This window comes from Bradyrhizobium sp. USDA 4486, assembly GCF_054057995.1.
In genome coordinates this window covers 6,443,553-6,555,942 of the sequence record NZ_JBSRZV010000001.1, presented here as the reverse complement: position 1 = coordinate 6,555,942, position 112,390 = coordinate 6,443,553, and the positions used below count along the sequence as shown (strand labels likewise).

The window sequence follows — 112,390 nt, the reverse complement described above, 5'->3', positions numbered from 1 at the left end:
GCGGCGCGCTCGCCGCTTCAATCGCGCAGTCGTACCCGGAGCGGGCCAATTTCCTGCTCAGCCTGTTCTATGCTGGGCCCGGCGTCGGCATCCTTTCCTCGGGGCTGATCGCGCCGTTCACGCTGCAATATTTCGGGCCGGGCTCGTGGTGGATCGTATGGTGGGCGCTGACGCTGCTCTCGGCCGCGATGACCGTGCCGCTGTACCTGACCCGCATCGAAAGCGGCGCACGCTTCTCCGAAGGCAGCCACGCCGCCTTCGCAATTCTGCCCGTGCTGATCTATCTCGCCGCCTATTTCCTGTTCGGTGCCGGCTACATCGCCTACATGACCTTCATGATCGCCTATGTCCGCGACGGCGGCGGCGGTGCGGCGGCGCAAGCTGCGTTCTGGGGCCTGATCGGCCTGTCGGCGTTCGTCACGCCCTGGGCCTGGCGCGGCGTGCTCGCGCTCGATCGCGGCGGGCTTGCCACCGCCATCATCCTCGGCACCAACGCGCTCGGCGCCGGCTTGCCGATGCTCGGGCATTCCCCGACCTGGCTCGCGATTTCAGCCGTGGTGTTCGGGGTCGCCTTCTTCGCGGTGGTCGGCTCGACCACCGCCTTCGTCCGCTTCAACTATCCACCGCAGGTGTGGCCGACCGCGATCGCGGCGATGACGATCTCGTTCGGCATCGGCCAGACGTTGGGACCGATCGTGGTCGGTGCGATCACGGACGCGCTGGGGAGCTTGAGCTACGCGCTGAATGTGTCGGCGGCGCTGCTGGCGTTGGGCGCGGTCCTGGCGCTGTGCCAGCGGAAGGTGGGGCCGGCGAAATCACCGGTGCCGTAGGGTGGGTTAGCCGGGGCGACGATCAACTCCCGCTAAACGAATTGTACCCCTGGTCTTCCCAATAGCCACCCCTGTAGTCGTTGGTGACTTCCATCGAGATCACGTATTTCGGGTTCTTGAAGCCGAGCTTCGTCGGCACGCGGATTTTCATCGGGAAACCATAGGCGCGCGGCAGAATGTCGTTCGCATATTTGAAGGTCATCTGGGTCTGCGGATGCAGCGCGCTGCGCATATCGAGCGGCGAGTTGTAGCCGTCCTTGTCGGCGCACTGGAACCAGACATATTTCGCGCGGGTGTCGGCGCCGATCAGTTTGAGGAAATCGCGCAAGGGCGTGCCGGTCCAGCTGCCGATGGCGCTCCAGCCCTCGACGCAGATGTGGCGGGTGATCTGCGTCACCTGCGGCAGCTTGGTGAGCTCGTCCAGCGTCCAGGACTTCTTGTTGTCGACGAGGCCGCGCACCTCGAGCTTCCAATCTTTGCCATCGATGTCAGGCGCGTCGTCAAGATCGTAATAGGCATTGAACGGGAATGGCTTTGTGATCGCGCTCTCGGGGAAGGTCGGCGCCAGCGCGTCGGGATTGAAGATGAAGGCCTGCACGGCGTCGTTGAACTTCGACACCTTCGCCAGCATGGTCTCGGCCGAGGAGGAGTCGACCACGTCGCAGCCGGTGAGCAGCGTCAGCGCGCCTAAGCTGGCGCCGCCGGCGATGAAGCGGCGGCGGGTAAAATCCGGCATCGCCTTGATGGAGTCCTTGATCAGCAGCCGCTTGTCGACGCCGGGGATCAGGAATGAACGCTTGGCCATGGTGGTTCTCACATATCTGTTTTGAGCATGATCTTGTCGAAAACCGGTTCCCACTTTTCCGGATCATGCTCAACGGCCGATGATCATGGCGCGCAGGCTCTTGGGCACCAGCAGCGCGAGCAGGACGTGAACGACGAGGAAGGCGCAGATCGCGGCCATGCAGAAGAAATGCACGTAGCGCGCGGTCGGATAGTCACCGAACAGCATCACCAGGTAGTAGAGCTGCACCGGCTTCCACATGCCGAGGCCGGACAGCACGATCAGCACGCCGACCACGATGATGCCGGCATAGAGCAGGCGCTGCACGTAGTTGTAGACGGTGAGGTCGTCATGACCGAGCTTGAAGGTCAGTGCGGCCCTGACGTCGTGGAGCACGCCCGATGGCGTGATCGGGAGCAGTTTTTTCCGGAAGCGGCCGGTCGCGAAGCCGGTGATGAGATAGGCGAGGCCGTTGATCATCAGCAGCCACATCGCGGCAAAATGCCAGAGCAGGCCGCCGCCGAGCCAACCACCGAGCGTGTATTCGCGCGGAAAACTGAAGCCGAACAGCGGCGAGGCGTTGTAGATCTGCCAGCCCGACAGGATCATCAGGATCATGGCCAGCGCGTTGATCCAGTGCATGACGCGGACCCAGGCCGGCTGGATCACTTTGGCCGGGGTGGCGCTGACCTGCTCGCCTGAGACTATGAGGCTCGACATGATGGTTCCGTCCTGAACGTCGTCTGACACTGAATATACGCCGCTGCGCCCGTTTTCGTTACGCCCCTTTGGCCATCGAATCGATGCCCGCAGGCTATGGCGGTCACAAAAAAAGCGAGCCGGGCATCCCCGGCTCGCCGTCGCAAATCAGGCTGTTTTCCGGGGATGAAACAGCAAGCTGCGGTGTTACGTCGCCGGCATCAGCACGGTATCGACCACATGGATGACGCCGTTCGACTGGTTGACGTTGGAGATGGTCACCATGGAGGTGCCGCCCTTGGCGTCGACGATCCAGACCTTTCCGTCCATCTTCTTCACGGTGAGTTCCTCGCCTTCGGCGGTCTTCAGCTTCTTGCCGTCGGTGAGGTCGGAGGCTTCGAGCTTGCCAGGCACGACGTGGTAGGTGAGAATCTTGGTCAGCGTCGCCTTGTTCTCGGGCTTGACCAGATTGTCGACGGTGCCGGCCGGCAGCTTGCCGAAGGCGGCGTTGGTCGGCGCGAACACCGTGAACGGGCCCTTGCTTTCCAGCGTCTGCACAAGACCGGCCGCCTTCACGGCCGCAACCAGCGTGGTGTGGTCCTTCGAGTTGACCGCGTTCTGGACGATGTTCTTGGACGGGAACATCGCGGCGCCGCCGACCATGACGGTCTTCTCCTCGGCGCGAACGGGGCTGACGACGGTTGCGGTGATCGCGAGGGCACTGAAGGCAGCGGCAGCGAGATAGGCAATACGCTTCGACATGGAAAGTCTCCCGATTGAATGGTGACCGGCAATGGCCGGCGTTGAGTTGGGGCAACGAAGGCGGCTTGCGGCAGTCTCGAGGTGAAGCAGCAGCGCCGTCGTTGGCCGAACTACGGGAGGTTTCGCGATGCGGTTTCGAGGAAAAATTCTTTGTGATGGGTGAAACTATGTGCGGGGACGTTCGTGAGGGTGAGCGTGCGCCAAGCAAACGGTGCCGTAGAGGGCAAAGCGCAGCGTGCCCACCAAACGCAAATGCGGGGAGAGATGGTGGGCACGGCGCTTCGCGCCTTCGCCCACCCTACGGCAGTGTGCCTATTGCACAATACGCCCGCCTCAATCCCTGCTCTGCGGCGTCTGAATAAATCCGCGATTGTGCGTCGGGCTGATCAGCAGCTCGTTGATGCAGACGCGCGGCGGCATCGAGGCAATGAACGCGATGGTGCGGCCGAGATCCTCGGGCTGCAGCATCTTGGCCTGCTCCTCCTCGCTCGGCACCACCGGACGCAGCTTCAGGATCGGCGTTGCGACCTCGCCCGGCATCAGGCAGCAGGCGCGCAGGCCATTCACGCACTCATCCATGTTGAAGGAGTGGGTCAGCGCCAGCACCGCATGTTTGGTCGTGGTGTAGGCCGGGCCCGGCATCTTCGAGACATGACGGCCGGCCCAGGACGAGACGTTGATGATCGAGCCGTCCTGCTGCTTGCGCATCGTCGGCAGCACCGCGCGCATGCAATAGAGCACGCCGTTGAGATTGACCTGGACGAGCTTGTCCCAGCCCTCCAGTTCCATGTCCTTCCAGCTGCGCTTGGGAACATTGATGCCGGCATTGTTGACGAGCAGGTCGATTCGGCCGTGCTTCGCCGCGATTTGATCGGCCGCCTTCTGGGCCTGATCCGCGTTGGCCACGTCCAGCGCGATGGCCTCGGCGGTGCCGCCCGCCTTGGTGATTTTCGCAACCACCGTCTCCAGAGCTGACTGGCGGCGGCCCGAAACCACCACCGTCCAGCCGTCAGCCGCCAACGCCTCGGCGCCGGCCTCCCCGATCCCGCTGCCGCCGCCCGTGACCCAGGCCACGCGTTTCCCGTTTTTGGTCATGCAAACTGTCTCCGTTGCTTCAATGGGGCGGTTTTTGCTAATCCAGCCCTCGGTTTTGACCGGCCTTGTCAGTCTTACGGTCGAGGAAATCTTGCATGAACCAAGCAGCCAACGCCAATCTGTTTTCCCGCCTGTTCGAGGGCCTCGACGATCCCAAACGCCTCGCCATCGAGACGCAGGACGGCGCCCATATCAGCTATGGCGATCTGATCGCGCGGGCCGGGCAGATGGCGAATGTGCTGGTCGCGCGCGGCGTGAAGCCCGGCGACCGCGTCGCGGTGCAGGTGGAAAAGTCCGTCGCCAACATCGTGCTGTACCTCGGCACGGTCAGGGCCGGCGCGGTCTATCTGCCGCTCAACACCGCCTACACGCTGAATGAGCTCGATTACTTCATCGGCGACGCCGAGCCGTCGCTGGTGGTGTGCGATCCCTCCAAGGCCGAGGGCCTCGCCCCGATCGCCGCCAAGGTGAAGGCCAAGGTCGAGACGCTCGGAGCTGACGGCAAGGGCTCTCTGACGGACGCCGCCGACAAGGCCGCCAGCGAATTTGCGACGGTGACGCGGGCCGGCGACGATCTCGCCGCGATCCTCTACACCTCGGGCACCACCGGCCGCTCCAAGGGCGCGATGCTGACGCATGATAACCTGGCGTCGAACTCGCTCTCGCTGGTCGGCTACTGGCGCTTCACCGACAAGGACGTGCTGATCCACGCGCTGCCGATCTACCATACGCACGGCCTGTTCGTGGCGACCAACGTGACGCTGTTCGCGCGCGCCTCGATGATCTTCCTGCCGAAGCTCGATCCAGACCTCATCATCAAGCTGATGGCGCGCGCCACCGTGCTGATGGGCGTGCCGACCTTCTACACGCGGCTGCTGCAGAACCCCGCGCTGTCGAAGGAGACAACCAAGCACATGCGCCTGTTCATCTCGGGCTCGGCGCCGCTGCTGGCCGAGACTCATCGCGAATGGTCGGCGCGCACGGGGCATGCGGTGCTGGAACGCTACGGCATGACCGAGACCAACATGAACACCTCGAACCCGTATGACGGCGAGCGCGTGCCCGGCGCAGTCGGCTTCCCGCTGCCCGGCGTCTCCGTGCGCGTGACCGACCCCGAGACCGGCAAGGAATTGCCGCGCGAGGAGATCGGCATGATCGAGGTCAAGGGCCCGAACGTGTTCAAGGGCTATTGGCGCATGCCGGAGAAGACCAAGTCCGAATTCCGCCCCGACGGCTTCTTCATCACCGGCGACCTCGGCAAGATCGATAACAAGGGCTACGTTCACATCCTCGGCCGCGGCAAGGATCTCGTCATCTCCGGCGGCTTCAACGTCTACCCCAAAGAGATCGAGAGCGAGATCGACGCTATGCCCGGCGTGATCGAGTCCGCCGTGATCGGCGTGCCGCATGCCGATTTCGGCGAGGGCGTCACCGCGGTGCTGGTGCGCCAGCCCGGTGCGAACATCGATGAAGCCGCCGTGCTGAAAGGCCTGGAAGGGCGTCTTGCAAAATTCAAGATGCCCAAGCGCGTCTTCGTCGTCGACGAGCTGCCGCGCAATACGATGGGCAAGGTGCAGAAGAATATCTTGCGCGACACGTACAAGGATATTTACGCGAAGAAATAGGGTCAATGCTTCGGGGTTGGGGGAAACATGAAGCGCGATGAGAGCCGTCCGGATCAGTCATCATCTCCTGGATGCCTGCGCGGCACTGGACCGAGCCCGAATGGCTATTGCGGGACTTGGCAAAGCCGAGCGGATTAAGTTGGAGGGCTCGTTCTACGGCGTCCTTGACGCGCTGAAGGACGAGTTGCTTCAGCCGATCTACGATCAGTATCCGGATCTTGAGCCTCCAAAGTCCGACCGGGAAACATATGAATATATCTGCGAGCTCACGTGGGACGAGGTGCAGCTCCCACCGGGAGTAACCGAGCAACGGCTCGACGAGATCGTTTTCTCGGTCATGAAGCCGACTTGGCGGAAGACCGCGGCGATAGCCACCCGGGCGATGGATCATTGCAAAGAGCTTGGACTGCCGATCGACGACAAGATGATTGCGGCGCGATTGAAAGTGCTTTCGGATTCCGATCGTATCGAAGGCATTGGCGATATCCGATCGTGGCTCCACAGCGAAGTGCGATTGAAGGACTAATCCGCCTGCGATTTCTGGGCTCTGCTCTCTCCGCGTCATTGCGAGCGAAGCGAAGCAATCCAGAATCTTTGCGCGGAGACAGGCTGGATTGCTTCGCTTCGCTCGCAATGACGGTGGGCGGGGCGGCTACTGCCCACCCGCCAGACTGATCACAAACCGGCTACCCACGATGAACAGATAACACCCGAACGCCGCCTCCAGCGTTCGCTTCGACATCGCGTGCGCGGCTCGCACGCCCAGCGGCGCCGTCACGAGGCTCATCGGCATCACCAGCACGGCGCCGATCAGCGAGACGTAGCCGAGCGCGAACGGGATTTGCAGGGCGGCGACGGACGGATAGGTCGCAGCCGCGGGCCAGCCGGCGTAGATGTAGCCGAGCGCGCCGGGGATCGAGATCAGCACGGCGAGCGCCGACGAGGTCGCCACGGCCTGATGGATCGGCCGGCTGTAGAAGGTCATCAGCAAATTCGAGAACAGCCCGCCGCCGATGCCCATCAGCGTCGAGAGGATGCCGACGCAGAAGCCGTAGATGCGCATCAAAAAGCCCTCGGGCAGATCATCGCCGAACTTCCAGCCCTCGCGCGCGAAGATCAGTCGCGCCGCGGCCGAATAGGCGACACACACGAACACGATCTTGAACAGCCGCTCAGGCGCGAAGCGCGCGACGACGCTCCCCGAGACAACGCCGATCAGGATCGGCAGCCACCAGACCCGCAGGATCGACATGTCGACCGCACCGCGCTTGTAGTGCGCCTGGAACGAGCGGATCGACGTCGGAATGATCACCGCCAGCGAGGTGCCGACGCAGAGCGGCATTCGCACCTCCAGCGGCACGCCGGCAATGCGGAAGCATTCGTAGAACACCGGCACGAGGATCGCCCCGCCGCCGATACCGAACACGCCGGCCAGGAATCCCGAGAGCGCGCCGGTTGCGATCAACAGCAGCGCGAGCTCGACGATCTCCTTGATATCAAGACCTGGAATCACCCTGACCTGCCCCGGCAACTGGTCGCTGGCGTCTCCGAGGCTCGCGCTCGGATTCGGCTGCGGTCCAAGCTGTAGGTGATCTGATTTGCGTGGTCGACACGCGGCGCCCCGTCGTCTTGGGTGGGATGCAGGTTGCGCATATCCAACCGCCCGGCGAAAATTCAGTGCGTGCGACGGAAATTGACCGACGACTCATTCAGCGTTCGCGCCGCCTCAGCCGTCATGAACTGACTGGTTCGAAGTGTGACCTGAGGGTGAAGGCTTAGAGGCGTTCCAATAGCGATTTCAACGCGCCTCGCCTCATATCACAACAGATGAATTTATATTCGCTTCTTAGTGGGTACGCCATCGTCCTGGTATACCAAGCCCCTGATTGGCCTTGTTTCATCAACGGTCTAGAGCTGAACCGGTTGTTCGATTCTTGGCGATTTGGTGATTGCGCAGGCGAAACCGACTCCGTAAATAGAGCCGACCTCTCGCGATCCCCGCGCGCGCCCTGTTGGGCCGCCATACAACATCAAAGCCCATGACCGCACGGATCGAACGACCGCTTTCTCCCCACATCCAAACATACCGCTGGACCCTGACGATGGCGCTCTCCATCGTCCACCGCGCCACTGGTATTGCCCTCTACGTCGGAACCCTGCTGCTGGCCTGGTGGCTGATCGCGGCGGCCTCCGGCCCCGCCGCCTACGCCCATGTCCAGGCCTTCACCGGCAGCATCATCGGCCGACTGATCGTGTTCGGTTACACCTGGGCGCTGATGCACCATATGCTCAGCGGCATCCGGCACTTCGTGTGGGACCTCGGCTTTGGCTTCAAGGCCAATGAGCGCGAAGCGCTGACCTGGGGCGCGCTGATCGGCGGCATCGCGCTGACGGTGCTGATCTGGATCATCGCCTATGCGATCGGAGGTGGACGATGAGCGCAACCGATACGCCGAAGCACAGCATGCGCACCCCGCTCGGCCGCGTGCGCAATCTCGGCGCCGCGCATTCCGGCACCGGCGACTTCTGGCGCCAGCGCGTCACCGCGGTGGCGATGGTGTTGCTGATGATCCCGGTGGTCGTCGTCATCATGATGCTGCTCGGCCGCAACCAGGCCGGCGCCAAGCAGATCCTCGGCTCGCTGCCGATCGCCATCATCATGGTGCTCTTCATCGTCGCCAGCGCCTGGCACATGAAGATCGGCATGCAGGTCGTGATCGAGGATTACGTCCACAACGAGAAGCTGAAGCTCGCTTCGATCATGCTCAACAATTTCTTCTCGATCGCGGTCGCGCTCGCCTCGATCTACGCGATCCTCCAACTGTCATCCGGAGTGTAACCCATGGCCAACGAGACGAATGGCAAGGGCAACGGCGCTCCCGCCACCAACGGCAAGGCCTATCCGATCGAAGACCACACCTATGACGTCGTCGTGGTCGGCGCCGGCGGCGCGGGCCTGCGCGCCGTGGTCGGCTGCAGCGAAGCCGGCCTGAAGACCGCCTGCATCACCAAGGTGTTTCCGACCCGCTCGCACACGGTAGCGGCGCAGGGCGGCATCTCGGCCTCGCTCGGCAACATGCACAAGGACGACTGGCGCTGGCACATGTACGATACCGTGAAGGGATCGGACTGGCTCGGCGACCAGGACGCGATCGAATACATGGTGCGCAACGCGCCCGACGCGGTCTACGAGCTCGAGCATTGGGGCGTGCCGTTCTCGCGCACCGAGGACGGCAAGATCTACCAGCGTCCGTTCGGCGGCATGACCACCGAGTTCGGCAAGAGCCAGGCACAGCGCACCTGCGCCGCCGCCGACCGCACCGGCCACGCCATGCTGCACACGATGTATGGCCAGTCGCTGCGCCACGCGGCCGAGTTCTTCATCGAGTTCTTCGCTATCGACCTGATCATGGACGACCAGGGCACCTGCCGCGGCGTCATCGCGCTTAAGCTGGACGACGGCACGCTGCACCGCTTCCGCGCCCAGACCGTGATCCTCGCCACCGGCGGCTACGGCCGCGCCTACGCCTCCTGCACCTCGGCGCACACCTGCACCGGTGACGGCGGCGGCATGGTGCTGCGCGCGGGCCTGCCGCTGCAGGACATGGAGTTCGTGCAGTTCCACCCGACCGGCATCTACGGCTCGGGCTGCCTCGTCACCGAAGGCGCCCGCGGCGAAGGCGGCTATCTCGTCAACTCCGAGGGCGAACGCTTCATGGAGCGCTATGCGCCCTCCGCGAAGGACCTCGCCTCGCGCGACGTCGTCTCGCGCGCGATGACCATCGAGATCCGCGAGGGGCGCGGCGTCGGCAAGAAGAAGGACCACATCTTCCTGCATCTCGACCATCTCGATCCCGCAGTGCTCGCCGAGCGCCTGCCGGGCATCTCCGAGTCCGCAAAGATCTTCGCCAACGTCGATGTGACGCGCGAGCCGATCCCGATCGTGCCGACCGTGCACTACAACATGGGCGGCATCCCCACCAACTATCACGGCGAAGTGCTGACCAAGAAGGATGGCGACGACAACGCGGTCATCCCCGGCCTGATGGCGATCGGCGAAGCCGCCTGCGTCTCCGTGCACGGCGCCAACCGCCTTGGCTCCAACTCGCTGATCGACCTCGTGGTGTTCGGCCGTGCCGCAGCGCTGCGCCTCGCCGAGAAGCTCACGCCCAATGCCAAGCAGCCGGAGCTGCCGGCGAACTCGGCCGAGCTCGCCCTCGGTCGCCTCGACCACTACCGCTACGCCTCCGGCGGCACGCCAACCGCGAAGCTGCGCGAGGGCATGCAGCACGTCATGCAGAACAATTGCGCGGTGTTCCGCACCGGCGAAGTGCTGAGCGAAGGTCAGAACCTGATCCAGAAGGTCCACAGCGGCATCACCGACATTGCCGTATCCGACCGCTCGCTGGTGTGGAATTCGGACCTGGTCGAGACGCTCGAATTCGACAATCTGATCTCGCAGGCGGTGGTGACGATGAACTCGGCCGCCAATCGCACCGAGAGCCGCGGCGCCCATGCCCGCGAGGACTTCTCCGAGCGCGACGACAAGAACTGGATGAAGCACACGCTGGCCTGGCTGGACGATTCCGGCAAGGTCAGGATCGAGTACCGCCCGGTTCACGACTACACCATGACCAACGACGTGCAGTACATCCCGCCCAAGGCGCGCGTGTATTGAGAAGCAACAGGTGCTCGTCATTCCGGGGCGCTGCGTAGCATCGAACCCGGAATCTCGAGATTCCGGGTCTGGTCCTTCGGACCATCCCGGAATGACGAAAGGTTAGAGCAATGGTTGAATTCGCACTTCCGAAGAACTCCAAGATCACTGGCGGCAAGACCTGGCCGAAGCCCGCGGGCGCGACCGAGCTGCGCGAGTTCCGCGTCTATCGCTGGAATCCCGATGACGGCAAGAATCCGAGCGTCGACACCTATTACGTCGACACCAATGATTGCGGTCCGATGGTGCTGGACGGTCTGATCTGGATCAAGAACCACATCGACCCCACGCTGACCTTCCGCCGCTCCTGCCGCGAAGGCGTCTGCGGCTCCTGCGCCATGAATATCGACGGCCAGAACACGCTCGCCTGCACCCGCTCGATGCACGACGTCAAGGACGGCGCGGTCAAGATCAACCCGCTGCCGCATCAGCCCGTCGTGAAGGATCTCGTTCCTGACCTCACCAATTTCTACGCACAGTACGCTTCGGTCGAGCCATGGCTGAAGACGACCTCGCCGACGCCGCAGAAGGAATGGCGCCAGAGCCACGAGGACCGCGAGAAGCTTGACGGCCTCTACGAGTGCATCCTGTGCGCCTGCTGCTCGACCTCCTGCCCAAGCTATTGGTGGAACAGCGAGCGCTATCTTGGTCCCGCCGCGCTGCTCCAGGCCAACCGCTGGGTCTCCGATTCGCGCGACGAGGCGACCGGCGAGCGGCTCGACAATCTCGAGGACCCGTTCCGGCTCTATCGCTGCCACACCATCATGAACTGCGCCAAGGCCTGCCCGAAGGGCCTGAACCCGGCGGAAGCCATCGCCGAGCTCAAGCTCAAGATGGTCGAGCGCCAGATCTAGGCCTCAGTCACGCCAAGGCCCCGGCCGCCGCGGCGGCGGGGGCATTCTACGATCGACATCAGTTTGAGTAGATTTTGCCACGACCCGCGTCGCGGGCGAATCCTTGGAATACAACCAAAGGTTCCCGCGACAAGCCGCTTCCTTCCCGGCGCGAAATTCAAGTAAGCTCCCCGGCCAGGGACCGGGACCGACCGTGCAGGGCGCGCAACGCAACTCGCTGAGACTGTTGCAGTGGATGATGGCTGCATCCCTGGCGCTTCCGATTGCGCTGTTCGTCTTCGCCTCCACGATCGCCTACACCTCGACCAACGACATCGCCGACCGTGAGATCGAGCGCACGCTCGACGTCGCCCATGAGCACGCGCTGAAGGTGTTCGAGACCATCGACCGGAGCCTTGCCGAGATCAACGAGGTGGTGCGCGGCCTTTCGGATGATGCGATCCGCGCGCGCGAGCCGGCGCTGCACCAGCGCCTGAAGCGCCTGACCGATTCGCTGCCGCAGTTGAAATCGGCCTGGATCTTCGATGCGGACGGGCGATCGCTGGTCAACAGCCTCGTCTCACCGCCGCCGGACCAAAGCTTTGCCGACCGCGACTACTTTCTCGCTCATGTCGACCAGGCCATCGGCACCTTCATCGGCACGCCGCTGACGCCGCGGCCGCCCTACCAGGGCGCGCGTTTCTTCGGCGTCAGCCGCCGCCGCGATTCCGACGACGGCCGCTTCATCGGCGTGATCCAGGCGTCGGTCCTGCCGGAATATTTCGAGAGCTTTTATGCCAGGATCGGCTCCGACCCGGGCAGCTTCTTCGCGATCGGACGCACCGATGGGACGGTGCTGGCGCACTTTCCGCGGCTCGACCGCGACCTCCGGCTCGATCCAACCGGGCCGGTTGGCCAGAAGATCGCAGTTCACCCGGACCGCGGCCTCATGACCATCGACTGGGCCTCGGACGGGGTCGAGCGGCGCATCGGCTATCGGCGCGTAGCCGAATATCCGATCTATGTCAGCGCGGGCCTCGAGACCTCGGCGATTCGCGCGCGCTGGTACGCCACGATCGGCCAGCATCTGGTGTTCGGTGTTCCCGCCACCGCGCTGCTGTTCCTGCTGCTGGCATTCGCGTTCCGCCGCACCCAGCATCTGCAGGCCGAGGCCGCCGCGCGCCGCGATGCCGAGGAGGCGCTCAAGCACAGCCAGCGGCTTGAGGCGCTCGGGCAGCTCACCGGCGGCGTCGCGCACGACTTCAACAATCTGCTGACGGTGATCCGCGCCTCGGTCGACCTGTTGAACCGGCCGCAGCTGACCGAGGAGCGGCGGCAGCGCTACGTCACCGCGATCGCGGACGCCGTCGCGCGCGCGGCCAAGCTGACCTCGCAGCTGCTCGCCTTTGCGCGGCGGCAGACCTTGAAGCCGGAAGTGTTCGACGTCGGCGAGCGGATACGATCGCTGCACGACATGCTCGCGACCCTGCTCGGCTCGGCGATCGAGATCGCGATCCGGCTGCCGGCCGAGCCCTGCCTCGTCAATGCCGATGCCGGCCAGTTCGAGACCGCGCTGATCAACATGGCGACCAATGCGCGCGATGCCATGCAGAGCAAGGGCAGGATCACCTTGGCCGTTCAACCGGCGGCGACCGTTCCGGAGTCGCTGGCACATCTCGTCGGCAGCCACGGTTTCGTCAGCGTCGCAGTCAGCGACACCGGCATCGGCATTCCTGCCGCGCGGCTCGGCCGCATCTTCGAGCCGTTCTTCACCACCAAGCAGGTCGGCCACGGCACTGGTCTTGGCCTGTCGCAGGTGTTCGGCTTCGCCCGGCAGTCCGGCGGCGAGGTGACCGTGATCAGCGAGGTCGGTCAGGGCAGCACCTTCACGCTTTATCTGCCGCGCGTGCCGCCGGACCTGCTGCCGCAGCGTCAGGCGCCGAACACGGCGCCGGCATTGGCCGGCAGCGGCATGTCGGTGCTGGTGGTCGAGGACAATATCGAGCTCGCCAATTTCGCAGCCGACGGCCTCACCGGGCTCGGCTACAGCATCACGCTCGTCGACAACGCAACCGATGCGCTCGCCGAGCTCGTCGTGGACGCGGACCGCTTCGATGTCGTGTTCTCGGACGTGGTGATGCCGGGAATGACCGGGCTCGACCTCGCGCACGCCATCCGCGACCGCGGCATCGGCGTGCCGGTGGTGCTGACGACCGGCTATAGCGAGGCGCTTGCCCACGAGGGCAGCGTCGGTTTCGAGCTCGTGCAGAAGCCCTATTCGATCGAGGAGCTGTCGCAGGTGCTCTACAGGGCGGCGCGGCTGCGCCGGGTGCGCGACGGCGCCGCGGAATGACCGGCCTCCTGGAACCGAAGGGAACCGATTGATTTCCTTTGCGTTGTCCGCGCATGCAGAAGCCGGCCGCAAAGCGCGAACAGGGCGACAAGCCGCCCATCGTCGAGATCACCGGCGAGAATGGCGATGACGTCGCCCCGCCACCGACGGAATTGCTCGAGCCCGACCCCGAGCTGTCGCCGGAGGAAGCCGAGCAGGTGCGCAAGGATTATCTGCTGGCGCGGTTCTGGATCAGCGCGCGGGGCTTCTGGGGCCGCAACGGCGACCGGCTGGCCTGGCCGTTCTCGATCGGCCTCGGCGTGCTGATCGTCCTCACCGTTGGTTTCCAATACGGCATCAACGTCTGGAATCGTGCGATCTTCGACGCCATCGAGAAGCGCGACGCGGCGAGCGTGTTTCATCTCACCGCGATGTTCTTTCCGCTCGCGATCGGCAGCATCGTGCTCGGCGTGGCGCAGGTATTTGCGCGCATGGGGATCCAGCGGCGCTGGCGCGCCTGGCTGACTGCAAGCGTGCTGACGCGATGGCTCACGAACGGCCGCTATTACCAGCTCAATCTCGTCGGCGGCGACCACGACAATCCGGAATACCGCATCGCCGAGGATCTGCGTATCGCGACCGATTCGCCGGTCGATTTCCTCGCCGGCGTGACCTCGGCGCTGCTCTCGGCCGCAACCTTCATCGTCGTGCTCTGGACCATCGGCGGCGCGCTCACCGTGACGCTCGGCGGAGCCGCTATCACCATTCCAGGCTTCCTCGTGATCGCCGCGATCCTCTACGCTGCGATCGCATCCGGCTCGATCATGGTGATCGGCCGGCGCTTCGTGCAGGTCTCCGAGGACAAGAACCAGGCCGAAGCTGACTTTCGCTACACGCTGACGCGCGTGCGCGAGAACGGCGAGAGCATCGCGCTGCTCGGCGGAGAGGAGGAAGAGCGCGACGGCATCGACCGCAAATTTACCGGCGTGCTGCGACAATGGGCACGCTTGGCCGGCCAGCACATGCGCACCACGCTGGTGTCGCAAGGATCGAGCCTCGTTGCTCCCGTCGTGCCGCTGCTGCTCTGCGCGCCGAAATTCCTCGACGGCAGCATGACGCTCGGCCAGGTGATGCAGGCGGCCTCCGCCTTCACCATCGTGCAGAGCGCGTTCGGCTGGCTGGTCGACAATTATCCGCGGCTCGCCGACTGGAATGCCTGCGCGCGCCGCATCGCCTCGCTGATGATGTCGCTCGACGCTCTCGAACGCGCCGAGCAGGGCGACGGCTTCGGCCGCATCAAGCGCGGCGAAACCAATAACGAGGCCATGCTGGAGCTGAAGGATCTGTCCGTCACGCTCGATGACGGCACCGCCGTGGTCGGCGAGACCGAAGTCGTGATCGAGCCCGGCGAGCGCCTCCTGGTCGCCGGTGAATCCGGGACCGGCAAGAGCACGCTGGTGCGCGCCATCGCAGGTCTGTGGCCCTGGGGCGGCGGCAGCGTCAATTTCCATGCCGACCGGCGGCTGTTCATGCTGCCGCAGCGGCCCTATGTCCCGTCGGGATCGCTGCGCCGTGCCGTCGCCTATCCCGGCGCGGTCGACAGCTGGAGCGCAGCGGAGATCGGCGAGGCCCTGCACAAGGTCGGCCTCGATCATCTCAAGGAGAAGATCGAGGAAGAGGGACCCTGGGACCAGACGCTCTCGGGCGGCGAGAAACAGCGCCTCGCTTTCGCGCGGCTGTTGCTGCACAACCCCGACATCGTCGTGCTCGATGAAGCGACCTCCGCGCTCGACGAGAAAAGCCAGGACAAGATGATGAAAATGGTCACCGACGAGCTGCCGAAGGCGACCATCGTCAGCGTCGCGCATCGCGTCGAACTGGAAGCCTTCCACAGCCGCAAGATCGTGCTGGAACGTCGCAAAGGCGGCGCCAAACTCGTCAGCGACGTCGACCTGATCCCGCGCAAAGGCAAGCGCAGGCTGCTCGGGCGATTCCTGAGGCAGCGGAAGGCGCCGAAGAAGGCGGCGTGAGGCTCCGTCGCCCCGGCGAAAGCGGGACGACAGTGAAATTGTGGCCCCCATCAAAACCGGCTATGCATGCGCCGCCTGCAACAAGGACCGCCTGCTTGACACGCGACAACACTCCATCAACCGCGCCATTCGGCGCGTTTGCGCCGAATGCGGCGCAGGCCGTGATCATTCGCCTGACGCAACAGTCGGGACTGAAGCGTGGGGCGTTCCGTCCGTGGATGTCGCGGCTGGTGAATCTGCTGCGCGGCGGGCCGATCGACGTGCAGTACCAGGGCGCCTCGTTCCGGCTCTATCACCAGGGCAGCGCGACCGAGCGCGGCGCGCTGTTCAATCCCGACTACAATCTCGACGAACTCGACTTCCTGCGCCAGCACACCCCAGCGGGCGGCACGTTCGTCGATGTCGGCGCCAATGTCGGCACATTTGCTTTGGTCATGGCGAGGCAGGTCGGACCATCAGGCAAGGTTGTCGCGATCGAGCCACATCCGCTGACCTTCGGGCGACTCTCGTTCAACCACGCCGCATCGAGAGCAACGCAGGTGCGCCTGGTGCAGGCCGCGGCGGGCGACAGCGACGGCGAGTTGATGATCGAAAGCGGCGGCGGCAATCTCGGCGCCACCCATGTCGTCACCGGCGCCGCCAGTGCCGAGGCCATCAAGGTGCCGTCGCTGCGGCTGACAAGGATTATGGAAGAGGCCGGCATCACGCAGGTCGATTCGCTCAAGATCGACGTCGAGGGCTTCGAGGACCGCGTGCTGATCGGCTTCTTCCGCGACGCGCCGCAACCGCTGTGGCCGCGCGCGGTGGTGATCGAGCATCTGTCACAAAACGAATGGCAGCAGGATTGTATTGCCGACATGGTCGCGCGCGGCTTTACGATCGCGCGCAGGACGCGGAGCAATACGTTCCTGTCGCGCTGACGGGCGTCAACTACGGAGGTTACGATGATCGACCATTTGGGTTTCTCCGTCTCCGACTATGAGCGCGCGAAGGCGTTCTACGCCAAGGCGCTGGCGCCGCTCGGCTACAGCCTGATCATGGAAGTGACGGCGGAGCAGACCGGTCACGCCGCAGCAGCCGGCTTCGGCGCGAACGGCAAGCCGGAGTTCTGGTTCGGTGCCGAAGGCGCGATGAACAAGCCGGTGCACGTCGCCATCGCGGCGAAAGACCGTGCCACGGTCGACGCTTTCTACAAGGCGGCGATGGCGGCTGGCGGCCGCGACAACGGCGCGCCCGGCATTCGTCCGCATTATCACGCGAACTATTATGGCGCGTTCGTGCTCGACCCCGACGGGCACAACATCGAAGCGGTCTGTCACGCACCGGAATAGAGCAGTTTCCGGGACGGCACGACAAGGAACATCCGCGCGCGATCATCGTTGTCGTCCTCCGGACAACTGATGTCGATGATGCTGATGCCGATCGAACCGCCCGAGATTCCGCCGTCGACACCAGGGACTCCGAGCGAGCCGCCGCCGGGAATTCCGCCGGGCAACCCGCAGCCTGAAATCACGCCACCGGTGCGCGAGCCCGGCGAATCACCGCGGCCCGACGAACTGCCGGGCCGCATCCCTGAAGAGATTCCGCCACGCGGACCGAACGGACCGCGCACACCGAATCCTGCGACGGATGCAAGTTCGCCGCGAGATCACACATGAGACGAAGCATCACATGTGAGGCGATTGCAACCAGCGTCTGAATGCGCAATGAACGTCGCCGTAGTGACGTGATTTACATGCAGAAATAAATCGGCCCGCGACGGCTTCGCCCGCCACAATCCGGCCTAACGCGTAGCTGTTCATCCCAACACTTCGTCAAAGAACCTTCCGGGGAATTTCACCACATGACCAACCTTCGTTTCGTGCTGCTTGCGACCACGGCTCTGACCGCGATGCAATTGGCAAGCTCCGCATCGCATGCGCAAAGCGCTTCGCCACTCGTGGTCGCGCAGGCCCAGACCCAAGAGACGGGCCCTGACGGAAAACCGAAGCAGCCGCCGAAGGGACCGCCAGCGGCTGCACCGCCCGCGGCACCCGCGCGCCCGGCTGCACCGCCGCCTGCTGCGGCGCCGCCTCATCCGCCCGCCTCGCCGCCGCCGGCTGCCGCACCGCCTCACCCGCCGGCCGCACCACCGCCGGCTGCCGCACCGCCTCGTCCTGCAGCGCCTCCGCCGCCGCCTCCACCCGCGGCCCGTCCGGCTGCTCCGCCACCGCCCCCGCCGCCTGCCGCTCCGAAGCAGCCTGCAGCGCCGCCTCCGGCCCCGGCTCCGCAGCAGCATGCCCCGACGCCGCCGCCTCCGGCACCGCCTGCAGCTCGTCCGGCACCGACGCCGTCCGCGCCGCCGCCTGCCGCGGCTCCGCAGCAGCATGCCCCGACGGCCGCCCCGCCGCCCGCAGCTCATCCGACCCCGACGCCTCCACCTCCGCCGCCTCCAGCTGCGGCGCGTCCCGCACCTGCGCCGACGGCAACGCCGACAACACCCGCGACCCCGCCTGCAGCGGCTGCACCTGCGGCCCGCCCCGGCGCGCCAGCGACGCCCGCCCCGGCAGCGACGCCCGCTCCGACGATAACGCCCGCGCCGACCGCAACGCCCGCTCCGGGCGCCACGCCTGGCGCACCGCCAGCGGGCCGTCCCGGCGGACCGCCGCCCGGCGGCGGACGCCCGGGCACGCCGCCGGCCGCGGGATCGCCGGCGCCGGGAGCCACGGCCACGCCGGCCCCCACTGGCACTCCGACCCCGCCGCCCGGACGCTCCGGTGCAGCGGCGCCAGCGCCTGGCGCAACTCCAGCCCCGACGGCCACGCCGACGCCCGGCCAACAGGGTGGAACGCCACCTGCTGGCGCGCCTGCGGCCGGAGCTCCCGCTGCGCCGCCCCAGGCCGGCGGTCTCCCGCCCCGAGCTGCGGCGCCGGCAGGCGCTGCAGCTCCGACGGTCGTCCCCGGCTCCGCGGCTGCTACGCCACCGCCCGATCGGGCCCAATACCGTCCGCCGACGGTTGCCCCGGCCTTCCAGGCCGCGCCGGCGGTCGCAGCACCGCTGCCGCCTCCGCCGCGTCCACCACAGCGTGACCTGACCCCGCTCGCGATCGGTGCAGGCGTGGTGGCCGGCGCCGTGATCGGCGCCACCATCGCCGACATGCATAACCAGCGACAGGAGATCGTCGAGGGCGGCCGCACCGTCTACACCGAGCCGGACCGCATCATCATCCGCGATCCGGGCGGGCAGGCCTATGTCCGCGGCAACGATCTCTATCGCTTCCGCTATGGCGCCCGCGACATCCGCACCTTCAACGAAGGCGGCGAAACCCGCACTGTCGTGGTCCGCCCCGATGGCAGCGAGGTGATCACCGTGGTCGGTCCGGACGGTTCGCTGTTGCGGCGCATCCGCAGGGACCCCGGCGGGCGCGAGATCGTCATCATCGACAACAGCTACCGCGATCCGCGCGCGGTCGGCGGCTTCTATGTCGACGTGCCGCCGCCGGTCGTGAACATTCCCTATGATCGCTACATCGTCGACGCCGAGGAGGCCTCGCCGGACGTGATCTACGCGACCATGCAGGCACCGCCGGTGCAGCGGATCGAGCGGCGTTACTCGCTCGACGAGATCCGCTACAGCCCCAATGTTCGCATGCAGATGCCGAGCATCGACGTCAACACGATCAACTTCGAGACGGGATCGTGGACCATCCCGCCCGACCAGGCGGCCCGGCTGCAGGTGATTGCCGACGGCCTCAACCAGGCGATCCAGCGCAACCCGCGCGAGGTGTTCCTGATCGAGGGACACACAGACGCGGTCGGCAACGACGTCGACAATCTGTCGCTGTCGGACCGCCGCGCGCAGGCCGCGGCCGAATTGCTGACGCAGCAGTTTGGCGTGCCCGCGGAGAACCTGACGTCCCAGGGTTACGGCGAGCAGTACCTGAAGGAGCAGACGCAGGGGCCGAGCCGGATCAACCGACGCGTCACCATCCGCCGCATCACGCCGCTGCTCAATGGCGGCACGGCCTCGTTGCCGCCGCCCCCGCCCGGCACCGCGCCGCCGCGGTAATCGCACACACAAGCGCAAATGGCCGGGAGCGATCCCGGCCATTTTTGTTTTCGCGACTCTCGTGCCCCGGACGCAGTGCAGCACGCAGCCATCGTAGGGTGGGCAAAGCGAAGCGTGCCCACCATCTTCGTCACGATCGGAAAAAGATGGTGGGCACGGCGCGTTGCGCCTTTGCCCACGCTACGGATTCTGGCTCCCGGCTCAGTGCCGCAACGCTTGTCCGGGACACGGGACGCATCAATCCTTGTCGCTCTCGAGGCGGAAGATCTGCGAGCCTTCGCTGCCGGAGAGCAGGCCGGTGTCGCTGTAGAGCTTAAGCTTGGTGCGGGTGTCGGCGATGTCGAGGTTGCGCATGGTGAGCTGACCGATGCGGTCGGCCGGCGTGAAGGCGGCGTCCTCGATCTTCTCCATGCTGAGCCGTTCCGGCGCGTAGGTGAGGTTCGGGCTCTCGGTGTTGAGGATCGAATAGTCGTTGCCGCGGCGCAGCTCCAGCGTGACCTCGCCGGTGACAGCGCGCGCGACCCAGCGCTGCGCGGTCTCGCGCAGCATCAGGGCCTGCGAATCGAACCAGCGGCCCTGATAGAGCAGACGTCCGAGCCGCATGCCGCTGATGCGGTACTGCTCAATGGTGTCCTCGTTGTGGATGCCGGTGACGAGACGCTCATAGGCGATGTGCAGCAGTGCCATGCCGGGCGCCTCGTAGATGCCGCGGCTCTTGGCCTCGATGATACGGTTCTCGATCTGGTCGCTCATGCCGAGGCCATGGCGGCCGCCGATCGCGTTGGCTTCGAGGAACAGCGCGACGGGATCGGTGAAGGTCTCGCCGTTCAACGCGACCGGTTGGCCCTCCTCGAAACGCACCACGACCTTCTCGGCCTTCACGGCACAGTCGTCGCGCCAGAACGGCACGCCCATGATCGGGTTGACGATCTTGATGCCGCTGTCGAGGCTTTCGAGATCCTTCGCCTCGTGGGTCGCGCCGAGCAGATTGCTGTCGGTCGAATACGCCTTCTCCGCGCTCATCTTGTAGGCAAAGCCCTGCGCCGTCATGAACGCCGACATCTCGGCGCGGCCGCCGAGCTCGTCGATGAACTGCTGATCGAGCCAGGGCTTGTAGATGCGCAAGGCAGCATTGGTCAAAAGGCCGTAGCGGTAGAAGCGCTCGATGTCGTTGCCCTTGAAGGTCGAGCCGTCGCCCCAGATGTTGACGCCATCCTCCTTCATCGCGGCGACCAGCATCGTGCCGGTCACCGCGCGCCCGAGCGGCGTGGTGTTGAAATAGGTGATGCCGCCGGTCGAGATGTGGAAGGCACTGGACTGGATCGCGGCGATGCCTTCGTGCACCAGCTGCGTGCGGCAATCGACCAACACGGCCTTCTCGGCGCCGAACGCTTCGGCCTTGCGCGGGATCTCGTTGTAGTCGGCCTCATCGGGCTGGCCGAGATTGGCGGTGTAGGCGTAGCAGCGCGCACCCTTCTGCCTCATCCAGAGCAGCGCCGCGCTCGTGTCGAGACCGCCGGAAAAAGCGATTCCGACTTTCTCACCCTTGGGCAGGCTTTTCAGGATCGTGGTCATGGGGCTTCCAATCGGGTCTCAAAGGGCTGGTGTCAGGGAGGAACTGATCGGGCGAATAACAAATTTCGCACGCCTCGGCACCCATTTAATGGCTCAAACAGACGGTTCGGCGCTCGTCCTGCGACCGAACAGGCGCTGGCGAAGCCGGTAGGCGGGCATGTTCAGCCGGGTCAGGGCGGCATCGACCGCCGCGTCCGAGAACCGTGTGCGCGGCCAGCGGTAGATCAGCGCGTAGAAAAGCCAGATCACCACGAAGGTGACGAGGCCGGCGATCGACACATCGGTGAAGAAGTGACCGCCGAACGCCATCCGCAGGCCGCTGGTGACGAGGCCGAAGACGACGGCGCCGGCATAGGCGAGCGGCCGCCATGCCGGCGGCGCCAGCGCAGCCGGCGCCAGCGTCCAGAACGCGGTCGCGCCTTCGCCGGAGAAGAACGAGCAGTTGCGCGCGCAGTCGCCGCGCGGATCCCACCACGGCACGAATTGCTGGTCGCCGGCAAACTCCGTCACCACCACGGGGCGCGGCCGCCCCCAATAGGTCTTGAAGGTGAGATTGGTGAGGACGCCGGCCGACAGCGTCAACGTCACCAGCAGGAAGATGATCGCGCGCCCGGACACCATCAGCGGCCGGTCGGGCCTGATCATCTTGACGACGAGCGCGACCAGCGACGGCAAAGCGAACGCCCAGGCAATCCACATCGCGGCGTCACGCGCGAAGGCCGCCCATTCGTTCAGCTTGATCGGAAACGTCTTGGTCTCGGGGTCGAAGAACAGCGACGCGAGCTTGAGATCGAGCTCGGGATAGAGGCCGAAAACCACGCCGATCACGAGCCACAGCGCCAGAGCGATGAAAAGTCCAGTCCGGTTCATGGCGCGCGGTTTAGCGGAGTGGGACGGGGATGGAAACCCTATGACCGTCATTCCGGGGCGGCTCGCAGAGCCGAGCCCGGAATCTCGAGATTCCGGGTCTGGTCCTTGACCACCCCGGAATGACGGCGCAAATCACCGCACATCGGGCCGCGAATTCGACGGCAGCGGGGGAGGCGGCTTATGCTGGGGTGGCGGGATGCGCCAGGCGCCGGCATTGCGGCCGGCAATCAGCCAATAGACCACGCCGGCAACGATGCCCGCACCGGTCATGATCTCCAGATGCCGCCGCACGATGCCTTCGAACTGCAAGGTGTCGGGGTGGAAGGGAACGAGACCGAGATAGCAGGCGAGCCCGACGAGGCCGCCACCGACGGCGTAAGCGAGCGCGCTGCGGATATAGAGCGCCTCGGTGATCGCGACGATCACCGCCGCCGGTACCAGTGCAAAGCCCGAGACGAAGATGAAGCCGAAGCCGAGCAGGATGTCGATCGCACCTTGATCGATGGGCCCCGCGCCGAGATCGGCGAACTCCGGAAACAGCAGCGCAATGACGACGATCATCCCGCCGACGAAGCAGGCCGCGAGAAAGCCGATGAAGATGACGATGAGGCGACCGATCAGGGACATGACACCAGCAAGCAGCTGACCAATGGGATCGCCACACCCACAATCGTCATGCCCGGGCTCGACCCGGGCATCCACGACTTTCTCACTTGCGGCTCGACGTGGATGGCCGGGACAAGGCCGGCCATGACGAGAGTGCGTGGGGCACTCATCCTCAATCCGTCATCGCCATGGCACGCAGCGCCTGGCGCTCGCGTGCGCTGAGCTTCTCCGTCTCCGACTTGAGCTGACCGCAGGCGGCGAGGATGTCGCGGCCGCGCGGCGTGCGCACCGGGGAGGAATAGCCGGCGCTGAAGATGTACTCGGAGAACTTTTCGATCTGGTCCCAGTCCGAGCATTCGTAGGCCGTGCCGGGCCAGGGATTGAACGGGATTAGGTTGATTTTTGCCGGAATGCCCTTGAGCATCTTCACCAGCAGCTTCGCATCCTCGAGCGAATCGTTGACGCCCTTGAGCATCACATATTCGAAGGTGATGCGGCGCGCGTTCGAGGCGCCGGGGTAATCGCGGCAGGCCTGCAGCAGGTCCTTGATCGGATATTTGCGGTTGAGCGGCACCAGCTCGTTGCGCAATTCGTCACGCACCGCATGCAGCGAGATCGCGAGCATGACGCCGATCTCCTCGCCGGCGCGGACGATGTTCGGCACCACGCCCGAGGTCGACAGCGTGATGCGGCGGCGGGAGATGCCGATGCCCTCATTGTCGCCGACGATCAGCAGCGCATCGCGCACCGCGTCGAAATTGTAGAGCGGCTCGCCCATGCCCATCATCACGATGTTGGTGACGCGGCGCGTGCCGTCCTCGCGGTCGGCCCAGTCGTTGAGGCGATCGCGCGCGACCATCACCTGACCGACGATCTCACCGGCGGTGAGGTTGCGCACGAGGCGCTGCGTACCGGTGTGGCAGAAGGCGCAGTTCAAGGTGCAGCCGACCTGCGAGGAGACGCAGAGCGTGCCGCGATCGGTCTCGGGTATGTAGACGCACTCGACTTCATGCGCCTTCTCGACATTGTCGCCGCTCGGCAGGCGGAGCAGCCATTTGCGGGTGCCGTCGTTCGATATCTGCTCGGCCACGACCTCCGGCCGATCGACTGTGAAATGCTGGGAGAGCTCGGCGCGGATGCCCTTCGAGATCGAGGTCATCTCGTCGAAGCTCTGAGCGCCGCGGAAATAGAGCCAATGCCAGAGCTGCTGCACGCGCATCTTGCGCTGGGCGGGTGCGACGCCGATCTCGCCGAGGCGATCGGCGAGCTCGCTGCGCGACAGGCCGATCAGCGACGGTTTTGCCGGCGGCACATAGGTTTCGAGTGGAGTCTTCTCCAGCAATGTTGGGTTGTGCGGCTCGGTCGTCGGTTGCATCGAATAGACCTGATTGCGTGGTCGTTCCGGGGCGACGCGAAGCGTCGAACCCGGAACCTCGAGATTCCGGGTCTGGTCCTTCGGACCATCCCGGAATGACGGAAAAGTTTGGAACCGGCTCTATATAGCAACCGGAACACCCGATTGCGACCTTATCGCCTCAGCCTTAACGACTAAAGCGCGGCGAGATCAGGATGAATCGTCATCGCGCTTTAGCTTGTTGTTTGCGCATGATCTTTTCGGAAAACCGCTGCGCACTTTTTCCGGATCATGCTTTAGGCGTTACCGCCTACAATCCTGGGCGATCTTGTCGAGCGCCTGGGCAAGGCCCTTCAGCGAGAAGGTGTCGGTCGTCTCCGTCCCTTTGGCCGAAACGCCCTTGACAACGAGATCGGCGGATTTACGCATGGCCTCGACCATCCGCTCCTCCTCGGCCGCATTCTTGATCCAGAGGCCGTCGCCCTGCGTGTACATCGCAAACGAGGCGCCACCGACCTCGACGGTCGATTCCGAGCCCGGCTTCAGCGCGTAGCCGATCATGACCGAGACTTCGTTGTTCACTTTCTCCGCCGGCCGGGTCGAGACGAAGGCATAGGCGGGATCGCGCGGCCTGTTCGGCGGATTGGTCTTCGACGACGAGGGCTTTGCCAGCGCGAAGCAGACCTTCTTGCCGTTGGGCGTGGCCGAATAGGCGCCCCAGGTACCGAACTGCCCGATCAGAGTCGGCTCCGCGCCGCCGGCAACCGCGGCGGGCGCCGCCCCCGGTTTGCTCTCGGGCTTTGCAGCCGTCTTTGCCGCCGGCGCAGCCGCTTTCGGAGCAGCCGGTGTCGCCTTGGGCGCCGGTTGCGCCGTCTGCGCCCGTGCGGAACCGGCGAGTCCCCACGCCGCTACAGTCATCAACGCTAAAATCAGCACCCGCCACATGCTGGAGTGGTTCCCTCAATATTGTGACTGGAAGATGGCCCGGCCGCGCGTTGTCCCCGGCGCAGGGATAGCCGGGAAAGTCCTGTTTGGGAAGGCAGTTAGCAGGTCATCCGCTTCGTCAGCCCGTAGATCGCGCGGCGCGCTGCGCGGCCCATTGCGCATCGCTCCAGCCGAGCAGATCCTCGGCGCCGGAACTGCGCAGATGCGCGCCACCGTCGATCACCACCATCTCGCCATTGATGTAAGCGGCACGGTCCGAGACCAGGAAGCTGGCGAGGTCGGCAAGCTCGCCGTGCTCGCCGGTGCGTCCAAGCGGGTTGCGCGCGGTCCAGCCCTCCTCGCGGCCCTGGGGGCGCAGCTGCCCGGATGCGCCGGCGGTCGGGAACGGGCCCGGCGCGATCGCGACGGTGCGGATGCCCTTCGGGCCCCATTCCACCGCGAGGCTCTTGGTCATCGCCAGCACCGCCGACTTCGCCATCGCCGAGGGAACGGTGAAGGCGCGGCCGGTGATGGTCGAGGTCGATAGGATCGAGAGCACGACGCCCTTGTGCCGACCATCGATCCAGCGCTTGCCCGCGGCGAGCGTGCAATACATCGCGCCATGCAGCGTCGGCGCCAGGATCGCGTCCGCCGCGCGGAAGGAGAGATGCTCGCTCTGGGCGATGAAGGTCGCCGCGGCGTTGTTGACGAGGATGTCGAGCGGGGCCTCGCGCCAGATCGCGTCCATCATGCTGTCGACAGCGGCACCGCTGCGGATGTCGCACGCGATCGTCGTGACCCTGCCACCGGTCTCTTCACGCATCTCGCGCGCTGTTGCTTCGAGCCGGTCGAGCTTGCGGCCGCAGATCACAAGCTCGGCGCCGAGTGCGAGGAAGCGATGCCCCATCGCAGCGCCAAGGCCGGAGCCGCCACCGGTGACGAGGATGCGTTTGTCCCTGAGCAGACCTGTTTCAAACATCGTTTGAATGCTCCCTTTTCCGTCATTGCGAGCGAAGCGAAGCAATCCAGAGTCCGTCCCGCGGAAATAGTCTGGATTGCTTCGCTTCGCTCGCAATGCCGAGGATAAGCCCGTGCGCTCCTCGAACAAAGAATCCTGATTGTAGGGTCGGCCTAAATCCGGCAAAACCGGACCAACTATAATTCCACTCGAAACGCCCAGTACTTACTTCTCAAGAAGGTGCCACCATGAAAGCCATCCTCTGCTCGCAATATTGCCAGCCCGACGATCTCGTGCTCGCCGAGGTGCCGGATCCGGTGGCGGGTCCCGGCGAGGCCGTGATCGCGATCAAGGCGGCGGCGCTGAACTTCTTCGACCTCCTGATGATCCAGGGCAAGTACCAGATCAAGCCGCCGTTCCCGTTCTCGCCGGCCGCGGAAGTCGCCGGCGTGATCGAGAGCATTGGTCCCGGCGTGACCAATCTGAAGGCCGGCGATCGCGTGGTCGCCTCCTGCGGCCATAATGGCGCGCGCGAGAAGATCGCGCTGCCGGCCGCCTCGATCGTGAAGATTCCCGATCATCTCGATTACGACCGCGCGGCCGGTATCATCATCATCTACGGCACGGCGCTGCATGCGCTGGAGGATCGCGCGAGCCCCAAGCCGGGCGAAACGCTCGCAGTGCTTGGAGCTGCCGGCGGCACGGGCCTTGCGGCCTGCGAGCTCGGCAAGCTGATGGGGCTGAAGGTGATCGCCTGCGCCTCGTCGGACGAGAAGCTCGAATTCGCCAAGGCGCATGGCGCGGAGCTGACGCTGAACTACGCCAAGGAGGATCTGAAGGAAGGCTTGAAAAAGCTCACGGGTGGCAAGGGCGTCGACATCATCTTCGATCCCGTAGGTGGTGCTTATGCCGAGCAGGCGCTGCGCTCGATCGCCTGGGAAGGCCGCTTCCTGGTGATCGGCTTTGCCGCCGGCGACATTCCGAAGATGCCGCTCAACCTCGCGCTGCTGAAAGGCTGCGACATCCGCGGCGTGTTCTGGGGCGCGTGGACCCGGCTCAACCCGGAGAAGAACCGCGCCAATCTCGAAAAGCTCGTGAGGTGGACGGCGGAAGGGAAGATTTCGTCGCATGTCGATCGCACCTTCCCGCTGGCGCAGACCGCCGACGCATTGAAGGTGCTGGCGGGACGTCAGGCCATGGGCAAGGTGATCCTGCATCCGTGAGGTGATGGGGTGGCGGCGCGATACTGCGCACTCTCGCCCACACCTACGTCGTCGTCCGGCTTGACCGGACGACCCGCTATTTCAGAGACAGCAGGGACTTAGCCGAGAAGCCGCGGCGTATTGGATTCCCCGCCCCCGTGCGCAATTGCGCACTAGGCGGGGAATGACAGCGAAGTTTGCAGCGGCAACGCCATGCCTTCCGCTGTTCGCGCGACGCTGCGCATGGCCCGGCTTGGTAAAGCAACTTTCAACCAGAACGATTAAAATGGCGGTGCATTCCCCCGGTTCGCCGCAATCAAACCCAAATATCTCCTGATTCGCGCAAACCGTGGTCGTTTTTTAGGCTGATTCAAACGGCGATTTACCGGTTCCAGTTTGCGGGGTGCTTCTGGACAATAATAAGAAGACTGAACCCAGAATGCCCCTGCGTTGCGTTAGTAATGGGGAGCATCACCATGGAGACGACGGCGTACCGTCCGTCCAGGGAATCGCAGGCGTTCGACTCCGATCGATCTGCATCACATTCGTCTACCGCGTCCTATATCCGTGCGCGCGCCGCACGGGCTGATCTTCCGCAGGACGAGCCAATGCCGCTGTTCCTGTCCGACCCCCTCGGGGCGCCGGACCCGCGGGAATATGCGCCGCAGGCGCTACGCCCGAGAACCAGGTTCATCCCGGTCATTCTCGCGGCGGTCCTGGCGGCCGCCGCAGCCACGATCCTGGCTGGGGTGTTCCAATCCGACTTGCGCGATCTCGTCGTCGCCTATGCCGACGCCTCGACGGTGCAGGCTGCCGCGTCTCCGCCGCCGGTTGCGCGGCAGACCCCGGTCAAGGACCCGGCCCGCCTCTCCAATGCGGTGCTGGCGAGCGCCGACGCGCAAAGTCTTCCGGCGCCGCCGGCGCCAAGCCGCGAAGCGATCGCGAGCGCCTACCAGACTGCGCTGCAAGCCCAGACGCCGGTGCAAGCGCCCGCACCTGTCGCGGCGCAGCCAGTAGCACCACCGCCCGAGCCCGTCAGGACGCTCGACGCAGACACGCTGGCAGGATTGATGACGCGGGCGCGGAGCCTGATCGGCGTCGGCGACATCGCCGCAGCACGCCTGCTGCTCGAACGCGCAGCCAATGCGAAGGATGCAACCGCCGCGCTGCTGCTGGCGCAAACCTATGATCCTGCGGTGCTCGGCACCAGCGATGCGCGGACCATCGTTGGCGACCCGTCCGCAGCGCGCGACTGGTACCAGCGCGCCGCAAACCTTGGATCGGCGGAAGCGCGGCAGCGCCTCAGCCAGCTCTCGAACTAGAACTCTTCAGAGGACACCATGCGTAACGTCTATCGAATGGCGCTCGCCGCCATCATGACAATTTGTGCCTTCGCCGCCCGTGCCGAACAGACCGAATACGATCCGGCCAAAGTCTCGGACAGCCTGAAGGCGATTTTCCAGTTCGGCTCCAACTCGACCAAACAGGCGCTGAACGCCAACACCGTCACGCTGATCACAGGCACGATCGGCGGCACCTATGTGCAGTTCGGCGCCGACCTCGCCTCCGTGCTCGACGACGGCAACAAGATCCGCGTGCTTCCGATCGTCGGCCGCGGCTCGGTGCAGAGCGTCGCCGACATCCTGTTCCTGCAAGGCGTCGATCTCGGCGTCGTGCGCGCGGACACGCTCGATTATCTCGAGCGCAAGGGCTTTGCGAAGGACATCAAGCGGCAGTTCACCTATGTGACCAAGCTCTACAACGAGGAAATGCAGGTGATCGCGCCGAAGTCGATCGCAACATTGAAGGACCTCGAAGGCAAGACGGTCAGCGTGGACCTGCCGAACGGCGGCACCTTCGTCACCGCGCTCACCGTGTTCGAGCGGCTCGGGATCAAGGCGAAGTTCGTCTATGTCGAGCAGCGCATCGCGATGGAGAAGCTGAAGGCCGGCGAGATCGACGCCGTCATCGTGGTCGGCGGCAAGCCGTACAAGTCGGTGTCGACCTTCGCCAATGACGGCCGCTTCCATCTCGCCAACGTCGATTACGCCAAGCCGCTGCAGAGCGACTATCTGCCGGCAACGCTCACGGCCAAGGACTATCCCAACCTGATCAAGGACGGCGAGAGCGTCGACACGATCGCGGTGCCCGCGGTTCTGGCGGCCTACAATTGGGCGCCGAACACCGAGCGCTATCGCAAGCTCGCGCTGTTCGTGGATGCGTTCTTCACCAAATTCCCCGCGCTCCAGAACCCGCCGTTCCATCCCAAGTGGAAGGAGGTCTCGCTCGCCGCACCGCTCGCCGGCTGGAACCGATTGCCGGTGGCGCAGCAATGGCTCGACAAGCACGGCGTCGAACCGGTGACGCGCCAGCGCTTCGAGGCGTTCCTGAAGCAGAATCCGGCGGCCGCGAAAGTTTCCGATGCCGAGAGGGAAACGCTGTTCAGGCAATTCCAGGCGTGGGACGCGGAGAACGCGCGGGCGGAAAAGAAGTAAGCCGCGTCATTGCGAGGAGCGAAGCGACGAAACAATCCAGACTGCCGCCGCGGGGACATTTCTGGATTGCTTCGCTTCGCTTGCAATGACGGTGCTTGGGGGCAAGCACCATCCGCACACTCAATCGTCATCGTCCGCCACCGGGTCTCGCTTCGGCGAGCCCGGGCTCCGGCGGGAGATCCAGTATTCCGTGACGCTGGTGATTGGATCGAGAGGCCGCGGCATACTGGATTCCCCGCCTGCGCGGGGAATGACTGGGGGGAAGCCTGAGGCCGCGTCTGCTACGCCACTTCCACGTCCCCCTCATCCACCCCACGCTTCAACGCGGCACGCGCGGCTTCGCGATGCTCGCTGGTGATGTGGCTCGCGACCATGCGGATGGCGGTGGCAAGCACGGCGGCGTCATCGGTGAAGCCGAGGATCGGCATCACGTCGGGAACGAAGTCGAAAGGCAGGATGAAATAGGCGATCGCCCCCAGGAGAGAGGCCTGGACATGGCGCGGCGTCTGCCGGTCGAACGCGCAGTAGTAGGCGGCGAGCAGATCTTCCGCGAACGGCAGTTGGGCGGCAACGCGCTTCAGCTTGCGCCAGAAGCGGCGGCGAACGCTCTCGCGATCCTGCGCGAGCCGATCGGCCGGCTCGAAACCGACGCTGTGTTCGGCAGCCATGTCCAGCAAACTCCCCCTTCAGCCAGGGCGGCAGATCGCCGCATCCGTCGCTGATCACAAGATGGGGATGCTGCCGGCCTCGGCAAGATGTAAGCCCGGTGTCAGCCGGCGATGGCGTTCATCTTTTGGGCGAGCTCGATATCGAGCCTGGTGACCCCGCCGGCGTCGTGGGTGGAGAGCACCACCTCCACGGTCTTGTAGACGTTCCTCCATTCGGGGTGGTGGTCCATCTTCTCGGCGACCAGCGCGGCGCGGGCCATGAAGCCGAACGCCTCGTTGAAATCCTTGAAGACAAAGGTCTTCGCGATGGCGTCGCGGCCCGGGACCTCCGTCCAGCCCTGTATGGCGCCCAGCGCCTGCTTGCGTGCTTCCGCCGTCAGCCGCTCTGCCATGATCGCCTCCGTCGTTCAGGGGAACTTTACCCTAACACCCGTGCCTACGGCCCGGGTTCACCGGGGACTGGGCCCATCCGCTAACCATGACGGAGATGTAACCCCTCCGGACAAGAATTTTGCTACAATTACGGGCGTAAGTCGCCGGCCGAGATGAAACTGAGCCTCAAGCGCCTGTTCGGGAGATCGATGACCGGGGGATTGGACCTGGCCGAAGCGCCCAACTCGACGTCGCCGCGATCAGCGGCGCGACGTACCGCGCTTGTCTCTCTCGCATTGGTGCTCGCGCTCATCGGCGCGATCACCGGCGGCTATTATTTCGCGATGCGGCCGGTGACGCTGAAGATCGCGGTCGGCCCCGCCAACAGCGATGACATCAAGCTCGTGCAGACGCTGACGCAGGCTTTCTCGCAGAACAAGAGCTATGTGCGGCTGCGGCCGATCCAGACCGACGGCGCCACCGCCAGCGCCCAGGCGCTTGCAGAGAGCAAGGTCGACCTCGCCATCGTGCGCGGCGACGTCGACGTTCCCAAGAACGCGCAAGCGGTTGCGACCCTGCGCAAGAACGTCGTGGTGCTGTGGTCCGTGCCCGGCAAGGGCAAGAAGAAGGGCGCGAAGATCACCAAGATCGCGCAGCTCGCCGGTCATCGCGTCGGCGTGGTCGGCCGCACCCAGGCCAACGTCAATCTGCTCAAGGTGATCCTGCAGCAATACAGCGTCGATCCCGCCAAGGTCGAGATCATCCAGTTCCCGGCCAATGAAGCCGCCGAGGCGATCAAGGCCCAGAAGGCCGATGCCTATCTCGCCGCAGGCCCCGTCAACAGCAAGATCACGGCGGATGCGATCGCGGCCTCCGCCAAGGACGGTGGGACGCCCACCTTCCTCGCAATCGATTCCGCCGACGCGATCGCGCAGAACCATCCGGTCTATGAAGCCTCGGAGATTCCCGCCGGCACTTATGGCGGCTCGCCCGACAGGCCCGAGGACGAGGTCAAGACCATCAGCTTCTCGCACCACATCGTGGCGCGCAAAGGTATCTCCGAAACCACCATCGCGGCATTCACCCGGCAACTGTTCGCCGTGCGCCAGCAATTGGTGACGGAATTCCCGCTCGCGGCGAAGATCGAGACGCCCGACACCGACAAGGACGCCGTGATCCCCGTGCATCCCGGCGCCGCCGCCTTCGTCGACGGCGAGGAGAAGACCTTCCTCGACAGGTACAGCGATTACATCTGGTGGGGCCTGATGGCCCTGTCGGCCATGGGCTCGCTCGGCGCCTGGTTCGCGGGCTATCTGAAGAAGGACGAGCGCGACAACAACAGCCATCTGCGCGAGCGTCTGCTCGACATGATCGCGGCCGCGCGCAAATGCGAGACGACCGAAGAGCTCGACCAGATGCAGACCGAGGCCGACGACATCCTGCGCGACACGCTGCGCTGCTTCGATCACGGCGCGATCGAGGAAGCCGCGCTCACCGCCTTCAACATCGCGCTCGACCAATTCCACGCTGCGGTTGCCGACCGCAAGGCCGTGCTGTTCAGCCTGTCGCAGAACCTGCAGCGTACGGGCGCTCAGTTCAGGGCCGCCGGCAACGCATAAGAGCTTGCGCGCGTAATTGCTGCGTCACATTGTCTCAATATAGCTTCCGCTGTCATTCCGGGGCGATGCGTCAGCATCGCATCCAGAATCTCGGGATTCCGAGTCCGGTGCTCGCGCACCATCCCGGAATGACGGCGCGAGATACGCACGAGACAGCCAGCCCGCGAGCCAGCCATGAAGATCAAATTCTCCCGCCGCCGTTTCCTCAGCACCAGCGCCGGCGCGCTTGGCGCGATCGCGATGCCCCGTCTGTCGCGCGCGGCCGACCGGCCGGCAGTGACCCATGGCGTACAATCGGGCGATGTCACCGTCGACGGCGGCGTGGTGTGGGCGCGCACGGACCGGCCGGCGCAGATGCTGGTCGAGGTGGCGACGACCGAATCGTTCAAGGACGCCCGCGCGCTGCCGCCAATCGCAGCCCTTCCCGAGAGCGATTTCACCGCCAAGATGCTGCTGGAGAATCTGCCGGGCGGCCAGGATATTTTCTACCGCGTCCGTTTCCGCGATCTCTCGCACACCGCGATCGAGGGCGAGCCGGTGGTCGGCCGCTTCCGCACCGCGCCAGCCGACCGCCGCGATGTCAGCTTCGTCTGGGGCGGCGACGTCGCGGGCCAGGGCTGGGGCATCAATCCCGATGACGGCGGCATGTTCACCTTCTCGGCGATGCGCAAACATCGTCCGGACTTCTTCCTGCATTCCGGCGACACCATCTATGCCGACGGCCCGATTCAATCCGAGGTGAAGCTAGCGGACGGCAAGATCTGGAAGAACATCACCATCCCCGAGAAGGCCAAGGTCGCGGAGACGCTGGACGAATACCGCGCCGCGCACAAATACAATCTCACCGACGACAATGTCCGCGCCTTCAATGCCGAAGTGCCTATCTTCGTGCAGTGGGACGACCATGAGGTGACCAACAACTGGTCGCTGTCGAAGGAGCTGCCGGCGACTTACAAGGTGCGCGATATCTCGCTGCTCGCAGCGCGCGCCGGCCGCGCCTTTCACGAGATGTATCCGATGCGCGAGAGCATCGTCGAGCCGGGCCGGGTCTATCGCAAAATCTCCTACGGGCCGCATCTCGACGTGTTCGTGCTCGACGAGCGTAGCTATCGCGGCCCGAACGGCGCGAACCAGGAGACGGCGTACGGGCCGGCGGCGTATTTCCTCGGGCCGGAGCAGATGGCATGGCTCAAGCGCGGACTGCTCAATTCGCGCGCGACCTGGAAAGTCATTGCCTCCGACATGCCACTCAGCCTGATCGTCTATGACGACGCGGCCAACAAGAAGGGCTCGGAGGCTTTCGCGCAAGGCGACGGCCCGGTGCGCGGTCGCGAATTCGAGATCGCCGACATCCTGCGCTTCATCAAGATGGCGCCGATCAACAACACAGTGTGGCTCACCGCAGACGTGCACTACGCCGCGGCGCATTATTACGATCCGAACAAGGCGCAATTCCAGGAGTTCGAGCCGTTCTGGGAGTTCGTCTCGGGCCCGCTGCACGCCGGCACGTTCGGCCCGAACGAGCTCGACAATACGTTTGGACCCGAGGTGCGCTTCGTTAGGGCGCCCGGCCCCGACAAGCAGAACCTGCCGCCCTCGGCCGGCATGCAGTTCTTCGGTCACGTCAAGATCGACGGCGCCTCCGGCCAGATGACGGTGACCTTGCGCGACCGTGCCGACGTCGCGCTGTGGTCGACCACGCTCGATCCGAAGCTTGCCTGAAGGGACGGGGACGGGGGCGCGCGATCAGGCGCCGCGCGAGCGCAGCGCGGACTCCAGCGCCTCGCTCGAGCAGGGCTTTTGCAGCCGGGGCCTTGCCTTGAACTCGGCCGGGATCTGGGTTTCGGCGCCGTAGCCGGTCACGAAGACGAAGGGGATTTGCGCGGCCGCCAGCCGCTCGGCGACGGCAAAGCTTTTCTCGCGGCTCAGCTCGACATCGAGCAGCGCGAAATCCGGCGCACGCCTGGCGATCGCATCCAGCGCCTGCGCGACCGATCCGACGCTGCGCACGCTCTTTGCGCCAAATCCAAGCAGGCGGTCCTCGAAATCGATGGCGATGATGGGATCGTCCTCAACGATCAGGATATCACTGGGAATATCGGCCGAGCCGTTCGGGGAGGCAGGTATCATGGTGCCGGCTATCGAGGGCTGCATGTCTTTGTCCGTTAGGCAGCCTCTGTCCGATGCCTGCGCCCAGCGCATCGGAGGGTTCCAGGAACGAAACTCACCACAGAACAGTTTCAACGTCTGTCCACTTGTGCACACAGCCAGGACGCGGAGCTCGCTAAGGTCGACAGGAGAGCAGGGGATCGACGATGGACGCGCGCATCAGCACGACAAGCGAGGTCAACACCAGGCCTGTCAACAATCTGCTGCGGCGCTTGAATGCGGCGGATTACGCGCTGCTGGCGCCGCACCTCGCCGTTGACCAGACCGCGGCGGGCGAGCTGCTCTACAATCCCGGCGACAACGTCCAGGTCGTGCACTTTCCCTGCGGGCCATCGCTTGCGACTTTTCTCGTCCCCAATGAAGACGGCCGTGACGTCGAGACCATTCTGGTTGGCCGCGAGGGCGCGGTCGGCGGCATCGTCAGCGAGGGATTTCTGCCGGCCTATACTCGCATCTGCGTCAAGTTCGGCGGGCCGTTTGCGCGCATTCATGTCGGCAAGCTCGAAGCGGCCAAGCAGCGCTCGCCGTCACTGCGCAACATCTTTGCCCGTTACGCGGACTGCATGCTGGCGCAGATATTCCAGTCCACCGCCTGCAACGCCATCCACTCGATCGAGCGGCGCACGGCCAAATGGATTCTGGCGGCGATGGAGCGCACCGGCGACGAGAGCAGCGTGCCGCTGACGCACGAGCAGCTCGCGACGCTGCTTGGCGTCGGTCGCAGCTATGCCAGCCGCGTGCTTCAATCGTTCAGGGCGGAAGGCGTGCTCGACACAAGGCGCGGCTCGATCCTGGTCCGCAACCGCGACGGCCTGCGTCTGCGCGCCTGCCTGTGCAACGACGCGGTGAAGATGCACTTCGAGGAGGTGCTGCGGGGGGTGTATCCGACCGAGGAGCGGGAGGCCAGCTAACGCCATCTCTGGCGTGCAAAAGCGGCGGTGTACTATCCCACGCCGCCGGGACCTGCTCTAATATCCCCACATGAGCGGGGCTTTTCTTCACACGGTGTTCGATATCGCGGCGTGGCTGGCGGCGGCGGCCGCCGTTTACTGGTTGTCGCGACAGGGTTTGCGGTTTCCCGCGCAATCGTTCGAGCTGCCCTACATCGCCGCGCTGGTGTTCGGCGCCGGGCTTGGCGCCTATCTGTTCGGCTCGGTCAATCTGTGGCTGTCGGGGCAGAGCGGCCTTGCGCGCTCGGTCGAGGGCGCGCTCGCAGGCGGCATCGTCGCAGTCGAGCTCTACAAATGGACCGCAGGAATCGCCGTGCGCACCGGCGCGCGGTTTGCCCTGCCGCTGGCCCTCGGCGTCGCGATCGGACGGCTCGGCTGCTATTTCGCCGGCCTCGACGATTTCACCTATGGCACGGCGACGACATTGCCCTGGAGCCATGATTTCGGCGACGGCATTTTGCGGCATCCCGTGCAGCTCTACGAGAGCGCGGCGATGGCCCTGTTCGCGCAGCTCTATGTGCTGGCGGTCGTGAACCGGAATGCGTTCGTGATCACCAATGGTTTCTACCTGGTTCTCGCTTTTTACGGAGCGCAGCGCTTCCTGTGGGAATTCCTCAAGCCTTATGGCACGCTGATCGGGCCCTTCAGGCTGTTTCATCTGCTCTCGCTCTCCATCCTGCTCTACGCCGCCGTCATGCTGGCGAGGGCGCCCCAAGCGAGGCCTGTGCATGAACGCGCCGCCGCGTAAGTCGCGCCCCTACATCTTCTGGGGCCAGACTCAATCCCTCTGCGAGATCTGCCTGAAGCTGGTGCCGACCAAGATCCAGATCCTCGGCAACGAGGTCTGGTACGAAAAGCGCTGCCGGGAGCACGGCGTTCAATCGACGCTGGTGTCCACCGACGCGGCCTATTGGCGCCTGTGCAAGGATTTCATCAAGCCGGGCGACCGGCCGTTGCAATTCCAACAGCGCACCGAATTCGGCTGCCCCTATGATTGCGGCCTCTGTCCCGACCATGAGCAGCATTCCTGCCTCGCGCTGATCGAGATCACCGAGCACTGCAATCTCACCTGCCCGGTCTGCTTCGCGGATTCCGCACCGGCCCGAACGAAATTCACCCCGCTCGCGACGGTCGAGAAGATGCTCGACGCGCTGGTCGCCAGCGAGGGCGAGCCCGATCTCGTGCAGATTTCCGGCGGCGAGCCGACGCTGCATCCGGATTTCTTCGAGATCCTCGACGCCGTGCGCGCCCGACCGATCCGCCATGTCATGATCAACACGAACGGCCTGCGCATCGCCCGCGAGAAGGATTTCGTGGCGCGGCTCGCCGAGAACAGGCGGGGGCTGGAGGTCTATCTCCAGTTCGATTCGCTCCAGCGCGATGCGCTGATCAATCTGCGCGGCGCGGATCTGCGGAAAATCCGCCAGCAGGCGCTGGAAAATCTCGAATATTACGGCGTGTCGACCACGCTGGTGGCGACCATCAAGCGCGGCATCAACGACGGCGAGATCGGCGACATCGTCCGCCATGCGCTCACCTGGAAGTGCGTGCGCGGCGTCACGCTCCAACCTGTGCAGGATGCCGGCCGCAACGAGAATTTCGACAAAACAACCGACCGCATCATGCTGTCGGAGATCCGCAACCAGGTCGTCGAGACCGGCGTGTTCGGCGACAAGGACATGATCCCGCTGCCCTGCAATCCCGAGAGCATCTCGATCGGCTATGGCCTGCGCAACGGCGAGAAGGTGCTGCCGCTGACGTCGCTGATCCCGCAGGAGCAGCTGGTTGCGGTGATGCCCAACACCATCAGCCCGGAAAAATATGCGATGCTGCGGGAAAAGTTCATCGACTTGTTCTCGCTGTCGTCGGGCCCGCTCAACACGTCCGAGCGTGTCTGCGAGCTCTTGTGCTGCCTGCCGAGCTTCGAGGTGCCGCAGGGGCTGACTTACGAGAACGTGTTCCGCGTCACCGCCGTGCAATTTCTCGACCGCTTCAATTTCTGCGTCGGCAACGTCAAGCGCTCTTGCATCCATTTCGTAACCGAGCAGGGCGCGATCATCCCGTTCGACACCTACAATCTGTTCTATCGGAACGGCGCGATCGGCCGGATTCGCGCCGAGCTCGAAGGTCAGACCTATCGCGAGGCAAGGCAGAGCGAGGAGGCACCACGATGAGCGACACGCCACCGCCGGTTCTGTCACCCCTGCCGACGCCCAAGGCACGCAGCGGCTGCCTGACCGCGCTTATGGTGATTTCGGGGGTGATCCTGCTGCTGCCGGGTCTGTGCGCACTCTTGTTCGGCGGAATCTCCATCTCCGAGGGGGGCAAGATCGATTCGGACATCGCGCCGCTGGTCTTCCTGGGACTGGTGGTCGGCATCGGAGGCGTCGTCCTGATCTGGGCGGCGATCAAGGGGCGGAAGGCTCCCGCCCATCCCGGAACACACGCTTAAGCCCCGGGAATCCCCGGACAAAATTCAGTCAACTAAGCAGCAAAGAACACATTGTTTTTTGGCGGTTTTTGCATATATTGCGCCGCAAACGCGTAGGGTGCCCGGTCGAGCTGACCGGGCTTCCTTTTTGGGCGAAGCAGGCCCCGTTTTCCACGTTTCCAGCGTTGTCCGTGAAGAGGTCCCGGTCCGACCGGCGAGATCGCGCTTAACCCATTGTTCGACCGCAAAGAAGCTCACTCATGAACCTCCGCAACGTCGCCATCATCGCCCACGTCGACCACGGCAAGACGACCCTGGTCGACAAGCTCCTCCAGCAGTCCGGCACGTTCCGCGAGAACCAGAAGGTGACCGATCGCGCCATGGACTCCAATGACCTGGAGCGCGAGCGCGGCATCACCATTCTGGCCAAGGCGGCCTCGGTGCAGTGGAAGGACACCCGCATCAACATCGTCGACACCCCCGGCCACGCCGATTTCGGCGGTGAGGTCGAGCGCATCCTGAACATGGTGGACGGCGCCCTGGTGCTGGTCGACGCTGCCGAAGGCCCGCTGCCGCAGACCAAGTTCGTGGTCTCCAAGGCGCTCAAGGTCGGCCTGAAGCCGATCGTCGTCATCAACAAGGTCGACCGCCCCGATGCGCGCCCGACCGAGGTTATCAACGAGGTGTTCGACCTGTTCGCGGCGCTCGACGCCAGCGAGGAGCAGCTCGACTTCCCGATCCTCTACGGATCGGCCAAGCAGGGCTGGATGGCGGATAGCCCCGAGGGTCCGCAGGACAAGGGCATGGAGCCGCTGTTCGACCTGGTCCTGCGCCACGTCGCGCCGCCGAAGGTCGAGGAAGGCCCGTTCCGGATGATCGGTACCATCCTGGAGGCCAACCCCTATCTCGGCCGCATCATCACCGGCCGCATCTCCTCAGGCACGCTCAAGCCGAACCAGCAGGTCAAGGTGCTCAACGCCGACGGCAAGCTGGTCGAGTCCGGACGTATCACAAAAATCCTGGCGTTCCGCGGCCTCGAGCGCACCCCGCTCGATGAAGCCGAAGCGGGCGACATCGTCGCAATCGCGGGCCTCACCAAGGGCACGGTCGCCGACACCTTCTGCGATCCGACCGTTGAAGTGCCGCTGCCGGCGCAGCCGATCGACCCGCCGACCGTGTCGATGTCGTTCATCGTCAACAACTCCCCGCTGGCCGGCACCGAAGGCGACAAGGTGACGAGCCGCATGATCCGCGACCGTCTCTTGCGCGAGGCCGAAGGCAACGTCGCGCTGCGCGTCGTCGAATCCGCCGACAAGGACGCGATGGAAGTCTCGGGCCGCGGCGAATTGCAGCTCGCGATCCTGATCGAGACCATGCGCCGCGAGGGCTTTGAGCTCTCGGTGTCGCGTCCCCGCGTGGTGTTCCAGAAGGATGAAGCGACCGGCGCCACGATGGAGCCGATCGAGGAGGTCGTGATCGACGTCGACGAGGAGCATTCCGGCGTCGTCGTGCAGAAGATGAGCGAGCGCAAGTCCGAGCTGATCGAGATGAAGCCCTCGGGCGGCAACCGTCAGCGCCTGGTGTTCTACGCGCCGACCCGCGGCCTGATCGGCTATCAGGGCGAGCTGCTCACCGACACCCGCGGCACCGCGATCATGAACCGCCTGTTCCACGGCTACGCGCCGTACAAGGGCGAGATCCAGGGCCGCCGCAACGGCGTCCTGATTTCCAACGACCAGGGCGAAGCGGTCGCCTACGCCATGTTCAAGCTGGAAGACCGCGGCCCGATGATGATCGAGCCCGGCTGGAAGGTCTACAAGGGCATGATCGTCGGCGAGCACACCCGCGACAACGATCTCGAGATCAACGTGCTCAAGGGCAAGCAGCTCACCAACATCCGCACGACGTCGAAGGACGAAGCGGTGCGCCTGACCCCGCCGATCCGCATGACCTTGGAAAAGGCGCTCGCCTATATTGAGGACGACGAGCTGGTCGAGGTCACCCCGAAGTCGATCCGCCTGCGCAAGAAGCACCTCGACCCGAACGAGCGCAAGCGCGCGGAAAAGGCCAAGGAAGCGGTGGCGTAAGCTACCGCTCTCACGCAGTGCCGTAGGGTGGGCAAAGCGCAAGCGTGCCCACCACTTGAGAATGGTGGGCACGGCGCAAGAGTGCCTTTGCCCACCCTACGAAGTTGTCATTCCCCGCGAAAAGCGGGGAATACAGTACACCGCGGCCTCTCCGTACTTCACAATCGTCTCTGGAATACTGGATCACCCGCCTTCGCGGGTGATGACACCTGACTTGTGGTGCCTTTAGCGCGTATTACAGACGTGCTAGAGCCCACCCATGAGCTCGTTCCCCTCCTCCGTCGACGTTGCGATCATCGGGGCTGGTGCGGCCGGCCTCGGCGCCGCGCATGCGCTTGATGGCTCGGGCCTCTCCGTGATCGTGCTGGAGGCGCGGGGCCGGCTCGGCGGGCGCGCCTGGACAGTGCAGGCTTCGCCTGACGTCACCTTCGACGTCGGCTGCGGCTGGCTGCACTCGGCCGACAAGAATTCCTTCGTCGGAATTGCCAAGCGGCTCAAGTTCGAAATCAACACCGATCTGCCGCCCTGGGGCGATCGCGCCTTTGGCGATGCGTTTCCGGAAGCCGCGCGCAAGGAGTTCGTGCGCGCGATCGACGAATTCTACGAGCGCCTCTGGGAGGCGGCGGAGGAAGGCGAGGATGCGCCCGCTGCCCGCTACCTCGAGCCGGGCAATCGCTGGAATCCGATGATCGACGCGATCTCGACCTATGTGAACGGCTGCGAGCTCGACCAGGCTTCGGTTCTCGACATGGAGGCCTATGAAGACACCTATTTCAATTGGCGCGTGCGCGCCGGTTACGGGACGCTGATCGCCGCCTATGGCGCGCCATGCCCGGTCGCGCTGAACTGCGAGGTCACGCTGGTCGACCATTCCGGCAAGCGCATCCGTCTCGCGACGTCACAGGGGACGATCGAGGCCGCAAGCGTGATCGTGACCGTGCCGACCAATCTGATTGCCGACGAGGCCATCCGCTTCTTCCCGGCGCTGCCCGTCAAGCTCGATGCGGCGCGCGGCCTGCCGCTCGGCGTCGACGACAAGGTGGTGCTGGCGCTGGAGGATGCGGACGAGTTTCCAATCGAAGGAAACCTGCGCGGCGCCACCATGCGTACCGAAATGGGCACCTACCACATCCGACCGTTCGGCCAGCCCTGCATCGATGGATTTTTCGGCGGCCGCTTCGCGCGCGAGCTGGAGGATGCGGGCGAGGGCGCCTTCGCCGCACAAAGCATCGACGAGATCGCTGCCTTTCTCGGCAATGACATCAGGCGCAAGCTGAGGCCGCTGCGCGAATCGCGCTGGGCCCACGATCCCTTTGCCCGCGGCTCCTATTCGCACGCGCTGCCCGGCCATGCAGGCGATCGCGCCGTGCTGGCGGCGCCGGTCGATGGCCGGCTGTTCTTTGCCGGCGAAGCGACATCGCCGAACTTCTTCTCGACGGCCCATGGCGCGCGGGACAGCGGGGAGCGGGCAGCGAAGGAAGTGCTGGCGGCTCTCGCCAAGCAGTAACGAACTACTCGATCACCCGCGCCCGCAGATCGGCATCAGGCACGAAGCAAGCGTCGTACTTCCCGAAGATGCGGTAGCGGTTGCGCGCGATAACGCTGTAGATCGAGTCCCGCAGCGGCTTCGGCACGATGAACAATGCACGCATCCAGCCCCAGCCGGGGAGTTGCGAGAGCACCGTCAGCGCGGCGTCCGACTTCACAAACACCTCGCCGCCGTGGACGACGGCATTGGTATCGGGATCATCAGGATCGATGCCGAATGTGCGCGCCAGCCGTGCGCCATAATCCGACTGGATCGGCGTGAAACGAAACCGCTTCGCCGTGTCGCGCTTGGCGACGAACCGCACCCAGCGCGAGCAGAAGATGCAGACGCCGTCGAACAGAATGACATCGTCATCGGGCCATTTGCTCATTGGGCTCTCTTTTTGCCGCGTTTCGTTCACGCGAACCGGGATCCACTTCGCTCGAAAACCCTATCGGTTGTCCAGCATCGAGAGCGCGACCAGCATCAGCACGATCGCCGGCCCGGTCTTCACCAGCGCGCCGAGCAGCTCGATCCAGAGGTCGGGCGTAAGGATCGCTGCGCCCACCATATAGCCAAGCGAAGCAACAATGCCCGCGACGAGCCCGATCGCAGCGGTGCGACGGAAGGCGATCAGCACGAGGCGCGCGCGCGACGAAATCGCGGTGCACGGCATTGGTGTCGCTGCCGGGCCCATCCTGGAGCACGCCGAGACAGTTGACGACGACATCCACCGCCTGCTCGCTGAAAAGACGCATCAAGGCGGCGGCATTGAGCGAGAGGATCGGCAGCTCGAGATCCAGCGCGCTCATCTTCTGCGCCGGCGACACAGGCTGCGCGCCACGCCGACGACACGAAAGCCCCGCGCGCGCAGATCGTCAGTGACGAAGCGGCCGATCAGGCCGGAGGCGCCGAGCACCAGAATGGTCCGCTCGCTCATCGCTTCTCTCAAAATGATTTGGCGATCATCAGCCACAGGATCAGCATCGTCGCGCCGAAGCCGGGGAAGCCGAATGCGAACCAGCGGCGGAACAGGATGAAGTAGCGCTCGGGCAGCGAGCTGCACTGATCGGCGGCCTTGCGCGCGAGATCGCGCATCTCGATCTGCATGAAGATGACGGGGACCCAGAACAGGCCGGCAAAGATGTAGAGCGCGAGCGAGGCCAGCAGCCACCGCTCGGTGATCGGGGTCGCCGACAGCATCATCAGCAGGCCACCCGTGAGCGGCTGGAGCAGCACGGCCGACAACGTGAAGATCGCATCCGCGATCACCACCACCGACGCGGTGCGGGCGATGAACGCGGCATCGCGTGTCCGATGCGCCATCAGCATGAAAAAGGCGATGCCGGTTCCGGTGCCGAGGACGACGACGGCGCCGAGCACATGGACGAATTTGACCAGGAAATACAGCATCACGGCTTCTTCGTCGCCACCGGCTTTGGCGGGTTCAGCGCGCGCGCGAGTTCGCTGCTCACGGCTTTGACGCCGGCCTCGGTCTCGATCATCCAGTGACCCTCGCTGCCGACGGCGGGTAATGTGCGGAAGTCGGCCTTGCCGCCGCTGGAGCGAAACGCAGCAGCCAAGACTTTCGAGAATGGCGGCGCAAAATAGCTGTCGTTGGCCGCAACGAGCGAGGTAACCGGAATCCGCGCGCTCTTGCCGAACTCAGCTGCTGCCGCAAGGAGCGTATGCGGCGCGCAAATCCGGTTCGGCTCATCATTGGCATGGCCACCGCGGCCCGGCGCGAACGCGATGATCGCAGCGACCGCGTTCGGATCGGCGTTGGCCAGCGCCAGCGCGCCCCAGCCGCCGGCGGAATGGCCGATCACGACGGCTGCATCCTTGCGAATGAAATCCTGCTTTCGCAGGAATTCCAGTGCACGCGAAATTTCGTCCGCCGTTGCGCGGCCGGAGCGCGCGTAATCCGCCTCGTCGCAGCCGCCCTGGTCCTCAACATAGCGGCCGGCGGTCGCACCATGGCCGAGCCGCTCTGGCACCAGCACGGCAAAGCCGCGCGCGACGAGAAAGGCCGTGAGCGCGCGGTATTCCGGCTGCGGCATTTGCGCGCGACGCAGCACGTTCTGCGTCGAGGCATGCGCGATCACTGCGAGCCGGAATGGACCGGCGCCGGCTGGACGAAACAACAACGCATGCGCGGGAATGTCGGCTTCGGGCGACGGCACACGCCATTGTTGCCGGCGAAACGGTTCGCCTTCTTCGCCCGATGCGCCGAACGTGACCTCAGCACACAGCGGCGCCGCGGTCAGCAAGGCCAACACAGGCAGGAGAGCGAGAGCGTTGAAGAGCCGCATGAATTGCCAAAAGCGAACACGGACAACTAACAGCGAGACTAGTAGGAACGAATCATTCTGGGCGGACTTTCTGCGCTGCCATCGCCACTCGTTCGTTGCCGCAAGCCAGTTTTGCACCGACGTATGGCATTGCGACGCCATTCGAACTGGCGTCTTGTCTTTTTTCGGTACAACATGGTTCAAATACTGATGCACAAAGTCCACACGTTAACCGATAATTAACGATAGGTCTTGCCGCCGGCGCGGCGACTTGGTTTGATCACGCCCATGAGCACAACCCTGATCGAGGTCCGGCCGGCCAAAGCTGCAGATGCAACTGCGGTGGCGTCCACCCATGACGAAGCCTGGCGTTCCGCCTATCAGGGCATCATTCCCGGCGGCGAGCTGGAGAAGCTGATCAACCGCCGCGGCCCGCAATGGTGGGACAGCGCGATCCGTAAGGGCAGCCGCGTCAGCGTGCTCGTGTTCGGCGACAAGATCGCAGGCTATGCGAATTATGGCCGCAACCGCGCCCGCAGCCTGCACTTCGACGGCGAGATCTACGAGCTTTACCTGCGTCCCGAATTCCAGGGCCTCGGCTTCGGCCGCCGCCTGTTCGCCGCCGCCCGCCGCGACCTGATGCAGAGCGGCCTGAAGAGCATGGTTGTGTGGGCGCTCTCGGATAACGATCCCGCGACCGAGTTCTACCGTGCCCTGGGTGGCCGGATGGTGGCGCGCTCCTCCGAGCGTTTCGGGCCGAAGTTGCTCGACAAGGTTGCCTTCGCTTGGACCAACTAAAGATTGGACCAATTGAGCTGCTTAAAGAGTAGCCGGCAGCCTTTTCCCTCCGCCGATACCGCCAGCCTTTTTCCGTCGGTGATCGCCGGATTCATTATTTCACAAAAACGCGATGGATCGGCGGGCCAAGCCCGCGTATGACAGCGCCCAAATCGCTGCCGGGCGCGATTTAACCTCGGCAAGAACGGAGCCTTGAATGCGTATCGATGCGGTCTCGATCGGGAAGAACGTCCCCCACGACGTCAACGTGATTATCGAAGTCCCCGTGGGCGGCGAACCGATCAAATACGAGATGGACAAGGAGGCCGGCACGCTGGTGGTCGACCGCTTCCTGTACACGCCGATGCGTTACCCCGGTAACTACGGCTTCATCCCGCACACACTATCCGACGATGGCGATCCCTGCGACGTGCTGATCATCAACACCCGCGCCATCATCCCCGGCGCCGTCATGAGCGTGCGCCCGGTCGGCGTGCTGTTCATGGAAGACGAGGCGGGCGGCGACGAGAAGATCCTGGCGGTGCCGTCATCGAAGCTGACGCAGCGCTACGACAAGGTGAAGTCGTATTCCGACCTGCCCGACATCACGCTGCAGCAGATCCAGCACTTCTTCGAGCACTACAAGGATCTCGAGAAGGGCAAGTGGGTGAAGATCCTGCGCTGGGGCGGCCCGGAGGAAGCGCACAAGCTGATCCTCGAAGGCATCGAGCGCCAGAAGAAGAAGGGCTGATCGTCATTCCGGGCGCGCGTCAGCGCGAACCCGGAATCCAGAGATTGGGGCGCGGGATTCCGGTTCGATGCTGCGCATCGCCCCGGAATGACACTCGTCATACCGCCGGCTTCGGCAGCCCTGCGATCGCGCACGCGGCGCGCAGCGTATTCACCAGCAGGCAGGCCACCGTCATCTGGCCGACGCCGCCGGGCACCGGTGTCACCGCGCCGGCAACGTCAAGCGCTTCCTGATAGGCCACATCGCCGACAAGCCGAGTCTTGCCGTCCTCCTTCGGAATGCGGTTGATGCCGACGTCGATCACCGTCGCCCCCGGCTTCAGCCAGTCGCCGCGCACCATCTCCGGCCTTCCGACTGCGGCATAGACGAGGTCGGCGCGCTTCACGAGGCCGGGCAGATCGCGCGAGCGCGAATGCGCAATAGTCACAGTGGCATTCTCGTTCAGCAGCAATTGCACCAGCGGACGCCCGACCAGGTTGGAGCGGCCGATCACGATGGCGTTCAGGCCTTCAAGCGAGGCGTGCACGCTCTTGGTCAGGATGATGCAGCCGAGCGGCGTGCACGGCGACAGCGCCTCGAAGCCGCCGGCGAGCCGGCCGGCATTGTTCGGATGCAGGCCGTCGACATCCTTGGCGGGATCGATCGCGTTGATGACGGCCTCGGTGTTCAGCCCCTTCGGCAGCGGCAGCTGCACCAGGATGCCGTGCACGGCCGGATCGCGGTTGAGCTTTGCGACGAGCGCCAGCAGATCTCCTTGCGACACGGCAGCCGGCAGCTTGTGCTCGAACGAGGCCATGCCTGCGGCCTGCGTCTGGGTGTGCTTGGAGCGGACATAGACCTCGCTGGCGGGGTCGTTGCCGACCAGCACGACGGCAAGGCCCGGCACCAGATTGTGCTCACGCTTGACCCGCGCGACCTCGTCGGCGACGCGTGCACGGAGCTCCGCGGCGATGACTTTTCCATCGATGATCTTGGCGGTCATGTCAGTTCCTCAATCTGTCGATCTGGCCGAGACGAGCTGGCGCAGGGCTTCGCCGAGCCGCGCCGGGTCGCCATCGACCGTGATCTGCTTCAGCCGCGAGGTGGCTCCCGATTGCAGTTTTACGCTGGCCTTGGGCACCCCGAGCGATTTCGCCAGCAGCACCAGAACGGCCTTGTTGGCCTCGCCGCCATCGGCGATTGCGCGTACCCGTACCTTGAGCACGCTGCGGCCGTCGGCCAGTTGCTCGATCCCGTCGATATCGTCGCGACCGCCGCGCGGCGTCACCCGCAGCGCGATGCTGATTCCGGCGGCTGCGTAGCGCCAGGGTTCCCTAAAGGCGTCTTTGGCAACCAAGGCGCTCCAGCCTGCTCAGATCACGTTGGGGTAGATGTAGTACAGAATCACCCGCTCGATGAACATGATGATTAGAATCACGATGATCGGCGAGATGTCGAGGCCGCCGAGGCTCGGCAGGAAACTGCGGATCGGCGCCAGGACCGGCTCGGTGATCCGGTACAGGAACTCCGCCACCGCCGACACGAACTGGTTGCGGGTGTTCACGACGTTGAAGGCGATCAGCCAGGACAGGATCGCGGAGGCGATCAGCAGCCAGACGTAGAGGTCGAGCACGATGATGACGATGTCGAGAACGGCACGCATGGCTTTTAAGACTCTGGCTTTGAAAACTCTGGCTGCGGGTGGGATTGACGTCTTGCGCTAGATATCGGTTCCCCCCGGCCCAAACAAGGGAAGTCGGTGCCGGGATGGCTAAAACCGGGTTACACGCGTCCTTGACTTGACCTTGGCGGGGACTTAAATGGCGCCCGGTTGTCGGCCGCGTTTACCAGAGCGGCCAGCAAAGGGGCCATAGCTCAGCTGGGAGAGCGCGTCGTTCGCAATGACGAGGTCGGCGGTTCGATCCCGCCTGGCTCCACCAGCCTTCGCAGGCTGCGCCTGCTTCGGCTCGGCAAGCCCTATCGTAGCGAAGGCTGCCGCGGCGTAGCCCGAAGGGCGAAGAAAGACGGGCTGTCTCAGCCATCAACGATCTCCGAAAATATCCAAACCACTCAGGTTACGCGTAGCGCACATCGCGCGCCATGATCGGCGCCCAGGCGTTCATGTGATCGGGACGATTGAGCGTAATGATCGCGATCTTGTCGCTCACCGAAGGCGCGATCACTCGGCGGCTTGCGCCAGCAGCGGCCGACGCGCCAGCCAGCCGTCGATGAAATGATCAAGCCAGGCGCGTTCAGCTACGTCATACACGGCACGATCCGCGAAATGATGATGCCGCTCGCGCGCGCCGGGCGCGCTGAGGCCGTCATAGCCGCGCGTGGTCCAGCAATGCATCATCGCGTAAGTCACGTCGGGGTGGAACTGGACACCGAAGGCATTGCCGGCGCGGAACGCCTGGATCGGAAAATCATCGCCTTCCGCCAGCAATTCGGCGCCTCGCGGCAATTCGAAGCCTTCGCGATGCCAGTGATAGACCTGCGCCGGCCAGTCCGGGCAGAGCGCCCGACCCGCAGCGGTCGGTCGGATCGGATAGTAACCGATCTGGGTCAGCGCCTGCGCATGCGGCGCGACGCGGGCACCGAGCTGCATCGCCAGCATCTGCGCACCGAGGCAAATGCCGAGGAACGGCCGCTGTTCTCGGAGCGGAATTTCAATCCAGTCGATCTCGCGGCGGATGTAGTCGTCGGAATCATTGGCGCTCATCGGGCCGCCGAAGATCACGGCGCCGGCATGCCGGTCGAGCGTTTCGGGCAAGGGATCGCCGAACCGGGGACGGCGGATGTCGAGGCGGTGGCCGAGCGCGCGCAGCGCATTGCCGACGCGGCCGGGTGTCGAGGATTCCTGATGCAGGACGATCAGCACCGGCAATCGGAGTTCGGAGGCGGCGGCACGCGACGCCCTGTTTCGGAAGGGCACCAGTTCTGCGCCACCAAACCTGTCCGTCCGGAACGACATGGCCTCTGCGAGTGCTATCGGATCCAGTTCGCCAGCATAGCTAAGCGAAGGTTAACATCGTGTGAGTTCGCGCACACGCGCCTTGAGATTAAAGCAAGCTCCGGGCCAGTACGGGGGCGCTCAAAGCGTTTTCGAGCGAAGTGGACACCGGTTCGCGCGAAGAAAACGCGTCAAAACAGCAAATCTAATGCCGCTGCCGCTGAAACCGGCTGGTGGCGAACAGGATGAAGGCGCGCGGGAAGAATCGCAGCGCGATCGGCACGATCTTGATGCCGAGGCCAGGCAGCACTGCCCGTTTGTTGGCCATCAGACCGCGATAGGCCTCACGTGCGACCTCACTGGCCGACACGTTGAGCAGGGCCGTATCATGTCCGGTGCCGACGCCGGCGCGTGCCTGGAATTCGGTCGGCACCGGACCCGGGCAAAGCACGGTGACGCGAACGCCGCGCGGCGCGAGCTCCGCTCGCAGCGCCTCGGTGAGGGAAATCACATACGCCTTGGACGCGTAGTAGACGGCCATGCCAGGGCCGGGCAGGAAGCCGGCGACCGATCCGACATTGAGCAGGCCACCCTTGTTCCTGATCAACTGATCGGCGAAGCGCAGCGACAAATCGGTCAAAGCGCGGACATTGACATTGACGATGCCGACCTGCTCATCGCGGTCGCGCTCGACGGCATCGCCAAACACGCCGAAGCCGGCATTGTTGACGAGATGATCGAGCTCGACACCCTCGGCCGCAAGTGCCGCGGCGATCCTCTCGCCGGCGTCGGCGTCCTGGAGATCGCAGACGATCACAATCGGCTTCTTGCCGTATTTCGCGGACAGCTCGTCCGCGAGCGCCTCGAGCCGGTCCGCCCGCCGCGCCGTCAATGCAAGGCGGTGGCCGTTGGCGGCGAACACGCGCGCCAGCTCCGTGCCTATTCCCGCCGAGGCACCGGTGATCAACGTTACCCGCTCAGTCACGATCGACGTCTCTTGAATTGAAGTGTTTTGGCCCCGCAATGGCGGAACGAGAGCATAGGCCGTACGTGACAGGCAAGCGGCGCCGGCAGCATGGCTGCTTGAACCGGCGACGGGAGTGCAGGAAAGCCGCGGAATTTGCAGGTGAATCCGGCCCCGGCGCGGCGCGGTTACATTAAAGTTTCGTCATGTGCTCGGTACAACCGGGAGGCGGCGGGGCCGAAACGGCTCAGCCGCCGATCGCGTCGTCCTTGACCTGACCGCCGTTTTGGCCAACAGCGCGCTCGGCGATGGCATGCTTCAGCTCGATGCGGTCGCGCTGGGATACCCCGAGCAGGTCGGAGGCGCGCCAGACGACGTTGTCCTCGAACTCGGTGACCTGGCCGTCCGCATAGACCAGCTCCCACATCATCCGGACGATGCGCTTGCGGCCCTCTTCGTCGAGCGAGCGCATGATGACACTGGTGAAATGATAGAGATCGACCGCCTCGCCCTCGACCTGGGTCGCGTCCGCGATCAGCCGGTCCGCGGTGCCGCGATCGAGCCCGAAATGGCTTTCAATCAGGCTGTGCAGCTTGCGCTGCTCGGACGCCGTCGGCTGGCCGTCCAGCGAGACCACGTGGACCAGCAGCGCGGTCGCGGCCAGGCGATAATCGCTGTCGTCGAAGGTGCGATTCTGGTCGTGCGGGGCGACAATGTCGGCGATGAATTGGCGCAGGCCGTCAAGCATATAAGGTCCTACCGAAATCGATGACGCCGCAACAAGCACGGCCCTTACCAGCATTATATGAGCGGGAAACTCAACCGGCGCAATGTGCGTCAGTTCCGCGCGCCGCATTACGTTTGGGCAATCCGTTCGCTGTCATTCCGGGGCGCGCGCGGCGCGAACCCGGAATCTCGCGCTGCAATTTCAGGATTCCGGGTCTGGCCTACGGGCCATCCCGCATGACGGATGATCCCTCACGGTATCTCGTACACCACCATCTTGTCGGCGATGCCGCGCAGCGCGGCCTGCTTCTGGATCGGCTTGATCGCGCGCCGCTCCAGCACCTCGGCGACCGCGGGGGCATCGAGCACCGGGCCGGTGATGTGGATCTCCTGCGCGGTCGACAGGCTCTGCACGCGTGCGGCGATGTTGACGGTCTGGCCGAAATAATCCTGCCGCTCGTTCAGCATCACCGCGAGGCACGGTCCTTCATGGATACCGATCTTGAGAACGAGGTCGTTGGCGCCGCGCTGCGTGTTGAGCTCGTCCATCGCCGCGCGCATGCGCAGTCCCGCGGTGATCGCGTGCTCAGGCCTGACGAAGGTTGCCATGACGGCATCGCCGATCGTCTTCACGACAGCGCCCTTCTCGGCGGCAATGATCTCCAGCAGCGCGCGGAAGTGCGCACGGACGAGGTCGAAGGCGCTGAGATCGCCGACCCGCTCGTAGAGCGCCGTCGACCCTTTCAGGTCGGTGAACAGGAACGTCAGTGACGTGATCTTCAAGCGCTGGTCGACATTGAGATTGTCGGCCTTGAAGACGTCGCGGAACGTCTGATTGGACAGCATCCGCTTGGCGGTCAGGATCGGCTTGCGCTTGCCGATCATCTCGTGCAGCGCGTCGGCGGCAATCCAGACCGAGGGCAGCACGCGATTGCCCGATTGATTCTCGAGCGTGAGCCGCAACGGCCCGGGACGCATCACGGTGGTCCCGGTCGGCGCCTCCAGCTTGTTGAACATGATCGAAAGCTGCTGACGTTCGCTCGTCGGCTCGCCCTGGACGTCCAGGAAATGCGCAGAATGGGTGACCGGCTCGAAGACGATGATGAACTGGCTCGGCAGATTCAGCGAGAGGATCGCCTTTTCGCCTACAGGCAATTCGAGTGCTTCGAGTGTCGCTTCGTTGATCAGGCGCGAGAACGATTCTTCGTTGATGTCGACGCCGGAGCTCCAGAACATCTGCCGCACATATTCCCAGATCGGCAACGTGTCGGGATCGTGAGCACCGATGCGGCGGACCTGCGGGCTGACGGTGAAAGCCACTTCGACCATCTCGTCGACGGACGCCTCGTATCCAGCCGCGCAGAGCGCGCAGTTGTAGTCTTCGTGCTTCAGTGACTTGAGTGTCGTGTGTGCACCCAGAACCCCTCCGCAGCCGGGACACAGCACGTTCCAACTCATGTCGAACAAGCCGAGCCGCGAGGCATGCAGGAATCCGGAAATGACCTTCTCCTGATCGAGCCCGGTACGGTTGGCGAAATCCAGCGCATTGATGCGGTTGAGATCGCGATCGTGACCGCTGGCGATCAGCTGCGCGATGGCCTCGACGACGGCGGGATCGGCGGTCTGCTTCAGAACGGAGAACTGGGCCTGGATGTCGCTCATGGCGCAACTCTATCTTTCTTGGATCACGCCGTCGGCCAAGCCATCGCCTGTCAACGACGCGTGATGCGGAACATGGGTGAGTGGTCCGGCTGGGTCGTGACGACGCCGAGCGGAATCACGGGATTGGTCGTATCGACGAGCTCGACCCGGAACGCGCCGATCAGGCGCGCCAGCGCCAGCACGGATTCGGCCTGCGCGAACGGCGCGCCGACGCAGACGCGCGGTCCCGCGCCGAACGGCAGATAGGCGAAGCGATCGGGCGCCTCCGCCGACATGAAGCGTTTGGGAATGAACGCATTCGGCTGGTCCCACAGCTTCTCGTGCCGGTGCAGCAGCCAGGGCGCGATCATGATGATGTCGCCCTTGCCGATCTCGACGCCGGCTGCATTATCCTTGTCGCGCGCGGCCCGCGCGACCAGGAAGGCGGGCGGATAGAGCCGCATCGTCTCCTCGATCACCGCGCGCGTGAATTTCTGGCGATCGATGTCGGCCATGCTGTCGAGGTGCTCGCCGCGCGTCTCGAGCGCCACCTCCTCCTGCGTCTCCGGATCGAGCGCGAGCAGATACAGCGCCCAGAACAGCGCGGTCGCGGTGGTCTCGTGACCGGCGAGGATCATGGTCGCGACCTCGTCGACGAGCTGCTCGTCGGAAAAGCCCTTGCCGGTTTCGGGATATCGCGCGCGGCGTCCATGAGATCGAACAGGTCGCGCGGCGGCGCGTCCGCCTTCTTGCCCGCGGCGCGCCGCTCGGCGATCAGCATGGCGACGAATTCGGTCCAGCGCTTGCGGAAGCGGGCGCGGGCAAGATCCATCGGGGTCGGCCAGGACACCGGCAGCACCATATCGAGGAAATAGGGCCGTCCCAGCCGATCGGCATATTCCATGACGAAGTTGCGCAAGGTCGGCCCGTGCCGATCCATCCCGAACGAGAACATCGTGCGCCCGGCGATTTCGAGCGTCATGCGCTGCATGATCTCGCGCAGATCGACCGGCTCGCCCGTGCGGGTATCGAGCTTGGCGATGGTCTCATCGAGCACCGCGGTCATGTGCGGAACGAGGTTCGCGGTCGCGCGCGGCGTGAAGGCCGGCGCAAGCGTGCGGCGCTGAAACGTCCAGGAATGGCCTTCCGCGATCAGCAGGCCGTCACCGAGCACGGGGCGCAGCATGCGGATGCCGGCCGGCGTGCGCGTGTAATTCTCGTAATTGCTGAGCAGCACGTGCCGGATCGCATCCGGCTGGTTCAGGATGAAACTGTTGCGGAGAAAGAAGCGGCCCTTGATGACCTCTTCCTCATAGGCGCGCTGGCCCCAGGTTGCGATCATGTTGCGCCTGATCACGGCGACCCGGCCGAGGAACGACATCTCGTCGGGCGCACGCGGCGGTGCCGGAGGGACGATGGGCCGACGCACGCTGGCGATGTTCATGGCTCCCTCCCGAGAGATATGGCGCAGGTAAATAGCTAGTAAGTCAGCTCGGCAATCGCAATCCTGTTCTCGGCGGCAGGCCAGAGCCGTGCCACAATCCGTTCTTCGCCAAATTGGGCCACGATGTTACGCCCAACCTCGCTGGCGGGAAGACGCAAGGTTGCTGCCGCATCCGTGGGCACGCCCGGCTTGACGTCGGCGGGCTCCTTGCCGTCGAACAGCACCACGTCCCGCGGCAGGCCGAAATAGCCGCGCGGACGCGACATGATCACGACCGCGCCGGCAGCCTTGTCTGCCGGGCCGAGCGGGCGCCCGGGCCTGAGGTGCACGACATCGGACGAGCGCGGGAAAGGCGAGCGGTAGATGTGTGTCGTCGGCGCCTCCGGCGAGGTCAGCACGAATTCGAGCGACCATGACGGATCGACGTGCGCCACGCCCCAGCGGCCGTCCGTTCCGGTCTTCGCGCTGAGCACCGCATTGCCACTACGCTCACCGGTTTGGGGATCGACGCGGAAGACATCGACGGTTGCACCCACGACCGGACGATTGGTCGGCACGCCGCCCGGCGTGCCCGTCACGAGGCCGCTCAGCCTGACGCTCGGCTCCGGCACGATCGCGATCCGCGTCGGCTCGCGTCCCGCGATGAATTTATAGATCTCGCGGAAAGCGCGCGGATGGAACGCCACCTCGCGATGGTCGAGCGCGCCGAGCACGAGATTGGTGGCGCCCTTCAGCTCCGGCCCCTCGTTGGTAACATTGGTCGGCGTGCCGGGCTTTCCGATGAAGCGGCCGTCGGCTTGCGCATATTTGTCCATGCCGTCGCTGCGCAAGGTGAGGAAGGCAACGCCCGGCGTCACCTCGCTGTCGCCCTCGTTCAGGCCACGCAAAAACGGGCCACGGCCGTTGAACTCGTTGTTGGGCTGATCGTCGGTTGCGAACACGCCGTGATTGGGCGTGCCGCACAGCACGGCATGGCTGACACCGCCGACGCCGCCGCTTTTGATGACGTTGCGGATCGCATTGCCGCCGCGCGAGCTGCCGACCAGTGCCACGCGCGCCGCGCCAGTCCGGTGCTTCAGGTCTGCGATGGCGGCGGCAAGCTCGCGGCGCTGGTCTTCGGTCGAGGAGCGGCCGGCCTGCTCGACCTTGTCGTCGCTGCGCGCCAGGGGATCGGTGAAATTGATCGCCATCATGCGATCGCGCGCGATGCCGTTCGATTCCATCCGCCACAGCGTCGTCATCCAGAGCGCGTCGTAGTCGCCATTGCCATGGACGAACAGGATTGGCGGCACCTCGACGTTCTGCGCCACGGGCGCGGTCTGGGCCAGCGCCCCCATCCGCAAGCTCGCAACCGCGAAAGGCAGGCCGCCCACCCCTTGCAGGATTGTTCGTCGCGATAGCTTCATCTGTTCCTCCCGGCGAAACCTTCAGTCTTGCACCGCTTATACCGGCCTAACCACTGGACAGCGAAGGACTTTCGCGGGCATCACTGGTCTTGCCGAAATCATCCAAGACCACGTCTGCCAGCCCATATGGAAGGGGATATGACCGAGCAGCCGAACCGTCAGAAAATTGCGGCCGACGGCATTACCGCGCCGCTGCGCTACACCGTGTTCCGGCGCATCTGGCTCGCCAGCCTGCTCTCCAATCTCGGCCTGTTGATCCAGGGCGTGGGCGCGGCCTGGGCGATGACGCAGATGGCAGCGTCGGCCGACCAGGTGGCGCTGGTGCAGACCGCCTTGATGCTGCCGATCATGCTGATCTCGATGCCGGCCGGCGCGATCGCCGACATGTACGACCGCCGCATCGTCACCCTGGTCTCGCTCGCGATCGCGCTGACCGGCGCGTCCGCGCTGACGATGCTGGCCGGGCTCAAGCTGATCACGCCCGAGACGCTGCTTGCCTTCTGCTTCGTCGTCGGCAGCGGCAACGCGCTGTTCGGACCGGCCTGGCAATCCTCGGTCAGCGAGCAGGTGCCGCCCGAGGCATTGCCGTCGGCGGTCGCGCTGAACGGCATCAGCTACAACATCGCGCGCAGCTTCGGCCCCGCGGTCGGCGGCGTCATCGTCGCGGCGCTCGGCGCGGTGGCGGCGTTCGCCTGCAACGCGATCCTCTATCTGCCGCTGCTGGTGGTACTGCTGCTCTGGCGGCGCGTGGTCGAGCCGTCGCGACTGCCGCGCGAGAAGCTCAACCGCGCCATGGTGTCCGGCTTCCGCTACATCACCAATTCGCCGCCGATCAAGATCGTGCTGCTGCGCACATTGGTGATGGGCCTGATCGGCGGCGCCGTCATGGCGTTGATGCCGCTGGTCGCGCGCGACCTCTTGCATGGCGGCGCGCAGACCTACGGCATCATGCTCGGCGCCTTCGGCATGGGCGCGGTCGTTGGCGCGCTCAACATCCACGAGCTGCGCAAGCGCATGAGCGGCGAGGCTGCGATCCGCGCCTGCACCATCTCGATGGCGTTCGCGATGGCCGCGCTTGCCGTGAGCACGGAGCCGGTGCTGACGGCCACGGCGCTGGTGCTCGCTGGCGCAGTCTGGATGGCGGCGGTCGCGCTGTTCAACATCGGCGTACAGCTCTCGGCGCCGCGCTGGGTCGCGGGCCGCTCGCTCGCGGCGTTCCAGGCCTCGATCTCCGGCGGCATCGCGATCGGCGCCTGGGGCTGGGGCCATCTCACCGACTATGCCGGCGTCGAGGTCGCGCTGCTGGTTGCCGCCGGCCTGATGCTGGTCTCGCCGCTGCTCGGGATCTGGCTCACGATGCCGCGCGTCGGCGCCCGCAACGAGGATGCCGACGTGCTGGCCGACCCCGAGGTGAAGCTGTCGATCACCGGGCGCAGCGGACCGCTGGTGGTCGAGATCGAATATCGCGTGTCCCAGGAGAATGCGCGCGCCTTCCACAACGTCATGCAGGACGTGCAGCTCTCGCGCCAGCGTAACGGCGCCTATGGCTGGTCGATCGCGCGTGACATCGCCGATCCCGAATTGTGGACCGAGCGCTATCACTGCCCGACCTGGTTCGACTATTTGCGCCAGCGCAACCGCGCGACCCTGTCCGAACGCGCGCTGCATCAGCAGGCGATCGATTTCCACATCGGCCCCGAGCCGGTGCGCGTCCGCCGCATGCTGGAGCGGCCGTTCGGCTCGGTACGCTGGAAGGAAGAGACGCCGGACCGCGCAAGCAAGGAAGTGCTGCCGGTGGTCGCGACCGCGGCGGGGAGCAGCACGTAGATCTCGGGACGCGCCGTCAAGCGCGAATCCGGAACGACAGTCACTGCCCGTGGTCGGTCAGTACCTTGTCGCAGGCCTTGCTGAGGCGGGAGCGGTTCTGCTTGAGGCAGGCGAGCACGGCACCATCGCCATTGTTCATCACGGCGCGGCAGTGACGGCTGACATCACGCGCGCAGGCATCATGCCCGGGCTGCTGCTGCGCGGACGCAGCCGATGCGCACAGGATCAAAGAAACAGTGAAAAGAAATCTGGTCATCGCGTAATGCCTCAACCCGGAACAAAGTGCGGCGAAGCTAGTGCGACGACCCCTCAGCCGCAACGGCTTTATTGGCAGGCTGAGCTTATAGGTTGATTGGCGGTGCCGCGTGTACCCCGGCTTGACGCCGGGGCACGGCATACAGGGAGCTCGGGCATCGCAACGCTTGCGGCGTTGCGGGCTCTCTTACTGACTGTCCTGGGCGTCAGCGACCTTGCGTGAGGCGCCCTTGGCGAGGTCCTTGTCCATCACCGCGCGGCAGCCGGCGCTCAGGTCGGAGCGATGCTTCATCATGCACGCGGTGATCTTCGGGATGTTGGGGATTTCCGCCGAGCAGAGGCGGAAGGCATCGCCGGTGCACATCTGCTGCGCCTCGGACGAGAAGGCGAAGCTCGAGGTCGCAGACGTGATGGAGACGATCGCGGCAAAGCCCAGCGCCAGGCTGGCGTCGCGGATCTTGGCCGAAAAGGACTTGGTCATTTGAAGCTCCCATTGGCACCGCGGACAGCGGGCCGGTTGTTGATGGGACCTACGATGCTCCGGCAAAACAGTTTCCACTGTGATGACGGTCACGGGCAGGCCAGCCTCTGTGACATCGGTCACTTTGGCGCGCCCGGCTGAAATTCCTCCGCATCCGCTGTCGTGTTGGTGTCACGTTAACTGTTCCTTCGCATTAATGGCTCGTCGCGCGGGCGATTCCGCCGGTTTGGTTGCGTAATTGGAAAGAGTAGCGATGCGTAATGCCTTGGGCCTGATGCTGGCCAGTGTAGTTGCCGCGGTCGTCATCGCCGCCGGCGGTTGGTCTTATTATTCCACGCGCGCCGACCAGGGCGCTCCCAAGACAGTTGCCGCCCGTGCCGCCGATCCGCTCCCGGCACCGGCGAAGCTCGCCGCCAGAGACGACGTCGAGACCACCGCCACGATCGCGGTCAAGCCGACGGCATTTGCCCAGGCACCCGCGCCTGCGCCTGCACCGATCATGCCGGTGCAGCCGAAGCAGGCCTGCGCCAATCCGAACGCGCTCGGGGTCTCCCGCGTGGTCGAGATCGACACCACCGGCGGCCCCGGCTTCGGCTTCGATCATTTCAAGCAGTTCGACTTCCTCACCGACAAGGAGGTCGTGCTGACTTTCGACGACGGTCCCTGGCCGGTGAACACCCCCGCGGTGCTGAAGGCGCTCGCGGATGAATGCACCAAGGGCCTGTTCTTCTCGGTCGGCAAGCATGCGACCTATCATCCGGAAATCCTGCGCCAGGTTCTGGCCCAGGGCCACACGGTCGGCACACACACTTGGTCGCACGTCAATCTGAACGGCAAGAAGATGACCGAGCAGATGGCCAAGGACGAGGTCGAAAAAGGCATCAGCGCGGTGAAATTCGCGCTCGGTGCCAACCCCGCGCCGTTCTTCCGCTTCCCGCAGCTTCAGCACAACCCGGCGATCGTGAGCTATTTCGGCACCCGCAACGTCGCGATGTTCTCCACCGATATCGACTCCTTCGATTTCCGGAAGGGCGCGACGCCGGAGAAGATCATCGAGACGGTGATGAACAGGCTCGACAAGCTCGGCAAGGGCATCATCCTGATGCACGATTTCCAGAAGCACACCGGCGAAGCGCTGCCGGCGCTGCTCGCGCGGCTGAAGGCCGGCGGCTACAAGGTCGTGCAGATCAAGGCCAAGACGACGCTTCAGACGCTGCCGGAATATGACGAGGCGCTGATGAAGGACCTGAAGGTGCCGACCGCCAGCACGACCCTGCGTCCGATCTCGAGCGTGGTGCAGACGGTTTCGCAGTAAGCTCGATCGAAACACTCTCTCAAAACGTCATGGCCGGGCTCTTGCCCGGCCATTTGCTTTTTGGAGCGAGCGATCGTCTACCAGTAAATGCCGTGGCGATGCAGCTCGCTGATGATGCGGCGCTCGGTCCATTCGCGTTTGCGCTTCGGCTTCTCCGCCCTTGCGGTCTTGGCAGGCTTGGTCGTCGCGACCGGCGCTGAGGCCGTCGTGGTCGTGACCGGAGCGGTCGCCGCAGCGGGCGCAGGGGCCACAACTGCCGGCGGACGGTCGATATATTTCGGGGCCTCCGCAGCCGGTGCGACTTCGCTCACCTGGGTCGCCGTGGTCGCGGCGGCCTGCGGAGCGGAGGTCTGCCCGGTTGCCGATGACAGCGACAGGCTGCGGTCGGCGGCATGGGCAGATGCGGAGGCCAGCACCATGGCGGCAACCAGAATGATCTTGCGCATGTGAAATCTCCCCGTGTTTGCGTGACGCGGACACTACGGGAGGCGGGGTGCAAGGTTATGTGATAAACGTCACCAAGCTGGTGCCGCACGCGACGCGCGCTCATGCGTGCCGCGTTCCTTTCGGCAATGCGCTGACAGCGATCTGATGGATTGAGCGCCCTGCCATGAATGCGTGGAGCAAGTGACCCTGCAAGCCGCGACAACCCGCTCGGCACGAGGTTGTCACCCATGTCTCAGGTACGTTCTGTTACCTATGTGTCCGGGCCGGACATGCGAAGGCTGGTGCCGCAAGAGGGATTCGAACCCCCGACCCCGTCATTACGAATGACGTGCTCTACCGACTGAGCTATTGCGGCGAACCCTGCCGGGATCTCGGCGATGCCGGCCCCGATACGCGCGCTCCTGATATCGGGCATGGCTTGAATTGGCAAGGACAAGCGGGAGGCGAAATGCGCCTCACGCGCCCCAGCGGGACCAGAATCCGCGCCAGCCGCCAGCCTGGGCCTTGGCGTGGCCCTTGGGCGTGCCGATTTGTTCCGTAAATTCATCGCTCGGAGCCTCGTCATCGATCCCGGGATCATCGGGGGCGCGGACGATCGGGATGACGGCCTGGATCGGCGCGGACCCAGGCTTGCCGAGGTCCGCCCGGGTCCGGAACACCGGTGTTGCCGCAACGGGCGATGATTCGGCGGTCTCGAGGGCCGGTTTGACCGGCTCGGCGGGCGCGACCGCCGGCTCCTCCTTGGCGACGTCCTCGGAAGCCTCGTTAGGAGCTTCCGTGATGGGCTCTTTGACGACGTCCTTGGCCTCGGGAGGCGAATTGTCCTGCGCGGCCGGCACGGACACGGGCGGATCCACCGGGATTTCGGTCGGCGCCGCCGTCACCCGCTTCGGCGGCGGGGCAGCCAGCATGGCCTCCTCGAAGGCCGACGATTCGATCGTGGTGCCCTTGTCCGAAGGAAGGCTCGCGACCGGCGTCTGCCACTGGAAGGCATCGAGCCGGCCGGTGACCGGGGAGACCGGGCGCCAGCGGTCGCTGACATAGCCATCCGCGGTCCAGGCCGGATCGTGGCGGGCACGCACCGCGCGCAGGGTCCAGGCGCGGGCCCGGCCGCTGTCGCCATGCTCGGCGCGCTCGATCTCGGCCATCAGCAGCGCGACGCGCTGGGTCGGATCGTTGACGTAAGGCGCCAGCACCTCGCGCGCCCTCGCGAATTCGGACGCATCGATTGCGGCACGCGCGATCGCGAGCTGGCCCTCGACATGGCCGGGCTTCTCGGCGGATGTCTTGGCCGCGAGCGTCTCGACCCGTTGCAAACGCTGCCGGGCGGAATCGCCGAGCTTCACATGCGCATAGGCGTCGGCGAGATCGGGGTGCGGATTGGCGAGCCAGGCGGCCTCGACTAGCTTCATCGCACGGCGCACCTGATGCGCCTCGCTCTCGAATTTCGCGGCAAGAACGGCGGCCGGGACCAAAGTTGGCGCGAGCTTGACCGCCTCCATTACGCTCTCGCGCGCGACGTCGCGGTCCATGGTCTCGAGCTCCAGCGCGCGTGCGGTGAGCAGCACGCCGCGCTGGCGGCGATAGGCCGGCTTGTCGATCAGGCCCGCGGCCAGATTGGAATCGAGGATCGCGAGCGCACCGCTCCAGTCCCCCCGCGCGCAGCGGAAACCGAGCACCGCATGCGAGGCCCAGGTCGAGGACGGCGACAGTTTGATCGCTTCCTCCGCGATCATCACGGCGCCGGCCGCATCGTCGGCACGCTGTGCCTCGATGAACAGGCCGCGCAGGCCGAGCAGGCGAGTATCCTCACGCTCGGCCATGGCGCGGAAGACGCGCTGGGCCTCGTCGCGATTGCCTTCGAGCTGAGCCGACTGCGCGTGCAGCAGCAGCGCCAGCGGATCGTTCGGGGCAAGGCGTCGCGCAGATTCGGCGTGACGGCGCGCAAGCCCGATGTCGCCATGGCCGATCGCGAGCAGGCCGTGGGTGATGGCGTGGCGGCCGCGCGCGTGGCGCTTCTCACGGCGGCGGCGGCGCAGACGTCCGGGCGCGCGCCAGATCATCGTCACGATGCTCCAGACCAGCACGACGGCCGCGGCGAACACCCCAAGCAGAAACACGAATCTCGGCAACGTCGTCGAGGCGCGGAAACCGCCCGCGGTCAGGACGAGATCGCCGGGCTGATCGGCAACCCAGGCCGCGCCGGCCGCCGCCAGCGCAATCAGGACAAGGAAGAGGACGATGCGAAGCATGGCGATCCCTATACGCGCTGATTGTTGCGCGAACCTTATTGAGCAGGCTTGGCGAGATCCGCCATGGCGTCGTCAGCGAATTTGCGTGAGGCGGCGAGCGCAGCCTCGCGCGCATCGGCCTTGTCGAGCCAGGCCTGCGCCGGCGCACGATCGGCCTCCGCCAGCGTCTTCAGCTCGCGCCGCGCCTCGACGAAATCGTTGCGGAGCGCCGCGGCCGTGACCCGCGCAACGATCGCGCCGCGATCATTGCCAACCCCGTCGGTCCGCTCGATGCGGACGAGCTTCGACGCTCCCGCCTGGAGACGTTCGACGATGCCGGCTCCGGCGGCCGGCGCCTCGGGCGGCGGCGAGAGCTTCGGCACGATGTTGAGCAGCTCGCGGCTCAGCGCGACCGGCGTCGGGATGCCGCTCGCCGCAAACGCTTCGAGCGGCTTCAGCGTGTCGGGCTTGGCTGCGAACGACCGCGCCGCGGCCAATTGCGACTGATAGGGATCGCCATGACGAACGGCGACGTCGAGCAGGGCCGCGGCCACCACATGACGCAACGGCTTGTCGTCCATCGACTTGGCATCGGCGATCTTCTCGCCCTGCTGCGCGAGCTCGGCCCTCTCGGTCCTGCTGGCGCGCTCGAGTTGCGCGACGCGATCGCTGAGAGCAGCAAGATCGGGCGCGGCAATGCTCGGTGCAGATTTGGCATCATTCAGAGCGCTCGCGGTTTTGTCGGACTGCGCACGCAGATTGGCGATGTCGCTGCGCAACGCGCTTGCGGATTTTTCGAGCGCGTCGATCCGCGCCACCAGGGCCGGATCGGCGGCGGGCTTGCCCGCCCTGGCTTCGACCGCGGCGACACGACCGGCGAGCGCATCGACGGTCGCGCTCGTCACTTGCGGCGCGGCTGGCGGCGCCTGCACGGCGGGCCAGCCCAGCAGCCAGCCGACCGCGATCACGAGCGCGGCGGCAACGGCGCCGGCGAACGGCGCAATGACCCAGGGCGAAATCGGCGGCGAGGGGCGAGCGGCCGCGGCCGGCTCCTCGACGTGCTCCGGCGCCGCAGCGGCGGGCTCGGATTTTGCCTGCTCGGGCTCGGCGTGCTCCGGCGCCGGCTGAGCTTCAGGCTCACCTGCCGGCTCTTGCGGTTGCGTCGAGACGTCGGTCGCCTCGAGGTCGATGGTCGGCGGAGTGCGCTTGGCACGGCCGGGCTCGGGGGCCAATCCTGTGTCTTCAGGCTTGTCGTCGGCCATCGTGACGGTTCCTCACACTTCCATGCCAGAGCGGACCCGATTGCGTCGGATTCGGCCCGACCTCTTACGCCAAACGGGTCCTCAAAGCACGCTCCAAGGTATCAAATAAGGCATTTTCGTCCGGCGTTGCGGCCACCAGAACCTGCGATGCGCCGGCCTCGCGCAGCACGGCGGCCACGTTCTCGGACAGGCAGCATTGCGGGATCGCCAGCGCCGAAATTTCAACGCCTTCGCCCCGTGCCGCATCCAGGAAGGCCCTCGCGCTGCGCCGGGAGTAATGCAGCACCGCCTCGATTCCTTGAGCCGCGAATCCGTCGCAGACATCGCGCGGAAGAATTTTGACCGGCACCATGCGATAGGTCGTCTGCGTCACCACGCTGAATCCTTCCGCACCGAGCTCGCCGCCGAGATCGCGCGACAGATCCGCACCCGCGAGATAGAGCAGCGTGCTTTTTGCCTCTAGCAGCTTCTCGCGCGCGCTCTGCATCACCTTGTCGCGCAAGGAAACGGCATCGCCACTGGCGACGATCACATTCGTGAAGCCGGTCTCCCGCGCAACCGCAGCCGTATGCTCGCCGACGGCAAACAGCGGCAGCTCCAAAAGCCCGAGATCGCGCAACTGCGGCGCGACGGCGCGGATCGCATTTGCTGACGTCACGATGATGGCGCCATAGCCCGCCTCGCTCTCGTCATGGAAGGCGACCGGCTCGAACTTGAGCACCGGCGCGAGCAGCACTGCATGGCCCCGCGCGCGCAAACTGTCCGCGGTCGCCTCATTGTCAGGATGCGGCCGTGTGACAAGAATGGACATCGCTGGTGTTCCCGGGCACGACGCATTGACGAGGACGGCCGCGCGTGACGATTGCGCAAGCCGACCCCGGAATGCTACCGCGTTACCAGAACTCCGCTTTCCGGATGAGCGCAAGGGCGCAAATTGGATAACAATTCGCCAATGCTGGTATTGGGCATCGAAACCACCTGCGACGAGACCGCCGCGGCCGTGATCGAGCGCGCGCCTGACGGTGCCGGCAGGATCCTGTCCAACATCGTGCGGTCGCAGGTCGAGGAGCACGCCCGCTTCGGCGGCGTGGTGCCGGAGATCGCCGCCCGCGCGCATGTCGACCTGCTCGACGGCATCATCGAACGCGCCATGGGAGAGGCCGGCATCGGCTTCGCCGAGCTCAACGGCGTCGCCGCCGCCGCGGGACCCGGACTGATCGGCGGTGTCATCGTCGGGCTTACCACGGCGAAGGCGATCGCGATGGTGCACGACACGCCGCTGATCGCGGTGAATCATCTGGAGGCGCATGCGCTGACGCCGCGCCTCACCAACGGAATCGAATTTCCCTACTGCCTCTTCCTCGCCTCCGGCGGCCACACCCAGATCGTCGCGGTCACCGGCGTCGGCCAGTATGTACGGCTCGGCACCACAGTGGATGATGCGATCGGCGAGGCCTTCGACAAAGTCGCGAAAATGCTGGGCCTGCCCTATCCGGGCGGCCCGCAGGTCGAGCGCGCGGCGGCAAGCGGCGATGCCGCGCGCTTCGTGTTCCCGCGGCCGATGCAGGGGCGCCCCGACGCCAATTTCTCGCTATCGGGGTTGAAGACCGCAGTGCGTACCGAAGCGAGCCGGCTCACCGAAATCACGCCGCAAGATATCAGCGATCTCTGCGCCAGCTTCCAGGCCGCCGTGCTCGATTCGACCGCCGACCGCTTGAGCGTTGGCCTAAAACTCTTCCGCGAACAGTTCGGCGCGCCGCATGCGCTGGTGGCGGCGGGCGGCGTCGCCGCCAATCAGGCGATCCGCGGCGCGCTGGACGACGTCGCGCGGCAGGCCGGAACGCAACTGATCATGCCGCCGCCCGCGCTCTGCACCGACAACGGCGCGATGATCGCCTGGGCCGGCGCCGAACGTCTCGTGCTCGGCCTGACCGACACGATGGAAGCGCAGCCGCGCGCACGCTGGCTGCTGGACGCCAACGCCACGGCGCCAGCGGGTTACGGCAAGACGCGGGCGGGATATTGAATGATGTGGTGCTGCAATGAGCTCCCCTTCACCTCGCCCCGCTTGCGGGGAGAGCATAGGCCGCCTTCGGCGGCCGTCCTTAAGAGACGCCGAAGCAAAGCTTCGGCTACGTTGCATCGCGGCTGCAATCCGCGCGAGGGGGGCTCTCCGCAAGTCTCTCTGTCACCGTCCCCGCGGAGACTCCCCCTCACCCCAACCCTCTCAGCGCGAGCGAAGCTCGTCGCGCCTCCGCAAGCAGGGAGAGGAAGTGGAGAGATTGAGCCATGACCGCATTCCGGTCCGTCGCGGTGATCGGGGCGGGTGCCTGGGGCACGGCGCTGGCGACAGTGGCTGCGCGGGCAGGGCGGAACGTGACGTTGTGGGCGCGCAATGCCGAGCACGCCACGCGGATCGCATCGACGCGCGACAATCCGCGGCTGCCGGGCGTGCGGATCGCGCCGGAGATCGTGGTGACGAGCGACCTGGCGCTCGCCGCACGCGCCGACATGCTGCTGATCGCGACCCCGGCGCAGCATCTGCGCGGTGCCGTCAACATACTGGCCTCGCATCTCGCAAAGCCCCTGCCGATCGTCGCCTGTGCCAAGGGCATCGAGCATGGCACCCACAAATTCATGACCGATGTGATTGCGGAAGCCGCGCCGCAGGCGCAGCCCGCGATCCTGTCGGGCCCGAGCTTTGCCGACGACGTCGCGCGCGGCCTGCCGACGGCGGTGACGCTGGCGGCGAAGGATGAGGCGCTGGCGAGCGAGCTTGTGCAGGCGCTGGGCTCCCCGACATTCCGCCCCTATCACTCCACCGACATCCGCGGCGTCGAGATCGGTGGCGCGGCCAAGAACGTGCTGGCGATCGCCGTCGGCATCGCGGTCGGGCGCAAGCTCGGCGCCTCGGCGCAGGCTGCGCTGACGACCCGCGGCTTTGCCGAGCTGACGCGTCTCGGCCGCGCGCTCGGCGCGCGCAGCGAGACGCTGACCGGCCTGTCCGGCCTCGGCGATCTGATCCTCACCTGCGCGAGCCTGCAATCGCGCAATTTTGCTCTGGGCCTCGCACTCGGCCGCGGCGAGCAGCCGCCCGCCGGCAAGCTTGCCGAGGGTGAGTTCACCGCGCCGGTACTGATCGAACTCGCAGCTTCGCAAAACATCGAGATACCGGTATCAGAAGCGGTCGCTTCGATCCTGAGCGGCCGAAGCACGATCGACGCGGCGATATCCGGATTGTTGACGCGTCCCTTCAAGGCAGAGGAATGAACATGGCGTACTGGCTGGTGAAATCCGAGCCCTCGGTGTGGTCCTGGGACCAGCAGGTGGCGAAGGGCGCCAAGGGCGAGGCCTGGACCGGCGTGCGCAATTACACAGCGCGCCAGAACCTCGTGAACATGAAGAAGGGCGACAAGGCGTTCTTCTATCATTCCAACGAGGGCAAGGAGATCGTCGGCATCGCCGAGATCATCAAGGAGGCCTACCCAGACCCGACCGACAAGACCGAGAAATTCGTCTGCGTCGACATCAAGGCCGACAAGCCCCTGAAGACCCCGGTCACGATGGCCGCGATCAAGGCCGAGAAGAAGCTCGCAAACATGGCGCTGGTGAAATATTCGCGCCTGTCGGTGCAGCCGGTAACGGCGGAGGAGTGGAAGCTGGTCTGCAAGATGGGCGGGCTATAAGCGCTCCGAAGTCGGCGCTTGCGTCTCCGGCAGTGCGAGCACCTCGCATGGCGAGGCAATGCCGCGCAGCTTGTGCAGTCCGAGCGCGATCAGAGGCATGTCCGTCTGCGCAGCAAGCGCTCCCGACACCAGCACGGTCCGGCCCAGCGGCTTGCACAATCCTTCGAGCCGGCTTGCGAGATTGACGGCGGGACCGATCGCCGTGAAGTCGAGCCGATTGGCGGCGCCGATATTGCCCCACAGCATCTCGCCGAGATGAAGCGCGGCGCCGAACGACAGCGGCGGCAGTCCTTGCGCGCTGCGCTCCGCGTTGAGATATGCCATCCCGGCCTCGGCCGCGCCTGCGGCACGCAGCGCCGCATCGCAGGCATGGCGGGGTGAGGCCTCGAGCACCGGAAAGATCGCGAGCACACCGTCGCCGATGAATTTCAGCACCTCGCCGCCGAAGGCATGGACCGCACCGGCGATGCGGTCGAACCAGGCGTCGAGCGCCGCGATGACATCGGCGGGTGGTGTGATCTCCGACAGGCGCGTGAAGTCGCGCAGATCCGCATAGAGCAGCGCCGCCTGAATGGTCTCGCCGAGATCGCGCCGCAGCGGCGCCGTCAGCACACGCGCCGCGCTGCGCTTGCCGAGATAGGCCTCGAGCGTCGCACGCAAGGTGGCGCGGGCGGCGAGCACGGCAAGCGGCGTCGCGGCGAACCGCGCTGCTTCGCGCAATTGCGCGATTTCGCCTGATGTGAACGGCCGCGGCCCGATCCAGCCGAGCGATGGCCCGTCTTGCCGTCCAACGACGTCTTCGTGCACCTCGCCGGCCGCGATGTCGCGCAGCCAGCGGCGACCGGCATCGTGGGGCGGGTCGGGCAACAGGCCGCCGGGTGCAAAGCCGAGCGCTTCGATCACCCGGCCGCTGTCGGCACGCCATAGCCAGGTCCGTTTCGCGATCAAGGGATGCGGCACCTCCAGCGTCAGGCTGCCGGCCGCAAGCGGCACCCCGTCGGCGACCAGATGCGCGCCGAGTTCCGCCAGCAGGCGGTCGGCCCCGGGACTGTCCGAGGCGGCGTCGACGAGCCAGGCGAGGGTCGGGGAGAGCTGCATGGTCCGATGATGGCGAATGCGGGCGGTCCTTGTCACGGGCAATCCTTGACGGGCCGCTTTGGCGCCGCCATCTGCCCCTCAGCAAAGGGATGATCGCCGATGACCGAATCCTTCGTAGTGCGACGCGAGACCCAGATTGCCGCCCCCCGCGCCACCGTCTTTGCCTATCTCACCGATCCCGAGAAGATCCTGAGCTGGATGGGCTCCGATGCGACCACCGAGCCGCATCCCGGCGGGCTCTATCTGCTCAAGGGCATCGGCCCGCACGGCGGCGTCGGCCGCGGCGCCTTCCGCGAGGTCGTGCCGGTGCATCGTCTCGCCTACACTTTCGGCTGGGAGGGCGGACAGGAAGTGCCGCCCGGCTCGAGCTTGATCGAGATCGACCTGATCGAACGCGACGGCGGCACCCTGCTGCGCATGACCCATAGCGGCCTGCCGACCGAGGAGCAGGCGGCCGCGCACGCGACGGGATGGGCGCACTATCTGGGACGACTCACCACCGCGGCCGCGGGCGGCGATCCCGGCCCGGACATGGGTGTTTCTACCAAGGCATAGCTCTCGCAGGGCGGGCCCACGCATCTTCGCGACCATGGAGAGATGGGCGCGGCGCTTTGCGCTTTTGCCCACCCGGCAGTGTCGTTACACCGCCGCGGTCGCGACCACCTGCGCCAGCAGCTGCTCGCGCCGCGCCTGCGACCGCTGGCCTTTCATCGTCGCCGCAAAACGCTCCAGGATGCCCTCCTCGAAGGCCGTGACGATGGTGTCGTGGACGTAGCTCTTGCGGCAGATCGCCGGCGTGTTGGAGAGCTGGTCGGCGGCGGCGCGGATCGCGTCCAGCACCTGCTTCTTGCGGCCGCGCTGGCTGGTCGCCGGCGTGATCCGCGACAGCGATTCCACGACGACGGCGGAGGCCATCAGCGTGCGAAAATCCTTCAGCGAGATCTTGATGCCGGCGATCTCGCGCAGAAACGCGTTCACCTGCGTGGTGTTGACCGCGCGTACGACGCCGTAGGCATCGCGATACTGGAACATGCGTTTTCCCGGGACGCCGCGCAGGACGCCGATGGCGCGGACCAGCTTGGCCGCGTCGCACTCCTTGCGCACCGCCTTGCCGCCCTTCGCCTTGAAAGTCAGCACGAAGGAATCGTCTTCCAACGTGACGTTGGATTTCAGCAATGTGGTGGCGCCGCGGGTGCCATTGAGGCGGGCGTAGGATTCGTTGCCGGGGCGGATCGCGGTGCGCGCGATCAGCTCGATCACAGCCGAGAGCGCGAATTCGCGCGTCGGCTCCTCGCCCGACAAGAACGCCGAAACCTTGCGCCGGATCTTTGGCAGCGCGCCGACGAGCTTTTCCAGGCGATGCGCCTTGCGATGCTCGCGGACCTTCTCCCAGTCGGCGTGATAGCGATATTGCAGCCGCCCCGCGGCATCGCGTCCCACGGCCTGGAGATGCGAGTTCGGGTCCGCGGAGTAGCGCACCTCCCGATAGGCCGGCGGCACCGCCATGGCGTGCAGCCGGCGGATGGTGCGGGCGTCGCGGATATGGGCGCCGTTGGGACGGACGAAGGAATAGCCCTTGCCGCGCCTGACGCGGCGGATGGTCAGCTCGTTCTGGTCGCCGAGCCGCAGGCCCAGCTCCCTGGCGAGCGCCTCGACGGTCGTCGCCGCAGGCGCTGTGTTGAAGATCTTTTTCGGGCTGGGGCGGGTGGAGCCGGCCGGTTTCGGCCATTGTCCGAGGGCCTTGGCCAGTGCAATAGCGGCAGGATCGGCTGAAGCGGGCCGCATCGTCCCGAGATTCTGCTGATCCATCATAGTGTTATGCCTTGACCCTGTTTGATGTCGTTCAATGCCGCTGTTCTGATTTTTGTTCCCTGAGGGTCTCTTCCGGACCCGGGTTAGCCACTTAGGGTGTTCCAAACCGTATTGCGAGTCCCGAATCAGTGAGAGACGGTTGCTAAATACCTCCGGCGGCGCATGGGCGCCCTGCACGGGCCTGTTCCGGAGATTTGGGTCAAAGACCCGAAAGCTCGCCGCTTCGGTCTGTTTCAGATTTGCGACAACGGGCCTGCGCAGCTTGATGCGCCGCATGGCGGGCCGCTCGCCGAAGGTCCAGCTTGTGCTGCTTGTCGGGGGCGGTTAGCCCGACGCATAATCGATTCAACGATCAGGTCAGCTTGCCAGTCGCATGCGTTCGACTTGGCGTAGGTGGAGGGAAACATGTCCGAGAAGATTTACGACGTCCCGGCGGAGTGGGCCAAGCGCGCCTGGATCGACCAGGTCAAGTACAAGGAGATGTACGCCCGCTCGATCTCGGACCCGAACGCATTCTGGGCGGAGCAGGCCAAGCGCATCGACTGGATGAAGGCTCCGACCAGAATCGAGAACGTCTCCTTCGCGCCCGGCAACATCTCGATTAAATGGTTCGAAGACGGCATCCTCAACGTCGCGCATAACTGCATCGACCGGCACCTCGCCAAGCGCGCCAACCAGACCGCAATCATCTGGGAAGGCGACGATCCCTCGCAATCCCGGCACATCACCTACAAGGAGCTGCATGACGAGGTCTGCCGGATGGCGAACATCCTGCGCACCCGCAATGTCAAGAAAGGCGACCGCGTCACCATCTATCTGCCGATGATCCCGGAGGCGGCCTACGCGATGCTGGCCTGCGCGCGGATCGGCGCGATCCACTCGGTGGTGTTCGCGGGCTTCTCGCCTGACAGCCTCGCCCAGCGCATCAACGACTGCAAGTCCAAGGTCATCATCACCGCCGACGAAGGCCTGCGCGGCGGCAAGAAGGTGCCGCTCAAGGCCAATGTCGATGCGGCGCTCACCAAGGCCGACGGCGTCGACTGGGTCGTCGTGGTGAAGCGCACCGGCGGTCAGGTCGAGATGAATCCGTCCCGTGATCTCTGGTATCACGACGCCGCCAAGATGGTGACGACGGAATGCCCGGCCGAGCACATGCATGCCGAGGATCCGCTGTTCATCCTCTACACGTCAGGCTCGACCGGCCAGCCCAAGGGCGTGTTGCACACCACGGGCGGCTATCTCGTGTTCGCCTCGATGACCCATCAATACGTCTTCGACTATCACGACGGCGACATCTACTGGTGCACCGCCGACGTCGGCTGGGTCACCGGCCACAGCTACATTCTGTACGGACCGCTGGCCAACGGCGCGACCACGCTGATGTTCGAAGGCGTGCCGAATTATCCGGATAATTCCAGGTTCTGGAACGTCATCGACAAGCACAACGTCAACATATTCTATACCGCGCCGACCGCGATCCGCGCCCTGATGCAGTCGGGTGACGAGCCCGTCAAGAAGACCTCTCGCGCGAGCCTGCGCCTGCTCGGCTCGGTCGGCGAGCCCATCAATCCCGAAGCCTGGGAGTGGTATTATCACGTCGTCGGCGACGACCGCTGCCCGATCGTCGACACCTGGTGGCAGACCGAGACCGGCGGCATCCTGATCACGCCGCTGCCGGGCGCAACCAAGCTGAAGCCGGGCTCGGCGACGCAGCCGTTCTTCGGCGTCGTTCCCGAAATCGTCGATGCCGATGGCAAGGTGCTGGAAGGCGAGACCACCGGCAATCTCTGCCTGACGCGCTCCTGGCCGGGGCAGATGCGTACGGTCTATGGCGACCACGCCCGCTTCGAGCAGACCTATTTCTCGACCTACAAGGGCAAGTATTTTACGGGCGACGGCTGCCGCCGCGACGCCGACGGCTATTACTGGATCACCGGCCGCGTCGACGACGTCATCAACGTCTCCGGCCATCGTATGGGCACGGCGGAAGTCGAGAGCGCGCTGGTCGCGCATGAGAAGGTCTCGGAGGCCGCCGTGGTCGGCTTCCCGCACGACATCAAGGGTCAGGGCATCTACGCCTATGTCACCCTGATGGCCGGCGTCGAGCCGACCGACGATCTGCGCAAGGAGCTCGTCACCTGGGTGCGCAAGGAGATCGGCCCGATCGCCTCGCCCGACCAGATCCAGTTCGCCCCCAGCCTGCCCAAGACCCGCTCCGGCAAGATCATGCGCCGCATCCTGCGCAAGATCGCCGAGGACGAGCCGGGCAGCCTGGGCGACACCTCGACCTTGGCCGATCCCGCCGTGGTCGACGACCTCGTCAAGAACCGGCAGAACAGGAAATCGGCGTAAGCACCCTCTCGTGTCCCGGACGCAGCGCGGCGCGCTGTTGCGGTGCGCTGCTGAGCCGGGGCCTATCCAGCCGCGCGAACAAAGAGCTGGATCCCGGCTCTGCGCAGCAGCGCTATGGCGCTGCAACGCGTCCGGGACACGAGCCTACCTTTCGCACCGGCGCACCTCCTCGAACTAACGGCCGCTCATACGCTCACGCTCTTTTCAGGGCGCGTGCGGGCAGAGCCGCATCTTTCCGGCCGAGTGTTGTTTTCTTGTTATTTACTTTATTTCGAACATTTCCTTTGTTCCCCCTGCTGGCGGGCCCTGGGCGGCCGTGCGTGGAAACCATCCGGTTAACGCGCGCGGTTAAGAATGTCTGGGCATGCCGGCGATTGCCGGTTTTGCGTAGATTTCGACGGATCCGTTCGGGCAAGGGGAAATGCGATGTCGATGAGGATTGCGGTGGCGTTGGCCGCCACCATCGGAGCAGGGGTCTTGATGTCGACCGCGGCCGAGGCGCGGCCGGAAATGGTGGGAGCGCACCTCGCCGACTATTCGCCGGGCACCATCGTGGTCAAAACCAGCGAGCGGCGGCTCTATCTCATCCTCGATAACGGCCACGCGATGCGTTACCCGGTCGGCGTCGGCAAGTCCGGCAAGCAGTGGGCCGGCACCACCCGCATCGACGGCAAGTATCTCAATCCGGCCTGGTCGCCGCCCGCCGAGGTCAAGCGCGACAAGCCGAACATGCCCGACGTCATTCCCGGCGGCTCGCCGCGCAACCCGATGGGCGTTGCGGCGATGACGCTGGCTGGCGGCGAATACGCCATCCACGGCACCAACGTGCCGGGCTCGATCGGCGGCTTCGTCTCCTACGGCTGCATCCGCATGCTCAACGACGACATCACCGATCTCTACAGCCGCGTCTCCGTCGGCACGACGGTGGTCGTGACGCGCTGATCGTCACCAAATCGGAAACTGAAAGAGCCGCGTCATCCGACGGGGCTTTTTTTGTTACCAGAAGCGCCAACTGCGCGAGCACCAGCCGTCGCGATGGCCGCCATTGTAGCTGCGCGCGTAGCCGCCGGCGAGCATTGCCGCCGAAACGTTGGCGGTTCGCCTGGTCGCGACGTCGGCGAGAACGCGACCGTACTTGTCCTGGCCAAGATTGTAGATCGTGACGCCGCCCTGGCCGAGCAGGTTGCGCAGCGCATCGCTGGCGGCTTCGGCCTTGTCGAGCTCGGCCTGACAGGACGCTTTCATCTCCGGCGCGTCGATGCCGCGCAGACGGACGCGCGCGACGAGATCGCGGCCGCCTTGCTGATGCACTCGCGCGAGGAAAGTATCGCCGTCGACGGTCCTGATGACATCGACCGCCAGACGCGCGGCGGAATTGCCGGACTGCTGCACGATGATCTTGGCATCGCGTGACTGTCCGTCATCTGCATGCGGATTGGGCCAGATCGTTCCCTGGCGAAAGCCGAGCACGATCGCGGTCACGACGCCGACCACGAAGATCCACGGCAGCAATCCGGAGAGGCGACGGCCGAACGGCGAGCCGCTGTAGGAGGGCCGATGGGAATGGCTGGGGTCGAAGCGTGACATCCGCGCACGCTAGGGCTGAGTCGGCTGAACCGGCAAGGTGCCTTAGAAATCCGAGGCGATGCCTTTGCGCTCCCAATCGCCGTAGCGGGTGGGTTCAGGCCCCTTCGGTCCCTGCAACTCCTTGGGCGCCGCTTCAGCATGCGCCGCGGCTGCAGCTTGTCGGCGCGCTTCGGCTTCGGCCAGCGCACGCTGGGCGGCCGGGGAGAGCGGCTTGCGATCAGGAACGGAGGGCTGGTCACTCATCGTGGCGTTCCTAGCGCAGGATTGCGGGAGGCGCGAGGTCCAATATCGCATTGCTGAAATGGTAATCGTGGCCTGTAAAGGCGAGAGGCCATTCTTACATTTGGCATATTCGCGTGCGAGAGATCGGCTTCTCGAGGCATGCGCCCATCGCGGCGGAACTGCCGCTCGCTCAGAACCTTGCTACCGCATGCCATCTCAACGTTTCGTCCCTCCGTCCGAAGTGCCTGGTCTTGCGGCACGGCGGATTGCCGCCGACATCGTCGACGGCGTGCTGCACAAGCATCGCACGCTCGACGACCAGCTCGACGGCGCGGGTGCTCACCCCGGACTGAAGACGCTGGCCGACCGCGACCGCGCGCTGATGCGCCGCCTGGTTGCGACCGTGCTGCGCCGGCTCGGCACGCTCGGCCATGTGCTGTCCCGCCTGCTCGACAAGGGCATTCCCTCCGACGCGCCGCGCGCGCAGAGCGCGCTCTTGATCGGCGCCGCGCAGATCCTCTGGATGGACGTGCCCGATCACGCCGCGGTCGACCTCTCGGTGCGTCTCGTGCAATCGGATCGCCGCGCCGCGCGCTACGCCGGCCTCGTCAATGCCGTGCTGCGCCGCTGCGCGCGCGAGGGCAAGGCGCTGGTCGAAGAAGTCGCCAATCAATCGCTGGACCTGCCGCCCTGGCTGCTCGCGCGCTGGAGCGCGCATTATGGCGAGGCAACCGCGCGGGATATGGCGCTGGCGCTCGGCCACGAGCCCTCGCTCGACCTCACCGTGAAGTCGGACCCCGCGCAATGGGCGAGCCGGCTGCATGGCGAGACGTTGCCGACCGGGACGGTGCGGATGCTGCTGCACGGCTCGGTGACGATGCTGCCGGGCTTTGCCGAAGGACAATGGTGGGTGCAGGACGCCGCCGCCGCGCTGCCGGCCCGCCTGTTCGGGGACATCAAGGGCAAAGCCATCGCCGATCTCTGTGCCGCCCCCGGCGGCAAGACGGCGCAGCTGAGGCTATCAGGCGCGCATGTCACCGCGATCGACCGCTCGCCTGCCCGGGTGGCGCGGCTGCGCGAGAATCTGGCGCGGCTGTCGCTCCAGGCCGAGACCGTTGTCGCCGACGCCGTGGAATGGGCCGGCCCGACCGAAGGCTTTGACGGCATCCTGATCGATGCGCCCTGCACTTCGACCGGCACGATCCGTCGTCATCCCGACGTCGCATGGCTGCGGCAGGAGTCTGATATCGCTGCCCTGGCCGCGCTGCAGCAGCGGCTGCTGAAGAAATCCGTCTCGCTGCTGAAGCCCGGTGGGACGCTCGTCTATTGCACCTGTTCGCTGGAACCAGAGGAGGGCGAGCAGGCGATCGCTGCCCTGCTTCAGGCAGAGGCGGGCCTGCGCCGCGTGCCGATCGAGGCGTCCGAGGTGTCGGGACTGAGCGAGATCGTCACCGCAGAGGGCGACCTGCGCACCCTGCCCAGCCATCTGCCGAACCCCGATCCCAAGCTCGGCGGGCTCGACGGATTTTACGCCGCCCGGCTCGTTAAATCCTGATTTTGCACCGGATTTTGCCGCCACGATCCTGATTCGGACCGTTCAAGGTGGTGTCAGCCGTCCGATTTTGGGATTAATAAAGATTCGTCGGAACCCTCTCCCCTCCAAGGCAAGGCGTGTCGGTCGCTCAACGCAGACGTATCTCGACGCTGGTGATGAACCGCTTCGCGCGGAACATGCTCGCGCGCGCGAGCGGCGGTTCTGTTGCGCTGTCGCGGGTCTGGCCCGCACGCACCGACCGGCTCATCATCGCGCCGCATGATCTGCGTACCGCGGATGCGACCCGCGCTGCGGAGATCTATGCCGGCCGCTTCGTCTTCGCCGGCAAGATCGTCAATTGCCACGGACGCTCGATCTTCGATCTCGAGCCGCCGTCGGAGGATTGGGAGGTCGCCCTGCTCGGCTTCGGCTGGCTGCGCCACCTACGCGCCGCCGACACCGCGCTGACGCGGGCCAATGCACGGGCGCTGGTCGAGGACTGGATCGCCAACCCCGCCAACAAGCGCCGCCCGGTCGCGCGGCGCGCCGACGTGCTGGCACGGCGTGTGATCTCGCTATTGTCGCAGGCGCCGCTGGTGCTGGGCGACACCGACAACAAATTCTATCGCCGCTATTTGCGCGCGCTCGCGCGCGAGATCCGCTTGCTGCGCTACACCATGGTCGACATCCCCGACGGGGTGCCGAAGCTCCAGGTGCTGATCGCGCTGTGCTACACGGCGCTGTGCCTCGCCAACCAAGCGCGCCACATCCGCAGCGCGTCGAAGAAGCTCTCCGATGAGTTGCAGCGGCAGATCCTGCCCGACGGCGGCCACATCTCGCGCAACCCGGGTGCGCTGATCGAATTGCTGATCGACCTGTTGCCGCTCCGGCAGACCTTTGCCGCGCGCAACATCGCGCCGCCGCCGGCGCTGCTCAATGCCATCGACCGCATGATGCCGATGCTGCGTTTCTTCCGACACGGCGACGGAAATTTCGCGCTGTTCAACGGCATGAGCGCGACGCCCTCGGACCTGCTCGCGACACTGCTCGCCTATGACGACACCCACGGCGCGCCGATGGCGAACATGCCGCATACCGGCTTCCAGCGCCTCGATGCCGGCCAGACGACGCTGATCATCGACACCGGTCCGCCGCCGCCAGCCGGCATCAGTCACGACGCCCATGCCGGCTGCCTGTCGTTCGAACTGTCCTCCGGCATCAGCCGCATCGTCACCAATTGCGGCATGCCGACCACGGGCCGTGACAATTGGCGGCCGTTCGCACGCGGCACCGCGGCGCATTCGACGCTGACCTATCACGACACCTCGTCCTGCCAGTTCGTCGAGATGTCGGCGATGAAGCGGCTGCTGCACGGCTCGCCCGTCACCAGCGGGCCGGTCGAGGTCGAGAGCTATCGCGAGGTGGTGCAGAACGGAACGATGCTGACGACCTCGCATGACGGCTATCTCTCAAAATTCGGTGCGATCCATCGCCGTGTGCTGATGATCACCAATGACGGCGCGCGCATCGACGGCGAGGACACGCTGTCGCCACCGCAGGGCGGGCGCTTCAAGGGCGCGGATGCCGATTTCGCGCTGCGCTTCCACCTGCATCCGGCCGTGAAGGCGAGCCGGCTGTCGGATGCCCGCGGCGTCATGCTGGTGCTGCCGAACCGCGATGTCTGGACCTTTGAAGCGCTCGACGACAAGGTTGACCTTGAGGACAGCGTATTCCTGGCCGGCAATGACGGGCCGCGCCGCACCGCCCAGATCGTGATCCGCCAGGACGCGCGGCAGGCGGCGTCGATCCGCTGGAGCTTTGTGCGTTCGACCGCTTCGCCGGCGGTCACCAATGCGCGCCGCAACGCCCGTCGCGAGCCGGAACTTCCGCTGTAGACAGGCGCGATCCGCTCCTATCTACCCGTTGAGACGGGCGCCGAAAGCTGCTATCGAGCCCTCGCTCGCGCGACTGGCGACCTTGGATGGAGCACCATCGGGAAGCGCGGGACACATCCGCCGCGCGCCTGGGCATAGACACTCCCTGAACAGAGGATCTTGCTCATGACTGACCATCCCCGCCGCGTCACCCGCGCTCTTCTCTCCGTTTCCGACAAGGCCGGCCTGATCGAGTTCGCCAAGGCGCTTGCCGCGCATGATGTCGAGCTGGTCTCGACCGGCGGCACCGCGAAAGCGATCGCCGCGGCCGGCCTCAAGGTGAAGGACGTCTCCGACCTCACCGGCTTCCCCGCGATGATGGATGGCCGCGTCAAGACGCTGCACCCGAAGGTGCATGGCGGCCTGCTTGCGATCCGCGACAACAAGGAGCACGCGGAGGCGATGAAGGCGCACGGCATCGCACCGATCGACCTTCTCGTCGTCAATCTCTATCCGTTCGAGGCGACCGTCGACAAAGGCGCCGGCTTCGAGGATTGCATCGAGAACATCGACATCGGCGGACCCGCGATGATCCGCGCCGCCGCGAAGAACCACGACGACGTCACCGTCGTGGTCGAGGCAGAGGATTACAAGGCCGTGCTCGACGAGCTCGCTGCCAACAACGGCGCGACGACGCTGAAGCTGCGCCGGCGGCTGGCCGCGAAGGCCTATGCGCGCACCGCGGCCTATGACGCCGCGATCTCGAACTGGTTCAACCGACAGCTCGAGATCGAAGCGCCCGATTTCCGCGCCTTTGGCGGCCGGCTGATCCAGTCGCTGCGCTACGGCGAGAACCCGCACCAGACCGCGGCGTTCTACGCGACGCCGGACAAGCGCCCGGGCGTTTCCACCGCGCGACAGCTCCAGGGCAAGGAGCTCTCCTACAACAACATCAACGACACTGATGCGGCTTATGAATGCATCGGCGAATTCGACGCCAAGCGCACCGCAGCCTGTGTCATCGTCAAGCACGCCAACCCCTGCGGCGTCGCGGAAGGCACGAACCTCGTTGACGCCTATCGCAAGGCATTGGCCTGCGATTCCACCTCGGCTTTCGGCGGCATCATCGCGATGAACCGCGCGCTCGATGTCGACACCGCGCGCGAGATCACGAAGATTTTCACCGAGGTGATCATCGCGCCTGACGCGACCGAGGAGGCCATCGCCATCATCGGTATGAAGAAGAACCTGCGCCTGCTGCTCGCCGGCAGCCTTCCCGATCCCCGCGCGCCCGGTCTCACAGCCAAGACGGTCGCCGGCGGCCTGCTCGTGCAGAGCCGCGACAATGCCGTGGTCGACGACATGACCTTCAAGGTCGTGACCAAGCGTGCGCCGACCGATGCCGAGATGCGCGATCTCAAATTTGCTTTCCGAGTCGCAAAGCACGTCAAATCCAACACCATCATCTATGCCAAGGATCTCGCCACCGTCGGCATCGGCGCCGGCCAGATGAGCCGCGTCGATTCAGCCCGGATCGCGGCGCGGAAGGCGCAGGATGCGGCGAACGAGCTGAAGCTTGCCGAGCCGCTGACCAAGGGCTCGGTGGTGGCGTCGGATGCGTTCTTCCCCTTCGCCGACGGCATGCTCGCCTGCATTGAGGCCGGCGCCACCGCCGTGGTGCAGCCCGGCGGCTCCATGCGCGATGACGAGGTGATCAAGGCCGCCGACGAGCACGGCATCGCCATGGTGTTCACGGGCACGCGGCATTTCAGGCATTGAAATTGCTGTCATTCGGGGGCGCGCGTAGCGCGAACCCGGAATCTTGCTCGACAATCTCGGGATTCCGGGTTCATCGCTCGGCGATGCCCCGGAATGACAGTGCGGATGCTAATCCCGCACCCGCATCAACAGCCCCAGCCCCGTAACGAAAAACACCACCAGCACGGCCATGCCGGCCTTCTGGCTCGCGGTCGCTGCCGTGATCATGCCGATCAGCAGCGGGCCGATGAAGGACGTCACCTTTCCGGTCAGCGCGAACAGGCCGAAATATTGCGCGATGCGGTCCTTTGGCGCGAGGTGGATCAGCAGCGTGCGCGAGGCCGCCTGAAGCGGGCCGCCGGCGGCACCGATCAGACTACCCAGCACGAGATAGGCGCGCTCGGCCGCGCTCGAGAACAGGGGCGCGCCTGCTTGCGGCGGCGCGACCTTGACGAACAGCACACTCTCCTTGTCGACCAGAAGGATCGCCGCCACCGCCAGCAGCAGGATCAGCAGGCTGCCGGCAATCACACGCTTCGGTCCGAGACGGTCGTCGAGCTTGCCGCCAAGCCACGCGCCGAACGTGCCGGCAATCGCCAGCATGATGCCGAACGTGCCGATCTGGATCGTGTGCCAGCCGAACGTGCCTGCGGCATAGATGCCGCCGAACGCAAACAACGACACCAGGCCGTCCGTGTAGATCATGTTGGCTAGCAGGAAGGCCGCGAGCGATTTCTGCTGCGGCAGGCTCCTGATCGATTGCTTGAGCTCCAGCAATCCTTCGCGCAGCGCGGCTCCCAACGGCCGCTTCGCCGGATAGTCCGGCGTGAACAGGAACATCGGCGTCACGAAGACGATGAACCATATTCCGGTGAGCGGTCCCGCGGCGCGGTCGCCCTGGTGGCTTGCGGGATCGAGCCCGAACAGCGGCACAAAGCCGAGCAGCGTCCGTCCGGTCTCGGGATTCGCCGCGAGGAAACCGAGCACAATGATCAGGCTGACGATGCCGCCGATGTAACCCGTGGCCCAGCCGGTGCCTGAGAGCCGGCCGATCCGATCCGGCGGCACCAGGCTCGGCATCATGGCATTGTTGAAGACGGTGGCGAATTCCGCGCCGACGCTGGCGAGTGCGACCGCGGTGAGCAGCGGCGGAATGACCGAGGGATCACCGGGCCTGCCGATCCACAGCGTGCAGGAGGCCAGCACCAGCACGGCACCGAACCCCGCGATCCAAGGCTTCCTGCGGCCGGACGCGTCGGCGATTGCGCCGAGCACCGGCGACAGCAGCGCGATCGCAAGACCCGCGCTGGCCATCGCAAAGCCCCACAGCGATTGCCCCGTGGCCGCATCTGGCGCAACGCTGGTGGCGAAATAGGGCGCGAACACGAAGGTCGTGATCAGCGTGAAATAAGGCTGCGCGGCCCAATCGAAGAAGATCCAGCTGACGACGGCGGCGCGCGGCGGATAGGTCCGCTGCACGCCGGCCATACGCACATCCTGGGCGATCGTCGTCATCACGCAGTCCTCATCACGAACAGTTTTGCCTCACCGGGCGCAAACCGTATAGCATTACCATGACATGTGTGAACTGGCCCGAAGCCACTGCGGAAATTTGATCATGTCGTCACCTTCGACACGGCGGATGTTTTTCGCCTTCATTGCCACTCTCGCGTTTGGTCTTGCGTCTGCGACCGCACAGGATGCGCGGCGGACGTATGTCCCGCCAGCACTCGACGGCGTCCATGCCGTTTCCGCCGAGCACGGCATGGTGGTGGCACAGGAGAAGATCTCTGCGCATGTCGGCGCCGATATCCTGGGACGCGGCGGCAATGCGATCGATGCCGCGATCGCCACCGGCTTTGCGATGGCAGTGACCTATCCTCGCGCCGGCAATATCGGCGGTGGCGGCTTCATGGTGATCCATTCGGCCGAGCGCAACGAAGACATCACGATCGATTATCGCGAGACGGCACCGGCAGCGACCACGCCGCAGATCTTCCTCGGTCCGGACGGCAAGCCCGATCCGGCGAAGTCGCGCGATTCCGCGCTCGGCGTCGGCGTACCCGGCACGGTGGCCGGCCTGGCTCTGGCATTGGATAAATACGGCTCCGGCCACTTCACGCTGGCGCAGCTGCTCGAACCTGCGACTGCGCTTGCCCGCGACGGCTTCATCGTCAGCGACGACATCGCCGACAGCCTACCCGCCTGGCACCGGCGGCTCGCGCGCTGGCCTGCTTCGGCCAGGATCTTTTCGCGGCCCGATGGGACCTCGCTCAGTGAAGGCGACCGGCTGGTGCAGAGCGATCTCGCCGAAACGCTGTCGGCCGTGGCCGCCCAAGGCCCGCGCGGCTTCTATGAAGGACCGGTCGCGGACAAGATCGCCAAAGCCGTGACCGATGCCGGCGGCATCATGACGTCGGCCGACCTGAAAATCTATCAGCCAGTGATCCGCGCACCCGTGCGCGGCACCTATCGCGGCTACGATATCGTCTCGATGCCGCTGCCGTCCTCAGGCGGCGTGGTGCTGGTGGAGACGCTCAACATCCTCGAAGGCTTTCAGCTCGCCGATCTGAAGCACGGCTCGCCGGCATCGCTGCATCTCTTGATCGAAGCCATGAAGCGTGCCTATGCCGATCGCGCGCGCTATCTCGGCGATCCCGCCTTCGTCAGCGCGCCGATCGAGACCCTCACCGCGAAGGACTATGCAGCCAAGCTGCGCGCGGGCATTTCCGCCCAACGCGCCACGCCATCGAAAGCGCTCGTGTCCGCCGCCGCCCCGCCGCGGGAGGGCAGCAACACCACGCATTTTTCCGTCGTCGACGCCCGCGGCAACGCCGTCAGCAACACCTACACGCTCAACTTCAGCTATGGGGTCGGCCTCGTTGCCGAGGGCACCGGCGTGCTGCTCAACAACGAGCTTGACGATTTCACCGCGGCGATCGGGGCGTCCAATGCCTACGGCCTCGTCGGCTTCGAGGCCAATCTGCCCGGGCCCGGCAAACGGCCGCTGTCCTCGATGTCGCCGACCATCGTGCTGAAGGACGGCAAGCCGGTGCTGGTGACGGGCTCGCCCGGCGGCAGCCGCATCATCTCGACCGTGCTCCAGGTGATCGTGAACGTTCTCGACTACAAGATGGATGTTGCGGCCGCCGTCGCCGCGCCGCGGCTGCATCACCAATGGCTACCGGATGAGGTCCGCGTCGAGAGCGGCTTTCCCGAGAAGGTGCTGTCCGAGTTGAAAGCGATGGACCACATCATCGTCGAGCCGATGGGGCAGACCTCGGCCAACTCGATTCTCGTGACCGCCAACGGACCGCTCGGCGCGCCCGATCCGCGCACCCGAGGCGCAGAGGCAGCAGGGCAGTAACTCTGCCCTGCATGGCGCGAAGCCCCTGCTCCGGCTTGCGCAAGCTGCCGCGCGTGCTACCACCGTCCGGCCAAAGACACTGCCGGGAAACGCACATGACGATCGCCGATCCGAACCAGCGTATCGAACGCGCCGAGATCGAGGATACCAGCCTTCTCGCCTTCTACCGCGACATGAACGTCGCCGAACGCCGGACCTTCTGGGCTTGCGCGGCCGGCTGGGCGCTCGACGGCATGGATTTCATGATCTACCCGCTGGTGATCGGCACCATCATCGCGCTGTGGAAGGTCGATGCGGGCTCGGCCGGTCTTGCCGGCACGGTGACGCTGCTGGCCTCCGCCATCGGCGGCTGGCTCGGCGGCTATCTCTCCGATCACATCGGCCGGGTCAGGACGCTTCAGATCACGATCATCTGGTTCTCGTTCTTCTCGCTGGTCTGCGCGGTCGTGCAGAATTTCGATCAGCTCCTGATCGCGCGCGCCGTGCTCGGCCTCGGCTTCGGTGGCGAATGGGCCGCCGGCGCGGTGCTGATGGGCGAGGCGATCCGGCCGCAATATCGCGGACGCGCGGTCGGCTCCGTGCAGTCGGGCTGGGCAGTGGGCTGGGGCCTTGCGGTGCTGTCGCAGGCGATCCTGTTCTCGCTGATGCCGGCGGAGACGGCGTGGCGCTGGATGTTCGTGATCGGCGCGCTCCCGGCGCTGCTGGTGTTCTATATCCGCCGCTCCGTCACCGAACCGGAGATCGCGGCGGAGGCGCGCGCCAGGCAGGCGGCGAGCGGCGACCGGCCGGCGCTCTGGGAAATCTTCTCAGGTCCCATCCTGAAGACCACGATCCTGGCGTCGCTGATGGCGACGGGCTGCCAGGGCGGCTACTACGCCATCACTTTCTGGGTGCCGCAGTTCCTGACCAAGGAGCGTCATCTGTCGATCGTCGGCTCGACCGGCTATCTCTCGACGCTGATCATCGGCTCCTTCATCGGCTATCTCACCGGCGCCTGGCTCGCCGACCGGATCGGGCGGCGCAATCTGTTCCTGATCTTCTCGATCGGCGCGATAGCCGTGGTGCTGCTCTACACGCAGCTGCCGCTCACCAACGAGATCCTCTGGGTGCTCGGCTTCCCGCTGGGCTTCTTCGCCTCGGGCTATTTCTCGGGGATCGGCGCGTTCCTGACCGAGCTCTATCCGACGCGGCTGCGCGGCTCCGGCCAGGGCTTCTGTTACAATTTTGGCCGCGGCATCGGCGCGCTGTTCCCGTTCCTCGTCGGTGCACTGTCGGCAACGACGTCGCTTGCGAATGCCATCGCGATCTTCGCGGTGGTGGCTTACGCGGTGTTCTTCATTGCGGCGTTTGCGCTGCCCGAGACACGCGGGCGCGTGCTGCACGCGGATTGACTAGTACCGTCATCCCGGGGCGGTGCGCAGCACTGAACTATGGTGCGCAATTGCGCACCTTGAGGATCTCGAGATTCCGGGTTCACGCTTCGCGTGCCCCGGAATGACGGAGAAGGTCACTACCGCCCCACCTGATACGGTCCGCCCTTCTCCAGTGCACGCGCATAGGCCGGCCGCGCGTGGATACGCTCCAGAAACGCCATCGCCTTCGGATGACCCTGCTCCAGCCCGCCGCGCGCTTGCGCAGCTTCGAGCGGGAAGCTCATCTGGATATCGGCCGCGGTGAACTCGTTGCCGGCGAACCACTCGCTCTTGCCAAGCTCGCTTTCCCAGTAGTCCATGTGCTGCTTGAGCTGCGGATTGACCAACGCAGTGAGCGCCTGGTTCGAGACCTTGCGCACCAGCGGGCGCAGCAGTGCGGGCGCGCGCTTCGGCATCAGCGTGAACAGCAGCTTCAACAGCAGCGGCGACATCGCGGATCCCTCCGCGTAGTGCAGCCAATAGGTGAAACGCAGCCGCTCGGGCGTGTTGGGCGGCGGGATCAGCCGGCCGTTGCCGTAGGTCGCGACGATATATTCGATGATCGCGCCAGACTCCGCGATGGTGTTGCCGTTGTCGGTGACGACGGGCGACTTGCCGAGCGGATGGATCGCGCGCAGTTCCTTCGGCGCGCGCATGTCCGGCTGGCGCTGATAGCGCACGATCTCGTAGGGCACGCCCAACTCCTCGAGCAGCCACAGCACGCGCTGCGAGCGGGAATTGTTGAGGTGGTGAACGGTCAGCATCGGTGGAGTCCCCAGGCTAGGCGTGGTCAATCGGCCGCGCCGTTCGTGCCAGCCCGGGAACACAATGTCGAGCCATCGGTAATGGATATTTTCACCCGGGTATATTGACGGGTCTAATTTACCCGGGTATTAAGCCGCCAACGCTGCTCAAATATGGCAATGATTCCAATGCAGAAGATTTTCACCGCATTCCAGGGTCCGCGCCGCCTGGCGTCCGGGCCGGCCGGAGAGGTCGCGCTGGTCGTCAAGCGCGTGGCGCCGCGGCCGGACGAGCCCATCATCATCTTCGAGGACGCCACGGGCCGATCGATCGATTTCGATCTGCGCGGCGGAGATCGCGAGGTACTGGCGCGGTTGGCCAAGCTCCTCCCATCGGCGGTCGAGGAGACTGCAGCACCGAGCGAGCCGCGCGGGCGCGGCCGGCCGAAACTCGGCGTGGTCGCGCGCGAGGTGACACTGCTGCCACGGCACTGGGAGTGGCTCAACGCGCAACCGGGCGGCGCGTCGGTCGCGCTGCGCAAGCTCGTCGACGAGGCGCGGCGTGCCAGCGGCGACAAGGATCGCGAGCGGCAGGCGCGCGATGCGGCCTATCACTTCATGTCGACCATGGCGGGCAACCTGCCGCAGTTCGAGGAAGCTTCGCGCGCATTGTTCGCGGATGACCGGCGGCGCTTCACCGGGCTGATCGCGGACTGGCCGACCGACATCCGCGACCATGTCGTCAAGCTCGCCTACAGCGACCGCGCTTAAGGCGCGGCGTTCCTCACAACCCCATCGACGGCCGAGCCGCGCATTGCGCGCGGTGACGGCTTCGTGCGCTCTGTTGAAAGGCCTATCCATGTCTGCCGCCAAACCGCTCTGGACCACATTCCTCCGCTTCCTCGCCCCGTTGATGCTGAGCAACGCGCTGCAATCGCTGTTCGGCACCGTCAGCAACGTCTTTCTCGGGCAGATGATCGGCGTCGACGCGCTCGCCGCGGTGTCGGCGCTCTTTCCGGTCATGTTCTTTTTGTCCGCCTTCGTTATGGGGCTGAGCACCGGCGCCACCGTTCTGATCGGTCAGGCGTTTGGCGCGGGCGAATACAACAAAATCAGAAGCGTTGTCGGCACGACGCTGGCGGTCGGCCTCCTGCTCGCGATTTCCGTCGCATTGATCGGCGGGACCTTGAGCCGGCAATTGATGATGGCCCTCGCGACGCCCGCGGACATCCTCGACCAGGCCAGCGCCTATGCGCGCGTCATGCTGCTGACGATGCCGCTCGGTTTCGTATTCCTACTGACGACGGCAATGATCCGCGGTGTCGGCGATGCGCTCACGCCGCTGCTGGCGCTGGCATTGTCGACTGCGATCGGCCTGATTCTGACGCCGATGCTGATCCGTGGCTCAGTCGGACTGCCCGCCGCTGGCATCACCAGCCCGGCATGGGCGGCTGCGATCGCCAACGCGCTGACGCTGCTCGCGCTGGCCATCTATCTGCTGCGGACGAGACATGCCCTTGCGCCTGATGCTGCACTGCTGCGTCATCTCCGGCTCAATCGCGCCGTGCTCGGAAGGATCCTCGGCATCGGACTGCCGAGCGCCATCGGCATGGTGGTGATGGCAATCGCCGAACTGGTGCTGCTCGGCCTCGTCAATGGCTTTGGGTCCGACGCTACCGCGGCCTACGGCGCCGTCAACCAGGTGATGGGCTATACGCAGTTCACGGCGATGTCGATTTCGATCGCGGTGTCGATTCTGGGCGCGCAGGCGATCGGCCGCGGCGACAGCGCTGGGCTCCACGGCATCGTACGCACCGGGCTCGCGTTCAACGTTGTGCTGACCGGCGGGCTGGTGGCGCTGGTCTATCTCGTGCCGCGCGCCGTGCTCGGCCTCTTCATCACCGACGGCGCCGTGCTCGATCTGGCGAAAGGACTGCTGTACGTCGCCCTGTGGAGCTCGGTGCCGTTCGGCCTTGCGACCACATTTACCGGCGCGATGCGCGCCGCCGGCGTGGCGCTGACGCCGATGCTGCTGTCGATCTTCGCCATCGTCGCGATCGAGCTGCCGTCCGCGGTGATCCTGAGCCGCACCATCGGCTTTGCGGGCGTGTGGGCGGCCTATCCGATCGTGTTCTGCGCCATGCTCGTCTTGCAGACGGGCTATTACCTCCTGGTCTGGCGCCGGCGCGCGGTCCGGCGTCCGGTCTGATCATCAAAGTATTACGACCATCATTAAACGGTGGACCCGTGGCGCGGGCTGCGCCACAATGGGCAAAAAGCGACACCAGGGAGAACGATCTTGACCCGCACAGCCCCGCAATTCCTGTTCGATTTCGGCAGCCCGAACGCCTATCTCAGCCATCTCGCGATCCCCGCGATCGAACAGCGCATCGGCGTCAAGTTCGAATATGTGCCGATCCTGCTCGGCGGCATCTTCAAATCGACCAACAACAAGTCGCCGGCCGAGACGCTCGCCGGCATCAAGAACAAGCGCGAGTTCCAGCAGATCGAGACCGAGCGCTTCATCAAGCGGTTCAAGGTCCAGCCCTACGTCTTCAATCCGCATTTCCCTGTCAACACGCTGAACCTGATGCGCGCGGCCATCGCCGCGCAGCTCGAAGGCGTGTTCGAGACATATGTCGAGGCCGCCTTCCACCACATGTGGCGCGAGCCAAAGAAGATGGACGATCCGCAAGTCGCGGCGAAAGCGCTGGCGTCCTCCGGTCTCGATGCGCAAAAGCTGTTCGCTCGCGCCCAGGAACCGGAAGTGAAGGGCAAGCTGATCAGGAACACCGAGGAGGCGGTTGCCCGCGGCGCTTTCGGGTCGCCGACCTTCTTCGTCGGCAACGAGATGTTCTTCGGCAAGGAACAGTTGCGCGAGGTCGAGGAGATGGTGCTCGAGAAGTAGCCCCCTCATTCTCCGGCGACAGAATGTGATCGCGGCAGCATCCTGGATTGCTTCGCTTCGCTGGCAATGACGACTATAGATGAACCGCCAATAGCAACAAAAGGAATATCCCATGCGCATTCTCGTGGTCGGCGCCGGCGCTATCGGCGGCTATTTTGGTGGCAGGCTGTTGCAGGCCGGTCGCGACGTCACCTTCCTGGTCCGCCCGCGCCGCGCCAGCGAGCTCGCGAGCGCCGGCCTCGTCATCAAGAGCCCGAATGGCGATGTGACCCTGAAGAATCCGCCGACCGTGCAGGCCGACACGCTCAAAGAGAAATTCGATGTCGTGCTCTTGAGCTGCAAGGCGTTCGACCTCGACGACGCCATGAAGTCGTTCGCGCCCGCGGTCGGTCCGAACACATCGATCATCCCGATGCTGAACGGCATGAAGCATCTCGATATCCTCGACGAGAGGTTTGGCAAGGAGCGCGTGCTCGGCGGGCTCTGCGCCATCGCCGCGACGCTGAACGAGAAGCGCGAGGTGGTGCAGCTCCAGCCGATGCAGTCGCTCAACTACGGCGAACGCGACGGCAAACTGTCGGATCGCGTCAAGGCGATCGACGAGGTCTTCAAGAGCGGCATCAATGGCGCCGCCGCCAGCCAGAACATCATGCAGGATATGTGGGAGAAGTGGGTGTTCCTGTCCTCGCTTGCAGCTTCCACCAGCCTGATGCGCACCTCCGTCGGCAACATCCTCGCCGCGCCCGGCGGCCGCGACTTCTTGCTGGGCATGCTGGATGAGACCAGCGCGATCGCGACTGCGTCAGGCTATACGCCAGGCGGCCCGTTTTTCGAGCGCGTGAAGGGGAATCTGACGACCGAGGGCTCGCCGATGACTGCCTCAATGTTCCGCGACATCCAGGCGGGCCTGCCAGTCGAAGCCGATCACGTGATCGGCGATCTCATCGCGCGCGCCGATGCCGCCAAGGTGCCGGTGCCGAAGCTGCGCATCGCGTATACGCATCTCAAAGCATATGAGAGGCAGCGGGCGAGCTAACCACGGCACTGTCGTCCCGGGTTCGCGCTCTGCGCGCTCCGGACGACGAGCTGTGGTGATGGCTACACCGAGCCTTACTTGAAATACGCGAGATAGTGCGAGACCGCGGTAATCTCCTCGTCGCTCATGTGATAGGCGACATCGGCCATCGCGGCGACGCCGCCGCCGACGCGCGCGCCCGCTTTGTAGTCGTGCAGCGCCTTGACCAGATATTCCTCGCGCTGGCCCGCGAGCCGCGCCACCGCCTTGGTGCCAGCAAAGCTATCGGTGTGGCATGAGGCGCAGCGGCGGCCGGCGGCCACTTGCGCGCCCTTCTTCGACAGATCGGGATCAGTGTCCTTCGCTGCCTTCGGCGGCGTCATTTGCGAGAAATAGGCGCCAAAATTGCGGATGTCCTCGTTGGCGATCTCCTCCACGATCGGCTGCATCTGGTCGTTCTTGCGCGAGCCGGCGCGGAAGAACACGAGCTGCCACTGGATGAATTGGTCGGGCTGGCCGGCCAGCGAGGGGATGTTCTCCGTCTGCGAAATGCCGTTCTCGCCATGGCAGCCGGAGCAGGCAGCGGCCTTATCCTTGATCGCGGCGTTGTCGGCGGCGCTTGCTGGAACGAATGCAAGCGTTGCGAGCGCAACCGCGCGGATTGCGTGCGAGATGAACTGCCGGCGCATGGGTGGGATTCCGATCTATCGAGGTCGTCATTCCGGGGCGCGCCGCTTGGCGCGAGCCCGGAATCCATAACCACGAATCGGGGTTAGGGGTTCCGGACTTGCGCGCGAGCGGCGCGCAATCCGGAACGACAGCATTGGACGATGAAATGGAAAAGCCGCGGCCGTCACCGGCCGCAGCGTTCGTTCGTGCCGGCTACTTCTTGCTGTAGCTGATGCGATAGATCGCGCCGGCCCAGTCGTCGGCGACGAGGATCGAGCCGTCCTTGGCAAGGATGATGTCATCGGGACGGCCGAGATAGCCCTGGTCGCCGTCGATCCAGCCGGAGGCGAACACCTCCTGCTTGGCGTTCTTGCCGTCGGGCCCGACGATCACGCGCACGATGCGGCCGCCCTGGTACTTGTGGCGATTCCAGGAGCCGTGCTCGGCGATCAGGATGTTGTTCTTGTATTCGGCGGGGAATTGATCGCCGGTGTAGAACTTCATGCCGAGCGGGGCGACATGCGCACCGAGATTCAGCACGGGCGGCGTGAACTCGGAGCATTTGTGGCCCATCGCGAACTTCGGATCGGGCAGGTCGCCCTGGTGGCAATAGGGATAGCCGAAATGCTCGCCGATCTTGTTGATCATGTTCAGCTTGTCGCTCGGCAGGTCATCGCTGATCCAGTCGCGCGCGTTCTCGGTGAACCAGTACTTGCCGGTGCGCGAATCGACGTCGCCGCCGACCGAGTTGCGAACGCCGAGCGCCCAGATTTCCGCATTGCCGGTCTTGGGATCGACGCGGCGGATCTGCGACACGCTGGTCGGGGGAATGCCGACATTGAAGGGCGGTCCGAACGGTATGAAGAACCAGCCTTCCTTGTCGACGGCGATGTACTTCCAGCCATGCGCGGCATAGGACGGCATGTCGTCATAGACGACCTTGCCCTCGCCGGGATTGTCGAGCTTGTTCTCGATATCGTCATAGCGGATCAGCTTGTCGACGGCGATGACGTAGAGCGCGCCGTCCCTGACGGCGAGCCCCGTGGGCATGTTCAGCCCCTTGAGAATGGTCTTGACCTCTTTCTTGCCGTTGTTGTCCTTGATGGCATAGACGTTGCCGAGGCCGAACGAGCCGACGAACAGCGTGCCCTTGTCACCCCAGGCCATCTGCCGCGCGGCCAGCACGCCGGAGGCATAGACCTCCATCTTGAAGCCCGGCGGCAGCTTGACCTTCTTGACGATGTTGGCGAGCTCGGCGTCGGAGGCGCCAGTCGGCGGACCCGAAGGCGGCGCGAGGCCCTTCTGCGCCTCGGTCTCGTCGCCCAAGAACCAGTCATCCGGTGGATGGGTCCAGAATTCCTTGGTGCCGGATTCGTATTTCTTCAGCGCCCGATTCTTGTCCTCCTGTTGCGCATTGCCGACGCTGGTCCCCGCAAGAAGGGCTACGGCTGCAAGCGCCAACACGGATCGATGGAACATCGATGTCATCGCGTCACTCCCCTAAGGCAGCCGTCAAGGCCGCGCTTTATTTTGTTATGGCTAGTCGAGAGACGAAGTTTGGGATCCGCCGAGCGGCAGACGCAAAAAGGTTAGCACATCTGCCAGCGGTGAGAAGCGAGTCGGGTACGCTGCAGTTACGCTCAGTAAAAATTGAGACGGAATGTCAATCAACGCGCCCCCCGCACTGTCGCTGCAACGCGGAATCAAGATCGCGCGCGACCTGGTCTGCAGACAGCACGAGGGGCATCAAACCAAACTGCGAAACAACCCCATGCACAGTAGAACGGCTCGGGCCGACTTTGCTCGCGGCGACGCCGAGCAGACACTTGATGCATCGAGCAAAATGACGAACGCGGCGCTCATCAGGCGACGGGGTAGGGCCCGTCGTCGAAAGCCGCATCATGATATCCCTTCGAACCGACTACGCGCGCTAACGCGCTGCGGAAATCGCGGCCATCGCGAAGGCTGCGCAGCACATGGGCAAAGTCGAATTCCGGCCGCCAGCCGAGCTCGCGCCGCGCGCGCTCATTGACATAGACGCGGTCGATCCGCGGAAACAGCCGCCAGCCGCGCGCGGCATAGAGCTGCTCGCAGTCGGGATAGAGCGCGCGCACGACAGCGGCAGCGTCGCGCGCCAGCGCCGCGAGATGGTGCTGTGCGAACGGGCTCGTGGCCGAGACGATGTAGCGGCCAAAGCCGATCTTCGGCGCGCGCTCGACGGCCAGCAGATGCGCGCTCACCGCGTCCGCTATATCCACGCGGCGATAGAGCAGCTCATTGGCCTGTGCGTTGTCCAGCGGGTAAGCAGAGCGCATCGCGGGATCGTCATCGTCCTCCGGAAAGAAGCGCGAGGTCCGCAAGATGACGACCGGCAGACCGCGCTCGCGAAAGAACAGCTCGCAGAGGGTCTCGGCCATCAGCTTGGTCGTGCCGTAAATGTTTTTTGGCACCGGCGGCAGGTCCTCGGTGACCCACACCGCCGCCTGGCCGGCTTCGGGGCGAAGCTGCGAGCCGAACGCGCTGGTGGTGCTGGTGAAGACGAGGCTGCGCACGCCGGCGGCAGCCGCTGCCTCGAGCAGGTTGAGCGTCCCGGTGACGTTGGTGTCGACGAAATCCTGCTTGCTGTGGGTCGCCACATGCGGCTTGTGCAGCGTCGCGGTGTGGATCACGGCGGTGACGCCGTCGATCTGCTCCCGCACGAAGTCGGGATCGACGATCGAGCCGACCGCGTCGGTGAAGGGCGAAGCCTTGAGGTCGATTCCACGTGCCGAGGAACCGCGCCCGCGAAGCGTGCTGAGAATCGCCTCCCCGAGGTGACCCGCGCTGCCCGTAACCAAAATTGTCATGTGAGACCCGATACAGCCACCCGCGGCATGGAAAACCGGGTCCCGACCCGGTTTGGCTGGATGCTCTGGGAAAAATTGGAGCGGGCGAAGGGGCTCGAACCCTCGACCCCGACCTTGGCAAGGTCGTGCTCTACCACTGAGCTACACCCGCATCCTGTTTCGGTCGCATGACGCGCCGGCAACGGCTGTCGTATGCCAAAAGCGGGAGGGGAATGCAACAGCTACCCGCGGTATAGATTGGTATCTTTGAGGCCCCAAATGGAGCCGAACGCGCGGCAAATCGACCAAAATGCCCTGGAACCGCCGAATTGGCCGTGATGGATTGAAATTCGGCCGTCCCGGCCCAATTTTAGCGCCGACACCACAGCATAAGAATTGGCGACGTGCTAAAGAGCCGCCATTCCAGACATCAGACGAGGGAATCCCGTGACGATCATCGACCAGGGTAACGGAGCGGCGAGCCCGGCTGCGGCCGATCTGATCAAGGACACCACCACCCAGACCTTCGTGAAGGACGTCATCGAGGAATCGAAGCGCCAGCCGGTGCTGATCGACTTCTGGGCGGAGTGGTGCGGCCCCTGCAAGCAACTCACCCCTGTGCTGGAAAAGGCGGTCAAGGCGGCCAAGGGCAAGGTCAAGCTGGTCAAGATGAACATCGACCAGCACCCGGCGATCCCGGGCCAGATGGGCATCCAGTCGATCCCGGCCGTGATCGCCTTCGTCAACGGCCAGCCTGCCGACGGCTTCATGGGCGCCGTGCCGGAAAGCCAGGTGAACGCCTTCATCGAGAGGCTGACCAAGGGCATGACCGCGCCGGGCGAGGTCAACGTCGCCGAGATCGTACAGGAGGCCGAAGCGGTGCTGGCCGAGGGCGATGCCACGGCGGCCGCGCAGATCTATGCCGAGGCGCTCCAGCATGATTCGACCAACATCGCGGCCCTTGCCGGCCTCGCGAAGTGCTATGCCGTGTCAGGCGCGATGGAGCAGGCCAAGCAGACGCTGGCCATGGTGCCGGAATCCAAGCGCAACGACCCCGCGGTGAAGGCCGTGCAGACCACGATCGATCTCGCCGAGCAGGCGGAGCAGCTTGGTCCGGTCGCCGAGCTGGAACAGAAAGTCGCCGCAAATCCGCTCGATCATCAGGCACGATTCGACCTTGCCACCGCGCTCAACGCGCAAGGCAACCGCACTGCGGCCACCGAGCAGCTGCTCGAAATCGTCAAGCGCGACCGCAAGTGGAACGATGACGGCGCCCGCAAGCAGCTGGTGCAGTTTTTCGAGGCTTGGGGCGGCACGGATGATGCAACCGTCGAGGGGCGCAAGCGTTTGTCGACGATCCTGTTCTCGTAAGGAAAGAGCGCGACTATTGTTTGAGCATGATCTGAGCGGAAAACCGCTACACGCTTTGCGCTAGCGCGGCCCTGCGGGTCCGCATCCATGCTCTAGCGGGGACCAGATGCCGATCAACATCGAATATCGCGGGCCCGCCGACCTTCCGGAGATCATTCCGGTGTTCCCGCTGCCTGGCGCGCTGTTGCTGCCACGCGGCCAGATGCCGCTCAACATCTTCGAGCCGCGCTATCTCGCGATGGTCGACGATGCGTTCCGCGACGGTCATCGCCTGATCGGCATGATCCAGCCCGACGTGGCGCATTCGCCGAAAAATTCGGACAAGCCGGCGCTGTTCCGCGTCGGCTGCGTCGGCCGAATCACCCAGCTCGCGGAATCCGGCGACGGCCGCTACATCCTCGAGCTCACCGGCGTCTCGCGCTTCAAGGTGGTCGAGGAGCTGGAGGTGCTGACCGCCTACCGCCAATGCAAGGTGGATTTCTTCGCCTTCGTCGACGATTTCACCGCGCGCATGGGCGAGGACGAGGTCGATCGCGAGGCGCTGCTGTCCGTGCTGGCGGACTTCTTGAAGGCCAATAATCTCAAGGTCGACTGGGAAGGCGTCGAAAGCGCGCCCAACGAGGCGCTGGTCAACGCGCTGGCGATGATGTCGCCCTACGGTCCCGCGGAGAAGCAGGCCATGCTTGAGGCGCCGGACCTCAAGACCCGCGCCGAGATCCTGATCGCGGTGACCGAGATGGACCTCGCCAAGAAGCGCACCAGCGGCGATCCGCCGTTGCAGTGAAGGTCTGACGGCTCACGCGGCGCGGATGGCTGCCCTTGTGCCGCGCCTCAACATGTTCGCGATGTCGGATGCGCGCATCGGCCGGCTGAAATAGTAGCCTTGCGTTTCGCCACACCCCTCTTCACGGAGGATGTCCAGCTGCTCGTTGGTTTCGACGCCTTCGGCGGTGGTCGTCTTGCCGAGGCTGACTGCGAAGCGAACGACTGCGCGCGCGAGATGGCGCGCGTCTGGCCTTGCGCTGGAGAGTTCGTTGACGAAGCTGCGGTCGACCTTGACCTTGTCGAACGGGAATCTTTGCAGAAAGCTCAGCGATGAATAGCCGGTGCCGAAATCGTCCAGTGCGATGTGCACGCCGAGGTCGCGTAGCTGGCCGAGCGCTTCGAACACGGCTTCGCTGTCATGCATGATCACCGTCTCGGTCACCTCGAGCTCGAGCCGGTGTGGCGCAACCTGCGAACTCGCCAGTGCACCGACGATGACCGGGACAAGCTCCTTGCTCCTGAATTGAGCGGGAGACAGGTTGATCGCGATCCTGAGATGGGCGGGCCATTTGGCGGCTTCCGCACAGGCGTTTCTCAAGATCCATTCGCCGAGCGGCACGATCAGACCGGTCTCCTCCGCGAGCGGAATGAATTCGCCGGGCATGACCAGACCTCGTCGCCGGTGGTGCCAGCGCAGCAAGGCTTCGAAGCCGCGGATCTCGCCGGTCGCGGTATCGACGAACGGCTGGTAGTGCAGTTCGAATTCACCGGCGGCAAGTGCATCCCGCATGTCGCGCTCGAGGTTGCGTCGAGCATGCATGAGCTCGTCGAGTTTCGGCTCGAAGAAACGGAATGCACCGCGCCCACCGCTCTTGGCCGAGTAGAGCGCCAGATCCGCGCTCTTCATGAGCATGTCGGAGTCGTTGCCATCGCGCGGCGCGATGGCAATGCCGATGCTGGTACCAACTAGGACCCGGTGATCGCCGAGATCGAAGGGCTCGCAAAGCGCCTTTCTGATGGTCTCGGCGAGGGTGGCGGCCTCGACGGCCGGGTTTGTCACATAGTCGATCACGGCGAACTCGTCGCCGCCCAGCCGAGCGATCAACGCGGTTTCATTGGTGCACTCGCGCAAACGCGCAGCCACGGCGCGTAACAGGGAATCACCCGCGGGATGTCCCAGCGTGTCGTTGACTTCCTTGAAGCGGTCGAGATCGAGCATGAGCACCGCCAGATCGAGGCCACCATTGCGCGTCACTGCGAGTGCATGCTCCATCCGATCCCTGAGCAGCACGCGATTTGGCAAATCGGTCAACGCATCGTGTTGCGCCATATGAGCGATCTTGGCCTCGGACCGGCGTTGCTCGGTCACGTCGAGATGCGTAGCCACCCACCCGCCGCCGGCCATTGGCTGGCGCGTCACGCAGATCAACCGACCATCCGCGAACTCGTCGATTCTGCTCGATACTGCGTCGAACGGCAACGCGGCCAATTTCGAGAGGAATTGCGCGGCAGCGCCCTCGCTGGTGTCGCTCCGGAGGATGCCGGTCACGACGCGGTGCCTGATGATGTCGGCGTGCGGGGTCCCCGTTCTCAGCAGTTCCGGCGGCAACTGATAGAGTCGGGCATAGCGCTCGTTGCAGACGACGAGCCGCTTCTCCGCATCGAACATGCAGAGAGCCTCGACCATGTTGTTGATGGCCGTGTCCAGCCTGAGTTTCTGGTCCTGGATTTCCTGTTGCGACTGTTCCACCTGCTGCCTGGCCAGCGAAAGCTCACTGATGATCTGCTCGAACCTGCTGGTCCTGGTCGCAAGGCGGCGATCCGCCAGCACGCCGACGAGGCTCATCCCGAGGACCGACAGGGCCACACCTGCAATTGCCACGGCGAGGAAGGTCGGAGACAGCGACAATGTATGGTTTGCCGGTGTCAGGTCTGGGACGATCTCAACGGCCCCCATCGCCGTGAAATGATGCGACACGATGGCGAGCGTCAGCAACAGCGCCGCGGCGAAGGTACCCCACTTGTCCTTGCGGCCGAGGGCAACCGCGAGCGCAGCATAGCCCAGGGCCATGCCGAGGACGATCGAGATGAACACCAGCCCCGGCGACCAGGTCACACGACCCGGCACCTCGAGGGCCCACATGCCGATATAGTGCATGCTTGCAATGCCGTCGCCGATGATGCCGCCACCGGCTGCCGCGCGCCAGCGGCCCGAATTGTTGACGGCAACGCCGAAGCCGCCCGACGTCAGGATCATTGCCGCAGCGAGCGACAGCGCCGTCAGAACAAGGCCGTAACCGGTCGGGACGCCGGGCTCGTAGGCGAGCATTGCGACAAAATGCGTTGCCCAGATTCCGTAGCCGATGGCGGCGCCGGCGATCGCAATCCAGATCAGCCGCGCCCAGGCTCGCGAGGCGATCGCGCGATGAAAGATGCTGACGGCGACAATGCTTGCGGCGAAGCAGACCAGGCCGGCGAGCATGACAAGCCGCCAGTCATGCTCCACCGCGAGGCAGGCAAAAACGCGGAACATTCAAAATCGCTCCCTCGTCAATACAATCGAGGATTGATCCGATCGGGCTTGCTCCAGGTTAATTTCCAGCAACGCCCAGTTGCATGCCTATCACGAGGTAAACGTCGCTCGGCAAATGACACGGTTGGCGGTAATCCTGTGCGGGTCAGCGGGTACGAGTCCCGTAAAACTCCGCGGCTGGGCGAGCCCGCAGCTAGTGTCCTGAACCAGAAGTTCGCAACATTGGTCCGTTTTGTGCCGGGGCATTGTATCGGCAGAAGCGCTCGATGGAAGCAAGGATGTCGTCAGCGGACTTGGTCCATCGGAATGGTTTCGGATCGGCATTGTGTCGTTCGATGAACGAGGTGATGTCCGCCCTGAGGGCAGCGACACTGCGATAGACGCCGCGCCTGATCTTCTTATCGGTAAGGAGCGCGAAGAAGCGCTCGACCTGATTGAGCCATGACGAACTGGTCGGAGTCAGGTGCACATGCCAACGCGGCCTTTTGGCTAGCCATTTCCGGATCAGCGGCGTCTTGTGCGTTGCATAGTTATCCATGACGAGATGGACGTCGAGTTCGCCCGGTACGGCGGCCTCGATCTCGTCGAGGAACTTGCGGAACTCGGCGGCTCGGTGGCGTCCGTAGCATTTGCCGATGACCCGTCCGGTCGCAATGTCGAGAGCGGCGAACAGCGATGTGGTGCCGTGCCTTTTGTAGTCATGGCTCCTTCGAGCCGGCTGACCGGGACGCATCGGCAGCATCGGCTGACTGCGGTCCAGCGCCTGGATTTGGGACTTTTCGTCTACACACAGAACGATGGCGTGTGCCGGCGGCGAGACGTAAAGGCCGACGACGTCGCGCACCTTGGCGACGAAGTTCGGATCGGTGGAGAGCTTGAATGTCTCTAGCCGGTGCGGCTGGAGCCCGAAGGCCCGCCAGATGCGTTGCACCGTTGACACCGACAGGCCGCTGGCCTTCGCCATGCCCCGAGAACTCCAATGAGTGGCGTTCTCGGGGCAGCTTTCCAGCGTCCGCACGATCACAGCTTCGATGCGGGCATCGTCAATGGTGCGCGGCGCCCCGGAACGCGGCTCGTCGTGCAGCCCGGCCACGCGCTGCTCTACAAAACGCTGCCGCCACTTGCCTACCGTTCCCCGCTCCAGGCCTAGCTTGGCCGCCACCTCCTTGTTCTGACCGCCTTCCGCGCAGGTCAGCACGATCCGGGCTCTCAGAGCCAGCGCCTGCGCCGTTTTCCGCCGCATCGTCAGCGACTGAAGTTCGGCAAGCTCATCATCGCTCAATATCAGGGGCGCAAGCCGCTGGGCCGACATCAGATCCTCCGTCGCTGTTACAGCCGCCATCTCTGGCACAGCGACGCGAATCTACTGCGAATCTACGATTGCGAACTTGTGACTCAGGACACTAGGTCCGTTCGAGCTCGACCAGCTGTGCCTAGGGATGGTTGCGGATGCGCTTGCGGCCCGTGATCATCGCGCGGATCAGGTTCTCGCGCTGCAGCATCCCCATCAGCACCACGCCGATGACGTGGAGCACGACCAGGACGATCACCGCGTCCGATGAATAATGGTGGGTGTCTTCGACCCACCAGACGCCGAAGAAGGTCACAGTGACCGACATCGCGCCGGTGATCGTCGAGACGGCGAGCGACAGCAGCAGCGCCACCAGCATCAGGGTGCCGGCGGGATTGAGGCCGATATAGCGGCCGGTGATGCCGCGGCGCAGATTCCAGAGATAGCGCGGCGCGGCACGTAGCCTGACGCCGACCATGCGGAAGCGCGAATAGCGGCTTCCCCAAAATCCCCAGACCAGACGGAAGCCGAGCAGCCCAAGCGCCGTATAGCCGACGATGCGATGAGCTCTGTCATAGATGGTGGGAGTGAACCACGCGGCCAGGATGCTGGCTGCTAAGGCCCAATGCCAGAGGCGTAGCGGGAGGTCCCAAACCGCAACCGTCCGCGATGCAGTCCGATCCGCGGGGGCCCTTTCGGACGCCCCGCGCGTTTCTGGCACCGCTTCGTCGATCAAGCTGGGACCACCCTAAAGATTTACTTGGCAATCGTGTGCTTCAGGCTGAGATCTTCCGGGCTGTAGAACAGCTCGTAGAGCTTGCCTTCCTTGACGCCGTAGACTTCATAGCACGAGCCCTCGACCTTGGAGCGTCGCACCTCGTAGCCGGCCGCCTTGGCCTTGGCTTCGGCTTCGCTGGCCGGCTTCCACGACGCCTTGTCGATCTTGGTGCAGTTCTTGAACCCGTCGGCCATCGCCGCCGAGCTCATACCAATCCCGACCGTCACTGCAATGGCAACAACACGAATGACCTTCACGAACGTCTCCTCTTCTGTCGTGGGCGCTGCGCGGACCGCGAAGCGGGACCGAAGGAAGCAAAGGAGATGATGAAGTCAATCCGGTTCGGGGCTTTCTGGATTTAGAGTTATTCTAACGATCCGAAAAACATCAGCGCTCTCCGTGTACGCCACACATTTGAGCGGCTGCTGCGGCCTTACGCCTCACGGCTTGGGGATGGCACTCTGGCCTTGCCAGTTGCGCGAGGCCACGCTTCGCGTCCCCGGATCGTTGCGCCGCAGCCAGTCCGCCCAGGTGAGGCGGCCTCGCACACCCTGACTGACGACAAAACCCATGCCGCGCGCCTTTGCCTCCGAAAGATCGACCGGCAGAATTTTTCGATGCAGTCTTCTCGCGTTCTGATATTGGCGAGCGAGGGAAACGAGATCGAGAGCTTCCGGCCCGCCGATCTCCGCGCGCGCCCCGCGCTGCCCGTCGAACGCGCAAGCCACGACGTGGTTGGCAACGTCCGTCGTATCGACCGGATCGAACCGCGACGTCGGCACCGGCCACACCGGCAGCCAGAACAGGCCCGAAAGCAGCCTGTCGAGCAGATAATAGAACGGCATCGCGCGAACGACGGACCAGGACAGGTTGGATGCACGCACCAGTCGTTCGCCGGCGAGCTTGACCCGCGCATAGGGCAAGGTCGCCTCGTCGAGACCGACGATCGAAACGTGGAGGAAGTGCCGCACCCGAGCTTCCCCACTGACGGCCAGCAGGCGTTCCGTGCCTTCGACATCCACGGCGGAGGGCGACCTGAAGAAGTCGATCGGACGGATGCCGCCGCGCCGCGCAATCGGCGAATAGGTCGCAGCATTGATGACCGTGTCGACGTCATGTAGCGCGGCCCGCAGACCGGCGCCCGTGGCGAGATCACCTGAGGCCCATTCGACATCCGGTCGCGCGCCCGGCGAGCGCGCAAACACCCGGACACGATGCCCAGCGCGAACGAGACGATCGACGATATCCCCGCCGAGATGACCTGTACCTCCAGTAACGAGCGTCAGCGCCATGGCTCAGCTCCCGTCAACCTTGCGCGGTTTGCAGGTGGGGACGAGCACGGTTTCGCCGGTCGCGACGAGGGCGAGATCATCTTGCTCGTCGGCCGCGAAGAGCTCGGCGCGGGCGAACACCTGCCTGCGCGCCCGGCGCGGAGCGTCGTTCCCTTCGCGACGAAATAGCGGCCGATCGCCGGCCTCAGGCAATTCATCGAGAAATGCGAAGCGGTGACCGCACCGACGAGCGTCGCTGCGGCGAAGCCACAGGCGGTATCGAGCAGGGCCGCGATGAGAGCGGCATGGAGATGTCCGGAATATTGAGTCAGGTCGTCCCGCCAGCCCATGCGGATGGTCACCTCGCCATGGCCGGCAGCAACAACGTCGAAACCGACGGAGCGGTTGAAGGCCGCCGATGCGTTGACCGCGTTGAGTATTTGCAGATCGAATCCTTGCGTCTCGCTCATGCATAGCTCCATCGCGGCCTGCGGTTTTCCAGATTGCTTCTGACGGCCTCGATCTGATTGGGCGTGCCAAGCAGCGCGGCCTGTGCGGTGGTCTCCGCGGCGAGACCGGTCGCTGGATCCGAGGTCGCAGACAGGTTCAACAGGCGCTTGGCCGCGCGGACGGCGTCGGGGCTGCGGCTCGCGATCTCGTGCGCCGTGGCCAGCGCAGCCGCCACGGGATCGTCGGCCAGCCGCGTCGCAAAGCCGTAGGCAAGCGCTTGTTGCGCGGAAAAGACCCGGCCGGAATAGGTCAGCTCTCGCACGACGTCGTCGCGTGCGAGACGGCGCATCAGCTGCGTGCCGCACATATCGGGCACGAGACCCCATTTGGTCTCGATGATCCCGAGCTTTGTTCCGGGCGCGACATAGCGCAGGTCAGCACCAAGCGCGAGCTGGAAGCCACCGCCGAACGCAACGCCATGAACCGCTGCAATCACCGGCACGGGCAGTTCGCGCCAGACCCAGACGAGATGCTGGGCATAGTTCGCGATGCCGTGGGTTCGACGCGTCAGGTCAATGGACGGGAGCAGCGGATTGCCGTTCGCGGTGGCGAGAAGGCGATCGAGGTCGAGGCCGGCGCAGAAGGCGCGCCCTTCGCCCGAGATGATGACGGCGCCGAGATCCTTGGCCGTACCCAGCTGTGTGCCTGCTTCGATGATGGCCTCGAACATCGCCGGGTCGAGCGCATTCATCTTGTCCGGGCGGTTAAGCCGGAGATGGGCCACGCGGTTTTCGATGGTCAGTCGAACACGATTTTCCATGATGCGGCTCCGCTTGAATGCCTGGCTTGTCGTCTCGACGCTCAGTATCCCGCAACCGCCATCGCGACGACCGCGCTGAGCATCATCCAGCCGAAATGCCGGCCGCGCGTCGCCCATGCGTTGGCGCAGGCCGAAAAGCCGAACACGCAGGCCATGGTGGCGGCGATCCAGTGGCGCGCCGGCTCCGAGCCCATCCAGGGCGTTGCGATCAGCAGCACGCCGCCGCCGATCCAGGCGACGGTCGAGGCCTGCCAGACCAGGCGGATCAGGGTGCGCAGCCGTTCCGGCTCGATCCGGGCGCGGGGAAACACCTTGGCTTCGCCGAGAAAGCCGTGGATGAGCGCCACGACAATGGTTAGGACGCCGGCGCACTGGAGCAAGAGATCACGCATCGATGTCTCCATACAGTTATGTATGGTTGATTAGGCGCTGGCCCGCCGCCTGTCAATACACTAGTGTATGGCGGATTTTCCGGAACCCAGACATGACCGAGCAGCTCTCCGCCGACGACTGGATCGACCAGGGCCTCAAGGCGCTGGCGAGGAGCGGCTTCACCGCGCTGAAGGCCGATCCGCTGGCCAAGGCCATCGGCGTGTCGCGCGGCAGCTTCTATTGGCATTTCACCGATCTCGGCGCGTTCCACGCCGCCGTTCTGAAGCGCTGGCGTGAGATCGCGGCGGAGCAGATCATCGCCGATGTCGAGGCTGCCACTGAGGATCCGCTCAAGGCGCTGCTGCGCAGGTCCTTTGGTGCGCGGCTCGACCTCGAACGCGCGGTGCGCAACTGGGCCGCGTTCGATGCGGCCGCGCAAGGCGCGGTCCGCGCCATCGACCGGCGCAGGATCGAATATATCGAAGCATTGCTCGCAAAGCGCGGGCTCGCGCCCGCGACGGCGCAGGCCCGTGCGCAGATCCTGTACTGGACGTTTCTCGGCTTCGCCCTGTCGGGGACGGCGGTGCCAGCGGCCAGGATCCAGGTCCTGATCGACGAGCTGCTGCGGTTGATCTGTACTTGAGCCGGCGCGGTGGCGGTGACAAATATCTGTGCTAGAGGCAACCAGCCGCCGGAGACCGAAATGAATACGCCCACCGAACGCCCCGAAACCAGCGTCGATCCCAAATTGCTGGAGATCCTGGTCTGCCCGCTGACCAAGGGTCCGCTGGAATTCGATTCTGCCAAACAGGAGCTGATCTCGCGCAGCGCCAAGCTCGCTTATCCGATCCGCGACGGCATCCCGATCATGCTGCCGGAAGAGGCGCGGAAGATCGATTGAGAGATGCGCGATGGCCGCTCCCCACTTTCGGTGTCGTCCCGGCGCATCGCCGTGCGCTGATCCGGGGCGACAGCGGGGCGTGGAGCTACAGCGCCTCGCCCTTCAACAATCTTGGCACCTCGCCCGTCAGCCCGGCGGCCTGGCGGATGAAGAGGCTCTTCAGCGGCGGAGCGCGGTCGACGAGGCCAAGGCCGATGTCGCGGACGGTGCGCAACAGCGTCGACTGATTGGAGAACAGGAAGTTCAGCGAGTTGGTGGCAACGCCCATCGCCATGGTGTCGAAGCGGCGCCAGCGCTGGTAACGCTCGAGCACGTCGGCGCCGCCGAGATCCATGCCGAGCCGCGCGGCATCGACGACGACCTCGGCCAGCGCCGCGACATCCTTCAGCCCCATGTTGAGACCCTGGCCTGCAATGGGGTGGATGACATGGGCGGAATCGCCGACCAGCGCGAGGCGCTCGGCGATGAAGGAGCGCGCGACGAAATAGGACAGGGGAAACGCGCGCGGCTTGTCGAGCGCCTTGACCTCACCGAGATGCAGGCCGAAGCGCTGCTCGAGCTCGGCATGGAACTCCTCGTCGCTGAGCGCGATGATGCGCGCGGCCTCCGCTCGGCGCTCGGTCCACACCAGTGACGACCGTTTTCCCGAGAGCGGCAGGATCGCGAAGGGACCCGCCGGCAGGAAGTGCTCTTCGGCGCGGCCCTCGTGATCGCGTTCGTGACCGACGGTGACGACGATGCCGGACTGATCATACTCCCAGCCGTGGGTGGCGATGCCGGCGCGTTCGCGCAGCCTCGACTTCGCACCATCGGCCGCGACAAGAAGGCTGGCGGCGATCACGCTGCCGTCGCCGAGCGTCACGTCGATACGCTCAGGGCGCGCATCGTAGGATGACACCGTGGTGGGGCGCAGATCGATGCCCTCGGCCTCGGCGCGCACCACCAGCGCATCGATCAGACGGCGGTTCTCGATCATATGCGCGAACGGCTCGCCCGGCGCCACGTCGCCGGCGAAGTTCAGGAACACCGGACGGGTGGCGTCTTCCAGCTTGGAATCGGTGACGACCATGTCGAGGATCGGCTGGGCCTCAGCCCGGACGTCATCCCAGGCGCCGATCGCCTCGAACAAGCGGCGGCAAGCCGCCACGATCGCGGTCGCGCGCGGGTCGCGGCTCGGCCGCGTGCTGAGCGCGGGATCGGCGACGATGACGGGAATCTCGGGTCCCAGGCCCTGGCGCAACGCCAGCGCCAATGCGAGGCCGGCAAACGCGCCCCCGCCAATGACAATGCTACCCTGTGCCGACATACCAAGCTTCCCGGTCAATTCTCGGTCTTGCTAGCAGACTTGAGCTGGGCGAAACAGTGCGGTGAAACAAGGGCGGAACGGCCTCATTGTGTCATTCCCGGGGCGCGCAAATGCGCGAACCCGGAATGACGGGATCCTTCGAAAGCGCAAGTCATGTCCAAAAGCCTGATCGACCTGATCTCGATCCTCGATCTCGAACAACTCGAGGTGAATTTGTTCCGCGGCAACAGCCCGAAGACGAGCTGGCAGCGGGTCTTTGGCGGCCAGGTGATCGGGCAGGCGATGGTCGCGGCCTGCCGCACCGTCGAGGGGCGGCTACCGCACTCGCTGCATTGCTATTTCATCCTGCCGGGCGATCCGCAGATTCCGATCATCTACCAGGTGGAGCGCCTGCGCGACGGCAAGAGCTATTCGACGCGGCGCGTCACCGCGATCCAGCACGGCAACGCGATCTTCTCGATCATGGTCTCGTTCCACACCGATGAGGAGACCGCCTTCGACCATCAGGACAAGATGCCCGAAGTGCCGCCGCCGGAGAAGCTCACGGCGGAGGAGGTGGCGAAACAGCCGATGTTCCGCGAGATGCCGGAGTTCATCCGCCGCTACTACGAATCCGATCGTCCGATCGAGCTGCGCCCGGTCGAGCTCGGCCGCTATTTCGGCCAGAAGATCGACGACGGCCGCATCCATGTCTGGATCAGGACGGCGGCGAAGCTGCCCGACGATCCGGCGCTGCACATGTGCGCGCTCGCCTACGCCTCGGATTTCTCGCTGCTCGATGCGATCATGGCACGCTATGGCCGCACACTGTTCGACAAGCGCATGATGCCGGCGAGCCTCGACCACGCCATGTGGTTTCATCGCCCGTTCCGCGCCGACGAATGGCTGCTCTACGCGCAGGATTCGCCGAGTGCGCAATCAGGCCGCGGCCTGACCCGCGGCTCGATCTTCAAGCCCGACGGCACGCTGGTGGCGTCGGTGGCGCAGGAGGGCTCGGTGCGCGAGCGCAGGAGCTGACAGCTCCAGGCCCGCGCCCGGAGCTTTTCGGATCAGGCCGCGAGCGACCCGCGCGGCACGAGCTCGGTCTGCGAGGCGAACCAGTTCATGATCCAGCGATACACCCACGGGATCGGGATGATCAGGCTGCACAGGATCGCAGCCACGATTCCGCGCCAGAGAATGCCGAGGCCGCTCCCCCTAAACACGATCTCGCGGCGCGTGCCTTCGATGCTGCGGCAGAACCACCGCATCTGGGCCGCGGCGACCCAGGCCCAGCCGATGATGGTGATGATCGAGATCGCGAAAAGCAGATTCCAGCCGATATAGGCCCAGACCGAGCCTGAGAAGCTGAGGCCGAGCGGCTGCCCGTTGGAGGCGAGGTTCGCGACCATCCATTTGATCAGGAGCCAGTAGAGCACGATCTGCACGATGAACAGCAAGTTGCTGAGCAGCTGGCTGCCGATGTAGCCGATCACGATCGCCAGCACGATGAAGCCGAAAAACCAGGGCACCAGCGTCATCGCATTGCCGGTGAAGCTGAGGTTCGGACGTCCCGGGACCTTCACGCAGGACACGATCCATTTCGTGTACCAGACGAACGCCCATGGAGCCGGGATGACGAAGATCATCCCGATCAGCAGCACGACGGTGCGCCACGTGAATTCGAGAATACCGAAATCGACGGCCATCGATCCCGTGCTGCCACCGCCAGCATAGCCGCCGGAGCCCATCATCGGCGGACCGCCGGCCGGGACCATCGGCGGCGCGCCGCCGATCAGGCCGGGGATTTCGGCGGCCTTCTGCCAGCCGGCCATGCCCTCGGACCACACCAGCGTGTCGGCGCGCACAATTCCTTGCGCAACCAAGTCGCGGAATTGCCCTTCCGGAAAAGGCCCCTGCTGCTTGCCCTCGGCCGCATAAAACCAACTTGCCATGAAGCGTCCCCCTCAAAATACTTATGTACCGCTCGACAGGCGGAGGTTCACCGCATCCATGCCCAAAATGCACTGTGAATGATGAACGACTGCCCTGTACAGAGGCGGCCGTTCACACGGCCGAACGTTTTTCGCTTCAATCTGCAAGTTTTTTGTGCCATTTGCCCGGAAAGATGCCAAATTGACGCAGCGCCGGGGACCTACGGCGCTGCGCATCCCGGGGAATAGGCCTGACCATGAAACTCGTCGTCGCGATCATCAAACCTTTCAAGCTCGATGAGGTCCGCCAGGCCCTGACGGCGATCGGCGTCCACGGCATGACCGTGACCGAGGTGAAGGGTTACGGCCGCCAGAAGGGCCACACCGAGATCTACCGCGGCGCCGAATATGTCGTGAACTTCCTGCCGAAGCTGCGGATCGAGATCGCGGTCCCCTCCGACATCGCCGACAAGGCCGTGGGCGTGATCACCGCGTCCGCGCGCACCGGCCAGATCGGCGACGGAAAGATCTTCGTCACGCCGATCGACCACGCGCTGCGCATCCGCACCGGCGAAACCGACAGCGACGCGCTTTAAGAAACTCTCTTTCGATCGCACCTCGTAACGACGCCACAGCGTGCGACGCCAATTTGATGCCGGGGGAAATGACATGGCGGGATTGTTGCGCCGCGCGGCCGCTTTGGCCGCGCCGATCGGATATGTGTTCGCTTTGGCTTCGCCGGCGCATGCAGCCACCTCCGAGATCAACACCGCCGACACGGCCTGGATGATCGTCGCCACCGCATTGGTGCTGATGATGACCATCCCGGGACTGGCGCTGTTCTACTCCGGCATGGTGCGCAAGAAGAACGTGCTCGCGACCATGGCGCAGAGTCTCGCCGCCGTGACGCTGATCTCCATTCTCTGGGTCGCGTTCGGCTATTCGCTGTGCTTCGTCGGCGACGGCCCATGGATCGGCTCGCTCGACCGCTGGTTTCTTGCCGGCATGACCATGGACAGCGTCAATCCGGCGGCGAAGACGATCCCGGAATCCCTGTTCATGCTGTACCAGATGACGTTCGCCATCATCACGGTGGCGCTGGTCGCGGGCTCGGTTGCCGACCGCATGCGGTTCTCCGCCTATTTGTTGTTCTCCGTCGCCTGGTTCATCTTCGTCTACATTCCCTTGGCGCATTGGGTGTGGGGCGGCGGCTTTCTTAGCAGCATGGGTGTGATGGATTTCGCCGGCGGCCTTGTCGTGCATCTGTCGGCCGGCACCGCCGGCCTCGTCGCCGCCAAGGTGATGGGACGCCGCCACGGCTACGGCACTGAGAATCTCTCGCCGTTCGATCTGTCGCTTGCGGTGATGGGCACCGGGCTGTTGTGGGTCGGCTGGTTCGGCTTCAACGGCGGCTCGGCGGGCGCGGCCAATTCGCGCGCGGTGATGGCGATCATCGCGACGCATCTTGCAGCCTGTTCCGGCGCGCTGACTTGGGGCGCGATCGAATGGTCGACGCGGCGCAAGCCTTCCGTGCTCGGCATGATCTCCGGCGCGGTCGCAGGGCTCGGCACCATCACGCCCGCCTCCGGCTTCGTCGCGCCGTGGCATGGCATCGTCATCGGCATCATCGCCGGCGCGGTGTGCTACTGGGCCTGTACCTGGCTGAAGCACCGCTTCAATTATGACGATTCCCTCGACGTGTTCGGCGTCCATGGCGTCGGCGGCCTGACCGGCACCGTGCTCGCCGGCGTGTTCGCCACCAGCGCGATCGGCGGCACCGCCGGCCTGATCGAGGGCCATCCGCAGCAGCTGCTGATCCAGCTCTACGGAGTCGCCGTCACCTTCGTCTGGGCGGCCGGCGCGAGCTTCGTCCTGCTCAAGCTGGTCGCCCTGTTCGTGCCCTTGCGCGTATCGCGCGAGCAGGAGCTGGAGGGTCTCGACATCACCCAGCATGGCGAGGCGTTACAGTAAGGGCTTGCGCAACACATAAGCACATGCTTATGTGTCGCCATGATCGAAGCCGACATCTTCAAGGCGCTGGCCGACCCGACCCGCCGCAAGGTCTTTGAGAAGCTCGCCGGCGGCAGCCTCAATGCCAGCGCTTTGCGCGACGGATTGGAGATCAGCCAGCCGGCGATGTCGCAGCATCTGGCGGTGCTGCGCGCGGCAGGGCTCGTGCGCGAGCAGCGGCAGGGCCGCTTTGTGAACTACGAAGTCGACCCGGACGGGATCGCCACCATCGGGACATGGCTCGCGCGCTACCGCGCCTACTGGCCGAAGCGCATGGAAGCACTCGCCGACCTCTTGAAGGACATGGATCAATGAGCGACGCCGCGAAGCCTGATCGTCCCGACGCAAAGCTCGTGCTCGAATTCGTTTTCAATGCGCCGCCGGCAAAAGTCTGGCGCGCCGTGACCATTCCTGAATTGCGCGAGCGCTGGCTGCCGGATTGCGACCTTGCGGGCGCCGAGCCGGAATCATCGATTCCAGGCGAAGAGGTGCGCTATCGGCTGCGCGATTCCGAGCCGCCGTTTCGCGAAAGCCACGTCATCTTCCGGATCGAACCAAACGAAGACGGCGGCACCCGCTTTCGCATCATCCAACAAGCCTGTGACGATCGAACGAAGCTACCGCAACCGGCCAACAGCAATTGCTGCCTGATGCGCGCGGCGGCCTGACACCAACAAGACTTCATTGTAGATATGGGAGGTCGCCGATGCGCGACATGCTTCAGCTCGTCCCTATGGTCGTCGAACAATCGGCGCGCGGCGAACGATCCTTCGACATCTACTCACGCCTCCTGCGCGAGCGCATCATCTTCCTCAACGGCGAGGTCAATGATGCGATGTCCGGACTGGTCTGCGCGCAGCTCTTGTTCCTGGAGGCGGAGAATCCGAGCCGGCCGATCAACCTCTACATCAATTCCTACGGCGGCGTGGTCACCTCTGGACTTGCGATGTACGACACCAGGCAGTTCATCAAGGCGCCGGTCCACACGCTGTGCATGGGCACCGCGCGCTCGATGGGCTCGTTCCTGCTGATGGCCGGCGAGCCCGGTCACCGCGCCGCCTTGCCCAACGCAAGCCTTCACGTGCATCAGCCACTCGGCGGCTTCCAGGGCCAGGCCTCCGACATCCTGATCCATGCCAACGAAATGCAGGAAACCAAGCGACGCATCATCCGGCTCTATGCACGGCATTGCGGACGCTCCGAGGCGGAGGTGGAGCGGACCCTGGACCGCGACCACTTCATGACCGCACAGCAGGGCGTCGAATGGGGATTGATCGACCGGGTTTTTGCCGAACGTGACGCTGCCTGATGGTCCTGCAGTGGCCTTTCAACCGCACGGTTTATTGCGCGCACCCGGTGAGCACGAGTGCGTCAGGCTCGCTATCTCCCGCCGCGGCGCGGCGTCCACCCCATAACGTGATACCTTTTGTCTGCCCGACACATGAGCAACATTGTGTCGGCAGCCTGTCGTGCTCGTATTTTGAGCAGTTCTGACCACGTTTTGAGCGCGACGTATTAGCGCAGTGCGGCGCAATACGCCTCGAGCGCGAAAACACCCGTTTTCATAGTCCGTTAGGCAATGCGCCCGATCTGGCACGGCATTTGATTCTAGGGGGCCTGGCTGTGCCCGCGTAGTGAAACTTCTCCCTCGTGGCGAACCAGTCGAGAAACGCCCGGCCACGTCCGGACCGGGCTCAAGCGGGGATAGGACCCATGAAAATTGTTATGGCGATCATTAAGCCATTCAAGTTGGAAGAAGTCCGTGACGCCCTGACCGCCATTGGCGTTCACGGACTCACGGTGACGGAAGTCAAGGGATATGGCCGGCAGAAAGGCCATACGGAGATCTATCGCGGCGCCGAATATGCCGTGAGCTTCCTGCCCAAGATCAAGATCGAGGTCGCTGTCGCGTCCGAACAGGTCGACAAGACCATCGATGCCATCACGTCCGCGGCGAAAACGGGACAGATCGGCGACGGCAAGATCTTCGTCATCAATCTCGACCATGCGGTTCGTATCCGCACCGGCGAGGCCGATGCCGCGGCCCTTTGATTTCGCGCTCAACCTTATCCAATCAGGAGTGAATAAAATGACGTTTAAGCGTCCCTATGGCGCGGGATTGGCGGCTCTCGCAGTCGGCCTGTTCGCTGCGACCGCAGCCTATGCCGAGCCAACGGTCAACAAGGGAGACAACGCCTGGATGCTGACATCGACGGTGCTGGTGCTGTTGATGACGATCCCCGGCCTCGCGCTGTTCTACGGCGGTCTCGTCCGTTCCAAGAACATGCTCTCCGTGCTGATGCAGGTGTTCTACACCGTCTGCGTCGTCACCGTGATCTGGGCCGTGTACGGCTACAGCCTCGCCTTCACCGGCGGCTCCGACTTCATCGGCGGCTTCTCCAAGGCCTTCATGATGGGCGTCACCACCGACTCGAAGGCTGCGACCTTCTCGGTCGACGCCAACATCTCGGAGCTTGTCTACGTGTGCTTCCAGATGACCTTCGCGGCGATCACGCCTGCCCTCATCGTCGGCGCTTTCGCCGAGCGGATGAAGTTCTCGGCGATCGCGCTCTTCATCCCGCTCTGGGTCACGCTGATCTACTTCCCGATCGCGCACATGGTCTGGTACTGGCCCGGCCCGGACGCGATCCAGGATGCGGCCAAGGCTCTGGCTGCTGCCGGTGATGCGGCGGCGAAGACCGCGGCGCAGGCCAAGCTCGACGAGATCAACGCTGATGCTGGCTGGATCTTCAAGGCGGGCGCGATCGACTTCGCCGGCGGCACCGTGGTGCACATCAACGCCGGTATCGCAGGCCTCGTCGGCGCTCTCCTGATCGGCAAGCGCGTCGGTTACGGCAAGGAGCTGATGGCTCCGCACTCGCTGACCATGTCGATGATCGGCGCCTCGCTGCTCTGGGTCGGCTGGTTCGGCTTCAACGCCGGCTCCAACCTGGAAGCCAACGGCGGCGCTGCGCTCGCCATGACCAACTCCTTCGTCGCCACCGCAGCCGCCGCGCTGTCGTGGATGTTTGCGGAGTGGATCGTGAAGGGCCATCCGTCGGTGCTCGGCGTCATCTCAGGCGCCGTCGCGGGCCTCGTGGCCGTCACGCCTGCCGCCGGCTTCTCCGGTGTCATGGGCGCGATCGTCCTCGGTCTCGTGGTCGGCGTGGTCTGCCTGTTCTTCTGCACCGTCGTGAAGAACGCGCTCGGCTACGATGACAGCCTCGACGTGTTCGGCGTGCACTGCATCGGCGGCATCGTCGGCGCGATCGGCACCGGCATCCTGGTCAATCCGGCTCTCGGTGGTGCGGGCATCATCGACTACACCGCGATCCCGCCGAAGGTTGCCGATTACGACTTCGCCGCGCAGATGCTGTCCCAGCTCAAGGCTGTCGGCACCACGCTGGTGTGGTCGGGCGTCGGTTCGGCGATCCTCTACAAGGTCGTCGACGTGATCGTTGGCCTCCGCGCCAATGTCGAGAGCGAGCGTGAAGGCCTCGACATCACCGAGCACACCGAGCGCGCCTACAACATGTAACGCTCTCCTCCCGGGCGCGGTCTCCTCGGAGACCGTGCCCACAACTACGGTTTGGGCACATACCCGGCAATGCCCCGACCGTTGAGGGGCTCCAGCGCAAGTTGGAGCCCCTTTCTTTTTACCACGCAGCATTTCGCGTGGTCCGGACTCGCCGTAAGTCAAATTGGACGACGCCATGGCTGGCGATTATCATGCCTCCGACTCCCGATTTGGAGCGGCATTCAATGCGTTTGTTCCAGTTTTTGAGCCTTTGCCTCCTGTCGCTCACTCTCTCCGCCCTAGATGCCCACGCCGACAAGCGCGTCGCGCTGGTGATCGGCAACGGCGCCTACCGGAACGTCCCGGCGCTACCCAATCCGACCAACGACGCGGCCGACGTCGGGGCAGCACTGAAACGATCCGGATTCGAGCCGATCGTTGCGACAGATCTCGACCAGTCCGCCATGCAGGAGGCTGTTCTGCGGTTTGCGCGCGAGGCGCACGGGGCCGATGTCGCCTTGTTCTATTACAGCGGGCACGCGCTTCAGTTCGCCGGCGTCAACTATCTGGTGCCCGTCGATGCCGTCGTCCGCGACGAGGTCGATCTGCGGCGCCTGGTGCGCGCCGACGAGATTCTGGCGGACCTGCAACAGGCCAAGAACCTCCGGATCCTCGTGCTCGACGCATGCCGCGACAACCCGTTTGCTGACGAATTGCGGAGGAATGTGGGACAGGGCCGCGGCGTGACTGTGTCCCGCGGCCTGGCGAAGATGGAAAGTCCGGACGGCACGATCATCTCCTATGCGACGCAGGCCGGTCGAACCGCCGACGACGGCGATGGTCGCAACAGCCCCTATACGAGCTCGTTCCTGGAGCACATACGCGACCAGGGCAATATCAACACGGTGTTTCAGACCATCAGCGCGGGCGTGTACCAGCGCACCAAAGGCACTCAGGTGCCCGAACTGTCGCTGTCGTTTTTCGGCGAGTACTACCTCAACGGCAAACCGGAGACGTCGGCTTTGGCCCCGGCACCAGCGCCGCCGATCGATCCCTGTGCGGATGCCGGTGATCATTGGCGCAGCGCGGAGACGCTGGGCACGCTGGCAGCCTTCAAGGATCAGTTGATGCGCTTCCCCAACTGTGCATTCGCGGACCTCGCAAAATCCCGGATCGCGGCGCTGGCAAAATCCGCCGATGATGCCAAGCACAGTATCGCGTTTGACGGGACCTGGATCGGCAAGGAACGTTGTCAATCTCAGCCTCCTTTCCTGGAGTCCTATTACCAGCACGCGCTGCGCATCAAGGACGGCGTGCTTCATGCGGTTTTTGGCGACGACGGCAAGCCTGGTTCGTCCGTCTATGACGGAAAGATCGAGGCGGATGGCAGCGCCACCATCATGGTCAAGGGCCTGTTGCCGGAGAACGACCCGCTGCGTCGGCCCGCCGGATCTCCCTACCAGTACAAGATCGTCCTTGCGCTGAAGGACTCCAGCGGAGCCGGCGTGCGGACGGAGACGCCGCGGCAGTGCCAAATGGAATTGACCAAGCTGGCACCACAGAGCCCGGGTGCGAACCCGGCTCAGACTGATTCGAAGCGGACCACCCAGCGCGAGGAAAAGACCGCGGTAATCCCGCCCGAACAGCGGGACGGCGGAAAGCCACGGCAAACTGGGGGGCTGAGCTGTTCGATGATGCGGAGCAGATGCGCCACTGCATGTGTCGGGCTTAGCGGCAATCCAAATTGCGCTTCAACCGTCTGCCCGCGTCTGGAAGGGGAGTGCATGAGCAGCGGATGCTGGCGCGGCCGAGGTTTCAGTGGCTGCGGGCTTGCCAAGCGCTAGCTGCCACAGGACCATTGCGGTACGATGTCCGTTTTGGTCGGCCGTGCAAAAGAAAGGGATTGCCATTCCAGAT

Annotated in this window: 107 protein-coding genes, 3 tRNA genes, 2 pseudogenes and 1 riboswitch (1 of these 113 running past the window's edge); of the genes and pseudogenes, 57 read left to right on the top strand and 55 right to left on the bottom strand. The window is 64.9% G+C overall.

Annotation, left to right across the window (positions count from 1 at the left end; genetic code table 11):
- A protein-coding gene (locus ACVWY3_RS30930) for a YbfB/YjiJ family MFS transporter (protein WP_456841849.1) crosses the window boundary here: on the top strand, positions 1-830 show its 3' portion. Its footprint begins 373 nt before the window's first position; the window shows 830 of its 1,203 coding nt (coding positions 374-1,203); its start codon lies beyond the left edge, outside the window; its stop codon occupies positions 828-830.
- A 22-nt stretch (positions 831-852) separates the two neighbouring features.
- Here ACVWY3_RS30930 and ACVWY3_RS30925 read toward each other — a convergent pair whose 3' ends face one another.
- From ACVWY3_RS30925 to ACVWY3_RS30910, 4 genes are all read right to left on the bottom strand, one after another.
- Positions 853-1,635: a molybdopterin-binding protein gene (locus ACVWY3_RS30925; protein WP_456841848.1), complete on the bottom strand. Its 783-nt coding sequence runs from the start codon at positions 1,633-1,635 to the stop codon at positions 853-855.
- A 69-nt stretch (positions 1,636-1,704) separates the two neighbouring features.
- On the bottom strand, positions 1,705-2,334 hold the full coding sequence (locus ACVWY3_RS30920; protein WP_456841847.1) for a cytochrome b/b6 domain-containing protein: 630 nt from the start codon (positions 2,332-2,334) through the stop codon (positions 1,705-1,707).
- A 186-nt stretch (positions 2,335-2,520) separates the two neighbouring features.
- The gene (locus ACVWY3_RS30915; RefSeq protein WP_456841846.1) at positions 2,521-3,075 is read right to left on the bottom strand and encodes a fasciclin domain-containing protein; all 555 of its coding nucleotides are present in this window, start codon (positions 3,073-3,075) and stop codon (positions 2,521-2,523) included.
- A 333-nt stretch (positions 3,076-3,408) separates the two neighbouring features.
- Positions 3,409-4,170 (bottom strand): SDR family oxidoreductase, encoded by a 762-nt coding sequence (locus ACVWY3_RS30910; RefSeq protein ID WP_456841845.1) that lies wholly within the window; start codon positions 4,168-4,170, stop codon positions 3,409-3,411.
- Between the two features lie 95 nt (positions 4,171-4,265).
- On the opposite strand from ACVWY3_RS30910, the gene ACVWY3_RS30905 reads away from it, so the two are divergent.
- Together ACVWY3_RS30905 and ACVWY3_RS30900 are read left to right on the top strand one after the other, a co-directional pair.
- Positions 4,266-5,795 carry a malonate--CoA ligase gene (locus ACVWY3_RS30905; RefSeq protein ID WP_456841844.1) on the top strand — a complete coding sequence of 510 codons (1,530 nt, stop codon included), beginning with the start codon at positions 4,266-4,268 and terminating at the stop codon, positions 5,793-5,795.
- Between the two features lie 100 nt (positions 5,796-5,895).
- Positions 5,896-6,321 (top strand): hypothetical protein, encoded by a 426-nt coding sequence (locus ACVWY3_RS30900; RefSeq protein ID WP_456841843.1) that lies wholly within the window; start codon positions 5,896-5,898, stop codon positions 6,319-6,321.
- Between the two features lie 126 nt (positions 6,322-6,447).
- Here the strand turns inward: ACVWY3_RS30900 and ACVWY3_RS30895 are convergent, their stop codons facing one another.
- Entirely contained in the window at positions 6,448-7,308 is an 861-nt protein-coding gene (locus ACVWY3_RS30895) for a sulfite exporter TauE/SafE family protein (RefSeq protein ID WP_456841842.1), read from the bottom strand.
- 526 nt (positions 7,309-7,834) lie between these two features.
- Between ACVWY3_RS30895 and sdhC the strand changes: the two genes are divergently transcribed.
- From sdhC to ACVWY3_RS30845, 10 genes are all read left to right on the top strand, one after another.
- Positions 7,835-8,233: a succinate dehydrogenase, cytochrome b556 subunit gene (sdhC, locus tag ACVWY3_RS30890; RefSeq protein WP_456841841.1), complete on the top strand. Its 399-nt coding sequence runs from the start codon at positions 7,835-7,837 to the stop codon at positions 8,231-8,233.
- Positions 8,230-8,634, top strand: a complete 405-nt coding sequence (sdhD, locus tag ACVWY3_RS30885; RefSeq protein ID WP_456841840.1) for a succinate dehydrogenase, hydrophobic membrane anchor protein — start codon at positions 8,230-8,232, stop codon at positions 8,632-8,634. The genes sdhC and sdhD overlap by 4 nt, the downstream gene beginning before the upstream one ends.
- A gap of 3 nt (positions 8,635-8,637) precedes the next feature.
- A complete protein-coding gene (sdhA, locus tag ACVWY3_RS30880; RefSeq protein ID WP_456841839.1) occupies positions 8,638-10,473 on the top strand; it encodes a succinate dehydrogenase flavoprotein subunit in 1,836 nt (611 codons plus the stop codon).
- A 110-nt stretch (positions 10,474-10,583) separates the two neighbouring features.
- Complete coding sequence (locus ACVWY3_RS30875; protein WP_456841838.1) at positions 10,584-11,366, top strand: succinate dehydrogenase iron-sulfur subunit; 783 nt, start codon at positions 10,584-10,586, stop codon at positions 11,364-11,366.
- A gap of 193 nt (positions 11,367-11,559) precedes the next feature.
- Entirely contained in the window at positions 11,560-13,698 is a 2,139-nt protein-coding gene (locus tag ACVWY3_RS30870) for an ATP-binding protein (protein ID WP_456841837.1), read from the top strand.
- Positions 13,699-13,751: 53 nt separating this feature from the next.
- Positions 13,752-15,707 carry an ABC transporter ATP-binding protein/permease gene (locus ACVWY3_RS30865; RefSeq protein WP_456841836.1) on the top strand — a complete coding sequence of 652 codons (1,956 nt, stop codon included), beginning with the start codon at positions 13,752-13,754 and terminating at the stop codon, positions 15,705-15,707.
- 95 nt (positions 15,708-15,802) lie between these two features.
- Complete coding sequence (locus ACVWY3_RS30860; protein ID WP_456841835.1) at positions 15,803-16,627, top strand: FkbM family methyltransferase; 825 nt, start codon at positions 15,803-15,805, stop codon at positions 16,625-16,627.
- 24 nt (positions 16,628-16,651) lie between these two features.
- Positions 16,652-17,038, top strand: coding sequence for a VOC family protein (locus ACVWY3_RS30855; protein ID WP_456841834.1), 387 nt, complete (start codon positions 16,652-16,654; stop codon positions 17,036-17,038).
- Positions 17,039-17,122: 84 nt separating this feature from the next.
- Positions 17,123-17,365, top strand: coding sequence for a hypothetical protein (locus ACVWY3_RS30850; protein ID WP_456843499.1), 243 nt, complete (start codon positions 17,123-17,125; stop codon positions 17,363-17,365).
- A 185-nt stretch (positions 17,366-17,550) separates the two neighbouring features.
- The gene (locus tag ACVWY3_RS30845) at positions 17,551-19,755 is read left to right on the top strand and encodes an OmpA family protein (protein ID WP_456841833.1); all 2,205 of its coding nucleotides are present in this window, start codon (positions 17,551-17,553) and stop codon (positions 19,753-19,755) included.
- 237 nt (positions 19,756-19,992) lie between these two features.
- Here ACVWY3_RS30845 and argG read toward each other — a convergent pair whose 3' ends face one another.
- From argG to ACVWY3_RS30815, 6 genes are all read right to left on the bottom strand, one after another.
- Positions 19,993-21,330: an argininosuccinate synthase gene (gene argG / locus ACVWY3_RS30840; RefSeq protein WP_456841832.1), complete on the bottom strand. Its 1,338-nt coding sequence runs from the start codon at positions 21,328-21,330 to the stop codon at positions 19,993-19,995.
- A 93-nt stretch (positions 21,331-21,423) separates the two neighbouring features.
- Positions 21,424-22,200: a phosphatase PAP2 family protein gene (locus tag ACVWY3_RS30835; RefSeq protein ID WP_456841831.1), complete on the bottom strand. Its 777-nt coding sequence runs from the start codon at positions 22,198-22,200 to the stop codon at positions 21,424-21,426.
- A gap of 132 nt (positions 22,201-22,332) precedes the next feature.
- Positions 22,333-22,827, bottom strand: a complete 495-nt coding sequence (locus tag ACVWY3_RS30830; protein WP_456841830.1) for a hypothetical protein — start codon at positions 22,825-22,827, stop codon at positions 22,333-22,335.
- Between the two features lie 151 nt (positions 22,828-22,978).
- The gene (rlmN, locus tag ACVWY3_RS30825; RefSeq protein WP_456841829.1) at positions 22,979-24,181 is read right to left on the bottom strand and encodes a 23S rRNA (adenine(2503)-C(2))-methyltransferase RlmN; all 1,203 of its coding nucleotides are present in this window, start codon (positions 24,179-24,181) and stop codon (positions 22,979-22,981) included.
- A gap of 282 nt (positions 24,182-24,463) precedes the next feature.
- Entirely contained in the window at positions 24,464-25,105 is a 642-nt protein-coding gene (locus ACVWY3_RS30820) for an invasion associated locus B family protein (RefSeq protein WP_456841828.1), read from the bottom strand.
- A gap of 118 nt (positions 25,106-25,223) precedes the next feature.
- The gene (locus ACVWY3_RS30815) at positions 25,224-26,063 is read right to left on the bottom strand and encodes an SDR family oxidoreductase (protein WP_456841827.1); all 840 of its coding nucleotides are present in this window, start codon (positions 26,061-26,063) and stop codon (positions 25,224-25,226) included.
- Positions 26,064-26,290: 227 nt separating this feature from the next.
- Here ACVWY3_RS30815 and ACVWY3_RS30810 point away from each other — a divergent pair, with 227 nt between their 5' ends.
- From ACVWY3_RS30810 to ACVWY3_RS30800, 3 genes are all read left to right on the top strand, one after another.
- Complete coding sequence (locus ACVWY3_RS30810) at positions 26,291-27,265, top strand: NADPH:quinone oxidoreductase family protein (protein WP_456841826.1); 975 nt, start codon at positions 26,291-26,293, stop codon at positions 27,263-27,265.
- A 455-nt stretch (positions 27,266-27,720) separates the two neighbouring features.
- A complete protein-coding gene (locus ACVWY3_RS30805) occupies positions 27,721-28,566 on the top strand; it encodes a hypothetical protein (RefSeq protein ID WP_456841825.1) in 846 nt (281 codons plus the stop codon).
- Between the two features lie 18 nt (positions 28,567-28,584).
- Entirely contained in the window at positions 28,585-29,739 is a 1,155-nt protein-coding gene (locus ACVWY3_RS30800) for a TAXI family TRAP transporter solute-binding subunit (RefSeq protein ID WP_456841824.1), read from the top strand.
- 281 nt (positions 29,740-30,020) lie between these two features.
- On the opposite strand, the gene ACVWY3_RS30795 is transcribed toward ACVWY3_RS30800, so the two are convergent.
- Both ACVWY3_RS30795 and ACVWY3_RS30790 read right to left on the bottom strand, forming a co-directional pair.
- Complete coding sequence (locus ACVWY3_RS30795; protein ID WP_456841823.1) at positions 30,021-30,407, bottom strand: YkvA family protein; 387 nt, start codon at positions 30,405-30,407, stop codon at positions 30,021-30,023.
- Between the two features lie 101 nt (positions 30,408-30,508).
- Positions 30,509-30,799 (bottom strand): 4a-hydroxytetrahydrobiopterin dehydratase, encoded by a 291-nt coding sequence (locus ACVWY3_RS30790; protein WP_456841822.1) that lies wholly within the window; start codon positions 30,797-30,799, stop codon positions 30,509-30,511.
- 153 nt (positions 30,800-30,952) lie between these two features.
- Here ACVWY3_RS30790 and ACVWY3_RS30785 point away from each other — a divergent pair, with 153 nt between their 5' ends.
- Both ACVWY3_RS30785 and ACVWY3_RS30780 read left to right on the top strand, forming a co-directional pair.
- Positions 30,953-32,398 (top strand): TAXI family TRAP transporter solute-binding subunit, encoded by a 1,446-nt coding sequence (locus ACVWY3_RS30785; protein ID WP_456841821.1) that lies wholly within the window; start codon positions 30,953-30,955, stop codon positions 32,396-32,398.
- 174 nt (positions 32,399-32,572) lie between these two features.
- Positions 32,573-34,120 carry an alkaline phosphatase D family protein gene (locus tag ACVWY3_RS30780; RefSeq protein ID WP_456841820.1) on the top strand — a complete coding sequence of 516 codons (1,548 nt, stop codon included), beginning with the start codon at positions 32,573-32,575 and terminating at the stop codon, positions 34,118-34,120.
- A gap of 24 nt (positions 34,121-34,144) precedes the next feature.
- Here the strand turns inward: ACVWY3_RS30780 and ACVWY3_RS30775 are convergent, their stop codons facing one another.
- Positions 34,145-34,552 carry a response regulator gene (locus ACVWY3_RS30775; protein ID WP_456841819.1) on the bottom strand — a complete coding sequence of 136 codons (408 nt, stop codon included), beginning with the start codon at positions 34,550-34,552 and terminating at the stop codon, positions 34,145-34,147.
- Positions 34,553-34,713: 161 nt separating this feature from the next.
- Between ACVWY3_RS30775 and ACVWY3_RS30770 the strand changes: the two genes are divergently transcribed.
- From ACVWY3_RS30770 to ACVWY3_RS30745, 6 genes are all read left to right on the top strand, one after another.
- The gene (locus tag ACVWY3_RS30770; protein WP_456841818.1) at positions 34,714-35,478 is read left to right on the top strand and encodes a Crp/Fnr family transcriptional regulator; all 765 of its coding nucleotides are present in this window, start codon (positions 34,714-34,716) and stop codon (positions 35,476-35,478) included.
- A gap of 70 nt (positions 35,479-35,548) precedes the next feature.
- A complete protein-coding gene (locus tag ACVWY3_RS30765) occupies positions 35,549-36,265 on the top strand; it encodes a prolipoprotein diacylglyceryl transferase family protein (RefSeq protein ID WP_456841817.1) in 717 nt (238 codons plus the stop codon).
- The gene (locus ACVWY3_RS30760; protein WP_456841816.1) at positions 36,246-37,691 is read left to right on the top strand and encodes a radical SAM protein; all 1,446 of its coding nucleotides are present in this window, start codon (positions 36,246-36,248) and stop codon (positions 37,689-37,691) included. The genes ACVWY3_RS30765 and ACVWY3_RS30760 overlap by 20 nt, the downstream gene beginning before the upstream one ends.
- Positions 37,688-37,969, top strand: a complete 282-nt coding sequence (locus ACVWY3_RS30755; RefSeq protein ID WP_456841815.1) for a hypothetical protein — start codon at positions 37,688-37,690, stop codon at positions 37,967-37,969. Before ACVWY3_RS30760 ends, ACVWY3_RS30755 begins: the two co-directional genes overlap by 4 nt.
- 239 nt (positions 37,970-38,208) lie before the next feature.
- Positions 38,209-40,035, top strand: a complete 1,827-nt coding sequence (typA, locus tag ACVWY3_RS30750; RefSeq protein ID WP_456841814.1) for a translational GTPase TypA — start codon at positions 38,209-38,211, stop codon at positions 40,033-40,035.
- 259 nt (positions 40,036-40,294) lie between these two features.
- Positions 40,295-41,542 carry a flavin monoamine oxidase family protein gene (locus ACVWY3_RS30745; protein ID WP_456841813.1) on the top strand — a complete coding sequence of 416 codons (1,248 nt, stop codon included), beginning with the start codon at positions 40,295-40,297 and terminating at the stop codon, positions 41,540-41,542.
- A 4-nt stretch (positions 41,543-41,546) separates the two neighbouring features.
- Here ACVWY3_RS30745 and ACVWY3_RS30740 read toward each other — a convergent pair whose 3' ends face one another.
- The 5 genes and pseudogenes from ACVWY3_RS30740 to ACVWY3_RS30720 form a co-directional block, all read right to left on the bottom strand.
- Complete coding sequence (locus ACVWY3_RS30740) at positions 41,547-41,954, bottom strand: thiol-disulfide oxidoreductase DCC family protein (RefSeq protein WP_456841812.1); 408 nt, start codon at positions 41,952-41,954, stop codon at positions 41,547-41,549.
- Positions 41,955-42,014: 60 nt separating this feature from the next.
- On the bottom strand, positions 42,015-42,239 hold the full coding sequence (locus tag ACVWY3_RS30735) for a DoxX-like family protein (protein ID WP_456843498.1): 225 nt from the start codon (positions 42,237-42,239) through the stop codon (positions 42,015-42,017).
- Positions 42,211-42,503, bottom strand: a pseudogene (locus ACVWY3_RS30730) (NAD-dependent epimerase/dehydratase family protein); the annotation flags it as partial. The pseudogene ACVWY3_RS30730 and the gene ACVWY3_RS30735, both read right to left, overlap by 29 nt.
- 8 nt (positions 42,504-42,511) lie before the next feature.
- Positions 42,512-42,979, bottom strand: a complete 468-nt coding sequence (locus ACVWY3_RS30725) for a DUF2269 family protein (protein ID WP_456841811.1) — start codon at positions 42,977-42,979, stop codon at positions 42,512-42,514.
- Positions 42,976-43,875 (bottom strand): alpha/beta hydrolase family protein, encoded by a 900-nt coding sequence (locus ACVWY3_RS30720; protein ID WP_456841810.1) that lies wholly within the window; start codon positions 43,873-43,875, stop codon positions 42,976-42,978. Before ACVWY3_RS30720 ends, ACVWY3_RS30725 begins: the two co-directional genes overlap by 4 nt.
- 267 nt (positions 43,876-44,142) lie before the next feature.
- Here ACVWY3_RS30720 and ACVWY3_RS30715 point away from each other — a divergent pair, with 267 nt between their 5' ends.
- Positions 44,143-44,652 (top strand): N-acetyltransferase family protein, encoded by a 510-nt coding sequence (locus ACVWY3_RS30715; RefSeq protein ID WP_456841809.1) that lies wholly within the window; start codon positions 44,143-44,145, stop codon positions 44,650-44,652.
- 196 nt (positions 44,653-44,848) lie between these two features.
- Positions 44,849-45,382, top strand: a complete 534-nt coding sequence (gene ppa, locus ACVWY3_RS30710) for an inorganic diphosphatase (protein WP_456841808.1) — start codon at positions 44,849-44,851, stop codon at positions 45,380-45,382.
- Positions 45,383-45,479: 97 nt separating this feature from the next.
- Here the strand turns inward: ppa and folD are convergent, their stop codons facing one another.
- The 3 genes from folD to ACVWY3_RS30695 are packed head-to-tail and all read right to left on the bottom strand — an operon-like array spanning position 45,480 to position 47,024.
- The gene (gene folD / locus ACVWY3_RS30705) at positions 45,480-46,364 is read right to left on the bottom strand and encodes a bifunctional methylenetetrahydrofolate dehydrogenase/methenyltetrahydrofolate cyclohydrolase FolD (RefSeq protein WP_456841807.1); all 885 of its coding nucleotides are present in this window, start codon (positions 46,362-46,364) and stop codon (positions 45,480-45,482) included.
- 9 nt (positions 46,365-46,373) lie between these two features.
- Positions 46,374-46,718, bottom strand: coding sequence for a DUF167 domain-containing protein (locus tag ACVWY3_RS30700; RefSeq protein ID WP_456841806.1), 345 nt, complete (start codon positions 46,716-46,718; stop codon positions 46,374-46,376).
- A gap of 15 nt (positions 46,719-46,733) precedes the next feature.
- Positions 46,734-47,024 (bottom strand): YggT family protein, encoded by a 291-nt coding sequence (locus tag ACVWY3_RS30695; RefSeq protein ID WP_456841805.1) that lies wholly within the window; start codon positions 47,022-47,024, stop codon positions 46,734-46,736.
- 201 nt (positions 47,025-47,225) lie between these two features.
- Here ACVWY3_RS30695 and ACVWY3_RS30690 point away from each other — a divergent pair.
- Positions 47,226-47,301: transfer RNA gene (locus tag ACVWY3_RS30690), tRNA-Ala, on the top strand.
- A 239-nt stretch (positions 47,302-47,540) separates the two neighbouring features.
- On the opposite strand, the gene ACVWY3_RS30685 is transcribed toward ACVWY3_RS30690, so the two are convergent.
- The 6 genes and pseudogenes from ACVWY3_RS30685 to ACVWY3_RS30660 all read right to left on the bottom strand — a co-directional run bounded on the left by ACVWY3_RS30685 (position 47,541) and on the right by ACVWY3_RS30660 (position 54,495).
- Positions 47,541-48,335 (bottom strand): glutamine amidotransferase, encoded by a 795-nt coding sequence (locus tag ACVWY3_RS30685; protein ID WP_456841804.1) that lies wholly within the window; start codon positions 48,333-48,335, stop codon positions 47,541-47,543.
- A 184-nt stretch (positions 48,336-48,519) separates the two neighbouring features.
- Entirely contained in the window at positions 48,520-49,299 is a 780-nt protein-coding gene (locus ACVWY3_RS30680; protein ID WP_456841803.1) for an SDR family NAD(P)-dependent oxidoreductase, read from the bottom strand.
- 226 nt (positions 49,300-49,525) lie between these two features.
- The gene (locus ACVWY3_RS30675; RefSeq protein WP_456841802.1) at positions 49,526-50,026 is read right to left on the bottom strand and encodes a tellurite resistance TerB family protein; all 501 of its coding nucleotides are present in this window, start codon (positions 50,024-50,026) and stop codon (positions 49,526-49,528) included.
- Positions 50,027-50,256: 230 nt separating this feature from the next.
- Positions 50,257-51,666 (bottom strand): DUF5939 domain-containing protein, encoded by a 1,410-nt coding sequence (locus tag ACVWY3_RS30670; protein WP_456841801.1) that lies wholly within the window; start codon positions 51,664-51,666, stop codon positions 50,257-50,259.
- A gap of 50 nt (positions 51,667-51,716) precedes the next feature.
- Positions 51,717-53,089: pseudogene (locus ACVWY3_RS30665) on the bottom strand (cytochrome P450).
- 35 nt (positions 53,090-53,124) lie between these two features.
- On the bottom strand, positions 53,125-54,495 hold the full coding sequence (locus ACVWY3_RS30660; RefSeq protein ID WP_456841800.1) for a hydrolase: 1,371 nt from the start codon (positions 54,493-54,495) through the stop codon (positions 53,125-53,127).
- Between the two features lie 138 nt (positions 54,496-54,633).
- On the opposite strand from ACVWY3_RS30660, the gene ACVWY3_RS30655 reads away from it, so the two are divergent.
- On the top strand, positions 54,634-56,322 hold the full coding sequence (locus tag ACVWY3_RS30655) for an MFS transporter (protein ID WP_456841799.1): 1,689 nt from the start codon (positions 54,634-54,636) through the stop codon (positions 56,320-56,322).
- Between the two features lie 40 nt (positions 56,323-56,362).
- Here ACVWY3_RS30655 and ACVWY3_RS30650 read toward each other — a convergent pair whose 3' ends face one another.
- Positions 56,363-56,578, bottom strand: a complete 216-nt coding sequence (locus ACVWY3_RS30650; RefSeq protein ID WP_456841798.1) for a cysteine rich repeat-containing protein — start codon at positions 56,576-56,578, stop codon at positions 56,363-56,365.
- A gap of 186 nt (positions 56,579-56,764) precedes the next feature.
- Positions 56,765-57,058: a hypothetical protein gene (locus tag ACVWY3_RS30645; protein ID WP_456841797.1), complete on the bottom strand. Its 294-nt coding sequence runs from the start codon at positions 57,056-57,058 to the stop codon at positions 56,765-56,767.
- 253 nt (positions 57,059-57,311) lie between these two features.
- Here ACVWY3_RS30645 and ACVWY3_RS30640 point away from each other — a divergent pair, with 253 nt between their 5' ends.
- Positions 57,312-58,373: a polysaccharide deacetylase family protein gene (locus tag ACVWY3_RS30640; protein ID WP_456841796.1), complete on the top strand. Its 1,062-nt coding sequence runs from the start codon at positions 57,312-57,314 to the stop codon at positions 58,371-58,373.
- Positions 58,374-58,450: 77 nt separating this feature from the next.
- On the opposite strand, the gene ACVWY3_RS30635 is transcribed toward ACVWY3_RS30640, so the two are convergent.
- The 5 genes from ACVWY3_RS30635 to ACVWY3_RS30615 form a co-directional block, all read right to left on the bottom strand.
- Positions 58,451-58,819, bottom strand: coding sequence for a hypothetical protein (locus ACVWY3_RS30635; protein WP_456841795.1), 369 nt, complete (start codon positions 58,817-58,819; stop codon positions 58,451-58,453).
- A gap of 280 nt (positions 58,820-59,099) precedes the next feature.
- A tRNA-Thr gene (locus tag ACVWY3_RS30630) sits at positions 59,100-59,175 on the bottom strand.
- Positions 59,176-59,275: 100 nt separating this feature from the next.
- Positions 59,276-61,072, bottom strand: a complete 1,797-nt coding sequence (locus ACVWY3_RS30625) for a heme biosynthesis HemY N-terminal domain-containing protein (protein ID WP_456841794.1) — start codon at positions 61,070-61,072, stop codon at positions 59,276-59,278.
- A 35-nt stretch (positions 61,073-61,107) separates the two neighbouring features.
- Positions 61,108-62,313, bottom strand: a complete 1,206-nt coding sequence (locus ACVWY3_RS30620; RefSeq protein ID WP_456841793.1) for a COG4223 family protein — start codon at positions 62,311-62,313, stop codon at positions 61,108-61,110.
- 64 nt (positions 62,314-62,377) lie between these two features.
- Complete coding sequence (locus tag ACVWY3_RS30615; RefSeq protein ID WP_456841792.1) at positions 62,378-63,124, bottom strand: uroporphyrinogen-III synthase; 747 nt, start codon at positions 63,122-63,124, stop codon at positions 62,378-62,380.
- Between the two features lie 141 nt (positions 63,125-63,265).
- On the opposite strand from ACVWY3_RS30615, the gene tsaD reads away from it, so the two are divergent.
- The 3 genes from tsaD (at position 63,266) to ACVWY3_RS30600 (ending at position 65,999) form a co-directional block, all read left to right on the top strand.
- Complete coding sequence (tsaD, locus tag ACVWY3_RS30610) at positions 63,266-64,339, top strand: tRNA (adenosine(37)-N6)-threonylcarbamoyltransferase complex transferase subunit TsaD (protein WP_456841791.1); 1,074 nt, start codon at positions 63,266-63,268, stop codon at positions 64,337-64,339.
- Positions 64,340-64,602: 263 nt separating this feature from the next.
- Positions 64,603-65,583 (top strand): NAD(P)H-dependent glycerol-3-phosphate dehydrogenase, encoded by a 981-nt coding sequence (locus tag ACVWY3_RS30605; protein WP_456841790.1) that lies wholly within the window; start codon positions 64,603-64,605, stop codon positions 65,581-65,583.
- Positions 65,584-65,585: 2 nt separating this feature from the next.
- Positions 65,586-65,999: an EVE domain-containing protein gene (locus ACVWY3_RS30600; protein WP_456841789.1), complete on the top strand. Its 414-nt coding sequence runs from the start codon at positions 65,586-65,588 to the stop codon at positions 65,997-65,999.
- On the opposite strand, the gene ACVWY3_RS30595 is transcribed toward ACVWY3_RS30600, so the two are convergent.
- Positions 65,994-67,097, bottom strand: a complete 1,104-nt coding sequence (locus ACVWY3_RS30595; protein ID WP_456843497.1) for an adenylate/guanylate cyclase domain-containing protein — start codon at positions 67,095-67,097, stop codon at positions 65,994-65,996. The two genes, ACVWY3_RS30600 and ACVWY3_RS30595, sit on opposite strands and share 6 nt — an antisense overlap.
- A gap of 99 nt (positions 67,098-67,196) precedes the next feature.
- Here ACVWY3_RS30595 and ACVWY3_RS30590 point away from each other — a divergent pair, with 99 nt between their 5' ends.
- Positions 67,197-67,652, top strand: coding sequence for an SRPBCC family protein (locus ACVWY3_RS30590; RefSeq protein WP_456841788.1), 456 nt, complete (start codon positions 67,197-67,199; stop codon positions 67,650-67,652).
- 84 nt (positions 67,653-67,736) lie between these two features.
- Here ACVWY3_RS30590 and ACVWY3_RS30585 read toward each other — a convergent pair whose 3' ends face one another.
- Positions 67,737-68,909, bottom strand: a complete 1,173-nt coding sequence (locus ACVWY3_RS30585) for a DNA topoisomerase IB (RefSeq protein WP_456841787.1) — start codon at positions 68,907-68,909, stop codon at positions 67,737-67,739.
- A gap of 405 nt (positions 68,910-69,314) precedes the next feature.
- Between ACVWY3_RS30585 and acs the strand changes: the two genes are divergently transcribed.
- Positions 69,315-71,261, top strand: coding sequence for an acetate--CoA ligase (gene acs / locus ACVWY3_RS30580; protein WP_456841786.1), 1,947 nt, complete (start codon positions 69,315-69,317; stop codon positions 71,259-71,261).
- A 426-nt stretch (positions 71,262-71,687) separates the two neighbouring features.
- Positions 71,688-72,203, top strand: coding sequence for a L,D-transpeptidase (locus tag ACVWY3_RS30575; RefSeq protein WP_456841785.1), 516 nt, complete (start codon positions 71,688-71,690; stop codon positions 72,201-72,203).
- Between the two features lie 54 nt (positions 72,204-72,257).
- Here ACVWY3_RS30575 and ACVWY3_RS30570 read toward each other — a convergent pair whose 3' ends face one another.
- Together ACVWY3_RS30570 and ACVWY3_RS30565 are read right to left on the bottom strand one after the other, a co-directional pair.
- Complete coding sequence (locus tag ACVWY3_RS30570) at positions 72,258-72,848, bottom strand: thermonuclease family protein (RefSeq protein WP_456841784.1); 591 nt, start codon at positions 72,846-72,848, stop codon at positions 72,258-72,260.
- 42 nt (positions 72,849-72,890) lie between these two features.
- Entirely contained in the window at positions 72,891-73,091 is a 201-nt protein-coding gene (locus ACVWY3_RS30565; RefSeq protein ID WP_456841783.1) for a DUF1674 domain-containing protein, read from the bottom strand.
- Between the two features lie 187 nt (positions 73,092-73,278).
- Between ACVWY3_RS30565 and ACVWY3_RS30560 the strand changes: the two genes are divergently transcribed.
- From ACVWY3_RS30560 to purH, 3 genes are all read left to right on the top strand, one after another.
- The gene (locus ACVWY3_RS30560; RefSeq protein ID WP_456841782.1) at positions 73,279-74,625 is read left to right on the top strand and encodes an RsmB/NOP family class I SAM-dependent RNA methyltransferase; all 1,347 of its coding nucleotides are present in this window, start codon (positions 73,279-73,281) and stop codon (positions 74,623-74,625) included.
- Positions 74,626-74,780: 155 nt separating this feature from the next.
- Positions 74,781-76,499 (top strand): heparinase II/III family protein, encoded by a 1,719-nt coding sequence (locus ACVWY3_RS30555; protein ID WP_456843496.1) that lies wholly within the window; start codon positions 74,781-74,783, stop codon positions 76,497-76,499.
- Between the two features lie 59 nt (positions 76,500-76,558).
- A riboswitch (ZMP/ZTP riboswitch) is annotated at positions 76,559-76,640 on the top strand.
- Between the two features lie 24 nt (positions 76,641-76,664).
- Positions 76,665-78,257, top strand: a complete 1,593-nt coding sequence (gene purH / locus ACVWY3_RS30550) for a bifunctional phosphoribosylaminoimidazolecarboxamide formyltransferase/IMP cyclohydrolase (RefSeq protein WP_456841781.1) — start codon at positions 76,665-76,667, stop codon at positions 78,255-78,257.
- A gap of 108 nt (positions 78,258-78,365) precedes the next feature.
- Here the strand turns inward: purH and ACVWY3_RS30545 are convergent, their stop codons facing one another.
- Positions 78,366-79,751 (bottom strand): MFS transporter, encoded by a 1,386-nt coding sequence (locus ACVWY3_RS30545; RefSeq protein WP_456841780.1) that lies wholly within the window; start codon positions 79,749-79,751, stop codon positions 78,366-78,368.
- Positions 79,752-79,854: 103 nt separating this feature from the next.
- Here ACVWY3_RS30545 and ggt point away from each other — a divergent pair, with 103 nt between their 5' ends.
- Together ggt and ACVWY3_RS30535 are read left to right on the top strand one after the other, a co-directional pair.
- Positions 79,855-81,603 carry a gamma-glutamyltransferase gene (ggt, locus tag ACVWY3_RS30540; RefSeq protein ID WP_456841779.1) on the top strand — a complete coding sequence of 583 codons (1,749 nt, stop codon included), beginning with the start codon at positions 79,855-79,857 and terminating at the stop codon, positions 81,601-81,603.
- Between the two features lie 95 nt (positions 81,604-81,698).
- Positions 81,699-82,994 carry an MFS transporter gene (locus ACVWY3_RS30535; RefSeq protein WP_456841778.1) on the top strand — a complete coding sequence of 432 codons (1,296 nt, stop codon included), beginning with the start codon at positions 81,699-81,701 and terminating at the stop codon, positions 82,992-82,994.
- A 119-nt stretch (positions 82,995-83,113) separates the two neighbouring features.
- Here the strand turns inward: ACVWY3_RS30535 and ACVWY3_RS30530 are convergent, their stop codons facing one another.
- Positions 83,114-83,779 (bottom strand): glutathione S-transferase family protein, encoded by a 666-nt coding sequence (locus tag ACVWY3_RS30530; protein WP_456841777.1) that lies wholly within the window; start codon positions 83,777-83,779, stop codon positions 83,114-83,116.
- A gap of 153 nt (positions 83,780-83,932) precedes the next feature.
- On the opposite strand from ACVWY3_RS30530, the gene ACVWY3_RS30525 reads away from it, so the two are divergent.
- The 4 genes from ACVWY3_RS30525 to panE all read left to right on the top strand — a co-directional run bounded on the left by ACVWY3_RS30525 (position 83,933) and on the right by panE (position 87,702).
- Complete coding sequence (locus ACVWY3_RS30525) at positions 83,933-84,529, top strand: DUF2239 family protein (RefSeq protein ID WP_456841776.1); 597 nt, start codon at positions 83,933-83,935, stop codon at positions 84,527-84,529.
- Positions 84,530-84,617: 88 nt separating this feature from the next.
- Complete coding sequence (locus tag ACVWY3_RS30520) at positions 84,618-85,967, top strand: MATE family efflux transporter (protein WP_456841775.1); 1,350 nt, start codon at positions 84,618-84,620, stop codon at positions 85,965-85,967.
- Between the two features lie 90 nt (positions 85,968-86,057).
- Positions 86,058-86,666 (top strand): 2-hydroxychromene-2-carboxylate isomerase, encoded by a 609-nt coding sequence (locus tag ACVWY3_RS30515; protein WP_456841774.1) that lies wholly within the window; start codon positions 86,058-86,060, stop codon positions 86,664-86,666.
- 112 nt (positions 86,667-86,778) lie between these two features.
- Positions 86,779-87,702 (top strand): 2-dehydropantoate 2-reductase, encoded by a 924-nt coding sequence (gene panE / locus ACVWY3_RS30510; RefSeq protein ID WP_456841773.1) that lies wholly within the window; start codon positions 86,779-86,781, stop codon positions 87,700-87,702.
- Between the two features lie 74 nt (positions 87,703-87,776).
- Here panE and ACVWY3_RS30505 read toward each other — a convergent pair whose 3' ends face one another.
- The 4 genes from ACVWY3_RS30505 to ACVWY3_RS30490 all read right to left on the bottom strand — a co-directional run bounded on the left by ACVWY3_RS30505 (position 87,777) and on the right by ACVWY3_RS30490 (position 91,347).
- A complete protein-coding gene (locus tag ACVWY3_RS30505; protein ID WP_456841772.1) occupies positions 87,777-88,370 on the bottom strand; it encodes a c-type cytochrome in 594 nt (197 codons plus the stop codon).
- Between the two features lie 193 nt (positions 88,371-88,563).
- Positions 88,564-89,838, bottom strand: coding sequence for a PQQ-dependent sugar dehydrogenase (locus tag ACVWY3_RS30500; RefSeq protein ID WP_456841771.1), 1,275 nt, complete (start codon positions 89,836-89,838; stop codon positions 88,564-88,566).
- A gap of 374 nt (positions 89,839-90,212) precedes the next feature.
- Positions 90,213-91,196, bottom strand: a complete 984-nt coding sequence (locus tag ACVWY3_RS30495; RefSeq protein WP_456841770.1) for an NAD-dependent epimerase/dehydratase family protein — start codon at positions 91,194-91,196, stop codon at positions 90,213-90,215.
- A gap of 76 nt (positions 91,197-91,272) precedes the next feature.
- Positions 91,273-91,347 (bottom strand) — tRNA-Gly (locus ACVWY3_RS30490).
- A gap of 275 nt (positions 91,348-91,622) precedes the next feature.
- Here ACVWY3_RS30490 and trxA point away from each other — a divergent pair.
- Both trxA and ACVWY3_RS30480 read left to right on the top strand, forming a co-directional pair.
- On the top strand, positions 91,623-92,546 hold the full coding sequence (gene trxA, locus ACVWY3_RS30485; RefSeq protein WP_456841769.1) for a thioredoxin: 924 nt from the start codon (positions 91,623-91,625) through the stop codon (positions 92,544-92,546).
- 106 nt (positions 92,547-92,652) lie between these two features.
- On the top strand, positions 92,653-93,330 hold the full coding sequence (locus ACVWY3_RS30480) for an LON peptidase substrate-binding domain-containing protein (RefSeq protein ID WP_456841768.1): 678 nt from the start codon (positions 92,653-92,655) through the stop codon (positions 93,328-93,330).
- 12 nt (positions 93,331-93,342) lie between these two features.
- Here ACVWY3_RS30480 and ACVWY3_RS30475 read toward each other — a convergent pair whose 3' ends face one another.
- From ACVWY3_RS30475 to ACVWY3_RS30440, 8 genes are all read right to left on the bottom strand, one after another.
- Positions 93,343-95,844, bottom strand: coding sequence for an EAL domain-containing protein (locus tag ACVWY3_RS30475; RefSeq protein WP_456841767.1), 2,502 nt, complete (start codon positions 95,842-95,844; stop codon positions 93,343-93,345).
- Positions 95,845-96,037: 193 nt separating this feature from the next.
- Positions 96,038-97,156, bottom strand: coding sequence for an IS630 family transposase (locus tag ACVWY3_RS30470; RefSeq protein ID WP_456838572.1), 1,119 nt, complete (start codon positions 97,154-97,156; stop codon positions 96,038-96,040).
- 121 nt (positions 97,157-97,277) lie between these two features.
- Positions 97,278-97,871, bottom strand: a complete 594-nt coding sequence (locus ACVWY3_RS30465; protein ID WP_456841766.1) for a cytochrome b/b6 domain-containing protein — start codon at positions 97,869-97,871, stop codon at positions 97,278-97,280.
- Between the two features lie 20 nt (positions 97,872-97,891).
- Positions 97,892-98,170 carry a PepSY domain-containing protein gene (locus ACVWY3_RS30460; protein WP_456841765.1) on the bottom strand — a complete coding sequence of 93 codons (279 nt, stop codon included), beginning with the start codon at positions 98,168-98,170 and terminating at the stop codon, positions 97,892-97,894.
- A gap of 183 nt (positions 98,171-98,353) precedes the next feature.
- Positions 98,354-99,205, bottom strand: a complete 852-nt coding sequence (locus tag ACVWY3_RS30455; protein ID WP_456841764.1) for an SDR family oxidoreductase — start codon at positions 99,203-99,205, stop codon at positions 98,354-98,356.
- Positions 99,196-99,654: a PaaI family thioesterase gene (locus ACVWY3_RS30450; RefSeq protein ID WP_456841763.1), complete on the bottom strand. Its 459-nt coding sequence runs from the start codon at positions 99,652-99,654 to the stop codon at positions 99,196-99,198. The genes ACVWY3_RS30455 and ACVWY3_RS30450 overlap by 10 nt, the downstream gene beginning before the upstream one ends.
- Complete coding sequence (locus ACVWY3_RS30445; protein ID WP_456841762.1) at positions 99,651-100,454, bottom strand: crotonase/enoyl-CoA hydratase family protein; 804 nt, start codon at positions 100,452-100,454, stop codon at positions 99,651-99,653. The genes ACVWY3_RS30450 and ACVWY3_RS30445 overlap by 4 nt, the downstream gene beginning before the upstream one ends.
- Before the next feature lie 41 nt (positions 100,455-100,495).
- Positions 100,496-100,846, bottom strand: coding sequence for a hypothetical protein (locus tag ACVWY3_RS30440; protein ID WP_456841761.1), 351 nt, complete (start codon positions 100,844-100,846; stop codon positions 100,496-100,498).
- A gap of 92 nt (positions 100,847-100,938) precedes the next feature.
- On the opposite strand from ACVWY3_RS30440, the gene ACVWY3_RS30435 reads away from it, so the two are divergent.
- A complete protein-coding gene (locus tag ACVWY3_RS30435; RefSeq protein ID WP_456841760.1) occupies positions 100,939-101,469 on the top strand; it encodes a TetR/AcrR family transcriptional regulator in 531 nt (176 codons plus the stop codon).
- A 60-nt stretch (positions 101,470-101,529) separates the two neighbouring features.
- Positions 101,530-101,727: a Trm112 family protein gene (locus ACVWY3_RS30430; protein ID WP_456841759.1), complete on the top strand. Its 198-nt coding sequence runs from the start codon at positions 101,530-101,532 to the stop codon at positions 101,725-101,727.
- An 85-nt stretch (positions 101,728-101,812) separates the two neighbouring features.
- Here the strand turns inward: ACVWY3_RS30430 and ACVWY3_RS30425 are convergent, their stop codons facing one another.
- Positions 101,813-103,033, bottom strand: coding sequence for a ubiquinone biosynthesis hydroxylase (locus ACVWY3_RS30425; RefSeq protein WP_456841758.1), 1,221 nt, complete (start codon positions 103,031-103,033; stop codon positions 101,813-101,815).
- Positions 103,034-103,186: 153 nt separating this feature from the next.
- On the opposite strand from ACVWY3_RS30425, the gene tesB reads away from it, so the two are divergent.
- Positions 103,187-104,050 (top strand): acyl-CoA thioesterase II, encoded by an 864-nt coding sequence (gene tesB / locus ACVWY3_RS30420; RefSeq protein ID WP_456841757.1) that lies wholly within the window; start codon positions 103,187-103,189, stop codon positions 104,048-104,050.
- Positions 104,051-104,082: 32 nt separating this feature from the next.
- Here the strand turns inward: tesB and ACVWY3_RS30415 are convergent, their stop codons facing one another.
- Positions 104,083-104,967: a GYF domain-containing protein gene (locus tag ACVWY3_RS30415; protein WP_456841756.1), complete on the bottom strand. Its 885-nt coding sequence runs from the start codon at positions 104,965-104,967 to the stop codon at positions 104,083-104,085.
- Positions 104,968-105,203: 236 nt separating this feature from the next.
- Between ACVWY3_RS30415 and ACVWY3_RS30410 the strand changes: the two genes are divergently transcribed.
- The 8 genes from ACVWY3_RS30410 (at position 105,204) to ACVWY3_RS30375 (ending at position 112,317) form a co-directional block, all read left to right on the top strand.
- Positions 105,204-105,542, top strand: a complete 339-nt coding sequence (locus ACVWY3_RS30410) for a P-II family nitrogen regulator (protein WP_456841755.1) — start codon at positions 105,204-105,206, stop codon at positions 105,540-105,542.
- Positions 105,543-105,615: 73 nt separating this feature from the next.
- Positions 105,616-106,917 carry an ammonium transporter gene (locus ACVWY3_RS30405; RefSeq protein ID WP_456841754.1) on the top strand — a complete coding sequence of 434 codons (1,302 nt, stop codon included), beginning with the start codon at positions 105,616-105,618 and terminating at the stop codon, positions 106,915-106,917.
- Between the two features lie 39 nt (positions 106,918-106,956).
- A complete protein-coding gene (locus ACVWY3_RS30400) occupies positions 106,957-107,271 on the top strand; it encodes an ArsR/SmtB family transcription factor (RefSeq protein ID WP_211383744.1) in 315 nt (104 codons plus the stop codon).
- Positions 107,268-107,624, top strand: a complete 357-nt coding sequence (locus ACVWY3_RS30395) for an SRPBCC family protein (protein ID WP_456843495.1) — start codon at positions 107,268-107,270, stop codon at positions 107,622-107,624. The genes ACVWY3_RS30400 and ACVWY3_RS30395 overlap by 4 nt, the downstream gene beginning before the upstream one ends.
- A 38-nt stretch (positions 107,625-107,662) precedes the next feature.
- Positions 107,663-108,265, top strand: coding sequence for an ATP-dependent Clp protease proteolytic subunit (locus ACVWY3_RS30390; RefSeq protein WP_456841753.1), 603 nt, complete (start codon positions 107,663-107,665; stop codon positions 108,263-108,265).
- Positions 108,266-108,669: 404 nt separating this feature from the next.
- The gene (locus ACVWY3_RS30385; RefSeq protein ID WP_027535364.1) at positions 108,670-109,008 is read left to right on the top strand and encodes a P-II family nitrogen regulator; all 339 of its coding nucleotides are present in this window, start codon (positions 108,670-108,672) and stop codon (positions 109,006-109,008) included.
- 37 nt (positions 109,009-109,045) lie between these two features.
- A complete protein-coding gene (locus tag ACVWY3_RS30380) occupies positions 109,046-110,494 on the top strand; it encodes an ammonium transporter (RefSeq protein WP_456841752.1) in 1,449 nt (482 codons plus the stop codon).
- Between the two features lie 224 nt (positions 110,495-110,718).
- Complete coding sequence (locus tag ACVWY3_RS30375; RefSeq protein ID WP_456841751.1) at positions 110,719-112,317, top strand: caspase family protein; 1,599 nt, start codon at positions 110,719-110,721, stop codon at positions 112,315-112,317.
- Positions 112,318-112,390 lie beyond the last annotated feature (73 nt).

Bases quoted from the DNA above. Each gene is read 5' to 3' on its own strand.
- ACVWY3_RS30555 (WP_456843496.1), top strand. From the start codon at position 74,781: ATGAACCGCTTCGCGCGGAACATGCTCGCGCGCGCGAGCGGCGGTTCT.
- ACVWY3_RS30480 (WP_456841768.1), top strand. From the start codon at position 92,653: ATGCCGATCAACATCGAATATCGCGGGCCCGCCGACCTTCCGGAGATC.
- acs (WP_456841786.1), top strand. From the start codon at position 69,315: ATGTCCGAGAAGATTTACGACGTCCCGGCGGAGTGGGCCAAGCGCGCC.
- ACVWY3_RS30925 (WP_456841848.1), bottom strand. From the start codon at position 1,635: ATGGCCAAGCGTTCATTCCTGATCCCCGGCGTCGACAAGCGGCTGCTG.
- ACVWY3_RS30530 (WP_456841777.1), bottom strand. From the start codon at position 83,779: ATGCTGACCGTTCACCACCTCAACAATTCCCGCTCGCAGCGCGTGCTG.
- ACVWY3_RS30795 (WP_456841823.1), bottom strand. From the start codon at position 30,407: ATGGCTGCCGAACACAGCGTCGGTTTCGAGCCGGCCGATCGGCTCGCG.
- ACVWY3_RS30625 (WP_456841794.1), bottom strand. From the start codon at position 61,072: ATGCTTCGCATCGTCCTCTTCCTTGTCCTGATTGCGCTGGCGGCGGCC.
- ACVWY3_RS30900 (WP_456841843.1), top strand. From the start codon at position 5,896: ATGGCTATTGCGGGACTTGGCAAAGCCGAGCGGATTAAGTTGGAGGGC.
- ACVWY3_RS30380 (WP_456841752.1), top strand. From the start codon at position 109,046: ATGACGTTTAAGCGTCCCTATGGCGCGGGATTGGCGGCTCTCGCAGTC.
- ACVWY3_RS30850 (WP_456843499.1), top strand. From the start codon at position 17,123: ATGCCGATCGAACCGCCCGAGATTCCGCCGTCGACACCAGGGACTCCG.
- ACVWY3_RS30565 (WP_456841783.1), bottom strand. From the start codon at position 73,091: ATGAGTGACCAGCCCTCCGTTCCTGATCGCAAGCCGCTCTCCCCGGCC.
- ACVWY3_RS30735 (WP_456843498.1), bottom strand. From the start codon at position 42,239: ATGCCGTGCACCGCGATTTCGTCGCGCGCGCGCCTCGTGCTGATCGCC.
- ACVWY3_RS30820 (WP_456841828.1), bottom strand. From the start codon at position 25,105: ATGTGGCGGGTGCTGATTTTAGCGTTGATGACTGTAGCGGCGTGGGGA.
- ACVWY3_RS30585 (WP_456841787.1), bottom strand. From the start codon at position 68,909: ATGATGGATCAGCAGAATCTCGGGACGATGCGGCCCGCTTCAGCCGAT.
- ACVWY3_RS30770 (WP_456841818.1), top strand. From the start codon at position 34,714: ATGGACGCGCGCATCAGCACGACAAGCGAGGTCAACACCAGGCCTGTC.
- ACVWY3_RS30595 (WP_456843497.1), bottom strand. From the start codon at position 67,097: ATGCAGCTCTCCCCGACCCTCGCCTGGCTCGTCGACGCCGCCTCGGAC.
- ACVWY3_RS30495 (WP_456841770.1), bottom strand. From the start codon at position 91,196: ATGACAATTTTGGTTACGGGCAGCGCGGGTCACCTCGGGGAGGCGATT.
- ACVWY3_RS30505 (WP_456841772.1), bottom strand. From the start codon at position 88,370: ATGCGCCGGCAGTTCATCTCGCACGCAATCCGCGCGGTTGCGCTCGCA.
- ACVWY3_RS30545 (WP_456841780.1), bottom strand. From the start codon at position 79,751: ATGACGACGATCGCCCAGGATGTGCGTATGGCCGGCGTGCAGCGGACC.
- ACVWY3_RS30830 (WP_456841830.1), bottom strand. From the start codon at position 22,827: ATGTCCCTGATCGGTCGCCTCATCGTCATCTTCATCGGCTTTCTCGCG.
- ACVWY3_RS30390 (WP_456841753.1), top strand. From the start codon at position 107,663: ATGCGCGACATGCTTCAGCTCGTCCCTATGGTCGTCGAACAATCGGCG.
- ACVWY3_RS30875 (WP_456841838.1), top strand. From the start codon at position 10,584: ATGGTTGAATTCGCACTTCCGAAGAACTCCAAGATCACTGGCGGCAAG.
- ACVWY3_RS30805 (WP_456841825.1), top strand. From the start codon at position 27,721: ATGGAGACGACGGCGTACCGTCCGTCCAGGGAATCGCAGGCGTTCGAC.
- ACVWY3_RS30905 (WP_456841844.1), top strand. From the start codon at position 4,266: ATGAACCAAGCAGCCAACGCCAATCTGTTTTCCCGCCTGTTCGAGGGC.
- ACVWY3_RS30570 (WP_456841784.1), bottom strand. From the start codon at position 72,848: ATGTCACGCTTCGACCCCAGCCATTCCCATCGGCCCTCCTACAGCGGC.
- ACVWY3_RS30535 (WP_456841778.1), top strand. From the start codon at position 81,699: ATGACGATCGCCGATCCGAACCAGCGTATCGAACGCGCCGAGATCGAG.
- ACVWY3_RS30525 (WP_456841776.1), top strand. From the start codon at position 83,933: ATGGCAATGATTCCAATGCAGAAGATTTTCACCGCATTCCAGGGTCCG.
- argG (WP_456841832.1), bottom strand. From the start codon at position 21,330: ATGACCACGATCCTGAAAAGCCTGCCCAAGGGTGAGAAAGTCGGAATC.
- ACVWY3_RS30410 (WP_456841755.1), top strand. From the start codon at position 105,204: ATGAAACTCGTCGTCGCGATCATCAAACCTTTCAAGCTCGATGAGGTC.
- ACVWY3_RS30720 (WP_456841810.1), bottom strand. From the start codon at position 43,875: ATGCGGCTCTTCAACGCTCTCGCTCTCCTGCCTGTGTTGGCCTTGCTG.
- ACVWY3_RS30440 (WP_456841761.1), bottom strand. From the start codon at position 100,846: ATGCGTGATCTCTTGCTCCAGTGCGCCGGCGTCCTAACCATTGTCGTG.
- ACVWY3_RS30865 (WP_456841836.1), top strand. From the start codon at position 13,752: ATGCAGAAGCCGGCCGCAAAGCGCGAACAGGGCGACAAGCCGCCCATC.
- ACVWY3_RS30920 (WP_456841847.1), bottom strand. From the start codon at position 2,334: ATGTCGAGCCTCATAGTCTCAGGCGAGCAGGTCAGCGCCACCCCGGCC.
- ACVWY3_RS30785 (WP_456841821.1), top strand. From the start codon at position 30,953: ATGAAACTGAGCCTCAAGCGCCTGTTCGGGAGATCGATGACCGGGGGA.
- ACVWY3_RS30740 (WP_456841812.1), bottom strand. From the start codon at position 41,954: ATGAGCAAATGGCCCGATGACGATGTCATTCTGTTCGACGGCGTCTGC.
- ggt (WP_456841779.1), top strand. From the start codon at position 79,855: ATGTCGTCACCTTCGACACGGCGGATGTTTTTCGCCTTCATTGCCACT.
- ACVWY3_RS30670 (WP_456841801.1), bottom strand. From the start codon at position 51,666: ATGAGCGACATCCAGGCCCAGTTCTCCGTTCTGAAGCAGACCGCCGAT.
- ACVWY3_RS30910 (WP_456841845.1), bottom strand. From the start codon at position 4,170: ATGACCAAAAACGGGAAACGCGTGGCCTGGGTCACGGGCGGCGGCAGC.
- purH (WP_456841781.1), top strand. From the start codon at position 76,665: ATGACTGACCATCCCCGCCGCGTCACCCGCGCTCTTCTCTCCGTTTCC.
- ACVWY3_RS30765 (WP_456841817.1), top strand. From the start codon at position 35,549: ATGAGCGGGGCTTTTCTTCACACGGTGTTCGATATCGCGGCGTGGCTG.
- ACVWY3_RS30655 (WP_456841799.1), top strand. From the start codon at position 54,634: ATGACCGAGCAGCCGAACCGTCAGAAAATTGCGGCCGACGGCATTACC.
- ACVWY3_RS30445 (WP_456841762.1), bottom strand. From the start codon at position 100,454: ATGGAAAATCGTGTTCGACTGACCATCGAAAACCGCGTGGCCCATCTC.
- ACVWY3_RS30760 (WP_456841816.1), top strand. From the start codon at position 36,246: ATGAACGCGCCGCCGCGTAAGTCGCGCCCCTACATCTTCTGGGGCCAG.
- ACVWY3_RS30385 (WP_027535364.1), top strand. From the start codon at position 108,670: ATGAAAATTGTTATGGCGATCATTAAGCCATTCAAGTTGGAAGAAGTC.
- ACVWY3_RS30600 (WP_456841789.1), top strand. From the start codon at position 65,586: ATGGCGTACTGGCTGGTGAAATCCGAGCCCTCGGTGTGGTCCTGGGAC.
- typA (WP_456841814.1), top strand. From the start codon at position 38,209: ATGAACCTCCGCAACGTCGCCATCATCGCCCACGTCGACCACGGCAAG.
- sdhA (WP_456841839.1), top strand. From the start codon at position 8,638: ATGGCCAACGAGACGAATGGCAAGGGCAACGGCGCTCCCGCCACCAAC.
- panE (WP_456841773.1), top strand. From the start codon at position 86,779: ATGCGCATTCTCGTGGTCGGCGCCGGCGCTATCGGCGGCTATTTTGGT.
- folD (WP_456841807.1), bottom strand. From the start codon at position 46,364: ATGACCGCCAAGATCATCGATGGAAAAGTCATCGCCGCGGAGCTCCGT.
- ACVWY3_RS30845 (WP_456841833.1), top strand. From the start codon at position 17,551: ATGACCAACCTTCGTTTCGTGCTGCTTGCGACCACGGCTCTGACCGCG.
- ACVWY3_RS30475 (WP_456841767.1), bottom strand. From the start codon at position 95,844: ATGTTCCGCGTTTTTGCCTGCCTCGCGGTGGAGCATGACTGGCGGCTT.
- ACVWY3_RS30745 (WP_456841813.1), top strand. From the start codon at position 40,295: ATGAGCTCGTTCCCCTCCTCCGTCGACGTTGCGATCATCGGGGCTGGT.
- tesB (WP_456841757.1), top strand. From the start codon at position 103,187: ATGTCCAAAAGCCTGATCGACCTGATCTCGATCCTCGATCTCGAACAA.
- ACVWY3_RS30675 (WP_456841802.1), bottom strand. From the start codon at position 50,026: ATGCTTGACGGCCTGCGCCAATTCATCGCCGACATTGTCGCCCCGCAC.
- ACVWY3_RS30835 (WP_456841831.1), bottom strand. From the start codon at position 22,200: ATGAACCGGACTGGACTTTTCATCGCTCTGGCGCTGTGGCTCGTGATC.
- ACVWY3_RS30715 (WP_456841809.1), top strand. From the start codon at position 44,143: ATGAGCACAACCCTGATCGAGGTCCGGCCGGCCAAAGCTGCAGATGCA.
- ACVWY3_RS30685 (WP_456841804.1), bottom strand. From the start codon at position 48,335: ATGTCGTTCCGGACGGACAGGTTTGGTGGCGCAGAACTGGTGCCCTTC.
- ACVWY3_RS30695 (WP_456841805.1), bottom strand. From the start codon at position 47,024: ATGCGTGCCGTTCTCGACATCGTCATCATCGTGCTCGACCTCTACGTC.
- ACVWY3_RS30575 (WP_456841785.1), top strand. From the start codon at position 71,688: ATGTCGATGAGGATTGCGGTGGCGTTGGCCGCCACCATCGGAGCAGGG.
- tsaD (WP_456841791.1), top strand. From the start codon at position 63,266: ATGCTGGTATTGGGCATCGAAACCACCTGCGACGAGACCGCCGCGGCC.
- ACVWY3_RS30430 (WP_456841759.1), top strand. From the start codon at position 101,530: ATGAATACGCCCACCGAACGCCCCGAAACCAGCGTCGATCCCAAATTG.
- ACVWY3_RS30645 (WP_456841797.1), bottom strand. From the start codon at position 57,058: ATGACCAAGTCCTTTTCGGCCAAGATCCGCGACGCCAGCCTGGCGCTG.
- sdhC (WP_456841841.1), top strand. From the start codon at position 7,835: ATGACCGCACGGATCGAACGACCGCTTTCTCCCCACATCCAAACATAC.
- ACVWY3_RS30560 (WP_456841782.1), top strand. From the start codon at position 73,279: ATGCCATCTCAACGTTTCGTCCCTCCGTCCGAAGTGCCTGGTCTTGCG.
- ppa (WP_456841808.1), top strand. From the start codon at position 44,849: ATGCGTATCGATGCGGTCTCGATCGGGAAGAACGTCCCCCACGACGTC.
- ACVWY3_RS30415 (WP_456841756.1), bottom strand. From the start codon at position 104,967: ATGGCAAGTTGGTTTTATGCGGCCGAGGGCAAGCAGCAGGGGCCTTTT.
- ACVWY3_RS30605 (WP_456841790.1), top strand. From the start codon at position 64,603: ATGACCGCATTCCGGTCCGTCGCGGTGATCGGGGCGGGTGCCTGGGGC.
- ACVWY3_RS30815 (WP_456841827.1), bottom strand. From the start codon at position 26,063: ATGTTTGAAACAGGTCTGCTCAGGGACAAACGCATCCTCGTCACCGGT.
- ACVWY3_RS30405 (WP_456841754.1), top strand. From the start codon at position 105,616: ATGGCGGGATTGTTGCGCCGCGCGGCCGCTTTGGCCGCGCCGATCGGA.
- ACVWY3_RS30780 (WP_456841820.1), top strand. From the start codon at position 32,573: ATGAAGATCAAATTCTCCCGCCGCCGTTTCCTCAGCACCAGCGCCGGC.
- ACVWY3_RS30775 (WP_456841819.1), bottom strand. From the start codon at position 34,552: ATGCAGCCCTCGATAGCCGGCACCATGATACCTGCCTCCCCGAACGGC.
- ACVWY3_RS30375 (WP_456841751.1), top strand. From the start codon at position 110,719: ATGCGTTTGTTCCAGTTTTTGAGCCTTTGCCTCCTGTCGCTCACTCTC.
- ACVWY3_RS30425 (WP_456841758.1), bottom strand. From the start codon at position 103,033: ATGTCGGCACAGGGTAGCATTGTCATTGGCGGGGGCGCGTTTGCCGGC.
- rlmN (WP_456841829.1), bottom strand. From the start codon at position 24,181: ATGCAACCGACGACCGAGCCGCACAACCCAACATTGCTGGAGAAGACT.
- sdhD (WP_456841840.1), top strand. From the start codon at position 8,230: ATGAGCGCAACCGATACGCCGAAGCACAGCATGCGCACCCCGCTCGGC.
- ACVWY3_RS30915 (WP_456841846.1), bottom strand. From the start codon at position 3,075: ATGTCGAAGCGTATTGCCTATCTCGCTGCCGCTGCCTTCAGTGCCCTC.
- ACVWY3_RS30660 (WP_456841800.1), bottom strand. From the start codon at position 54,495: ATGAAGCTATCGCGACGAACAATCCTGCAAGGGGTGGGCGGCCTGCCT.
- ACVWY3_RS30400 (WP_211383744.1), top strand. From the start codon at position 106,957: ATGATCGAAGCCGACATCTTCAAGGCGCTGGCCGACCCGACCCGCCGC.
- ACVWY3_RS30640 (WP_456841796.1), top strand. From the start codon at position 57,312: ATGCGTAATGCCTTGGGCCTGATGCTGGCCAGTGTAGTTGCCGCGGTC.
- ACVWY3_RS30855 (WP_456841834.1), top strand. From the start codon at position 16,652: ATGATCGACCATTTGGGTTTCTCCGTCTCCGACTATGAGCGCGCGAAG.
- ACVWY3_RS30790 (WP_456841822.1), bottom strand. From the start codon at position 30,799: ATGGCAGAGCGGCTGACGGCGGAAGCACGCAAGCAGGCGCTGGGCGCC.
- ACVWY3_RS30520 (WP_456841775.1), top strand. From the start codon at position 84,618: ATGTCTGCCGCCAAACCGCTCTGGACCACATTCCTCCGCTTCCTCGCC.
- ACVWY3_RS30455 (WP_456841764.1), bottom strand. From the start codon at position 99,205: ATGGCGCTGACGCTCGTTACTGGAGGTACAGGTCATCTCGGCGGGGAT.
- ACVWY3_RS30450 (WP_456841763.1), bottom strand. From the start codon at position 99,654: ATGAGCGAGACGCAAGGATTCGATCTGCAAATACTCAACGCGGTCAAC.
- ACVWY3_RS30615 (WP_456841792.1), bottom strand. From the start codon at position 63,124: ATGTCCATTCTTGTCACACGGCCGCATCCTGACAATGAGGCGACCGCG.
- ACVWY3_RS30755 (WP_456841815.1), top strand. From the start codon at position 37,688: ATGAGCGACACGCCACCGCCGGTTCTGTCACCCCTGCCGACGCCCAAG.
- ACVWY3_RS30800 (WP_456841824.1), top strand. From the start codon at position 28,585: ATGCGTAACGTCTATCGAATGGCGCTCGCCGCCATCATGACAATTTGT.
- ACVWY3_RS30650 (WP_456841798.1), bottom strand. From the start codon at position 56,578: ATGACCAGATTTCTTTTCACTGTTTCTTTGATCCTGTGCGCATCGGCT.
- ACVWY3_RS30620 (WP_456841793.1), bottom strand. From the start codon at position 62,313: ATGGCCGACGACAAGCCTGAAGACACAGGATTGGCCCCCGAGCCCGGC.
- ACVWY3_RS30470 (WP_456838572.1), bottom strand. From the start codon at position 97,156: ATGTCGGCCCAGCGGCTTGCGCCCCTGATATTGAGCGATGATGAGCTT.
- ACVWY3_RS30500 (WP_456841771.1), bottom strand. From the start codon at position 89,838: ATGACATCGATGTTCCATCGATCCGTGTTGGCGCTTGCAGCCGTAGCC.
- ACVWY3_RS30435 (WP_456841760.1), top strand. From the start codon at position 100,939: ATGACCGAGCAGCTCTCCGCCGACGACTGGATCGACCAGGGCCTCAAG.
- ACVWY3_RS30395 (WP_456843495.1), top strand. From the start codon at position 107,268: ATGAGCGACGCCGCGAAGCCTGATCGTCCCGACGCAAAGCTCGTGCTC.
- ACVWY3_RS30590 (WP_456841788.1), top strand. From the start codon at position 67,197: ATGACCGAATCCTTCGTAGTGCGACGCGAGACCCAGATTGCCGCCCCC.
- ACVWY3_RS30810 (WP_456841826.1), top strand. From the start codon at position 26,291: ATGAAAGCCATCCTCTGCTCGCAATATTGCCAGCCCGACGATCTCGTG.
- ACVWY3_RS30635 (WP_456841795.1), bottom strand. From the start codon at position 58,819: ATGCGCAAGATCATTCTGGTTGCCGCCATGGTGCTGGCCTCCGCATCT.